This is a genomic window from Burkholderia sp. NLJ2, assembly GCF_049487195.1.
In the GTDB taxonomy this organism is placed as follows: Bacteria; Pseudomonadota; Gammaproteobacteria; order Burkholderiales; family Burkholderiaceae; genus Burkholderia; species Burkholderia pyrrocinia.
In genome coordinates this window covers 400,512-514,084 of sequence record NZ_CP137808.1, presented here as the reverse complement: position 1 = coordinate 514,084, position 113,573 = coordinate 400,512, and the positions used below count along the sequence as shown (strand labels likewise).

At 65.8% G+C, this 113,573-nt stretch carries 107 protein-coding genes, 1 tRNA gene and 1 riboswitch (2 of these 109 cut by a window edge); of the genes, 25 read left to right on the top strand and 83 right to left on the bottom strand.

All coding sequences use genetic code 11. The annotated features are described in order from the left end of the window. Positions 1–330, bottom strand: the beginning of a protein-coding gene (locus R9B84_RS02350; protein ID WP_423759949.1) for an MFS transporter. 954 nt of this gene lie to the left of the window's left edge; the window shows 330 of its 1,284 coding nt (coding positions 1–330); the start codon lies at positions 328–330; its stop codon lies beyond the left edge, outside the window. A 220-nt stretch (positions 331–550) separates the two neighbouring features. Between R9B84_RS02350 and R9B84_RS02345 the strand changes: the two genes are divergently transcribed. Together R9B84_RS02345 and R9B84_RS02340 are read left to right on the top strand one after the other, a co-directional pair. Beyond that, complete coding sequence (locus R9B84_RS02345; protein WP_423759068.1) at positions 551–1,171, top strand: TetR/AcrR family transcriptional regulator; 621 nt, start codon at positions 551–553, stop codon at positions 1,169–1,171. Positions 1,172–1,246: 75 nt separating this feature from the next. After that, the gene (locus R9B84_RS02340; RefSeq protein ID WP_423759067.1) at positions 1,247–1,819 is read left to right on the top strand and encodes a DUF1415 domain-containing protein; all 573 of its coding nucleotides are present in this window, start codon (positions 1,247–1,249) and stop codon (positions 1,817–1,819) included. A gap of 49 nt (positions 1,820–1,868) precedes the next feature. Here R9B84_RS02340 and R9B84_RS02335 read toward each other — a convergent pair whose 3' ends face one another. The 3 genes from R9B84_RS02335 to R9B84_RS02325 form a co-directional block, all read right to left on the bottom strand. Then, positions 1,869–2,756, bottom strand: a complete 888-nt coding sequence (locus R9B84_RS02335) for a class I SAM-dependent methyltransferase (protein ID WP_423759066.1) — start codon at positions 2,754–2,756, stop codon at positions 1,869–1,871. A gap of 89 nt (positions 2,757–2,845) precedes the next feature. After that, positions 2,846–3,979: a methyltransferase gene (locus R9B84_RS02330; protein ID WP_423759065.1), complete on the bottom strand. Its 1,134-nt coding sequence runs from the start codon at positions 3,977–3,979 to the stop codon at positions 2,846–2,848. Positions 3,980–4,108: 129 nt separating this feature from the next. Then, positions 4,109–4,603: an LEA type 2 family protein gene (locus R9B84_RS02325; RefSeq protein WP_423759064.1), complete on the bottom strand. Its 495-nt coding sequence runs from the start codon at positions 4,601–4,603 to the stop codon at positions 4,109–4,111. A 642-nt stretch (positions 4,604–5,245) separates the two neighbouring features. Between R9B84_RS02325 and R9B84_RS02320 the strand changes: the two genes are divergently transcribed. After that, positions 5,246–7,429 carry a M1 family metallopeptidase gene (locus R9B84_RS02320; protein WP_423759063.1) on the top strand — a complete coding sequence of 728 codons (2,184 nt, stop codon included), beginning with the start codon at positions 5,246–5,248 and terminating at the stop codon, positions 7,427–7,429. Between the two features lie 128 nt (positions 7,430–7,557). Here R9B84_RS02320 and R9B84_RS02315 read toward each other — a convergent pair whose 3' ends face one another. Then, a complete protein-coding gene (locus tag R9B84_RS02315; RefSeq protein ID WP_423759062.1) occupies positions 7,558–8,478 on the bottom strand; it encodes a LysR family transcriptional regulator in 921 nt (306 codons plus the stop codon). A 160-nt stretch (positions 8,479–8,638) separates the two neighbouring features. Here R9B84_RS02315 and R9B84_RS02310 point away from each other — a divergent pair, with 160 nt between their 5' ends. Both R9B84_RS02310 and R9B84_RS02305 read left to right on the top strand, forming a co-directional pair. After that, positions 8,639–9,616 (top strand): quinone oxidoreductase family protein, encoded by a 978-nt coding sequence (locus tag R9B84_RS02310; RefSeq protein WP_423759061.1) that lies wholly within the window; start codon positions 8,639–8,641, stop codon positions 9,614–9,616. A gap of 27 nt (positions 9,617–9,643) precedes the next feature. Next, a complete protein-coding gene (locus tag R9B84_RS02305) occupies positions 9,644–9,793 on the top strand; it encodes a DUF1427 family protein (RefSeq protein ID WP_423759060.1) in 150 nt (49 codons plus the stop codon). Between the two features lie 181 nt (positions 9,794–9,974). On the opposite strand, the gene R9B84_RS02300 is transcribed toward R9B84_RS02305, so the two are convergent. Together R9B84_RS02300 and R9B84_RS02295 are read right to left on the bottom strand one after the other, a co-directional pair. Beyond that, on the bottom strand, positions 9,975–11,003 hold the full coding sequence (locus tag R9B84_RS02300; RefSeq protein WP_423759059.1) for a transporter: 1,029 nt from the start codon (positions 11,001–11,003) through the stop codon (positions 9,975–9,977). Positions 11,004–11,211: 208 nt separating this feature from the next. Then, on the bottom strand, positions 11,212–12,189 hold the full coding sequence (locus R9B84_RS02295; RefSeq protein ID WP_423759058.1) for a phage tail protein: 978 nt from the start codon (positions 12,187–12,189) through the stop codon (positions 11,212–11,214). Between the two features lie 121 nt (positions 12,190–12,310). Between R9B84_RS02295 and R9B84_RS02290 the strand changes: the two genes are divergently transcribed. The 4 genes from R9B84_RS02290 (at position 12,311) to R9B84_RS02275 (ending at position 19,352) form a co-directional block, all read left to right on the top strand. Then, entirely contained in the window at positions 12,311–13,156 is an 846-nt protein-coding gene (locus tag R9B84_RS02290) for a M15 family metallopeptidase (protein ID WP_423759057.1), read from the top strand. Positions 13,157–13,457: 301 nt separating this feature from the next. Next, a complete protein-coding gene (tssM, locus tag R9B84_RS02285) occupies positions 13,458–17,402 on the top strand; it encodes a type VI secretion system membrane subunit TssM (RefSeq protein WP_423759056.1) in 3,945 nt (1,314 codons plus the stop codon). Beyond that, positions 17,399–18,388 (top strand): type VI secretion system-associated protein TagF, encoded by a 990-nt coding sequence (gene tagF, locus R9B84_RS02280; RefSeq protein ID WP_047899655.1) that lies wholly within the window; start codon positions 17,399–17,401, stop codon positions 18,386–18,388. The genes tssM and tagF overlap by 4 nt, the downstream gene beginning before the upstream one ends. A gap of 4 nt (positions 18,389–18,392) precedes the next feature. Then, positions 18,393–19,352, top strand: coding sequence for an OmpA family protein (locus R9B84_RS02275; protein ID WP_423759055.1), 960 nt, complete (start codon positions 18,393–18,395; stop codon positions 19,350–19,352). Between the two features lie 81 nt (positions 19,353–19,433). On the opposite strand, the gene tssA is transcribed toward R9B84_RS02275, so the two are convergent. The 9 genes from tssA to R9B84_RS02230 all read right to left on the bottom strand — a co-directional run bounded on the left by tssA (position 19,434) and on the right by R9B84_RS02230 (position 30,121). Continuing rightward, a complete protein-coding gene (tssA, locus tag R9B84_RS02270; RefSeq protein WP_423759054.1) occupies positions 19,434–20,555 on the bottom strand; it encodes a type VI secretion system protein TssA in 1,122 nt (373 codons plus the stop codon). 53 nt (positions 20,556–20,608) lie between these two features. Then, positions 20,609–23,278 carry a type VI secretion system ATPase TssH gene (gene tssH / locus R9B84_RS02265; protein ID WP_423759053.1) on the bottom strand — a complete coding sequence of 890 codons (2,670 nt, stop codon included), beginning with the start codon at positions 23,276–23,278 and terminating at the stop codon, positions 20,609–20,611. Between the two features lie 43 nt (positions 23,279–23,321). Next, the gene (gene tssG, locus R9B84_RS02260) at positions 23,322–24,422 is read right to left on the bottom strand and encodes a type VI secretion system baseplate subunit TssG (RefSeq protein ID WP_423759052.1); all 1,101 of its coding nucleotides are present in this window, start codon (positions 24,420–24,422) and stop codon (positions 23,322–23,324) included. Continuing rightward, on the bottom strand, positions 24,386–26,221 hold the full coding sequence (tssF, locus tag R9B84_RS02255) for a type VI secretion system baseplate subunit TssF (RefSeq protein WP_423759051.1): 1,836 nt from the start codon (positions 26,219–26,221) through the stop codon (positions 24,386–24,388). Before tssF ends, tssG begins: the two co-directional genes overlap by 37 nt. A gap of 76 nt (positions 26,222–26,297) precedes the next feature. Next, the gene (gene tssE / locus R9B84_RS02250; protein WP_006477092.1) at positions 26,298–26,783 is read right to left on the bottom strand and encodes a type VI secretion system baseplate subunit TssE; all 486 of its coding nucleotides are present in this window, start codon (positions 26,781–26,783) and stop codon (positions 26,298–26,300) included. A 62-nt stretch (positions 26,784–26,845) separates the two neighbouring features. Continuing rightward, a complete protein-coding gene (locus tag R9B84_RS02245) occupies positions 26,846–27,349 on the bottom strand; it encodes an Hcp family type VI secretion system effector (protein WP_006477093.1) in 504 nt (167 codons plus the stop codon). Positions 27,350–27,419: 70 nt separating this feature from the next. Continuing rightward, positions 27,420–28,910, bottom strand: coding sequence for a type VI secretion system contractile sheath large subunit (gene tssC, locus R9B84_RS02240; RefSeq protein WP_006477094.1), 1,491 nt, complete (start codon positions 28,908–28,910; stop codon positions 27,420–27,422). Between the two features lie 15 nt (positions 28,911–28,925). After that, positions 28,926–29,441, bottom strand: a complete 516-nt coding sequence (tssB, locus tag R9B84_RS02235; RefSeq protein ID WP_006484395.1) for a type VI secretion system contractile sheath small subunit — start codon at positions 29,439–29,441, stop codon at positions 28,926–28,928. 44 nt (positions 29,442–29,485) lie between these two features. Then, positions 29,486–30,121, bottom strand: a complete 636-nt coding sequence (locus R9B84_RS02230) for a tetratricopeptide repeat protein (protein WP_423759050.1) — start codon at positions 30,119–30,121, stop codon at positions 29,486–29,488. A gap of 374 nt (positions 30,122–30,495) precedes the next feature. Between R9B84_RS02230 and tssJ the strand changes: the two genes are divergently transcribed. The 3 genes from tssJ to icmH all read left to right on the top strand — a co-directional run bounded on the left by tssJ (position 30,496) and on the right by icmH (position 33,335). Continuing rightward, a complete protein-coding gene (gene tssJ / locus R9B84_RS02225) occupies positions 30,496–31,107 on the top strand; it encodes a type VI secretion system lipoprotein TssJ (RefSeq protein ID WP_423759049.1) in 612 nt (203 codons plus the stop codon). Positions 31,108–31,209: 102 nt separating this feature from the next. Next, complete coding sequence (tssK, locus tag R9B84_RS02220; protein WP_423759048.1) at positions 31,210–32,556, top strand: type VI secretion system baseplate subunit TssK; 1,347 nt, start codon at positions 31,210–31,212, stop codon at positions 32,554–32,556. Continuing rightward, positions 32,553–33,335 (top strand): type IVB secretion system protein IcmH/DotU, encoded by a 783-nt coding sequence (icmH, locus tag R9B84_RS02215; protein WP_423759047.1) that lies wholly within the window; start codon positions 32,553–32,555, stop codon positions 33,333–33,335. Before tssK ends, icmH begins: the two co-directional genes overlap by 4 nt. A 116-nt stretch (positions 33,336–33,451) precedes the next feature. Here the strand turns inward: icmH and R9B84_RS02210 are convergent, their stop codons facing one another. The 3 genes from R9B84_RS02210 to R9B84_RS02200 all read right to left on the bottom strand — a co-directional run bounded on the left by R9B84_RS02210 (position 33,452) and on the right by R9B84_RS02200 (position 34,701). Further along, positions 33,452–33,793 (bottom strand): immunity protein Imm33 domain-containing protein, encoded by a 342-nt coding sequence (locus tag R9B84_RS02210; RefSeq protein WP_423759046.1) that lies wholly within the window; start codon positions 33,791–33,793, stop codon positions 33,452–33,454. 35 nt (positions 33,794–33,828) lie between these two features. Beyond that, complete coding sequence (locus R9B84_RS02205; protein ID WP_423759045.1) at positions 33,829–34,146, bottom strand: DUF7716 domain-containing protein; 318 nt, start codon at positions 34,144–34,146, stop codon at positions 33,829–33,831. A gap of 105 nt (positions 34,147–34,251) precedes the next feature. Continuing rightward, positions 34,252–34,701: an Imm10 family immunity protein gene (locus R9B84_RS02200; RefSeq protein WP_423759044.1), complete on the bottom strand. Its 450-nt coding sequence runs from the start codon at positions 34,699–34,701 to the stop codon at positions 34,252–34,254. Between the two features lie 168 nt (positions 34,702–34,869). On the opposite strand from R9B84_RS02200, the gene R9B84_RS02195 reads away from it, so the two are divergent. Next, complete coding sequence (locus tag R9B84_RS02195) at positions 34,870–35,670, top strand: cystine ABC transporter substrate-binding protein (protein WP_262540554.1); 801 nt, start codon at positions 34,870–34,872, stop codon at positions 35,668–35,670. Positions 35,671–35,729: 59 nt separating this feature from the next. Here R9B84_RS02195 and R9B84_RS02190 read toward each other — a convergent pair whose 3' ends face one another. Further along, positions 35,730–35,933 carry a hypothetical protein gene (locus R9B84_RS02190; RefSeq protein WP_047899640.1) on the bottom strand — a complete coding sequence of 68 codons (204 nt, stop codon included), beginning with the start codon at positions 35,931–35,933 and terminating at the stop codon, positions 35,730–35,732. 363 nt (positions 35,934–36,296) lie between these two features. Beyond that, positions 36,297–36,839, bottom strand: a complete 543-nt coding sequence (locus R9B84_RS02185) for a hypothetical protein (protein ID WP_423759043.1) — start codon at positions 36,837–36,839, stop codon at positions 36,297–36,299. Positions 36,840–37,247: 408 nt separating this feature from the next. On the opposite strand from R9B84_RS02185, the gene R9B84_RS02180 reads away from it, so the two are divergent. Together R9B84_RS02180 and R9B84_RS02175 are read left to right on the top strand one after the other, a co-directional pair. Next, the gene (locus R9B84_RS02180) at positions 37,248–38,333 is read left to right on the top strand and encodes a sensor histidine kinase (RefSeq protein WP_423759948.1); all 1,086 of its coding nucleotides are present in this window, start codon (positions 37,248–37,250) and stop codon (positions 38,331–38,333) included. A gap of 1 nt (position 38,334) precedes the next feature. Then, positions 38,335–39,069, top strand: a complete 735-nt coding sequence (locus tag R9B84_RS02175) for a LytR/AlgR family response regulator transcription factor (protein ID WP_423759042.1) — start codon at positions 38,335–38,337, stop codon at positions 39,067–39,069. 166 nt (positions 39,070–39,235) lie between these two features. Here R9B84_RS02175 and R9B84_RS02170 read toward each other — a convergent pair whose 3' ends face one another. From R9B84_RS02170 to R9B84_RS02115, 12 genes are all read right to left on the bottom strand, one after another. Next, positions 39,236–39,493, bottom strand: a complete 258-nt coding sequence (locus R9B84_RS02170) for a PAAR domain-containing protein (protein ID WP_083214384.1) — start codon at positions 39,491–39,493, stop codon at positions 39,236–39,238. Positions 39,494–39,507: 14 nt separating this feature from the next. Next, positions 39,508–40,851: a virulence factor gene (locus R9B84_RS02165; RefSeq protein WP_423759041.1), complete on the bottom strand. Its 1,344-nt coding sequence runs from the start codon at positions 40,849–40,851 to the stop codon at positions 39,508–39,510. 134 nt (positions 40,852–40,985) lie between these two features. Next, positions 40,986–43,292, bottom strand: a complete 2,307-nt coding sequence (locus tag R9B84_RS02160; protein ID WP_423759040.1) for a T6SS effector phospholipase Tle3 domain-containing protein — start codon at positions 43,290–43,292, stop codon at positions 40,986–40,988. Between the two features lie 19 nt (positions 43,293–43,311). Further along, positions 43,312–46,062 (bottom strand): type VI secretion system Vgr family protein, encoded by a 2,751-nt coding sequence (locus R9B84_RS02155; protein ID WP_423759039.1) that lies wholly within the window; start codon positions 46,060–46,062, stop codon positions 43,312–43,314. A 312-nt stretch (positions 46,063–46,374) separates the two neighbouring features. After that, positions 46,375–47,844: a virulence factor gene (locus R9B84_RS02150; RefSeq protein WP_423759947.1), complete on the bottom strand. Its 1,470-nt coding sequence runs from the start codon at positions 47,842–47,844 to the stop codon at positions 46,375–46,377. Positions 47,845–48,387: 543 nt separating this feature from the next. Further along, positions 48,388–48,463: transfer RNA gene (locus R9B84_RS02145), tRNA-Thr, on the bottom strand. Between the two features lie 19 nt (positions 48,464–48,482). After that, positions 48,483–49,010, bottom strand: coding sequence for a ClpXP protease specificity-enhancing factor (locus R9B84_RS02140; RefSeq protein ID WP_423759038.1), 528 nt, complete (start codon positions 49,008–49,010; stop codon positions 48,483–48,485). Positions 49,011–49,081: 71 nt separating this feature from the next. Beyond that, positions 49,082–49,693, bottom strand: a complete 612-nt coding sequence (locus R9B84_RS02135) for a glutathione S-transferase N-terminal domain-containing protein (RefSeq protein ID WP_006400565.1) — start codon at positions 49,691–49,693, stop codon at positions 49,082–49,084. A 94-nt stretch (positions 49,694–49,787) separates the two neighbouring features. Further along, on the bottom strand, positions 49,788–50,546 hold the full coding sequence (locus tag R9B84_RS02130) for a cytochrome c1 (RefSeq protein WP_423759037.1): 759 nt from the start codon (positions 50,544–50,546) through the stop codon (positions 49,788–49,790). A 21-nt stretch (positions 50,547–50,567) separates the two neighbouring features. Next, on the bottom strand, positions 50,568–51,950 hold the full coding sequence (locus R9B84_RS02125; protein ID WP_423759036.1) for a cytochrome b: 1,383 nt from the start codon (positions 51,948–51,950) through the stop codon (positions 50,568–50,570). Then, positions 51,950–52,570: a ubiquinol-cytochrome c reductase iron-sulfur subunit gene (petA, locus tag R9B84_RS02120; protein ID WP_096472300.1), complete on the bottom strand. Its 621-nt coding sequence runs from the start codon at positions 52,568–52,570 to the stop codon at positions 51,950–51,952. The genes R9B84_RS02125 and petA overlap by 1 nt, the downstream gene beginning before the upstream one ends. Positions 52,571–52,788: 218 nt before the next feature. After that, the gene (locus R9B84_RS02115) at positions 52,789–53,535 is read right to left on the bottom strand and encodes a Nif3-like dinuclear metal center hexameric protein (protein ID WP_423759035.1); all 747 of its coding nucleotides are present in this window, start codon (positions 53,533–53,535) and stop codon (positions 52,789–52,791) included. 21 nt (positions 53,536–53,556) lie between these two features. Between R9B84_RS02115 and R9B84_RS02110 the strand changes: the two genes are divergently transcribed. After that, positions 53,557–54,762, top strand: a complete 1,206-nt coding sequence (locus R9B84_RS02110) for a Do family serine endopeptidase (RefSeq protein ID WP_047899631.1) — start codon at positions 53,557–53,559, stop codon at positions 54,760–54,762. Between the two features lie 205 nt (positions 54,763–54,967). Here the strand turns inward: R9B84_RS02110 and tatC are convergent, their stop codons facing one another. From tatC to R9B84_RS01965, 29 genes are all read right to left on the bottom strand, one after another. Beyond that, positions 54,968–55,756 (bottom strand): twin-arginine translocase subunit TatC, encoded by a 789-nt coding sequence (gene tatC, locus R9B84_RS02105; protein ID WP_338638889.1) that lies wholly within the window; start codon positions 55,754–55,756, stop codon positions 54,968–54,970. Positions 55,757–55,797: 41 nt separating this feature from the next. After that, a complete protein-coding gene (gene tatB / locus R9B84_RS02100; protein WP_342308493.1) occupies positions 55,798–56,328 on the bottom strand; it encodes a Sec-independent protein translocase protein TatB in 531 nt (176 codons plus the stop codon). A gap of 26 nt (positions 56,329–56,354) precedes the next feature. After that, positions 56,355–56,585 carry a Sec-independent protein translocase subunit TatA gene (gene tatA, locus R9B84_RS02095; RefSeq protein ID WP_034183658.1) on the bottom strand — a complete coding sequence of 77 codons (231 nt, stop codon included), beginning with the start codon at positions 56,583–56,585 and terminating at the stop codon, positions 56,355–56,357. 93 nt (positions 56,586–56,678) lie between these two features. Further along, positions 56,679–57,044 (bottom strand): histidine triad nucleotide-binding protein, encoded by a 366-nt coding sequence (locus R9B84_RS02090; RefSeq protein WP_262540508.1) that lies wholly within the window; start codon positions 57,042–57,044, stop codon positions 56,679–56,681. Between the two features lie 31 nt (positions 57,045–57,075). Continuing rightward, positions 57,076–57,468 carry a DUF4870 family protein gene (locus tag R9B84_RS02085; protein ID WP_047899627.1) on the bottom strand — a complete coding sequence of 131 codons (393 nt, stop codon included), beginning with the start codon at positions 57,466–57,468 and terminating at the stop codon, positions 57,076–57,078. 69 nt (positions 57,469–57,537) lie between these two features. Next, the gene (locus tag R9B84_RS02080; protein WP_006485344.1) at positions 57,538–57,903 is read right to left on the bottom strand and encodes a phosphoribosyl-ATP diphosphatase; all 366 of its coding nucleotides are present in this window, start codon (positions 57,901–57,903) and stop codon (positions 57,538–57,540) included. Further along, positions 57,900–58,316, bottom strand: coding sequence for a phosphoribosyl-AMP cyclohydrolase (hisI, locus tag R9B84_RS02075; protein ID WP_047899626.1), 417 nt, complete (start codon positions 58,314–58,316; stop codon positions 57,900–57,902). Before hisI ends, R9B84_RS02080 begins: the two co-directional genes overlap by 4 nt. Beyond that, positions 58,316–59,089 (bottom strand): imidazole glycerol phosphate synthase subunit HisF, encoded by a 774-nt coding sequence (gene hisF, locus R9B84_RS02070; RefSeq protein WP_047899625.1) that lies wholly within the window; start codon positions 59,087–59,089, stop codon positions 58,316–58,318. Before hisF ends, hisI begins: the two co-directional genes overlap by 1 nt. Positions 59,090–59,195: 106 nt before the next feature. Continuing rightward, entirely contained in the window at positions 59,196–59,951 is a 756-nt protein-coding gene (gene hisA, locus R9B84_RS02065) for a 1-(5-phosphoribosyl)-5-[(5-phosphoribosylamino)methylideneamino]imidazole-4-carboxamide isomerase (RefSeq protein ID WP_423759034.1), read from the bottom strand. Between the two features lie 163 nt (positions 59,952–60,114). Beyond that, complete coding sequence (hisH, locus tag R9B84_RS02060; RefSeq protein WP_423759033.1) at positions 60,115–60,756, bottom strand: imidazole glycerol phosphate synthase subunit HisH; 642 nt, start codon at positions 60,754–60,756, stop codon at positions 60,115–60,117. Then, a complete protein-coding gene (locus tag R9B84_RS02055; RefSeq protein ID WP_072443888.1) occupies positions 60,753–61,373 on the bottom strand; it encodes a MarC family protein in 621 nt (206 codons plus the stop codon). The genes hisH and R9B84_RS02055 overlap by 4 nt, the downstream gene beginning before the upstream one ends. 62 nt (positions 61,374–61,435) lie before the next feature. Continuing rightward, entirely contained in the window at positions 61,436–62,023 is a 588-nt protein-coding gene (hisB, locus tag R9B84_RS02050) for an imidazoleglycerol-phosphate dehydratase HisB (protein WP_011546606.1), read from the bottom strand. Between the two features lie 65 nt (positions 62,024–62,088). Beyond that, entirely contained in the window at positions 62,089–63,162 is a 1,074-nt protein-coding gene (hisC, locus tag R9B84_RS02045; protein ID WP_423759032.1) for a histidinol-phosphate transaminase, read from the bottom strand. Between the two features lie 133 nt (positions 63,163–63,295). Continuing rightward, positions 63,296–64,612, bottom strand: coding sequence for a histidinol dehydrogenase (gene hisD, locus R9B84_RS02040; protein WP_423759031.1), 1,317 nt, complete (start codon positions 64,610–64,612; stop codon positions 63,296–63,298). A 24-nt stretch (positions 64,613–64,636) separates the two neighbouring features. Next, positions 64,637–65,290, bottom strand: a complete 654-nt coding sequence (gene hisG, locus R9B84_RS02035; protein ID WP_034183648.1) for an ATP phosphoribosyltransferase — start codon at positions 65,288–65,290, stop codon at positions 64,637–64,639. Further along, the gene (gene murA / locus R9B84_RS02030) at positions 65,287–66,636 is read right to left on the bottom strand and encodes a UDP-N-acetylglucosamine 1-carboxyvinyltransferase (protein ID WP_047899620.1); all 1,350 of its coding nucleotides are present in this window, start codon (positions 66,634–66,636) and stop codon (positions 65,287–65,289) included. The genes hisG and murA overlap by 4 nt, the downstream gene beginning before the upstream one ends. A 14-nt stretch (positions 66,637–66,650) precedes the next feature. Beyond that, positions 66,651–66,890, bottom strand: coding sequence for a BolA family protein (locus R9B84_RS02025; RefSeq protein ID WP_006477131.1), 240 nt, complete (start codon positions 66,888–66,890; stop codon positions 66,651–66,653). A 55-nt stretch (positions 66,891–66,945) separates the two neighbouring features. Beyond that, complete coding sequence (locus R9B84_RS02020; protein WP_235212542.1) at positions 66,946–67,785, bottom strand: ABC transporter permease; 840 nt, start codon at positions 67,783–67,785, stop codon at positions 66,946–66,948. Continuing rightward, positions 67,782–68,708: an ABC transporter ATP-binding protein gene (locus tag R9B84_RS02015; protein WP_321807771.1), complete on the bottom strand. Its 927-nt coding sequence runs from the start codon at positions 68,706–68,708 to the stop codon at positions 67,782–67,784. Before R9B84_RS02015 ends, R9B84_RS02020 begins: the two co-directional genes overlap by 4 nt. Before the next feature lie 192 nt (positions 68,709–68,900). Next, complete coding sequence (locus R9B84_RS02010) at positions 68,901–69,176, bottom strand: STAS domain-containing protein (RefSeq protein WP_423759030.1); 276 nt, start codon at positions 69,174–69,176, stop codon at positions 68,901–68,903. Then, complete coding sequence (locus R9B84_RS02005; RefSeq protein WP_423759946.1) at positions 69,173–69,802, bottom strand: MlaC/ttg2D family ABC transporter substrate-binding protein; 630 nt, start codon at positions 69,800–69,802, stop codon at positions 69,173–69,175. The genes R9B84_RS02010 and R9B84_RS02005 overlap by 4 nt, the downstream gene beginning before the upstream one ends. A gap of 111 nt (positions 69,803–69,913) precedes the next feature. Next, on the bottom strand, positions 69,914–70,852 hold the full coding sequence (locus R9B84_RS02000) for an MlaA family lipoprotein (protein WP_423759945.1): 939 nt from the start codon (positions 70,850–70,852) through the stop codon (positions 69,914–69,916). Between the two features lie 31 nt (positions 70,853–70,883). After that, on the bottom strand, positions 70,884–71,444 hold the full coding sequence (mlaD, locus tag R9B84_RS01995; protein WP_423759029.1) for an outer membrane lipid asymmetry maintenance protein MlaD: 561 nt from the start codon (positions 71,442–71,444) through the stop codon (positions 70,884–70,886). 24 nt (positions 71,445–71,468) lie between these two features. Continuing rightward, positions 71,469–72,236, bottom strand: coding sequence for a lipid asymmetry maintenance ABC transporter permease subunit MlaE (gene mlaE / locus R9B84_RS01990; protein ID WP_096472289.1), 768 nt, complete (start codon positions 72,234–72,236; stop codon positions 71,469–71,471). Continuing rightward, positions 72,233–73,054, bottom strand: coding sequence for an ABC transporter ATP-binding protein (locus R9B84_RS01985; RefSeq protein WP_006477138.1), 822 nt, complete (start codon positions 73,052–73,054; stop codon positions 72,233–72,235). Before R9B84_RS01985 ends, mlaE begins: the two co-directional genes overlap by 4 nt. An 84-nt stretch (positions 73,055–73,138) precedes the next feature. Continuing rightward, positions 73,139–74,263, bottom strand: coding sequence for a thiamine phosphate synthase (gene thiE / locus R9B84_RS01980; RefSeq protein WP_423759028.1), 1,125 nt, complete (start codon positions 74,261–74,263; stop codon positions 73,139–73,141). Beyond that, a complete protein-coding gene (locus R9B84_RS01975) occupies positions 74,260–75,075 on the bottom strand; it encodes a thiazole synthase (RefSeq protein WP_423759027.1) in 816 nt (271 codons plus the stop codon). The genes thiE and R9B84_RS01975 overlap by 4 nt, the downstream gene beginning before the upstream one ends. Positions 75,076–75,113: 38 nt before the next feature. Next, complete coding sequence (gene thiS, locus R9B84_RS01970) at positions 75,114–75,311, bottom strand: sulfur carrier protein ThiS (protein WP_027783340.1); 198 nt, start codon at positions 75,309–75,311, stop codon at positions 75,114–75,116. 32 nt (positions 75,312–75,343) lie between these two features. Then, positions 75,344–76,480, bottom strand: coding sequence for an FAD-dependent oxidoreductase (locus tag R9B84_RS01965; RefSeq protein ID WP_423759026.1), 1,137 nt, complete (start codon positions 76,478–76,480; stop codon positions 75,344–75,346). A 234-nt stretch (positions 76,481–76,714) separates the two neighbouring features. Then, a riboswitch (TPP riboswitch) is annotated at positions 76,715–76,837 on the bottom strand. Positions 76,838–77,107: 270 nt separating this feature from the next. On the opposite strand from R9B84_RS01965, the gene R9B84_RS01960 reads away from it, so the two are divergent. The 4 genes from R9B84_RS01960 (at position 77,108) to R9B84_RS01945 (ending at position 82,357) form a co-directional block, all read left to right on the top strand. After that, positions 77,108–78,880, top strand: coding sequence for an ABC transporter ATP-binding protein/permease (locus R9B84_RS01960; protein WP_423759025.1), 1,773 nt, complete (start codon positions 77,108–77,110; stop codon positions 78,878–78,880). Then, positions 78,877–79,644: an SDR family NAD(P)-dependent oxidoreductase gene (locus tag R9B84_RS01955; protein WP_423759024.1), complete on the top strand. Its 768-nt coding sequence runs from the start codon at positions 78,877–78,879 to the stop codon at positions 79,642–79,644. Before R9B84_RS01960 ends, R9B84_RS01955 begins: the two co-directional genes overlap by 4 nt. Before the next feature lie 141 nt (positions 79,645–79,785). After that, entirely contained in the window at positions 79,786–81,048 is a 1,263-nt protein-coding gene (locus R9B84_RS01950) for an MFS transporter (protein WP_423759023.1), read from the top strand. Between the two features lie 25 nt (positions 81,049–81,073). Continuing rightward, entirely contained in the window at positions 81,074–82,357 is a 1,284-nt protein-coding gene (locus R9B84_RS01945; RefSeq protein ID WP_423759022.1) for a D-amino acid dehydrogenase, read from the top strand. 85 nt (positions 82,358–82,442) lie between these two features. Here the strand turns inward: R9B84_RS01945 and thpR are convergent, their stop codons facing one another. Both thpR and R9B84_RS01935 read right to left on the bottom strand, forming a co-directional pair. Beyond that, positions 82,443–83,009: an RNA 2',3'-cyclic phosphodiesterase gene (gene thpR, locus R9B84_RS01940; protein ID WP_423759021.1), complete on the bottom strand. Its 567-nt coding sequence runs from the start codon at positions 83,007–83,009 to the stop codon at positions 82,443–82,445. Beyond that, entirely contained in the window at positions 83,006–84,496 is a 1,491-nt protein-coding gene (locus R9B84_RS01935) for an alanine/glycine:cation symporter family protein (protein ID WP_423759020.1), read from the bottom strand. Before R9B84_RS01935 ends, thpR begins: the two co-directional genes overlap by 4 nt. Positions 84,497–85,462: 966 nt before the next feature. On the opposite strand from R9B84_RS01935, the gene R9B84_RS01930 reads away from it, so the two are divergent. Next, positions 85,463–86,464 (top strand): lipid II-degrading bacteriocin, encoded by a 1,002-nt coding sequence (locus R9B84_RS01930; protein ID WP_423759019.1) that lies wholly within the window; start codon positions 85,463–85,465, stop codon positions 86,462–86,464. A gap of 76 nt (positions 86,465–86,540) precedes the next feature. Continuing rightward, on the top strand, positions 86,541–86,939 hold the full coding sequence (locus R9B84_RS01925) for a hypothetical protein (protein ID WP_423759018.1): 399 nt from the start codon (positions 86,541–86,543) through the stop codon (positions 86,937–86,939). A gap of 60 nt (positions 86,940–86,999) precedes the next feature. Here R9B84_RS01925 and R9B84_RS01920 read toward each other — a convergent pair whose 3' ends face one another. The 3 genes from R9B84_RS01920 to R9B84_RS01910 form a co-directional block, all read right to left on the bottom strand. Continuing rightward, positions 87,000–88,466 carry a glutamate synthase subunit beta gene (locus R9B84_RS01920; protein WP_423759017.1) on the bottom strand — a complete coding sequence of 489 codons (1,467 nt, stop codon included), beginning with the start codon at positions 88,464–88,466 and terminating at the stop codon, positions 87,000–87,002. Between the two features lie 85 nt (positions 88,467–88,551). Continuing rightward, positions 88,552–93,255 carry a glutamate synthase-related protein gene (locus R9B84_RS01915; protein WP_423759016.1) on the bottom strand — a complete coding sequence of 1,568 codons (4,704 nt, stop codon included), beginning with the start codon at positions 93,253–93,255 and terminating at the stop codon, positions 88,552–88,554. A 288-nt stretch (positions 93,256–93,543) separates the two neighbouring features. Further along, positions 93,544–94,257, bottom strand: a complete 714-nt coding sequence (locus R9B84_RS01910; RefSeq protein WP_006477151.1) for a transposase — start codon at positions 94,255–94,257, stop codon at positions 93,544–93,546. Positions 94,258–94,450: 193 nt separating this feature from the next. Between R9B84_RS01910 and R9B84_RS01905 the strand changes: the two genes are divergently transcribed. Continuing rightward, positions 94,451–95,182 carry an OmpW/AlkL family protein gene (locus R9B84_RS01905; protein ID WP_423759015.1) on the top strand — a complete coding sequence of 244 codons (732 nt, stop codon included), beginning with the start codon at positions 94,451–94,453 and terminating at the stop codon, positions 95,180–95,182. 163 nt (positions 95,183–95,345) lie between these two features. On the opposite strand, the gene ugpQ is transcribed toward R9B84_RS01905, so the two are convergent. The 12 genes from ugpQ to R9B84_RS01845 all read right to left on the bottom strand — a co-directional run bounded on the left by ugpQ (position 95,346) and on the right by R9B84_RS01845 (position 107,490). Beyond that, positions 95,346–96,113, bottom strand: a complete 768-nt coding sequence (ugpQ, locus tag R9B84_RS01900; RefSeq protein WP_423759014.1) for a glycerophosphodiester phosphodiesterase — start codon at positions 96,111–96,113, stop codon at positions 95,346–95,348. A gap of 28 nt (positions 96,114–96,141) precedes the next feature. Then, positions 96,142–97,227 carry a sn-glycerol-3-phosphate import ATP-binding protein UgpC gene (locus tag R9B84_RS01895; RefSeq protein WP_342308465.1) on the bottom strand — a complete coding sequence of 362 codons (1,086 nt, stop codon included), beginning with the start codon at positions 97,225–97,227 and terminating at the stop codon, positions 96,142–96,144. 32 nt (positions 97,228–97,259) lie between these two features. Next, positions 97,260–98,105, bottom strand: coding sequence for a sn-glycerol-3-phosphate ABC transporter permease UgpE (ugpE, locus tag R9B84_RS01890; protein ID WP_262540440.1), 846 nt, complete (start codon positions 98,103–98,105; stop codon positions 97,260–97,262). Continuing rightward, complete coding sequence (gene ugpA / locus R9B84_RS01885) at positions 98,102–98,986, bottom strand: sn-glycerol-3-phosphate ABC transporter permease UgpA (RefSeq protein WP_152859225.1); 885 nt, start codon at positions 98,984–98,986, stop codon at positions 98,102–98,104. Before ugpA ends, ugpE begins: the two co-directional genes overlap by 4 nt. 96 nt (positions 98,987–99,082) lie before the next feature. Further along, positions 99,083–100,417, bottom strand: a complete 1,335-nt coding sequence (ugpB, locus tag R9B84_RS01880) for a sn-glycerol-3-phosphate ABC transporter substrate-binding protein UgpB (protein WP_423759013.1) — start codon at positions 100,415–100,417, stop codon at positions 99,083–99,085. 90 nt (positions 100,418–100,507) lie between these two features. Beyond that, positions 100,508–101,716 (bottom strand): deoxyguanosinetriphosphate triphosphohydrolase, encoded by a 1,209-nt coding sequence (locus R9B84_RS01875; RefSeq protein WP_423759012.1) that lies wholly within the window; start codon positions 101,714–101,716, stop codon positions 100,508–100,510. Between the two features lie 41 nt (positions 101,717–101,757). Beyond that, positions 101,758–102,837 carry a 3-dehydroquinate synthase gene (gene aroB, locus R9B84_RS01870; RefSeq protein WP_423759011.1) on the bottom strand — a complete coding sequence of 360 codons (1,080 nt, stop codon included), beginning with the start codon at positions 102,835–102,837 and terminating at the stop codon, positions 101,758–101,760. Continuing rightward, positions 102,834–103,388 carry a shikimate kinase gene (locus R9B84_RS01865; protein ID WP_423759944.1) on the bottom strand — a complete coding sequence of 185 codons (555 nt, stop codon included), beginning with the start codon at positions 103,386–103,388 and terminating at the stop codon, positions 102,834–102,836. The genes aroB and R9B84_RS01865 overlap by 4 nt, the downstream gene beginning before the upstream one ends. A gap of 40 nt (positions 103,389–103,428) precedes the next feature. Further along, entirely contained in the window at positions 103,429–105,063 is a 1,635-nt protein-coding gene (locus R9B84_RS01860) for a type IV pilus secretin PilQ (protein ID WP_423759010.1), read from the bottom strand. After that, positions 105,060–105,926 carry a pilus assembly protein gene (locus R9B84_RS01855; protein WP_423759009.1) on the bottom strand — a complete coding sequence of 289 codons (867 nt, stop codon included), beginning with the start codon at positions 105,924–105,926 and terminating at the stop codon, positions 105,060–105,062. Before R9B84_RS01855 ends, R9B84_RS01860 begins: the two co-directional genes overlap by 4 nt. Then, positions 105,923–106,570, bottom strand: a complete 648-nt coding sequence (locus R9B84_RS01850; RefSeq protein ID WP_423759008.1) for a fimbrial protein — start codon at positions 106,568–106,570, stop codon at positions 105,923–105,925. Before R9B84_RS01850 ends, R9B84_RS01855 begins: the two co-directional genes overlap by 4 nt. Further along, positions 106,567–107,490 carry a competence protein ComA gene (locus R9B84_RS01845; RefSeq protein ID WP_423759007.1) on the bottom strand — a complete coding sequence of 308 codons (924 nt, stop codon included), beginning with the start codon at positions 107,488–107,490 and terminating at the stop codon, positions 106,567–106,569. Before R9B84_RS01845 ends, R9B84_RS01850 begins: the two co-directional genes overlap by 4 nt. Positions 107,491–107,710: 220 nt before the next feature. Here R9B84_RS01845 and R9B84_RS01840 point away from each other — a divergent pair, with 220 nt between their 5' ends. Beyond that, positions 107,711–110,104 carry a penicillin-binding protein 1A gene (locus tag R9B84_RS01840; RefSeq protein WP_423759006.1) on the top strand — a complete coding sequence of 798 codons (2,394 nt, stop codon included), beginning with the start codon at positions 107,711–107,713 and terminating at the stop codon, positions 110,102–110,104. A gap of 82 nt (positions 110,105–110,186) precedes the next feature. Here the strand turns inward: R9B84_RS01840 and cyaY are convergent, their stop codons facing one another. Continuing rightward, on the bottom strand, positions 110,187–110,513 hold the full coding sequence (cyaY, locus tag R9B84_RS01835; protein ID WP_047899594.1) for an iron donor protein CyaY: 327 nt from the start codon (positions 110,511–110,513) through the stop codon (positions 110,187–110,189). Between the two features lie 36 nt (positions 110,514–110,549). Between cyaY and lptM the strand changes: the two genes are divergently transcribed. Continuing rightward, the gene (lptM, locus tag R9B84_RS01830; RefSeq protein WP_047899593.1) at positions 110,550–110,828 is read left to right on the top strand and encodes an LPS translocon maturation chaperone LptM; all 279 of its coding nucleotides are present in this window, start codon (positions 110,550–110,552) and stop codon (positions 110,826–110,828) included. 81 nt (positions 110,829–110,909) lie between these two features. On the opposite strand, the gene msrQ is transcribed toward lptM, so the two are convergent. From msrQ to ccsB, 3 genes are all read right to left on the bottom strand, one after another. Beyond that, a complete protein-coding gene (gene msrQ, locus R9B84_RS01825) occupies positions 110,910–111,596 on the bottom strand; it encodes a protein-methionine-sulfoxide reductase heme-binding subunit MsrQ (protein ID WP_423759005.1) in 687 nt (228 codons plus the stop codon). A 20-nt stretch (positions 111,597–111,616) separates the two neighbouring features. After that, positions 111,617–112,612, bottom strand: a complete 996-nt coding sequence (gene msrP / locus R9B84_RS01820) for a protein-methionine-sulfoxide reductase catalytic subunit MsrP (protein WP_423759004.1) — start codon at positions 112,610–112,612, stop codon at positions 111,617–111,619. Positions 112,613–112,771: 159 nt separating this feature from the next. Beyond that, positions 112,772–113,573, bottom strand: partial view of a c-type cytochrome biogenesis protein CcsB gene (gene ccsB / locus R9B84_RS01815; protein ID WP_423759003.1) — the 3' portion only. It continues 389 nt past the right edge of the window; the window shows 802 of its 1,191 coding nt (coding positions 390–1,191); the start codon falls outside the window, past its right edge; it ends in the stop codon at positions 112,772–112,774.

Here is a 113,573-nt window from a genome sequence, read left to right as displayed (position 1 = left end):
CACCACCATCTGCCAGCTCTGCGTCATCATCGACGACAGCGCGACGCCCGCGCTCATCGTCACGAGCGCGGTGAGAATCGTCGGGCGCAGCCCGAAGCGCTGCATCGCGGCGGCCGCGAACGGACCCGTCAACCCGTACAGCGCGATATTCACCGAAATCGCCAGCGAAATCGCCGCGCGGCTCCAGCCGAGTTCGCGTTCGAGCGACACCATCAGCACGCTCGGTGTCGCGCGTGTGCCGGCTGCCGCCAGCAGGATCAGGAATACCACCGCCGCCGCGAGCCATCCGTAGTGGAAGCGCCCGCCGATTCGTGTCACTGCCCAGTTCATCTTCACGTTCTCCAGTTGGCGGCTGCGGCGCCATCGCACCTGCACCGCCCCACCCAGCCAGGCCACCTCCGCCGCACGCTGCATCGGCTGACCCGGGCCGACGCTTGGCATTTGTCTGTCGATCCGGCCAGCATTGTTACCGACCGGTCACAAGTGTGTTGCGATCGTAGTTACCAGTCGGTAACATGTCAAGCAATTCATCACGCAGTCGAGGGTCATCATGTCCGGCATCGAAGCCGCCAAACCGCTGGCGCGTCGCACGCGCCGGCCGATCGACGGGGCCACCGCGCACGAGCACCTGCTGCGCGCCGCCGAGGAGCTGTTTTACAAGGAAGGCGTTCGCACGGTCGGCGTCGAGGCGGTCGTCGAGCGCGCGGGCGTCAACAAGATGAGCCTGTATCGCCAGTTCTCGTCGAAGGACGAGCTGATCCTCGCATATCTGGAGCGGATGGACGCGTGCTTCTTCGAGCGCCTCGAGACGAGCGTCGCCAAGCACCCGGGCCAGCCGAAGGCGCAATTGATCCAGTATTTCGTCGATCTTGCCGAGCGCGCAACGCAGAAGGACTATCGCGGCTGCCCGTTCGTCAATGTCGCCGCCGAATTCCCGGACGCGTCGCACCCGGCGCGCGAGCGCGTCGCGCAGAACAAGGAACAGTTGATGAAGCGGCTCGTCGCGCTGTGCGAAGGCGCCGGCGCGCGGCAGCCGCAGGCGCTCGCCGATGCGCTCGCGCTGGTGGTCGAAGGCATCTACGCGGCAAGCCAGACCTACCGGCACGGCGCAACACCGATCGGCACCGCGCCCGCGCTCGTCACGCAGTTGATCGAAGCCGCGTGCGCATGACGGGCGGCGCACGCCCGAACCCGTGTGCCCGCTACAATGCGGCCCTCTCCGCTCCACCGCCCGACTGGTTTCACGATGACCGACACCCGCCCCGAATCGCATGACGATATCCTCGCCGCCACGCGGCACTGGCTCGCGCGCGCGGTCATCGGGCTCAATCTGTGCCCGTTTGCGAAAAGCGTCTATGTGAAGGAACAGGTGCGCTACGCGATCAGCGAAGCGGCGACGCTGGAAGACGCGCTCGCCGAGCTCGAAACCGAGCTGCGCGCGCTCGACGCGGCGGATCCGCAGCAGGTCGACACGACGCTCGTGATCTTCCCGCATGCGTTCGCCGATTTCGTCGACTACAACGATGCGCTGTTCTTTGCCGACCGGCTCGTGCGGCAGCTGCGGCTCGATGGCGTGCTGCAGATCGCGAGCTTCCATCCGCAATACCGGTTCGAAGGCAGCGAACCCGACGACATCGAGAACTACACGAACCGCGCACCGTATCCGATCCTGCACCTGCTGCGCGAAGACAGCATCGCGCGCGCGGTCGACGCGTTCCCGGACGCGTCCGCGATCTACGAAAAGAACCAGGAAACGCTGCGCCGCCTCGGCCACGACGGCTGGCGCGAATGGATGCGCCGGCCGGGCGACGACGTCTGATGCACCACGCGGGCGCGCCGGCCGCTACGCGGTTCGGACCGCCCGCGCGTCAGCCTTCGGCCGGCTCGACGGCCTCGCCGCCCGCCGCGGCCTCCGGCACGAAGAAGCGCTCGTTCAGTTCGGCGAGCCCGAACATGCCGAGGATCTCGTTCAGCCGCTCGCCGGACCGCCGGCGCGGCAGGTTCTTGTACTGCGCGATGATCAGCTCGTTCTTCATCGAATGCTCCCAGCCGACCAGCTCAGTCACGCTGACCTGATAGCCGTGCGCTTCGAGCTGCAGGCAGCGCAACACGTTGGTGATCTGGCTGCCGAATTCGCGCGTATGCAGCGGATGCCGCCACACCTCGGTCAGCGCGTTCGCAAGCGACTTGCCCTTGTTCCTGCGCAGCACGCCCGCGACTTCCGCCTGGCAGCACGGCACCAGCACGATGTGCTGCGCGCGCTTCGCGAGCGCGAAGCGGATCGCGTCGTCGGTCGCCGTGTCGCACGCGTGCAGCGCGGTGACGACGTCGACCACTTCAGGCAGCTTCGGCGACGTGATCGAATCGGCGACCGACAGGTTCAGGAACGACATGCCGCCGAACCCGAGCCGCCCGGCGAGCTCGGCCGAGCGCGTGACGAGCTCCTCGCGCGTCTCGATCCCGTACACGTGCGACGCGAACGCCGGCGTGCCGTGCCCCGGCTGCTGCTTGAAGAAGAGGTCGTACAGGATGAAGCCGAGATACGACTTGCCGGCGCCGTGATCGACGAGCGTCACGCTGCCCTTGTCGGCCTGCACCCCGGCAAGTAACGGCTCGATGAACTGGAACAGGTGATAGACCTGCTTCAGCTTGCGGCGGCTGTCCTGGTTCAGCTTTCCGTCGCGGGTGAGGATGTGCAGTTCCTTCAGCAGCTCGACGGACTGCTCCGGGCGGATTTCGTGGGTCTTGTTGGACATCGTGATGCGGCGCCGGGCCACGGTCGGTCGACCACGGCCCGGCGACGGGAATTCGTGAGGAATGGCGACAGTTTACCGAAAATGCGCGGTCAGGCTCGTGCGCCGAGCCGCCACAGCGACGTGACCTCGGCGCGGCGCGCCGCGTGCAGCGGATCGTCGGCGTCGGTCGACTTCGGGTGCGCGGGGCGGATGTCGTCGCGGCCGAGCACGACGAGGCCCGCCTCGTCGATCCATTGCAGCAGCGTGTCGCGCGGCCGCAGGCCGAGGTGCTCGGCGAAATCGGACAGGATCAGCCAGCCCTCGCCGCCCGGCTCGAGATGCGCGGCAAGCCCGGCGAGGAAACCGCGCAGCATGCGGCTGTCGGGATCGTAGACCGCGTATTCGATCGGCGCGCTCGGCCGGGCCGGCACCCAAGGCGGGTTGCAGACCACGAGCGGCGCACGGCCGGCCGGAAACAGGTCGGCCTCGACGATGTCGACGCGATCCGCATGACCGAGCCGCGCGACGTTCTCGCGCGCACAGGCGAGCGCACGCGGATCCTGGTCGGTCGCGACGACGCGCTCGACGCCGCGCGATGCAAGCACGGCCGCGAGCACGCCGGTGCCCGTGCCGATATCGAATGCAAGCGACGTCGCGGGCAGCGGCGCACGTGCGACGAGTTCGACATATTCGCCGCGCACCGGCGAGAACACGCCGTAGTACGGATGGATCGGCGCGCCGCCGAGCGCCGGAATCGGCACGCCCTTCTTGCGCCATTCATGCGCGCCGACGAGGCCGAGCAGTTCGCGCAGCGATACGACCGACGGTGCGCCGCCCGGCCCGTACGCCTCCTCGCATGCGGCGCGCACGTCGGGTGCGCGGCGCAGCGGGATCGTGTAGTCGGCGTCGAGCGGGATCAGCAGCATCCCGAGCGTGCGGGCGCGCTGCGACTGCGCGAGACGATGCAGGTTGAACGCGTCGACGCCGGCCGCGGCCTTTGCCTTCTTCGGCTTGCGCTCGACGCGGCGCGCCATCGCCTGCACGAGCTGGCGCGCATTCTGGAAGTCGCCCTGCCAGACGAGCGCGGTGCCCTCGCACGCGAGGCGGTAGGCGGCGTCGGCAGTGAGGCGGTCGTCGGCGGGCACCGCGCGCTTCGGCGGCTGCACACCGGCTTCGGAGCGCCAGCGCACGGCATGATCGGCGCCGTCGGCGTCGGTCCAGTGGAAAACGGGGAAATCGGTCACGCGAACTCGGTTACGGTTGGCTTCAACGGGCGGCGGCATCGCGCCGCGCGGCTCACACCATACCGCGCTTTGCCCGCGCGGCAAAGCGCGGGGGCCGGCATCCGCCGGGCGGCACCGCGGGCGCGCCGTTCAGCCGCCCCATCCCGGCATCGCGGGCAGGCGCAGCGTCCCCGCGTCGTTGAAGTGCACGGTGCCGAGCACGCTACCAGCGAGCCGGCCGCGCAGCGCATACGGCAACTCGCCGTTCGCGGCCGCGCCGGGCAGGTTCCACGCCTGCCGCGCGGCGGCGAATGCGGACACGGACACCGGCACGTCGAGCACGACCTCGCCGAAACGCGGCACGGTGCCCGAGCGATCGCTGACGCCGCTCGCGAACGGCGTGCCGTTCAGGTCGAGCGCGACCGAGATGCCGTCGTACTCGATCGGCGCATCGTTCGGGTTCTGCACGCGCAGCTTCAGGCTGAAGCGCATCTCGAGCCCCTGCCCGACGAGCGGGTCGAGCCCGGCAACCGACACGCGCACGGGGTCGCGCGTCAGCCCCGCGCAACCGCCGAGCAGGAACACGGCGGCGAACAACAGCAGCACGGCGCGCAGCGGCGCGATACGGAACAGGGCTCGTGGCATGGGAAGGCCTCCTCGCGGCAATCGGTGAGCGGGTCGTCGATGCATTGTACCGAGCATGCCGCGGCTCACCGGGTTTCGTAGTTTTCGCAGCCGCACCAGATCGTTAATAGATTAAAACTACGAAGGCATCAGCCAAACGGAAAGCGCATTAATGACTTCCAGCATTCAATGAAGCGCGAAAAAATCAATAGGCGCACTTTCTAAATTTTTCGTTTCCTTTACCTAAAACCATCAAGTATATTTACGCATCCTTCGAGCTAGCCGACAAACCTTGAAGCCGCATGACGGCGCATTTACGGAATGGCGACACGCCTTCCTTCCGTCCTGCGGACTGGCCCGGCCAGCCCCGTAGGTCGTCGGTTCAAAGGGATTGCGCGCTCGTGCAGGGCGTGCGGCCCCGTGTCGTGCGTGCGAAATCAATTCAGTACAACACGCGCCCGTCCATTTTGAACCGGCAAGTTAACCGACATCCGGAAATCCAGAGGGGGCAGTAAACCATGATTACCTTCACGTAGTCGGCCGCCGTCTTTTCGAATAATCCGTCATTAGCATTTTCATCGCTGTTGATTAACGGCGAGGGGATTGCTTTTGCCGGCGTTTTCGCAGCACTGAACGATTCTTTCATCAATCGAGGTTTCAGTCATGTCGATCAACATTCGCAAGATGCGTTATCTGCCGCTCGTCGCCGCACTCGCGCTCGCCGGGTGCGGCGGCGACGACGGCGGCGTGGGCTCGGCTTCCGCGCTCAGCTCCGCCGGCGCGCCGCACTCGGGCTCGTCGCCCGCCGTCACCGCGCCGCCGAGCGCACCTCAGCCGGCCGCATCCAACGTCGACAAGAGCGTGTCGCCTGTCGAATTGCCAGACACCGTCGTACCCGTGAACTACCGGCTGTGGTTCCGCCCGAACGAAGCGCTGAACGCGTTCGACGGCCGCGCCGACGTCGAGATCAAGGTGCTGAAGCCGGTCAACAACATCGTGATCGCCGGCCACCGGATCAAGTTCACGAACGGCCGCATCACGCTGCAGCCGGGCAACATCCAGCTGATCGCGACGCCGCAGGACAAGGGCGACTTCTACCAGTTGCGCCCTGTGAGCGGCTCGATCTCGCCGGGCAACTATTCGCTGCACATGGAGTGGTCGGGCATCATCAACTTCAAGTCTTATGACGATCCCGTCAAGAAGACGGGCGGCAGTTGCGGCGACGATCCGTATCCGGGTTGCTCGGCCGCCGAAGGCATCTTCCGCGTCGACCTGAAGAGCACCGACGGCACGACGAGCGGCGCGATCCTCACCCAGGGCGAAACCAACCTGGCGCGCCAGTGGTTCCCCGGCTGGGACGAGCCGGCGTTCCGCCCGACCTATGAAGTGACGGCCGAAGTGCCGCAGAGCTGGCGCGTCGTGTCGAACGCGGCCGAGAAGCCGTCGACCGGCATCGGCGGCGGCTACAAGCTCGTGCAGTTCGAGAAGACCCCGCCGATGCCGTCGTACCTGCTGTTCTTCGGCGGCGGCCTGTTCGACACCTACGAGGACGACTTCACGAGCCCGCTGCCGGGCGGCAAGGGCGGCCTGCACCTGCGCGTGTTCACGCCGCCGGGCATGAAAGACTGGGCGAAGCCGGCGATGGACCGCACCAAGCAGGCGCTCGACTTCTACTACCGCTACACGGGCATCGCGCTGCCGCTCACGAAGTTCGACACGGTGGCCGCGAACGACGCGTTCAAGGAGCAGAAGGACCTGAACTTCGGCGGGATGGAGAACTGGGGGTCGATCCTCGAGTTCGCCGACGACATCCTGCCGCAGCCGGGCCAGCCGATGTCGCACTACGGCAACGAGGTGCTGACGCACGAAGTCGCGCACCAGTGGTTCGGCGATCTCGTCACGACCGACTGGTGGGACAACGTGTGGCTCAACGAATCGTTCGCGACGTTCTTCGAGACGAAGACGACGATCCAGTTCTTCCCCAACGAGTTCAGCTGGCTCGACCAGGTGAAGAACAAGTACCGCGTGATCAATCGCGATATCGGCCCGAACGCGTTCCCTGTCGCGCCGAACTTCAACGGCTGGGCGTCGAACGACTTCGTGCTGAGCGCCAGCGCGTTCACGTACGACAAGGGCGGCCACGTGCTGAAGACGCTCGAGAACTATCTCGGCGAACAGACGCTGCGCAAGGGTCTGCAGCAGTACCTGGTCGACTACTCGTTCGGCAACGGCACGCCGAAGCGCCTGTGGGATGCGCTGTCGAAGGAGAGCGGCCAGGCAATCGGCGCGATCGGCGACAGCTACGTGCGCCAGACCGGCGTGCCGCTGATCTCGCTCGACACGCAGTGCGACCTGACGAAGAACCAGACGATCGTCACGCTGAAGCAGCAGCCGTTCCCGAACAAGAACGCGTATCCGGGCCTGCAGTGGACGGTGCCGATCACGCTCGCGTACGGCCAGGGTCTCGCGCAACGCACGACGCTCGCGCTGAAGGATACGCAGACGCAAACGCGGATCGACGGTTGCACGGGCGTGGTCGCGGACCCGAGCGGGCTGGACTACTACGTCGTGAACTACAGCGACGCGGCCTGGAGCGGGTTGCTCACGCAGGTCAACGGCTCGTCCGATCCGGTGCTGCTGTCGAACCTGAAGAGCGAGGCCGCGCTGCTCGTCGCGAACAACCTCGCGCCGGCTTCGCGCTCGACGTCGATCGGTTCGGTCGCTTCGCCGGCCGCGATGAAGCTGCGCCAGACGCCGACCTTCGACGGCATCGCGCCGGCGACGAAGGAACGCCCGGCACTGCAATACCAGGGCATCTTCAAGCCGCGCAAGGTAGTGACGCAGTAACGGTGCGTGCCCGGCCGGTGCCGCGCAGCCTGCGGCGCCGGCCGGCGTACCGGTCCTCCCGACCTTTGACGGGCCTCGCTAGCGAGGCCTTTTTTATTTCCGCACGGCCCTGCGGCGCCCCTTCGCCGTCACGCCCACGCGGCATCCCACGCCGGCTGCGCGAACCATGTCGCGAGGAACGCAACGAGCCGTGACGCACGCGCGCTGCCGCGTGCCTGTTGGCGCAACACGTGGATCGTCGCCTGCTCGGGCGCCGCCGCGTACTGCGGCAGCACCGCACGCAACCGTCCGTCGCGCAACGCATCCCCCGCGAGCCAGGTCGGCAGGTGCGCGAGACCGAGCCCCTCGATCGCGGCTTCGAGCAACGCCTCCGAATGATTGCTGCGAAACCGCGGCTGCGCCGGCACGTGGCGGCGGTCGTCGAAGCGCCACGCGCCCGGCGGCGGCGCACCATGCCATGCGAGACAGTCGTGACTGGCGAGCGCGTCGGGCGATTCGGGCTCGCCGCGCCGCGCGAGGTAGGCCTCGCTCGCGCACAGCACGCGCCGCTGCGGCGCCAGTACGGTCGCGACGAAGCGCGTGTCCTCGAGCGGGCCGATGCGCACCGCGAGATCGACGTCGGAGCCGAGCCGCGCACCCTGCAGGTCGACCATGCTGTCGGTCAGCACCAGGTCGACGTGCAGCGCCGGATGACGCTGCATGAATGCGGCCAGCGCGGCCATCAGGTGCAGCCTGCCGAACGGCGCGGGGCAGTCGATGCGCAGCAGCCCGCTCGGCTCGTCGTGCTGGCTATGCAGGTCTTCCTGCAGGCCGCGCAGCTCGGCCAGCATCCGCGTCGCGCGCCCGTACAGCAACTGCCCGGCCTCGGTCGGCCGCAGCGCATGCGTGGTGCGATGCAGAAGGCGGATGCCGAGCTGCGCCTCGAGCCGGTCGATGCGCCGCGTGACCGACGACGCGGCAACGCCCAGCCGGCGCGCCGCCGCCGAGAAACTCTGCCGGTCAACCACGTCGACGAACAGCGCCAGGTGCGGGGAAAGGAAATCGTCCATTCAGGGGTCTCGGGGTTTGCTATGCGTAAATCGCAAAACAATCATCCGCCTTTGCACATTTCCGCGTCAATTCGGCCCGACTAGACTGCATTCATCCTTTCCACCCGTTGCACGCGCCGGCCTCCGGGCAGCGCGGCAACCATCCGCCCCGGAGATCATCATGCGCAGCATCCGCTTCGACGCCCCCGCCGCCGACATCGAGTCGCTCGACGCGCGCGTCAGGGAAATCGACCCACCCGTGCCGGCCGACGGCCAGATGCTGATCGAGGTACGCGCGGCCGGCGTCAACCCGAGCGACGTGAAGGCCGCGCTCGGCCGCATGCCGCACGCGGTGTGGCCGCGCACGCCCGGGCGCGACTGGGCCGGCATCGTGCGCAGCGGCCCTGCCGAGTGGATCGGCGCGCCCGTGTGGGGATCGGGCGGCGATCTCGGCGTGGGGCGCGACGGCTCGCACGCGGAATGGCTCGTGCTCGACGCGGCACTGGTGCGCCGCAAGCCGGCCGTGCTGACGCTCGACGAAGCGGCCGGCGTCGGTGTGCCGTTCGTCACCGCGTACGAGGGTTTGCGCCGGGCCGGCATGCCGACGGCCGACGACGTCGTGCTGGTGTTCGGTGCGAACGGCAAGGTCGGCCAGGCGGCGATCCAGCTCGCGACCGCGCGCGGCGCGACCGTGATCGGCGTCGAGCGCGGCCCCGGCGGCTATCGCGGTCATGCATCGGGCGACGTGCACATGATCGACGCGTCGCGCTTGCCCGTCGCCGACGCCGTGCATGCGGCGACCGGCGGCCATGGCGCGGACATCGTCTACAACACGGTCGGCAGCCCGTATTTCGAAGCCGCGAACGCATCGATGGCGATCGGTGCGCGGCAGATCTTCATCTCGACGATCGACCGCAGCGTGCCGTTCGACATCTTCGCGTTCTATCGCGGCCAGCATACGTACGTGGGTGTCGACTCGATCCAGCTCGGCGGCGCCGCGGTCGCGCAGATCCTCGACACGCTCGCGCCCGGCTTCGGCAACGGCACGCTGCGTCCGTTTCCGATCGGCGACGACTACGTGTACCCGCTCGAACGCGCGCACGACGCGTATCGCGCGGTGCTGGCCGGCGCGCGCGAGCGCGTCATCCTCAAGCCCTGACGCCGGACCGCACGGGAGAACGCGATGATGGAATACGTGACTTCGCTCGCGGCAGGCCTCGGCGTCGGCGTGCTGTACGCGCTGCTGCACGTGCGCTCGCCGGCCCCGCCGCTCGTCGCGCTCGTCGGCCTGCTCGGGATGGTGATCGGCGAACGCGCGATCGCGCTGATGCGGTGATGCGGTGATGCGGTGATGCGGTGATGCGGTGATGCGGTGATGCGGTGATGCGGTGATGCGCTGAAGCGGTGAAGCGGTGATGCGGTGATGCGGTGATGTGGTGATGTGGTGATGTGGTGATGTGGTGATGTGGTGATGTGGTGATGTGGTGATGTGGTGATGCGGTGATGCTGTGCCTGTGCTAACGATCGTCGCGACGGCGAAACGCCCACCATGCGGCGAGCGCCGTGAAGCCCGCGACGAGCAGCACCATCAGCCAGAAGCCATGCTTGTTTTCCGAGAACGGCACGCCGCCGACGTTCATCCCGAAGAAGCCGGCGACGATGTTGATCGGCAGCGCGATCACGGTCACGAGCGTCAGCGTGAACAGCGTCCGGTTGTTCTGCTCGTCGAGACGCGACCCGATCTCTTCCTGCAACAGCTTGATCCGCTCGTTGAGCCCCGACAGATCGGCGAGCACCAGCGAGAACTCTTCGGTCGATTCGCGCAGCTCCTGCACATCTTCCACGTGCAGCCACGCGGGCGGCTTCGCAAGCAGCCGGAAGATCGACCCAGGCTCGGGCGCGAGCATGCGTTGCAGGCGCGTCAGCGTGCGGCGCATCGCGCCAAGCTCGATGCGGCTCGACGTGAGCCGCTGCGACAGGAAGCGATCCTCGATGCGATCGACGTCGACGCTCGTGCGCCGCATGATCTGGATCAGCAGGTCGGCCTGGTCGCGCAGCAGGTGCACGAGCAGTTCCGCGGGCGACCGAAACTGCTCGCCGTCGCGCACGCACGCGCGCAGCGTGTCGACCGAGCGCAGCGGCTTGAGCCGCGCGGTGACCATGATGCGCTGCTCGACGTGGACGAACAGCGTCGCGATCTCCGATGGCGTCAGCTCGAGGTTGAACATCACGTCGTTGACGATCGCGCGCAGCGCGCCGTCTTCCTGCTCGATGCGCGTCGAGCGCGAACCTTCGTGGAGAAATTCGAAGAAGCTGTCGGGCAGCGCGAGATGCGTGCGCATCCAGCGCTCGCTCGCGCCGTGCGCGAGATTGAAGTGCAGCCAGACGAAATCGTCCGACGCGGCCGCATCGCGCGCGCGGCACGTGCGCAGCCACGCGGCGGCTGCGTCGGCGTCGAGCGTCGCGCCGGATCCGCCCGGAACGAAGCGGAAGCCGCACACCATGCCGGACGTATCGGCGCCGTAAGTCTGTACGATCAGGTCCATCGTGTCGAAAGTCGTGCGGCGCGCGGCGCGCCGCACATCGCGGGTCGCGGGCCCGCGCCGGGAAAGGAAAGGAGACGTATGCCCGACGGGCGTGACCCACTCGTGACAGCGTCACACGGCATGATACCGGCGGCTTCCGTGCCCCCACAAAGCAACGCGCCGCCCAACGGGCGGCGCAGATACGGCATGGCGGCATGCGCAGGACGCGTTACTGCCGCGTCTCCGCCTGTGCTGCGTTCGGGCAAGCCGGATCCTTGCCCCAGTGGCCGTCGCAGACGCGCCAGCGGCACAATTGATCCTCGAAGAAGCCGCGCTCCGAACATTCCTTCACGCGCGCCCCAAGCGAGCCGGTCGTCGCGGCCGTCTTGGTCGGCACGGCCTGCGCCTTCTGCGCGGCGAGTTTCTTGTCGGCCGGCTTCGTGCGCGCGACGAGCGCCGCGAGCAGATCGGCATCCGGATCGTCCTTCCCGGCCGCCTTCGCATTCGCGGTACGCGTCGACGCCGCGTCGCGGCGCTTCTTCGCCTGCGCGAGCTCGGCTTCCTGTTCCTTGCGATGCTTGCGGGCTTCGGCCTTCGTCTCGGCCTTCGTGTCGGCCTTGCCGTGTGCCGCGACCTTCGCATTCTTCGCGGCGTCGGCCTTCGCGGTTTTGGTCGTCGCTGCCGCGGCGGCCGTGGCGGCCGTGGCGGCTGCGGCTGCACCGGCCGTCGCCGCGCCCGATGCGTCGTCGGCGCCATTGGCGAGCGCGCGCGACAGGCGGCTGCTGTCCGCGCCGGACGCGGACGATGCGGATGCAACGGTCTGGGAGGCCGAATCGTCGTTGACGATCGTGGCCGGTTGTGCGGCGGACGCGCCACTCTGCGCGACCTGCACGGCGGCCTCGCTGGCCGGTGCGGCCTTGGCCGGCGCAGTCGCTGCGGGTGCGGCCGCTGCCGTGACGGTGGCGACCTGCTCGCCCGAATGCTGCTGCATGCGCCATGCGCCCCAGCTGCCGACGGCAACCACCAATGCCACGACGGCCGCGATCGGTGCCTTCAGCGAACGGCGCGCCGGTTCGGCGGGCGGCGTGACACGCCCTTCCAGATTCGCGAGAATGCGAGACTGCTGAGCTCCTCCGTTGCCTTCCGGTTTAGTATCGGACAGCAGGCTGGGTGGAGTTTTCGAATTTGAATTTTCCGGCGCACTCATTCAGCGTCTCATTGAATCCTGGTTTAATTCACCGCGATAATATAGCCCGGCCTCTCAAAGCAGCCTGATTCTAAGAGCAAGCATTGCAAAACACAATCAATTCCAATTTCCGGGGATTTCGTTGATTGCCGTCGCACTCGTCGCCTATTTCGCCCTTGCCGTCGCGGTTGCGGCACTGTTGCTTTTACCGGGTATCCGCGCGACCGTTTTCGAATCCGTCGCCCAGTTTCACGGCCGTCTTACGCGCCGTGCGAACGATCGCGCCGCGCGTACGCGAAGTCAGATTGTTAAATCGGCAAGCGCTACGCGCGGCGCATTAAACGATGTGCAAAATTTACTGGTTCGGCGGCGCTTGATGATTATGGTATCGGCAGGTATTCTTGCGACGCCGCCATTGGTCGCCATTGCGTTACGCGGCCGGCAATTGTTCCAGTACGACGACACGGCGCGCGTGCCCGACGAGAAGATCGCCGCGCTGCTGCAGGGCGAACAGCTCGTGCCGCCGCCGCCGCTGCCGCCGGAAGTCTTCGCCACCAGGGAAGTCGAACAGGTGCGCCCGGCGCTGAAGGATGCGAGCCGCGACTGGAACCTGCTGGACCCGGATTTCCGTACGCGTTTGCTGCTGGTCTACAAGATCATGCACGAACAATACGGTTATGAAATGGCGCTGCTGGAAGGTTACCGGAGCCCGGAACGGCAAAACCGGCTGGCACAGATGGGCGGCAATGTGACCAATGCGGCGGCCTTCCAGAGTTATCACCAATTCGGGCTGGCGACCGACAACGCATTCCTGCGCGACGGCAAGCTGGTCATTTCCGAGAAAGATCCGTGGGCGATGCGCGGCTACCAGTTGTACGGCCAGGTCGCCGAGCAGGTCGGCCTGACCTGGGGGGGCCGATGGAAAATGATGGATCTCGGGCACGTGGAATACCATAAACCCGGTTTTAAACTGGGACGCGGCAGCTAGCCATGGCTGCCGGACAGGAAATAATGAGGGCGGCATGGGGCTTTTTAATATCCCGGCAGGAAACGATACGGGCGACGCAAAAAATCGGGCATTCCGGTGCGCGATTTTTTCCGGTCGCCGCTTCCGTTTTAAATCTCACAGCGTCCTTTCATTAATGCGCGCGCCTTCTCCGATGCCGCGGGCGCATTGATGCCAGCCCCCTTCATCCCGTTTGACAGCATGGCGACACATCGCGGCGCCACCCTTGCCGCTCGGCGCGCCTGCGTCGCCTCACCGAATCGCACCGGAACCTGAACGTCCTATGCAACGCATCCTCAACGTGCTGACTCATCCGCGTACGCTCTCGATCGTCGGGATCGTCGCGCTAGCGGCCATCCTCTTCATCGTCGCCGACATGCTGCAGCTCCCGCTGCTGTGGGCGGCGATCGCCTTCGCGGCGATCCTCGCGCTGTGGCTCGTCGTCGCGCTGTGGCGCCGCTGGCGCGTGAAGCGCGCGAACCGGCAGCTCGGCCAGGTGCTCGAAGAGCAGGCGGAAACCGGCAAGATCGCGGCACCCGCCGCTGCCGCGCTCGCGCCCGACGCGAAGACGGCCGACCTCGACGTGCTGCGCACGCGCCTGTCGGACGCGGTGAAGACGATCAAGACGTCGAAGATCGGCCAGGTGTCGGGCGGCTCCGCGCTGTACGAACTGCCGTGGTACATCGTGATCGGCAACCCGGCCGCGGGCAAGAGCAGCGCCGTGCTCAATTCCGGGCTGCAGTTCCCGTTCGCGGACAAGAACAGCGCCGTCATCCACGGCATCGGCGGTACGCGCAACTGCGACTGGTTCTTCACGACCGAAGGGATCCTGCTCGACACGGCCGGCCGCTATTCGGTGCACGAGGAAGACCGCAGCGAGTGGCTCGGCTTCCTCGGCCTGCTCAAGCGCTATCGTCCGAAGGCGCCGATCAACGGCATCATCGTCACCGCGAGCATCGCCGAACTCACCGGCAACCGCCCCGAATTCGCGATCAACCTCGCGAAAAACCTCCGCCAGCGCGTTCAGGAGCTGACGGAAAAGCTCGAGGTGTTCGCACCGGTCTACGTGATGTTCACGAAGGCCGACCTGATTACCGGCTTCACCGAATTCTTCAGCAGCAGCGACAAGCACGAGTACGACCGCGTGTGGGGCGCCACCCTGCCCTACGAGCCCGACGACAAGCGCGACGTGGTCGCGCAGTTCGACACGCACTTCGAGGAACTCTACGAAGGGCTGAAGGAGATCAGCGTCGCGCAGTTGTCGCTGTCGCGCGGCAACCAGCTGTCGCCGGGCCAGTTGAGCTTCCCGCTCGAATTCTCGACGATCAAGCCGTCGCTGCGCGCATTCCTCGCGACGCTGTTCGAGAACAACCCGTTCCAGTACAAGCCGATCTTCCGCGGCTTCTACTTCACCAGCGCGCTGCAGGAAGGAGAAACCAACAGCGCGGCCGCGCAGCGCATCGCGCACCGCTTCGGCCTCGACGGGAGCGCGCTGCCGAAGCCGCACAGCGCGTTCTCGAAGAACGGCTTCTTCCTGCGCGACCTGTTCTCGAAGGTGATCTTCGCGGACCGCCAGACGGTGCGCCAGTTCGCCAGCCCGACCAAGACGCGGCTGCGCTACGCGACCTTCTTCGGCTTCGTCGCGGCGCTCGCGATCGCGCTCGGCGGCTGGACCTGGTCGACGATCGGCAACCAGCAGCTCGTCTCGAACGTGCAGGCCGACCTCGACAACGTCACGCGCCTGCAGCAGGGCCGCAACGACCTGCAGTCGCGCCTGCAGGCGATGGACATCCTGGAAGACCGGATCGAGCAGCTCGAGCAGTTCCGCCGCGACAAGCCGCTGTCGGTGTCGCTCGGCCTGTACCAGGGCGACCGTCTCGAGCAGCACCTGCTGACCGAGTACTACAACGGCGTGCGCCAGATCCTGCTGGCCCCCGTGTCGCAGAACCTCGCGTCGTTCATGAAGGACGTGAACGCGCACCCCGAACAGCTCGTGCCGATGACCCGCCCGCCCGAATCGGGTGCCGTGCAGGGCGGCGCGATGCCGGTCTCGACGAACGCGGCGGGCGCCGCGCCGCTGGCCGGCGCCGCACTGGCCGCGTCCGGCACCGCGCCGGCCGCCGCGCCGCAACAGCCGGCCGCACCGCAGGGCGGCCTCTACAGCGACGCGTCGCCGACCAACGTGCAGGACGCGTACAACGCGCTCAAGACGTACCTGATGCTGTCCGACAAGCGCCACGTCGAGCAGGCGCACCTGACCGACCAGCTTGCCCGCTTCTGGCGCGGCTGGCTCGAGACGAATCGCGGCAACATGCCGCGTGACGAGATGATCAAGAGCGCGGAGCGCATGATCTCGTTCTACCTCGCCCGCGTGAACGACAACGACTGGCCGATGATCGACGCGAACCTCGCGCTCGTCGACCAGACCCGCGAGAACCTGCGCCGCGTCGTGCGCGGAATGCCGGCCCGCCAGCGCGTCTACGAGGAAATCAAGGCGCGCGCATCGACCCGCTTCGCGCCGATGACCATCGCGCGCATCGTCGGCGACGGCAACCAGGGGCTGGTGGCCGGCAGCTACGCGATTCCGGGCACGTTCACGCGCGAAGCGTGGTTCGACTACGTGCAGCCGGCGATCCGCGACGCGGCGACCAAGGAACTGCAGGCGAAGGACTGGGTGCTGAATACGTCGACGCAGGACGACCTGACGCTCGAGGGCAGCCCCGAGCAGATCCAGAAGACGCTGGTCGGCATGTACAAGACCGAGTACGCGCAGCACTGGCAGAAGTTCATGCAGGGCATCGCGGTGCAGGGCTTCAGCAGCTTCGGCCAGGCCGTCGACGGGATGAACCGCCTTGGCGACCCGCAGGATTCGCCGATCCGCAAGATCCTCGAGACCGCGTACGACCAGACGTCGTGGGACAACCCGTCGCTCGCGAACGTCGCGATCAAGAAGGCGCAGACGGGCGTCGTGAACTGGGTCAAGCAACTGTTCTCGCGCTCGCAGGCCGGCCAGGTGGCGGCCGCCAACATCGACATCAACGGCAATCCGGCCGAGGTGCCGATGGGTCCGATCGGCCAGGAGTTCATCGGGCTCGCGCGGATCGTCGCGACGCACGACGGCACGTCGATGCTCAAGGGCTACATGGAATCGCTGTCGAAGGTCCGGACCCGCTTCAACGTGATCAAGAACCAGGGCGACCCGGGCCCCGGCGCGCGCCAGCTGATGCAGCAGACGCTCGACGGCAACGGTTCGGAACTCGCGGATTCGCTGAAGCTCGTCGACGAGCAGATGCTGACGGGCCTCACCGATTCGCAACGCAAGTCGCTGCGTCCGCTGCTCGTGCGGCCGCTGATGCAGGCGTTCGCGGTCGTGATCCAGCCGGCCAGCACCGAAGTCAACAAGGTGTGGAACGCGCAGGTCTACCAGCCGTTCCAGACCTCGCTCGCGACGAAGTACCCGTTCGCGGCCAACGCGAAGGTCGAGGCCGGCGCCGGCGAGATCGCGCAGGTGTTCGGTCCGGACGGCTCGATCGCGAAGTTCGTCGGCACGACGCTCGGGCCGCTCGCGGTGCGCCGCGGCGACACGCTCGCCGCCCGCACGTGGGGCGACATGGGCATCGGGCTCACGCCTGACTTCACGAACGGCTTCGCACGCTGGGTCGCGCCGCTCGCGGGCGGTGCGGCAGGCAGCGCGGCCGCGGCGTCCGAGCCGCAGACCGTGTTCCAGATCCTGCCGCAGCCGAGCACGGGCACGACGGAATACACGATCGCGATCGACGGCCAGCAACTGCGCTACCGCAACACGCCGCCGCAGTGGACCAACTTCGTGTGGCCGAACCCGCAGGGCTCGCCGGGCGCGACGCTGTCCGCGACGACCTTCGACGGCCGCACGGTGCAGCTCGTCAACGAGCCGGGCCGCTACGGTCTCGAGAAGCTGATCAACTCGGCGCAGCGCAAGCGCCGTCCGGACGGCACCTTCGACCTGACGTGGGCGCAGGGCAGCGTGAACGTGTCGGTGACGATGCGCATCATCAGCACGTCGCAACCGACGGGCGGTGGCGGCGACCAGCCGCAGCAGCAGAGCCTGCGCGGCCTGCAACTGCCGTCGTCGGTCGCCGACGCGAGCGCGGCTGCCGCGCAGAACGCGACCCAGTCCGGCACGGGCACGCCGGGCGCAGCGCCGGCCGTCGCGGCCGCCAACGCAACGAACGCACAGGGGGCGCAATGACGCAAACCGTACAGGCGCAAATCGCCTACTTCGGCAAGATTCCGTCGCGCGGCGACTTCGTGAAGAGCCAGCACAATCCGCAGTTGCTGCAGACGCTCGATCGCTGGATCGCGCAGGCGCTCGAACTGCTTGCGGAAGATCCGCGCTGGAAGCTCGTCTACGAGGATGCGAAGCCGATGCATTTCGCGTTCCTCGGCTCGCGCAGCAAGCTCGCGATCGCGGGCCACATGGTCGCGAGCCACGACGTGTCGATGCGCCGCTTCCCGTTCCTCGGCGCAACCGCGCTGGAGGTCGACCGGCCGCTCGCGTTCCTCGCGCGCAGCCCGCTCGCGTTCGCGCGGCTGTGGTCGCGCGTCGCCACGCAGATCCCGCCGCTGCTCGGCAAGGACGAGCCGCCCGGCGCGCTGCAGGCGCTCGGCGACACGCAGGTGCCGATCGATGTCGGCGGCCCGGGCACGTCGCATGACGGCACCTTCAACGATTTCGTCGAGCACCAGTCGCTGTACGGACTGCAGCAGATGCTGCTCGAAAGCGGCCACCCGGTGCGGCTGCGCGGCGCGATGCTCGCGCTCGGCTCGCTGCTGCGGCCGGTGATGCAGAGCGGCTCGTCGCACATCGAGCGCGGCCTGACGCTGCCGCTGCCGGTCGATCCGTTCTACCGCAGCCTCGTCGCCGCGTTCTGGCTCGAACTGATCGCGCCGTTCGTCGCGCAGGCCGACTTCGAGCTCGCGATCTTCATCGGCTCGATCGCCGAGCGAGAACGGCTGATCATCGGCTTCAACGGTGCATCGGCGAAGACGCTGCTGAGCGTTGTCGACCCGCAGACTTACGCCGCCCACAACATCGACATCGACGATCCCGAGTGGATCGACGCCCATGCGCAAAACGATCACCAGATCAGCAAGCTCGTCAGCTACCTCGACCAACCGCAACTCTCGCTGCGCGTCGCCATCGACGCGTTCCGCGAAGCGTTCATCGGAGGCTGACGGGATGCATCGCTCGATTCACGCCTGGCGCCCGCGCTGCTCGCCCGCCCGCTCCACCCTCTTTTCCCTCCTCGCCGCCGGCCTCGTTGCGAGCGGTGCAGCGTTCGCGCAGAACACGGGCGCGACCGTCACGCCGGTCGGCAACGGCACGGTCGCGACGACCGCGCTGCCGTCGTCGAACACGAACCCCGGCGCCGCGCCGGCGACCGCGTCCGGCACGGTGATGCACGGCACGGCCGGCACGATCACGCCGCCGCCCGCGAACGCGGCGCCCGGCCAGGTCGTCGCCGGCGGCAAGGTGCCCGACGAGGCGACCAAGGCCGCCGTGCTGCAGAAGCTGCGCGATACCTACGGCGCGGCGAACGTCGTCGACCAGATCGAGGTCGGCGACGTCGCGACGCCGCCGAACTGGAGCGCGAACGTGCAGAAGCTGCTCGGCGCGCAGCTCAAGCAGATCAGCAAGGGACAGTTGAAGATCAACGGCACGCAGATCGAGATGAAGGGCGAGGTGCACAACGAGGCGCAGCGCCAGCAGCTCGCGAGCGACATGGCGAACACGCTGAACCCGACCTACACGATCAAGAACGGGCTGCGCGTGTCGGCGTCCGAGCAGGGCGTGCTCGACCAGACGCTCGCGAACCGGACGATCGAGTTCGAGACCGGCAGCGCGACGCTGACGCCGCAGGGCAAGCTGATCCTCGACCAGATGGCGGCCGCGCTCGCGAAGATGCAGAACCGCACGGTCGACATCATCGGCCACACCGACAACTCGGGGAACCGGACGTCGAACATCGCGCTGAGCCAGGCGCGCGCGGATGCGGTGAAGGGTTACCTGATCTCGAAGAGCATCCCGCCGCAGCAGATGACGACGACGGGCGTCGGGCCGGATCAGCCGATCGCGCCGAACGATACGGCGGATGGGCGGGCGAGGAATCGAAGGATCGAGTTCCGCGTGGGACAGTAACGGAGGATCGGCCGGCCGCGCCTTTGCGGAGCGGCACGGCACTCGACGGGCGGCCGCAGCGATGCGCCGCCCGTTTTGCGCTTACGACTGCTCGTCCGGCCGCACGCCCAGCAGCTCGCGAATATGCGACAGCGAGCCGTCGTCCTTCACGACGCTCTCGAGCCACTTGTGCAGCGGCATGTCGGCCCATTCGGCCGCCTTGTCGGCGAGGTACGCGACCGGGCTGTGCGGCTCGGTCTGGCGGAAATAACGCGCGACCGCACGCAACTGGTCGACGGCCTGCGCACGGTTCTGGATGCCGGCGATCATCTGCGTCACCGGAGGACGCGGAGCGGTCTGCGACTGCACGTGGGTCTCCTCGGTCTGGATCGGGTTGCCGAACACCGGCTCGACGCGCTCGGGCTGCGCCTGCTGCGCCGCTTGCGTGTGCGGCGCGCTGCCCGTATAGCCCTGCTCGCGCGCAAAGCGCTCCGCGAGCCGGTACACGGTCTCGAACGCGTCGCGCGCCTGCCGGAAGCTCGGCGCCGAATCGCCCGCACGCTCGACGAGCCGCTCCTCGAACGCGTCGAGCGCGAATTCGAAGGCTTTCAGGTTCGCCAGCAGTGCCGTGTAGAACGCGATCGACGTCACGCGCCGCGACGCATCGATCTGGTCGATCGACGGCTTGCCGCGCGCGATGTCGTCCGCGTGTTCCGGGTCGCGCTTGATCGACTGCGCGACGTGCTGCGCCACTTCCCAGTCGAGCGTGCTGAACGCGTTCGACGCGCCGTCCGTCATCGGCACCGCGCGCAGCAGCTCGGCCGTGCGGCCGGACAGCCACGCGACGTTGCCGAGCCGGTGCTCGGTGTCGCCGTCTTCGGGCAGCGGGTGCACGGTGTCCCAGAACTCGCGGCACAGGCCCTCGAGCAGCGCATAACCTTCGGTGAGGCCGGTGATGCCGTCCTCGAGCGCGAGCGCCTCGGTCAGCCACACGGCGAGCCGCAAGTCCTTCGTGCGGGCGCGCAGCAGCTCGCCCGCATGGTCGACAACGAAGCCCCAGTCGGCCTCCTTGATCTCGGTCACCCATTCGCCCTGGTCGAGCGTCGGATCGTCGTAGCGTCGCGCGTCCTGGATCGCGTCGAATTCGTTCGAAAACAGCAGGTCGTCGCCGCTGGGCGACGCGTCGCTGATCGGCGTCAGCAGCTCGGGGAGATTGATCGGCATGGTTCAGTGAATCCGTTGATGCATCAGATGTCGTGCGCGGCTCGTTCGACCGCTCATTCGACCGTATAGGCGAATTCGCCGGCCTCGTCCGCGCGCACCGCGATGCGCGCGATGGCCGCGCCGTCGGCGATCCGGCCGAGCACGTGGCCCGCGATCTCCGGCAGCAGCGTGCCGTTCAGGATATGGTCGACGTTGCGGGCGCCCGAATCGACCTCGGTGCAGCGCGCCAGCACCGCCTCGACGAGCGACTCGTCCCACTCGAAGGCGGCCTTGTGATTCGCCTCGATCCGGCGGCGGATCCGCTCGAGCTTCAGCTCGATGATCTCGGCCAGCACGTCGTCGGAAATCGGATAGTACGGCACGACCTTCATCCGGCCGAGGAACGCGGGCTTGAACGTCTTGTACAACTGCGGGCGCAGCGTCTCGGCGAGCGCGTCCGGATCGGGCAGCTCCTCGGCCGGCTTGTTCAGGCACGCCGCCATCACCGCGGTCGAGCCGACGTTCGACGTCAGGATGATCAGCGTGTTGCGGAAGTCGATCTCGCGCCCTTCCGCGTCGTCCATCGTGCCCTTGTCGAACACCTGGAAGAACATCTCGAGCACGTCCGGGTGCGCCTTCTCGACCTCGTCGAGCAGCACGACGGAATACGGGTTGCGGCGCACGGCCTCGGTCAGCACGCCGCCTTCGCCATAACCGACATAGCCGGGCGGCGAGCCCTTCAGGCCCGACACGCTGTGCGCTTCCTGGTACTCGCTCATGTTGATCGTGACCATCTTGCGCTCGCCGCCGTACAGGATGTCGGCCAGCGCGAGCGCCGTCTCGGTCTTGCCGACGCCCGACGGCCCGACGAACATGAACACGCCGCGCGGCTTGTTCGGATCCTCGAGGTTCGCGGTCGCCGTGCGCACGCGCTGCGCGATTGCGTCGAGCGCGTGGTCCTGGCCGATCACGCGTGCGGTCAGCAGCGGCTGCAGGTTCAGCACGGTGTCGATCTCGTCCTTCACCATCCGGCCGAGCGGAATGCCGGTCCACGCGGCGACGATCTCGGCGACGACATGGCCGTCGACCTGCTGCGGCACCATCGGCTCGCCGCCCTGCAGCGCGTGCAGCGCCGCGACGCGTTCGCCGAGCTGGTCGCGCGTCGCCTGCACGTCGACCGGCTGGCCGTCTTCGGACGGGCCGCGCGCGTTGTCGAGCGTGTCGCGCAATTCGGTGATCTCGGCGACGATCGCGCGCTCGGCTTCATAGCGCGCTTCGTCCTTCGCGAGTTGCTCCAGCGCCGTGTCGCGCGCGCCGCGCAGCTCACCGAGCCGCTCGTCGTGCGACGCGCCGCCCGCGGCCTCGCGCTCCAGCGACGCGATTTCCGCGTCGATCCGCTCGATGCGCTTCTTCGTGTCGTCGATCGCGGCCGGCGTCGCGCTGTGTGCGAGCGCGACCTTCGCGCACGCGGTGTCGAGCACGCTGATCGCCTTGTCGGGAAGCTGGCGGCCGCTGATGTAACGGTGCGACAGGCGCACGGCCTCGGTGATCGCATCGTCGAGGATCCGCACGTTGAAGTGCTTCTCCATCAGGCCCGACATGCCGCGCAGCATCGCGGCCGCGAGCGGCTCGCTCGGCTCCTCGACCTTCACGACCTGGAAGCGCCGCGCGAGCGCCGCGTCCTTCTCGAAGTACTTCTTGTATTCGCTCCACGTCGTCGCGGCGATCGTGCGCAGCTCGCCGCGCGCAAGCGCCGGCTTCAGCAGGTTCGCGGCATCGTTCTGGCCGGCCTGGCCGCCCGCGCCGATGATCGTGTGCGCCTCGTCGATGAACAGGATGATCGGATGCGCGCTCTTCTTCACCTCGTCGATCACGCTTTTCAGCCTGTTCTCGAACTCGCCCTTCACGCTCGCGCCGGCCTGCAGCAGCCCCATGTCGAGCACGTGCAGCGCGACGCCGCGCAGCGGCGGCGGTACGTCGTCGGCCGCGATCCGCAGCGCGAGCCCTTCGACGACGGCGGTTTTGCCGACGCCGGCCTCCCCCGTCATGATCGGGTTGTTCTGGCGGCGGCGCATCAGGATGTCGATCGCCTGGCGGATCTCGGCTTCGCGGCCGATCACCGGATCGATCTTGCCGTCGCGCGCGCGCTGCGTGAGGTTGGTCGTGTACGTGTCGAGCGCGGGCGTCTTCGACGGGCCGGCCGCGGGCGCGGCACCGTCGGCGGCCGGCGCCACGCCGCCGTCGTCGGTATCGGCCTGGCGCGGCTCGGCTTCGCTCGACCCGGCGACGATCTCGTCGAACTTGTGCTTCAGGTCCGTCACGTTCACTTCCGCGAACTGCGACGACATCCGCTGCGCGAACTGCGCGAGATCCGGCGCGGTCAGCAGCGCGAGCAGCAAGTGCCCCGACCGGATGCGGCCGAGCTGCGAATCGAGCGATGCGATCAGCCACGCCTGCTCGAACAGCGCGATCAGGTGCACCGAAAACACCGGCGTACGCGTGTTGCCGGTTCTCAGGCGCGTCAACTCGCGCTCCAGATCGGCGCGCAGCGCATGCGGATCGACGCGGCTCGCGCGCAGCGCAAGCGGCAGGTCGCCCGCCGGCTCCTCGAGCAACGCGAGGAACAGGTGCTCCAGATCGACCTCGTAGTGGCCGCGCGCCAGGCACGCGCTCGCCGCGCGCTCGGTCGCGTGCCGGCACAGCGGGTTCAGTTTCGTGATCAGGGTCTTCAGAGGCGTGCTCATGGCGTCGATCTCAGGTTCGATTGCGTGTTGTTGTCGTTCGGAATCAGTGAATCACGTGCAGTTCATAGCGGGCGTCGGAACGGTCGTCGATCGTGTCGCGCGTGCAGAGGAACGCGTCCCAGCCGAGCCGCGAGCCCGCGCCGAGCACGCTCGCGCCGACCTCGGTGCGCTTCAGCACCAGCTTCACCTCGTATTCGAGCGTGACGCCAGCGAGCAGCGTCAGCATCCGTTCGAGCGCGACGGCATGCGCGCCGCCGGGCAGGAACGCCTCGTAGTCGCGCTTGGACAGCGGGCCGACGACGATCCGCGCGCGCATGTCGCGCTGCCAGACGCGTTCGCCGACGAGCGCCGTCGCGCCGAGCACCGCATTGACTTCGCCGAGCACGCTCAACTGGTCGGGCGGCACGTCGTACCACTTGCCGACGAACTGGTCGATCTTCACCGGCACGCGGAAGTAATCGGACAGCGTGCGCTGCAGGTACGCGGCCGACATCGGCCGGTGTCGCGCGGCCAGCGCATAGCCGGCAACGGCTTCGTCGAGCACGCCGCCCGCGCCGGCCGCGAGGCTGTCGCGCACCTCGTCGCTCGGCACGCCCGCGATCGCGAGCAGCAGCGGCAGGTAGCGCTCGTCGCGGTCGAGCTCGTAATGGAACGGCAGCCGGTATTTTTTCCACGCCGCATAGAACAGCGCGGTCGCACGGTTCGAGAACACGTCGAAGAACGCGCGCGCCGCGTGGTCGCGCTTCAGGTGCTCGCGCGCGACGATCTGCTCGGTGTAGTGCAGCGGCAGCGCGCCCTGCCCGCCCAGCAGCCCGAAGAACGCGGGCGTCAGCTCGACGTGGCCAAGTTCGCCGGCCGCGAGCGCGGCGCCGCGCTGCTCGCCCGAGTCGAGCAGCGCACCGTCGTCGTCGAACGAGCGCGCGCCCTCGATCTCGCTCGGCGGAAAACCGAGCGACAGCGTGTTGCGGAATTCGATGCGCTGCGCGACGACGTCGCCCTGCCGCCATGCGCCGGGCGCATCCGACGCCTGCCGCGCGAACAGCCCTTCGAGCACGCGCACCGCCTGGAAGAACTCGAAGCGGTGCGGCTCGTCGAGCAGCGCGTCGACTACGCCAGGATCGATTCGCCGGTCCGGGGCTTGCATCGGATGATCTCCTCGCCGGTGCGCTTCGACACGACGACTAGTTGAACGAAACTGTTGAGGTGGACGTAAAGCCCGAAGAAGCTGTCGAGCACACGCACGAACGACGCGAGGCTCGCGCCGACGAAGTGCTCCTCGTCGATCGTCAGGCGGATCTCGATGCCGCGCACGAAGGTCGCGAACGGCTTGCCGGGCAGCCACTGCACGGCGCCGCGCTGCTCGACGCCGGCCAGGCCGTCGATCTGGCGCATCGACACCGCGGTGCGCCGCAGGTCGTACAGCGTCAGCATTTCCTTCAGCGGTGCGAGGCCGTGCGCGACCAGCGACACGTGATTGAGCGCGAGGTGCGACACGAGCCGCCAGTGCGCGGCGCGGCCGCGCTCGAAGCGCACGCTTTGCGTCGGGCGGCGCAGCATCGAGATGCCGCTGGTCTGCGCGCCGCCTTCCTGGAACAGGTCGCCGCCCTCGAGGCCGAATGCGAGCAGCGCCGGCAGGTCGCGGTTCGTGCAGGAGAGGTCGAGGCTCAGCGTGTCGGTTTGCGGCGACGTCGGCTCGAAATCGATGTCGACGATCGAGATCTCGGTTTCGTAGCCGGGGCTCTTCTGCGCGACCCAGTCGTTGCGGCGCGCGAACCAGTAGTGACCGATCCGCGCCGATTCGCCGTGATGCAGCGAGTAGAACGGCCGGAACTCGATCACCGATTCCTCATGCGCCTGCTGCCTGACGAGCTTCACCGAATCGATCGAGTACACCTCGTACGCGAACGCGCGGCGCGCCTCGGCGATCACCGGGTACGACACCGCGCGGTGCGTGATGCGGATTGGTTCGCCGTGCTGGCGGAACAGGTTGACGATCGGCGTGCAGAACAGCCGGAAATGGCTCGCCGTCAGCAGTTCGAGCAGCCGCGCGACGTGCGAATCGTTGCGCACGTCCTGCAACACGAGATGCAGCGTCGCGCGCTGGCAGCGCCCCGACGCGCGCGCGATCGCCGCGAGGTCGAAATCGACGAAATCGAACTTGTCGGGGAACGCGAAGTATTCGGTGAGCAGGCGATACGCGGGATGCGATTTCGCCGGGTAATCGATCAGCGCGTCGCCTTCGTCGAAGCCGGCCTGCGCGATCGGCAGCTTGCGCAGCGCGGTCCAGCGGCCGTTGCGTTCGGGCTCGACATACGCGCCGAGCACGTTGACGAACAGGCAGTCGGTCAGCGCGGCGACGAACGACTGCTCGCCGTGCAGGTGCGCGCGCAGCGTCGGCACCTTCAGCGCACCGAGATCGAGCTGCGCGGCGAGCGATTCGAACGTGATCGAGATCACGCCCGTCGCGTTGGACGGCAGCACCGTCGCGCTCGGCGCGAGCGCGACCGGCGTGTAGCGCGCCTCCGAAATGCGGATCGGCGCGAGCGTCACGTCGTACGCGGTGCGGAACCGGCACTGCACGCCGCGGATCGGGCGGCTCTTCAGCTCGGTGCCGCGGTCGATCACGACCGGTTCGGTCTGCTGGCCGGGCGACGCCGGCGTGAACTGCGCGATCGAGCACGACGGGAACGGCCGCAGGTAGTGCGGATACAGCACTTCCAGCAGCGCTTCGGTGAATTCGGGGTAGTCGTCGTCGAGCTTCTTGTTGATGCGCGCGCCCAGCAGCGCGAACGACTCGATCATCCGCTCGACGTGCGGATCCTCGCAATGCTCGCCGGACAGCGCGAGCCGCGCCGCGATTTTCGGATAGCGTTCGGCGAAATCTCGCGAATAGCGCCGCAAAAACGATAATTCGCGCTCGTAATACGGCAGCAATTCTTCCATCGACGACCCCGAACCTCAATATTTCCTGCCGGACCTGATCAACCACCGGGCGGTCCGGCCCGCTCGGCGGCTTGATTTACTGCATTCTCGCGGCGCGTGCGCGCGTGACCGAATACTGCAGCGTCGACGGCTGCAGCATCGCGTCGAAACTCACCGGCTCCTCGGCCGGGTGCACGACGAGCAGCGCCTGGATCGCGAAGTAGAGCGCGTTGGTCGCCTGCTCGTTCAGCTCGAACGTCACCTGAACCTGCTGCAGGCGCGGCTCATGGCGCGCGATGGCCTGCTGGATCGACTTGCAGATGAACGCGCGGTCGTAGTGACTCGCGAGGCTCAGCCCCGCGAAATCGTTCAGCCCGTAGGTCAGCACCGATTTCTGGCATTCCGGCAGCGCGGCCAGCTCGTTCTCGGTGTGCGCGATACGGGTGTTGAGGATCGCCTCGACGTCGCGGGCGACCGTGTTCTTGAGCTCGTCCAGCGACAATTGCCGCATCGCTGCCGAGGCCGGCAGGTGCGGTTCGTCGTCGAACAGCTTGTCGAGAAAACTGGGTTCGAATCGTTTCATCGGCCGGCGAAAACTGCGAAAACGGCAACGGGACGCCGCGCGCCCCGTTGCCGCAACCGACCTTAGACCGCGTAGGTCTTGTCGTTCTTCGTCAGACTCCAGGCGCCCTGCGTGTTGCCGCCCTGGTTGCCGCCGATCTTCTGCTGGGTTTGCTTCCACTGCACGGCCGCGTACTTCAGCGAGAACGTCTCGAGCGGCAGACCTTCTTCGCGAACGCTCGGGGCGATGCTCGAGATGATCACGTACTTGAGCTTGACTTCCAGATACTGCACGCGCTTGCCTTCACCGTCTGCGCGCGAGAAATGAACCGTCACTTCGTCGAACGTGGTGCCGCCCGAAGCGTGCTGGTACAGCAGCGGGCTCGACGAATCGATTTCCTTCGTGAAAATCATGTCGCCGTGCTCGCAACGCGTCATCGTGTGACCGCCAGCGGTCGATGCGGTTGCCGAACGCGGCTGAACGATCGAGTGATCCCACGATTTCAGTTCGATCCAGCCCTGATGGTCTTTGTCCGCGGATTCGCCCTTCACCGCCGGACTACCAAACTGCAAGTGCATATGTAACATGGCCCTTCGACTCCCCAAAGAGGTGGTTTTAACGTCCTACCCAGGCGGCCCGCCCGGGCGATTTACTCGCTTATGAATTTGCCGGTTTGGGCAGATCAGCGACAAGCCGCAGAGAAATCGAGAGTTCGTCGAGCTGAAAGTGCGGGCGCAGGAATGCGACCGAACGATACGAGCCCGGCTTGCCCGGAATCTCCGACACTTGTATGGATGCCTCGCGCAGCGGGAATTGCGCTTTCTGTTCCTGCGAGGCGTTATCGTCGAGCAGGACGTACTGCGAAATCCACCGGTTGAGGAAAGTCTCCACGTTCTGCGCCGATGCGAAGCTGCCGATCTTGTCCCGCATCATCGCCTTCAGGTAGTGCGCGACGCGCGATACCGAGAAGATGTACTGAAGCTGGGCGGACAGGACGGCGTTCGCATTCGCGCTGTCGGTGCTGTATTTCTTCGGTTTCTGCACCGACTGCGCAGCGAAGAACGCGGCGTAATCTGAATTCTTGCAATGGACGAGCGGGATGAAGCCGAGGTCGCTCAGCTCCTTCTCGCGGCGATCGGTGATCGCGATCTCGGTCGGGCACTTCAGCGCGACTTCGCCGTCGTCGGTCTTGAACGTGTGGGTCGGCAGGTCCTCGACGAGGCCGCCGCCTTCGACGCCGCGGATCGCCGCGCACCAGCCGAAGTCGTCGAACGCGGCCGTCAGGCGTGCAGCGAATGCCCACGCGGCGTTGCACCACAGGTACTTGTCGTGATCGGTGCCGTCGACGTCCTCGACGAAGTTGAAGTTCTCCGCGGTCTGGCCGTCCTTCGGATTGAACGGCAGGCGGCCGAGGAAGCGCGGCAGCGTCAGGCCGACGTAGCGCGAATCTTCGGCGTCGCGGAACGACTTCCACTTCGCGTATTCGACGGTATCGAACACCTTGCCGAGATCGCGCGGCTTGCCGAGGTCCGAGAACGACTCGAGGCCGAGCAGCTCCGGCGACGCCGACGCGATGAACGGCGCGTGCGCGGCCGCCGCGACGTGCGACATCTGCTCGATGAAGTACATGTCTTCCGGCTGGCGCGAGATCTCGTAATCGCCGATCAGTGCACCGAACGGCGAGCCGCCGAACGTGCCGAATTCTTCTTCGTAGACCTTCTTGAACAGCGCGCTCTGGTCGAACTCGCTCGCGCCCTTGAAATCGCGCACGAGGTCGCGCTTCGGTGCGTGCAGCGCCTTGATCTTGATCGTCTGGCCCGTATTGCTTTCCTTGACCAGGTAATCCATCCCGCGCCACGTGCTTTCGAGGCGCTGGAATTCCGGCGCGTGCATCACCGCGGAAAGCTGCGTCGAGATCAGGCGGTCGAGTTCCGCGACGCGCGCGTCGATCGTCGCCGACAGGTTGTCCGACACGATCACCGTGCCGTCGAGCACCTGGTGCACGAGTTCGCCGATCAGGTCCTTCGCACGCGCATGCTCGGAATCGGATTTCGCGACCTTGCTCTTCTCGACGATGTCGTCGAGCAGCGAGGTCCCTGCGGCGTATTCCGCGCCGCTGGCTTGGGCCGCAGCCGTTTGCTGGTTCATCTCAACACTCCGTCGTCATTCGCCGTCTTTGTCGCCGCCGGTGCCCTTGGCGAGCTCCTGCAGTTGCTGCGTGTTCTTCAGCACCTCGGACAGCAGATCCTCGAGCTTGTCGTTGCCGGCGAGCTTGTTGCGCAGGTCGGCAAGCTTCGAGCGCGCCTCGAGCAGGCGGCGCAGCGGCTCGACCTGTTCGACGACTTCGTCCGGGCTGAAATCCGACAGCGAGCGGAACTTCAGGTCGACCGCGAACTTGCCGCCTTCCGGGCTCAGGCGGTTTTCCACCTGGAACGCGGCACGCGGCTCGATCGCCTTCATCACGTCGTCGAAGTTGTCGCGGTCGATATTGACGAACTTGCGGTCGCGCAGCTTCGGCTGCTCGATTTCGGACTGACCCGCCAGATCGCCGACAACCCCGACGACGAACGGCAGTTCCTTCACCTCGATCGCGTCGCCCTTCTCGACCTCATAGGTCAGCTGGACGCGCGGCGGCCGTATTTTCTGCAAGCTTTTCTGAATGCTTTCTTTCTTGGCCATCTCGACGGCTCCCAGGTTAGTTGTGGTTATCGCGTCAGTTGCGGTCAGTTGCGCAGCGCGCCGAACGGATCGCCGCCGCCCTTTTGCGTTGTGGCGGGCGGCGTCGGTGCGGTGGCCGCGGCGGTGGCGGCCTCGGCTGCCGGTGCAGCGCCGCCCTTCGGACGATGGACGATCCGGCGCGGCGGGCGCGGCTTCACGGCCTTCGTTTCAGGCGGGAACAGCGCCGATTCGCCCAGCGTGTCGCGCAACTGCTTCGCGAGCGCCTGCGCATCGGACTTCGCGTCGCCCGCGAGCGACGAATCCTGGCGCAGCTCGCCGAGCGACTGCGTCGCGATCCGCAGGCCGGCGACGGCCAGCACGCTCTTTGCCTGACGGTCGGTTGCGTCGCGCTGCAGTGCTTCCTGCGCGGCGACGATCGCCTGGCCGTAGTGGTTCTGTGCGAACTGGATTTGCGCGATGCGCGACCACGGTTCCTCGCGCGTCGGGTCCGACTTCGCGAGCTGCTGGTACAGGCCGAGCGCCTTGTCCTGGTCACCCGCCTTCGCAACCGCATCCGCATCGGCCAGCGACTTGTTGAACACCTCGGCAGTCGGCGGCGCGGGAGGCTGGCTCGCACAGCCGGCGATCACGCCGCAAGCCACCACTACCCCAGACAGTTTTGCGAAAAGACGGTCTTTCATCGTTATATCCACCGGCGCGTGAGTTTTAAAATCGTTGAGAATCTGGTTCTTTTGCTTTGCAAGAAGCGCGCGGGTATAGTACCGATCAATTTTTCATAATTCAATCGTCGCGTGAAGAGTAATTCCTTTTAAAACCGGGCGCTACCCCCTCGAATGGCCTCTCGCCATGGGCTCGCGGCGGTTTTTCTTTCGGCTGGAATGCGCAAGTTTTACTGGTTGCGCGACGCGCCGCCCGGGCGGCGGAAAAAATTTCCGGGCGCTTGCCGCGACGCAGGCGTGCTTAATAGTTGAACGGTGCAATGCCGGGGATACGCGGCGAACGCGGAAATACCCGGCAGTTTTGACAGGGATAAAGGCGGCACGCCGGAAACACGATGAGATCGTCCATGATTCGCTATGCGCTGCTGGTGGTTGCCTGCGCGCTCCTGGCCGGTTGCGCGGCCGCCCCGCTGCTCGGCTCGGCCGCAAGCGCCGTGATGTCGGCCGCCGGCATCGGCAAGCCCGAAGTGCCCGATGCGCAGAAGCCGCCGCGCAATATCGGGCTCACGCTCGCTGCCGCGCCGAACCTGAATGCCGCGACCGACCACAAGCCGCTCGCGCTCGTCGTGCGGCTCTACGCGCTGAAGGATCCGACGTCGTTCCAGCAGGCGCCGTTCGACGCGTTCACCGATCCGACCAAGGAAAAGGCCGCGCTCGGCGCCGACCTGCTGAATGTGCGCGAAATCACGCTGATTCCGGGCCAGCGCTATACGGCGACCGAGAAAGTCTCGCGCGAAGCGCAGGCATTCGGCATCGTCGCGCTGTTCCGCGATCCCGCACTGCAACGATGGAAACTGACATTCGATCCGGTGAAGTCGGAGAAATCCGGCATAATCATCGGCCTGCATAATTGCGCGATGACGGTCACCGATGGCACCGTGATCGCACCGCAACAGGGTGCGCCTTCGCAACCGCTGAATATGCTTTCTTCGGTCTCCTGCGGTTAAACATGACGCACGAATGTCAATTAACAAGAGTTAACAATTGGCGAGTTAATTCGGGTTCGAACAAATCGATTACATCGCAACGCCACATTAACCGGATTTGACATGAGTTATTCGGCCAAGGTGCTGTGGGGGGAAGGGCTGTTCCTCCGGCCTCAACACTTCCAGCGACAGGACGCGTACCACGAGGCGCGCCTGTTCGAATCCATCCAGGCGATCCAGCCGTACAACTGGGGCGTGCGCTCCGTGCGCATCGACCGCGACGCACTCGGCAGCAACGTGCTGCGGGTTGCCGAACTCGCGCTCGTGTTCCCGGACGGCGCGCTGTATGCCGCGCCGCAGGCCGACGACCTGCCGCCGCCGATCGCGCTGGACACGCTGCCTGACGGCATCAACGAATTCGTGTTCTATCTCGCGCTGCACCCGCAGCGCGAGAACGGCACCAACTACAGCGACGATCCGGCCGCCGGCTTCATGACGCGCTTCGTCAGCGAGCAGACGAGCGTCGCCGACAACTTCACCGACGCGGCCGAAGCCGACATCACGTTCCTGAAGACGCAGGTCAAGCTGATCGCGCACAGCGAACCGCGCGACCAGTTGCTGTCGGTGCCGCTCGTGCGCGTGCGCCGCACCGCGACGTCCGGTTTCGAGATCGACGACAACTTCGTGCCGCCGTGCCTCGCGATCGACGCGTCGCCGATCCTGCACCAGCGGCTGCGCCAGCTGGTCGACGCGCTGCAGGCGAAGGTGAATGCGCTGTACGGCTTCCACCGCGAGCCGTCGAAGAACATCATCGAATTCCGCTCGGGCGACATCGCGTCGTTCTGGCTGCTGCATACCGCGAACGCCGCGTTCGCGACGCTCGCGCACCTGCACCAGCACGCGGCGCTGCATCCGGAGCGGCTGTTCCAGGAACTGCTGCGCCTCGCAGGCCAGCTGATGACGTTCTCGAAGGGCTACACGCTCGCCGACCTGCCCGTGTACCGCCACGACGATCCGGGCCCGAGTTTTGCGCGTCTCGACCTGATGCTGCGCGAGCTGCTCGATACCGTGATCTCGACGCGCTACTTCGCGATCACGCTCGACGAGGTGCGTCCGTCGTTCCACCTCGGCCGCCTCGATTCGGGCAAGATCGACGACAAGACCGAGTTCTACCTGGCGGTGTCCGCGGACATGCCGAGCGTCGAGCTCGTCGATGCGGTGCCGGCCCGCTTCAAGGTCGGCGCGCCCGACGACGTCGACAAGCTCGTGCTGTCGGCGATGCCCGGCGTGCGGCTGTCGTACACGCCGCAGGTGCCGCCCGCGATTCCGGTACGGCCCGGCGCGTGCTACTTCTCGCTCGATTCGCGCGGCGCGCTGTACGAGCGCATGCTGCAGGCCCAGTCCGCGATGATCTACGCGCCGACTGGCATCAATGACCTGAAATTCGAACTGATCGCGGTCACATCATGAGCTACGCGCCTTCCCTGTTCGGCGACAACGCGCCGGCACCCATGCATACCCCCGCGTCGACGGACTCCGCGTTCCAGGCCCGTTCGCTGCTCGACCTGCTGTACGACGGCTTCTTCATGCTGTTCCTGCTCAAGAACGGCCGCGAGCCGGACAGCGCGAGCGAGTTCAGCACGCGGATCCAGGAATTCCTGTCGGATTTCGAGCGCGGCGCGAAGAAGCTGAATATCGCCGCCGAGGATGTGTACAGCGCGAAGTTCGCGTTCTGCGCGGCCATCGACGAGATGGTGCTGTCGTCGCAGTTCAAGATCCGCACGGACTGGGAGCGCCGGCCGCTGCAGCTCGTGCTGTTCGGCGAGCAGCTCGCGGGCGAGAAGTTCTTCCAGTATCTCGAGGAATGTCGTGTGCAAGGTGCCGCGCGGCTGCAGTCGCTCGAGGTGTTTCATATGTGCCTGCTGCTCGGTTTCCAGGGCAAGTATCTGCTCGAAGGGCCGGAGAAGCTGGCTTATCTGACGGCGCGGCTGGGCGACGAGATCGCGCATATGAAGGGCAAGCGGGCGCCGTTCGCGCCGCATTGGCCGTTGCCGGATCAGATTGCGCACCGGTTGAAGCGCGAGGTGCCGGTTTGGGCGATCGGGACCGTGTTCACGCTGGTGGCGCTGCTCGGGTTCCTCGGGCTCAACACCTACCTGAAGGACAAGACGCTGCAGGCGCTCGCACCTTATTCGCAGGTGATCAAGGTGGGCCCGGAGTCGGCCAATTTGACGATTTCGTTGCCGTAAGCAGCGCAGGTTGCTCGATGTGGAAAAGGACCGCCAGGCGGTCCTTTTTCGTTGTGGATCGTCACTTTCGGTCGTGGGGGTTCGCTGCGCGCGCACGGCGGTCCCTCATCGGCGGGCTAATCCATCCAGACGTCTTCGTAGCCCGCATCGTCGATGATGAATCGCGCGCCGGGCGGCAACCTCAGATACGGTTGCACCGACGGCAGGTAAGTCGGCAGATGCGCGGCATGCAGCGGCTGATAGAAATCTGCTGCGTCGGAATACTCGCCGCAATGGAAAAACCAGCCGATGTTGTCGCCTTCGGATCGTGCGATACGCGTGCCGTAGACCGGCATCCTGCCAAGCGTCGACATGGCGACGGCGACCATGTCTTCCGGTTCGACGGCGGGCAGGCCGTACTGCGCGCAAACGGCTTCCTGACGCGTACGTAGTGCCGCCTGATCGTCCGTCGTGTTCATTTCATTCGCATCCTGTGGGCGTGGCCTGCGTGTCGTCAGAACAGAATGAAGGCGTCGTTTTCGATGTAGAACACGAACGCGTCGAACAACTGGGCCATGCTCGGCTCGTCGATCTGGTCGTGCGCGTTGATCACGATGTCTTCGATCGTCGCGCTGTCCAGCGTGATCTGCCAGCCGGATTGCCGGGCGATGTCGGGCACCGCGATCTCGTCGTCGCCTCCGGTGTCGTCGGAGAATGCGCCCTCCGTATCGAGCGTCCAGGGCATCGGCGGCAGGTAGAGCCATCCGGAGAAATCGCCGGGGCGTTCGAGAATATGTTGCAGCGGCACTTCGGTTGTGGAGTCGGTCGACATGGGTATTGCTGTGGTGTCCGGGATGATTACGTTGCATCGGCCGCGAGATCCTCGCGGCAGGCCGTGATTATGCCAATTCCGCGTCCGCCCGCTTCCCGGTGCGCGTCAATCGATGCACAGCCTCGTCGGTGTTCCCGCGAAGATCGCCGTCAGCCCCTGCTTTACGTGTTCGAGGCTGTCGGTCGCGCGCACCACGATCGTGACCAACCCCAACCCTTGCGCCCACGCCGCATCCGGCGCCAGCTCGATATTCAGCATCTCGCCGCGCAGGGACACGGATTCGACGCCGCCATAGCCGGCGACACCGTTCTCGCAGACTTCCGTGTAATACGTGTCGAGGCCGAGTGCTTCATCCTGCTCGCCGTCTTCCGTTCCACGCTGAAGGATGACGTATTGCGTTGGCGGATCGCGATCCGCGAGGCCGACGACGTGAACGCCGTCCTCGAACGTGTAGGTCGCGACGTCGGCGAAGAACCGGAAATCCATGTCGATCTGCTCCTGGCCTGATGGCTTCGACGCCGCCGAACCGGCGGCTTTCGTCAGATTATTCCGCATACGCCATCACGTCACCGGGCTCCGATGAAATCGATCGCAATCAGGGCCAATTCGACTTTCGGCGCGGCTCGGTTGCGAGTAGTGTCTACGTGTCCGTATTGCGGCCCACCGGGCCCGGCCGGTGCGCGGCGCTCACGACAACACCATATTGAACACTGGAGATCTGCGATGAAACGTTCGAAGTTCCTGCTGTCGGGCCTGCTGCTCGCGTCGGCCCTCGGCTTCACGGCCGTCGCCGCGCACGCGGACGACCTGCTCGATTCGGTGAAGAAAGCCGGCGTGCTGCGCGTCGGCCTCGAAGGCACGTATCCGCCGTTCAACTCGCGCGGCACGTCGGGCCAGCTCGAGGGTTTCGACGTCGACGTCGCGAACGCGGTCGCCGGCAAGCTCGGCGTGAAGACGCAGTTCATCCCGACCGAATGGAGCGGCATCATCGCGGGCCTGCAGGCCGGCAAGTTCGACGTGATCGTCAACCAGGTCACGATCACGCCGCAGCGCAAGGAAGTGCTCGACTTCAGCCAGCCGTACACGTACTCGGCCGCGCAGCTGATCCAGCGCAAGGACGACACGCGCAACTTCAAGTCGCTCGACGACTTCAAGGGCAAGAAGCTCGGCGTGACGCTCGGCACCAACTACGACCAGATGGCGCGCACCGTGCCGGGCATCGAGGTGCAGACGTATCCGGGCGCGCCGGAGAAGCTGCGCGACCTCGCCGCGGGCCGGATCGAGGCGACGCTCGACGACCGCCTGATGCTGCCGTACATGATCAAGACGTCGAACCTGCCGCTGCGCGCGGGCGCGGTGCTGAACGGCGGCAAGCAGGAAATGGCGATCCCGTTCCGCAAGGGCAACCCGAAGTTCGAGAAGGCGATCAACGACGCACTGGAATCGCTGCAAAAGGACGGCACGCTGAAGAAGATCTCGATGCACTGGTTCGGCAGCGACGTGACCGTGCCGGTCGCGCAGTAAGCGGCCCGGCGTTTCAACGCGTCACGCCCTTCGTCTCGATGAAGGCGTGACGCTTCCTCTCAGGCCGCTTCGTCGAAGCGCGCCAGCAGCATCTGGCCGATCGGCGTCAGCGCCGGACGCGCCGCCACCGCGTTCATGCGCACCTGCGTATCGACGACCAGCCGCTTCTCGACCAGCACGGCGAAGGCCGGATTCGATTGATCGACGCTGTCCGGCGTACGCGCAATGCGCAGCAGCATCGAGAATTCATGCGGACTCAACATGGTCCCTGTCTCCTGATCGTCCGCGATCCGATGCGAACCGGCGTCGATCCTGTTTTTGAATGAAATGGTGGAATGCATGAACGGTGCGCGGCCGGGAGCGAGATCCCGGTTGCCCGCCCGCGACGCGGGCACGTCGTCGGAAGCAGGTTGCGCACGCCCCGGTTCCGGCGATGCCGCCGCGACGGGAACGTGCAACCTTATGGGCGCATCGTGACGCGACCGTGACAGCAAAAACGGGGGCACAACGGCACGCGTCACCGCACGTTCGGCCCGATGCCGCCCCGCTGGCCGATGACGAACTGCATCGCGCTCGTGGCCGCCAGTCGCGCGCTTTCCCGCTTTCTGCTTTCGGTTTCGCGCCCGTCAGCGCGGATCGACCGAATACGGGATGCCGCTACGCGCCGATTCGCCCGCATGGCGCATGCAGCGCACGACCACGTTGACCGCACGCCCGAGCGGCATCCCGACCAGCACGCCCCACACCGCGAACGACAGCATCACGAAGCCGCTCGCCGCCGCCCACGGCTCGCGGGCGGCGACCGCGTAATGCATGCAGGTTTCGGCGACGAAGGTCAGCATCAGCGTGACGAGCAGGCTCGCATCGCCGGGCAGGCGCACGCGCAAGCCCGACGGCGTCGCACGGTACACGAGCCGCCAGCGGCTCGCATGCAGCCAGCCCAACGCGGCGCCGGTCAGGACAGCAGCCAGCGCGATCGCATTCACGTCGATGCCGGCGTGCGGAAAGCGTCCGTTCAGGTTGACGATGCCGAGCATCCCGAACGCGACGGGCGAGATCAGCGGTCGTGCCGCCGGCACCTCGCGCGGAAAACAGCGTTTGATGCCGATGTAAAGCAGCACGCAGAACGTCATATATACGTAAGTCTTCAGGTGAAAGAGCGTGGACATGGTCGGATCGCCTGATCGGAGTGGACACGGTTACACCGTACTGCCCGGTCCGTGCCGGCGGCGCGGCTTGCGACGGGATGCAGGAATTCGCGGACGAACTGCGCATCGTGGCGACGGTCGTTCGGCGAGCCGGGAAGATTCAAGCTTCATCGAATCCGGCAACCCGCAACCTCCGAAAGGCCCCGCTTCGACGACCGATCGGCGTTTCGGGCGCGGCGCGAAACCGGCGCCGCCCGATGTCCTTCCGCAACGCGTTCCACTACACTCGTGAAGGAAACCGGCCAACCGTCGGCAGCCGATGCGCTTCGTCGAAGCCGTGCGCCGTTCGTCGCAACTCGCGCGCCGTCAGCGCATCCAGCGGTAAGGTCAGGCCATACGCGCATCGCGCGCCCACACTCACCCGACATCATGCGAGCCACGCCCGACACTTCGCCGATTCCGCCGCCGCCCGCTGGCCGCGCGCCGCGATGGCTGCGCGCCCCGATGGCGCTGCTCGGGTTTGCGTGCTTCAACTCGGTCGTCGGCCTGGGCTTCTGGGTCATCCATTTCAACGAACCCGTCGTCCCCTACCTCGTCGTCGCCAACACCATCGGCTTCTGCGCGGTGCTGTTGAGTGCTGCCGCCAACCGGCTGCTGCCACGCGTGTCGGGACTCGCGCTGAAGGCCGTCGTGATCGCGCCGGTCAGCGTCTTCGCCGGTTTCGAGATCGCGGCGGCGATCGTCGGCGGGAAGGTGCCCCATGTGTTCGGTTCGGCACGCATCGTCACATGGGACAGCTACGGGCCGTCGTTCCTCGTGTCGGCCGTCCTGTTCGTGTGCGTGTCGCTGTTCCTGCAGTCCATGCGCATGCGTGCGACGCTCGAAACCGAACGCCGCGAAGCCGCCGAAGCGCGCCAGGCCGAGACGGCCGCGCGCCTGGCGCTGCTGCAGGCGCAGATCGAGCCGCATTTCCTGTTCAATACGCTCGCGAACGTGCAGAGCCTGATCGAGCGCGATCCGGCGCGCGCGACGACGATGCTCGACAGCCTGAACCGCTACCTGCGTGCGAGCCTCCGGCGCACGCGAGATGCGACGTCGACGCTCGGCGAGGAACTCGAACTCGTCGAGGCATTGCTGAAGATCGCGTCGATCCGGCTCGGCGAGCGGCTGTCGTATGCGATCGACGTCCCGGCGGATCTGCACACGTTGCCGTTCTCGCCGCTACTGCTGCAACCGCTCGTCGAGAATGCGCTGCTGCACGGGATCGAGCCATCGATCGACGGCGGCGTGATCGTCATTCGCGGACGGATGCGACGCGACATGCTCGAATTGAACGTGATCGACACGGGCGTCGGCCTCGGCAAAGGTGACACGCCCATGCATGGCGGCGTCGGGCTCGCCAACGTCGCGGCGCGCATCAGGACGCTGCACGGCGAGCGCGGCCGCGTCACTGTCGGGACGAATGCCGGCGCCGGGCATGGCGTCACTGCCACGCTGCTGATTCCGATTGACTGACATGCCGACCGCCCTCATCGCCGACGACGAACCGAACCTGTCCGCATCGCTCGCACAGCGGCTGCGGCAGCTCTGGCCCGAACTGGAGATCGTCGCGATGCCGCGCAACGGCGTCGAAACGCTGGCCGCGTTGAACGCATCGCCTCGCCCGGACGTCGCGTTTCTCGACATCCGGATGCCCGGCATCGACGGGTTGAAGCTCGCTGCGCTGGCACCCGACGTGCATGTCGTGTTCGTCACGGCCTACGACGAATATGCGGTCGACGCGTTCGATCGCGCGGCGGTCGACTACCTGCTTAAACCGGTGACGGACGAGCGGCTGTTGCGCTGTATCGCGAAGCTTCAGCGCGGCGGGCCGGCCGTCGCGCACGCCGATGCGCTCGCGCAGGCGGCGCAATCGCGAGACACGGCGCCGATCCGCTGGCTGACCGTGGGCGTCAAGGATGCGACGCGACTCGTATCGGTCGACGACGTGCTGTATTTCCAGGCATCGGACAAGTACACGGAAGTCGTCACGGCCAATGAACGGCTCGTGATTCGCACGCCGCTGAAGGAACTGATGCAGCGGCTCGATCCGGAGCGGTTCGCGCAGGTGCACCGCGGCGTGATCGTCGCGTATGCGGCGATCGATCGCGTCGAGCGTGACCTGCTGGGACGGTTGCGGATTCGCGTGCACGGGCAGCGGGAGATGCTGCCGGTCAGTCGCGCGTATGCGGGGTTGTTCAGGCAGATGTGATCGATGTTTGGCTGGGGCTTGCGCTACGGGATGATATGCCGCCGGAACGAGCGAACGTTGAAACGATGAAGAACTATACCGGCATCGCGTAGCCCCTCGTTCGACCGCGTGGCGGGTACCCCCGGAACCCTCCGCCACCGCAACGCAATTGTCCGGACAGTGCGAATTACGAACGTCCCGACGTCGGCAACGAAGAAATCAGAACGGCGCCGCATGACGTCTTGTGGCCTTCAAATGCAGCATGCGCACCCTCGATGTCGAACTGCCCATCCCCCTCGACGACAACGCACGGACCATGTAACGGACATGTGCAGCGGTCACCGACCCGCGCAGGCGCGCGTCCCATCACATCGCTGTTTGCCGCACCTGTCTCGACATAGCCGCCGTGACTATGGACGTCGCCCACTCGAATGATCCCTCGCATGGTCTGCTATCCGATTAGTAGGAGTAACCCTGCACGCCGTAGTCCGTATCGTGACGACGGCCCCACCACGGCAGATAGGCATTGTTCTCGCCTCGCGCGCGGAACCAGTCCTTGTCCGGGTCGATCGGCGTGACTTTCGACGGCGGCACAACCACCACCGCCGTCGGGTGCTGCGCATCCGTCGTCCCCGCAACCAGCACCTTCTCGCCGAGGTGATTCGCGCGCCCGATCGCCAGCACCACATCCGTCAACGCCGTACCCGCTCCCATCGGGCCCAGCAACGCCGGCGTATTGAACGTCTGCTTGCTGAAGTTGTAGTCCGGCAGCACTTCGGTCAACGTCTGCGACAGCGCACCGATCCGTTCCGATGCCGCTTCGCCGCCGCGCCCGGCGTCATGCACCACATAATTCAGCGACGGCACCGTCACGCCCGCATTGCGGGCAGCGCCGTCAATCACGGCTTTCCACGCCTGCACGGCCCGTGTGGTGCCGGCCATCGCCTCGAAGTCCTTGACGTTGCCCGTCGCCGCGCGACCGATCCATGCAAGCGGCTCACGCTCCGTCTTGAAGTTCGGCCCGACCAGAAACAGCACAACCATGTTCTCGTTGATCTGCGCGTCCTTCGGCGGGAAGCTCGGCGCGTCCCAGTTCATCACCCATGCGCTTTTGTCCGGGTTGGCCTGCAGGTAATCCAGCGCGCGGTTCAGCGATGTGAAACCGGCGTTCGCTCCGCCTTGGTTGACGTGGACGTCGGGGGGGGTGTTTTTGCTCCAAAGATCGGTGAACTCATCGTTTCCAATATTGAATTCACTGATGATGCGTTTCTGCAGATATGCCTGCGCCTCGCCAGCGTCCAGCCGATCCGGAACGGAAAACTCCACACGGATACCAGCCAATTCCCGCCAATCGCTCTTACTCTTGGACTTGACCGTGTAGAAATATTTGGCGTTCATCACATAGCGATCACCAAACAGCCCAAGCAATTTACCGACGTATTTGTGATAGAAGCCTTTGAACGTCTCTGTTCCTTGATTGCCATAGGCTACCCCTGCGACTGATTGAAGTGTCGTAAACGACTTTGGATCTGTACGGACCATGTCGTCGTTTTTGTTTGGCTTGGCGAGCCCCATGGTCCATAGAATCTGCCATTCCGTTGGATAGTCGCGCCGCTGCAACGGATTCAGCCACTCCAGTCCGACAACCTGCGCCGTGAACGGTGTCGCACTTTCGTCCGCATTCAGAGCAGCCGCATCTTTCTGCTTCGGGGCAGCCGCCTGCGCGGGCGCCGCCGCCATGATGGTTGACACAACGAATGCCAGAACCGCCACCAAAGATGGCACTATCAATAGCCGTTTCATCCAATCTCCAGTATTCAAACCGCCCGCAGGCGTATGCCCGGCGGACGTACCCAATACGTACATGCTACCCATTGCGATCACCATCATTACAATGGCTACAGCCAGTCTACGGGGCCATGACGAGATCAACCCAATCATACAACCCCTCCAATTTTCAGAAAGAGCTCGTTTTCACGCTCATCTACGATTTTCTCCGGCCGGTGAGATTCAGCGTCATCGCGAATCCATCTGGACAGCGAGTGCTGCGCCAGCGTGCCAGATTGGAAGTACTCCGAATATTTATTATTCGAATGATTGTCTGGCATTTCTTCCCCAAATCGCCAATCCGCTTCGAGCCGCAATTCGGTCAAATCCTTGGGCGACAAGTAGCACAACCCGATCGCCACGTCGTACGCCAATGCTTTCTGCGCATGATCCGGATTCGTCATCGTGGTCGAATGGTTGGTCGGGTTGTTTAATTTGCCCCCATCGAGAATCTCGACTACCTGCTCGTTATGCCAGTCCTTGTAGCCTTCCGGTGCGTCGCTTTTGCCATCCTCACCGATCACGTTGCCATTGTCGTCCACCCACGCCTTGCGACCGTCACGACGCGCACGCATGCGCAGGATCGCGCGATCCTCGTAACGTTGCGAAGCTTCGCTCCCGACATCGCCTTTCGCTACATCGTCGGGCGACTGCGATTGGTAAGTATCGTAGGGATCATCGGATTTCTTGTCCGCCTTTTGGGCGTTCCGAGCCGCAGCGGGTGTATCGTAGCCGTCGTTGAAATCGCTCTCGGCGTTACCATCCTTTATCAGGATCGGGTTATGCGGATCATTACTTCGGAACGTCTGCGGCGCGAACGGCTCGTCGAGCGCTGGCGCGTTTGCAGTCACCGTCCAGTATTTCGGAGGATCCGCATTGACAGGAAACATCTTGAAACTCGATGTCACCAGCGTCACCAGGTAGAAAACCGGTGCGGAAGCCGTGGTGAAGAGCTTGGCGATCGGATTCTCGTTTCCGCTCCACGCGCGGACCAGACCAAATTTTGCCGGCGGGGAAGGCGGAAACCAGAAACCGGGTGTCGTGCCCTCCTTCCCATGACGCCAGTCATTTTCCCAATAGTGATAGTCGCGAATTTCACCCACCTTCCAGTGCGTCGCAAACACCCGCTGCGTGAGCACGCCTTCCGCACCGATATCTATCAGCTCCTTCGACGGCTCTTTCTTGTCGTCGTCGATATACCCGAGCCCGCGCCATCCTATTCCCTGAACCGTTACGGCGGAAATCACCTGGTCGTGAGGGCAGCAATACAGCGTCACGCGACCATGGGTGTAGCCGTTCAAGCCGTGTGACTTCCGATCGGCATCGGCAGAATACGGTTTGCCTTTCTCCGATGTCCTGCAATTGCCCATCTCTCTATCGAGCTTGTCCGAAGGCATTTCGAACGCAGAGCGGGCACGAATGATGTCGAGAAACGCGCGTAGTGTCTTTGTGCGAGCCTCATAAGTCTCGCGGCCACGCCGGTGTTTGGAATCCTTGATATCCCGCTGAGCCCAGGTATCCATTCCCGTGTCGGTATTGGCGACGCTATAGGGAGGATTCGCCAGCACATAGGCATCGGCGACGCAACGCCCCGTGTTGCCCCAGCGGTCGGTCACCGCCTCCAACCGGTCGCCGAAGAACGCCGCCGTCAATCCGACCATGTTCCCCTGACTGTGGCACACGATCGTGATCGGCACGTTCGCCTGCTTCTTGCGAATCGATTCCACCAGTTTGGCCAGACGCAGCGCGGCGAGGACCCCGTAAGTACGTGGCGGGGTTCGATACAGTGGGCGTGTCGTTGGATTCAGCGCCTGTACAGAAATCCACCCGAATATCCGGTCGTCGAGCCCCTCGTGCCACAGATCCGGCAAGCTCGAACAACCGTTCGCAAACGGGCCGCCGCCCCAGTAGTTCTTCTCGTTCAGAAATATCTTGTCCCCGTACTCCTTCAACTCCTCCTTGTTGGCCTTGTAGCCCCAACGGAAGTGGATTACCGGGGAAAACGAAGGATCGGGTTTAATATAATTTCCAGCCCACAACTTGGGATTCAGGAATCCGTCCGGTGTCAGACTATCCGTATATTGAACGGGACTCATCTGACCGCCAATCACGCCCTTGTGACTCAACTGATCATCGAGCCGGGCGAGCCGTCGGTTCAATCCCTTGCACAAACCCTCTTCCGCGCCCTTGTACCATTCACCCTCCGAATTCACGCCGTGCACGAAAATGATTACGCCAGGCAGCGGCTGCTGCTTCACGCAGATCAGTTCGTTTTGCATATCGAAGAGCGTCGGCCCCTGGCCTTCGCCGATCACGATGCTTGGCGGATCACTCGCGTTTGCAGCAGCATTGCCACCCGCAGCCGGCGGCGCGCTGGGCGACGAGGGGCCCAGCGGATTCAGAAATGAATCGGTCATGTGTTACTCCCCGGAATGCTCAGATATTTTTCTTGATGAACTGCACCGCCAGTTGCTCGAACTGGTTGCCGTTGATTGGCGGCAGCTTGCCTGCCTCATCGGTTTTCTGGCCCAGCAGGTCGCCGGACATCTTCTTGACCTCGGCATCGAATCCCGGTGCAGGCTGCCCGTCCGTCGCCCTCACCAGCTTCGGCACCCGCCCGAGCGGCGAGTGGCTGAACGCCGGCAATTCGCCGCTCATGCTGGCGGGACCTTGCCACGAGTGGCCGGCCGACTTCACCGTGAACGTTCCGGGGCAGCCCAATTCGATGTTCGCGCCGTCCAGCTTCAGGTAAGCGCCACCGGACGTCATCAGCACGACCTGGTCCTTGCCTAGCACCGACGCCTTGCCGCCCGCCGCCGTCACCTGGAAATTCTTCGCGGAATCGATCTGCGTATCGTCGTTCTGACTTTGCATCAGCAACTTGCCTTGATTGGCGATCGTCGTGATGCCCGCACTTTGGGCGAACAGCCACAGCCCGTTGCCGGCCTGCATGTTCAGTTTCTGGCCGCTCGTGAATTGCAGATGGTTGGCGGCAACCTGATCGATGTTCTCGCCCGCGTAGGTCACGTGCGTTTTCGGCGTGATGTTCAACGAACCGGCCTGCGCACCGAATGCCATCAGCGCCTGCGAAGCACCGTTGCCACCGGTTCCCGGCCCCCAGTTCTTGAACGCGGCGGAGAGCGTCGACTGCCCCGCCGTGTCGGTCGCTTGCCCGCCGTGCTGCCCCGCATAATCGCCAAGCGATTTGAACAGATCCGTGCACTGCTGGAGCAACTGGATCAGTTCGTCACGATCCAACTGGCCGCCGCTCGCCTGGGTACGCGCGTAGGTCGTCAACAGCATCCCCTGCGCGGCGCGCAATGCCGCAGCGGCATCGGTCCGAAGTTCTGCGCCCTGGCCGCGATCGGCGCCTTGCCCGTTATCGCGCGGCTGGGTCAGATACCCGAGATTCAACTGGGAATGAGCGTGCTCGGACGCCAACTGCGCACTGATTTGCTGCGGCGTATCGTCGAGTCGAAGCTGGTTATACCGTTGCCCGCTGATCTCTTTCGTCTTGATGCCGGTCAGGTAGCGGTTACCGGGCAAACTGCCGGTATGACTGAATGACGCCGGCATGTTGGCGCCGTTCGGCAAGACCCCGAGGATGATCAGGCGATCGGGATCGCCGCCCAGGCAGCCCAACAGCACTTCGGTATTGACGCGCGGCAGGATGGTCTGGCCGAAGGTCGGCCCCGCCAGGCTCGATGCGACACGGATCGGCGCGCTGTCACCCAGGTTCCCGTTCGTACCCGCACCTTGCGCATGTTTATGATCCGCCGAGTCCTGGCCCAGGATCATCACGTACACGCAGCCAGTCTCGTCACAAGTGACTTCGTCCGATCCGCTTCCGACCACGCGCCCCGTGATCAACGGCGTGAGCGGCAAATCGATCTTCGTGTCGTAGATCGGCGTCAGCGGCGTGCCTCGCGGCACACACGTGAACTGGTTCTCGTAGCGCGTATCCTGATCGGCCGGATCCTGGTTACCCGTCAGCAGCGGCTGCTCGAGCGAGTGACTGGTCGAGAACAACGTCTGCGCCCGTTCGCTCAGTTCCTTCGGCAGGTTGTTCCACACGTTGTGATGCAGCGACGTGATCACGAACTGTCGCTGCTCGGCGGGTCGTGCATTCCAGTCCGAATCACCCGTGATCGTTACCCAGGTGCCGATCTGGAGATCGCGGATGCCACTCTTGCCGTCGTAACGAACCGCGTGCGCTTCGCGCGCCAGAATCCGGTCTTCGGTGATCCGGTCGAGATCCGCCCACGAGTCCGCCACGTGCGGACTCTCGATCACGATATCGGTCAGCAACTGGGCCAGATCGTTGCCGGCTTCTCCCTGGTCGAGGCCTGCCGGTCGGCTCGATTGGTCCACGTTCGCCTTCCGGTAATCCCATGTCGGCCGGCTTGCTTCGCCCGAGATCAATTCCTGACGCATGGTCAGCACCGTGATCGTGTCGCGCTCCTCGGTGCCCGCATCGCGCGGGTGCAGCCGCACCGTACCCGATGGCCCTTCGGACAGCTTGTGCGGATCGTCGCAGAACACCATCGTGTGCACGGGCGGCTCACCGTCTTTCGACTGGCCGCTCGCCCGCCCGGGATGGACGAACATCGTGATGCCGTCGCGGCGCAAGAGTCGCGACACGAAGCGCGCATCCGACTCGTTGACCTGACGCATGTACGAACGCTTCGGATACCGGGACAGATTCAGTCCCGACAGATCAAACTCGAATGCACGGGCGAGCGTCTGGCTACGCTGCCGCCATTCGTTGAGCACGACGTTGAGCACGTCGATCACGTTGACGTTGCGGAAAATACGGGAATTGGTGCGCTTGTGGAGCAGATTCACCGCATCGGTCACGGTGAATTGGTAGATCGTGAGCTCACCATCGGATCGTCCGACCTGAACCGCGCTGATGATTGCGTTGATTGCGTGCTTGCCGCCGCGATCGGTGACCAGCCCGACCGATACGGGTGTACCGATAAAAAGCTTGGGCGAGAGGTTTCCGTTTTGCGAAACGCAAGTCAGGCGGCCATCGATGCCGGTCATCATGCTTTCGCGGATACTCACATGCTGCAAGGCAAGCTGCGCGCCCAGGTCTTTTTGTGAAGCACCCCAGTTCAGTGTCACGGGGCGCCGATTCGTATCAATCCCCGATACGAAATTGCGGAACGCTTCTCGGATATTCACGACGGTCTCTCAGTTTGATTCGTTATGGCACACGAGCTTCGGCTACGCTGTCGCTGTTTCGCGCGATTTTATCAAATTGTCATAAAAACAAGGTTGTCTCCCCCCGAAATTGACAATATTCCACAGAGCGCTGGCTCTAACGCACAAGACGGCCGGCGATACACTCGCAAATCGATTCCGGGATCAAACGATGCCCGTCAGTGGCAGCGAAAACACCGAATTTCGGTGTCGTCCATTTCCGAACCTGCGCCGAGGGTTGCGTCGAGAGACACGGGCCCACTCAAATGATCCCGCGCATGGTCTGCCGTCCGATCAGTAGGAGTAACCCTGCATGCCGTAGTCCGTATCGTGACGACGGCCCCACCACGGCAGATAGGCATTGTTCTCGCCCCGCGCGCGGAACCAGTCCTTGTCCGGGTCGATCGGCGTGACTTTCGACGGCGGCACAACCACCACCGCCGTCGGGTGCTGCGCATCCGTCGTCCCCGCAACCAGCACCTTCTCGCCGAGGTGATTCGCTCGCCCGATCGCCAGCACCACATCCGTCAACGCCGTACCCGCTCCCATCGGGCCCAGCAACGCCGGCGTATTGAACGTCTGCTTGCTGAAGTTGTAGTCCGGCAGCACTTCGGTCAACGTCTGCGACAGCGCACCGATCCGTTCCGATGCCGCTTCGCCGCCGCGCCCGGCGTCATGCACCACATAATTCAGCGACGGCACCGTCACGCCCGCATTGCGGGCAGCGCCGTCAATCACGGCTTTCCACGCCTGCACGGCCCGTGTGGTGCCGGCCATCGCCTCGAAGTCCTTGACGTTGCCCGTCGCCGCGCGACCGATCCATGCAAGCGGCTCACGCTCCGTCTTGAAGTTCGGCCCGACCAGAAACAGCACAACCATGTTCTCGTTGATCTGCGCGTCCTTTGGCGGAAAGCTCGGCGCGTCCCAGTTCATGACCCATGCGCTTTTGTCCGGGTTGGCCTGCAAGTAATCCAGCGCGCGGTTCAGCGATGTGAAACCGGCGTTCGCTCCGCCTTGGTTGACGTGGACGTCGGGGGGCGTATCACGGCTCCAGAGATCTTTGGCTGAGGGATTTCCGATCTCATAGTTGTCGACGAATTCACCTTGGAAGAATGTCTTTGCCTCCACCGGATCAAGTCGCTCCGGGATGGCGAACTCGACACGCATTTCAGCCAGTTCACGCCAGTCGCTCCTGCTCTTTGACTTGACCGTGTAGAAATATTTGGCGTTCATCACATAGCGATCACCGAACAGCCCAAGCAATTTGCGGACGTACTTGTGATAGAAGCCTTTGAACGTTTCCGATCCTTGGTTGCCGTACACAAGCGCACCAACTGACTGAAGTTCTGAAAATTTCAGTGGCATCGTCCGGACCATATCATCGCTCTTGTTCGGTTGAACAAGACCCAAAGTCCAGAGAATTTGCCATTCCGTCGGATAGTCGCGCCGCTGTAGCGGGTTTAGCCATTCCAGTCCGACAACCTGTGCCGTGAACGGCGCACTACTTTCGCCTGCATTCAAAGCAGCAGAATCCTTCTGATTCGGGGCAGCCGCGTGTGCAGGCGCAGCCGTCATGATGGTCGACGCCACAAATGTCAGGACCGTTAGCAAGGACGGCACTATCAACAATCGCTTCATCCAATCTCCCGCACTCAATTCGTCAAGTGGTGTACGCCCAGCAAAAGCGCTCAAGTTGTACATGATACCCATCGTGATAATCAACACCACGATAACGAAAATCAATCTACGAGACGAGGTCGAGATCAACCAGAGCGCGCCTGCCTGATCTTCAAAAAAGTCTCATTGACATGAAGTGAAGAATCAAAAAATGAGTGCCCGGAATGACATCCAGAAGCATATTCAATACGCCTTGTCAGACGGGTGGCCTTGGACTCCCAATCAAAGGGTACTTGAAAACGACAAAGGGCTACGCAAACATCGCGTAGCCCTTTGTTTCGAAATGTGGCGCGGGGACACAGTCGAATTCAGCAAAAACGGCAACACTTGGGCACGAGCGCACCGCCCCTGCCCGCCCTCAACCGCTCCGGATATCCTTCAACTGATACCTCAACCCCGAATCGTAGATCCGGAAGTGCGTCAATCGTGAGCGACGTGCTGTAGTAGCCAGCGCGTAGAAGCGACGCTTGTATGTTCTTGCGATGGAGATTCGTTCGACGTATCGGTCGAAGTCAAAATGCTAAGCTGCGTGTCGCGGCCCGGGACACACGACAATCCCCCCGACCGGAAAAGCGACCACCGAAAAGACGAAGGGCCGGGAGAATAAATCTCCCGGCCCTTCGTTCAATATGGTGCCGGCTGCAGGACTCGAACCCGCCACCTGATGATTACAAATCAACTGCTCTACCAGATGAGCTAAGCCGGCGTAAGCGCGAGATTCTACCTCATTTCACGATCTTGAGGCGAGGTCTGCTGCTACCTTTCGAGCCGTCACCATCGCCGTCGGTTTTCGGCGGTTCGTCGGCACCTTCGGAGGGCTCCTCGTTCGCGCCGCTGTCTGCCACCGGCGTCAGCGTAGCCGACGCCTCGTCGCGCTGCGCATCACCCGCCTGCGCGGCTTCATCGTCGAACGTGCCCGAATCCTCGCCTTCGCCCGCGACCGCATCGACCTGGAACGCCATCCCCTGCCCGTTCTCGCGCGCATAGATCGCGAGCACGTTGGCAACCGGAATCTCGATCTTGTGCGCCTTCCCGGAGAACCGGGCAGTGAACTCGATCCACTCGTTGCCCATCTGCAACTGGCTCGTCGCCTCGAAGCTGATGTTGAGCACGATCTCGCCGTCACGCACGAACTGACGCGGCACACGCGTCGAGTTGTCGACCCTCACCGCGATATGCGGCGTGTAACCGTTATCGGTGCACCACTCGTACAACGCGCGCAGCAGATAAGGCTTCGTTGAAATCTCTTGCATCACAATCCTCGAACCCGGAGCGGGCGCGCGGCACGCCGCGCCGCCCTCTCCGTCTTGCCTTCATTGCATCATCAACGACGCATGACCTTTTCGGACGGCGTCAGTGCTTCGATATAGGCCGGACGGCTGAAGATCCGCTCCGCGTACTTCATCAGCGGCGCAGCATTCTTCGACAGCTCGATGCCGTAATGATCCAGGCGCCACAGCAGCGGCGCGATCGCGACGTCGAGCATCGAGAACTCCTCGCCAAGCATGTACTTGTTCTTCACGAAGATCGGCGCGAGCTGCGTCAGGCGATCGCGGATCGCGAGGCGTGCCTTCTCGTGATTCTTCTCCGCTGCCTTGCCCTTCTCGTTCTCGAGCGTGCTGACGTGAACGAACAGTTCCTTCTCGAAGTTGAGCAGGAACAGGCGCGCGCGTGCGCGCTGCACGGGGTCGGCCGGCATCAGTTGCGGATGCGGGAAGCGCTCGTCGATGTACTCGTTGATGATGTTCGATTCGTACAGGATCAGGTCGCGCTCGACCAGGATCGGCACCTGACCGTACGGGTTCATCACCGAAATGTCTTCCGGCTTGTTGAACAGGTCGACGTCACGGATTTCGAAGTCCATGCCCTTCTCGAACAGCACCAGCCGGCAACGCTGGGAGAACGGGCAAGTTGTGCCGGAATACAGAACCATCATATTTGCGTTTCCTCAAAAAAGCCGAGGGCCGGCACGCGGCGAAACCCCTTTCACGGGTTCCGCGTTGCGCCGGCCCCACGCCGGTCAGGCGTGTTTACTTGATATCTTTCCAGTACGCGGCATTGAGCCGCCAGGCCAGGAAAGTCAGGACACCGAGAAAGACCAGCACCCACACGCCGAGGCGCTTGCGCGTGTGCTGTGCCGGCTCGGACATCCATGTCATATAGGCCACCAGGTCGGCAACCGCAGCGTCATAGTCGGGTGACGACAGCGTCCCCGGCGTGACCTGCTGGAAGCCGACGAGCGTGTGGACCTTCTCGCCCGTCTCCTCGTCCGTCTTGTCTTCGAATTTGGCAATGCGCTGCCCCTGCAGTTGCCACAATACATGGGGCATGCCGACGTTCTCGAACACCGCGTTGTTCCAGCCGGACGGCCGCGTATCGTCGCGGTAGAAACCCCGCAGATACGTATACAGCCAGTCGCGGCCGCGCGCGCGCTCCTCGACCGACAGGTCGGGCGGCAAGGTGCCGAGCCAGCTCTGCGCGTCTTCGGGCCGCATCGCGACGGACATCGTGCTCCCGACCTTGTCGGTCGTGAACAGGAGATTCGTTTCGATCTCCTTCGGGGATATGCCCAGATCCGTCAGACGGTTGTAGCGCATCAGGTTCGCGCTGTGGCAGTTCAGGCAATAGTTTACAAACAATTGCGCGCCGTGCTGAAGCGAAACGAGATTTTCCGTGTTATCGGGCGCCCGGTCGAGCGGAAAATTACCTTCCGCCCGCACGCCCGGTGCCACCAGCAGCGCACACGCGGTCGCCCCGATCAGTGCGAGTGTCGAAAGCAGTTTCTTCATGTCGTTCTCTCCTCGCTCACATTAATGGGGCTTGAAGCGCACCCGCTCCGGCGGCTGCTTGAACGTGCCAAGCTGCGTCCAGACGGGCATGCCGAGGAAGAACGCGAAGTAGATCAGCGCACAGCCCTGCGCGATCAGCGTCGCAATGGGCGATGGCGGCCGCGTGCCGAGGAACGCAAGGGTCAGGAACGCCGCGACGAAGATCCCGAGGAACACCTTGTGGAACAGCGGCCGGTAGCGGATCGATTTTACCGGGCTGCGGTCGAGCCACGGCAGGAAGAACAGCGTGATCACCGCCGAGCCCATCACGACGACGCCCCAGAACTTCGACTCCGTCAGGTACATGAACACGACGATCGCCGCGGCCAGCACCGGCAGCCCGGCCTTCCACTTGCCGCGCGCGCGGATCAGCGCGAGCACGCCGAGCACCGCGATCACGATCATCAGCACGATCTTGAACGGGTCGGTGGTCGCGCGCAGCATCGCGTAGAACGCGGTGAAGTACCAGACCGGCGCGATCTCGGGCGGCGTCTGCAGCGGGTTCGCCGGGACGAAGTTGTTCGCCTCGAGGAAGTAGCCGCCCATTTCCGGCGAGAAGAACACGATCATCGCGAAGACCATCAGGAACACGCACACACCGAGGAAATCGTGCACCGAGTAGTACGGATGGAACGGGATGCCGTCGAGCGGAATGCCGTTCTCGTCCTTCTTCGCCTTGATCTCGATGCCGTCCGGGTTATTTGACCCCACTTCATGCAGCGCGACGAGGTGAGCGATCACGAGGCCGACCAGCACGAGCGGAATCGCAATCACGTGGAACGCGAAGAAGCGGTTCAGCGTGACGTCGGACACGACGTAGTCGCCGCGAATCCACAGCGACAGGTCAGGGCCGACGAACGGGATCGCCGAGAACAGGTTCACGATCACCTGCGCGCCCCAGAACGACATCTGGCCCCACGGCAGCAGGTAGCCGAAGAACGCCTCGGCCATCAGGCACAGGAAGATCGCGCAGCCGAAGATCCACACGAGCTCGCGCGGCTTGCGGTACGACCCGTACAGCAGCCCGCGGAACATGTGCAGGTAGACGACCACGAAGAACATCGATGCACCGGTCGAGTGCAGGTAGCGGATCAGCCAGCCCCACGGCACCTCGCGCATGATGTACTCGACCGACGCGAACGCGAGCGTCGAGTCGGGCTTGTAGTTCATCGTCAGGAAGATACCCGTGACGATCTGGTTGACGAGCACAAGCAGCGCGAGGGAGCCGAAGAAGTACCAGAAGTTGAAGTTCTTCGGCGCGTAGTACTCGGAAACGTGCTTCTTCCAGGTGGCCGTGAGCGGGAAGCGCTGGTCGATCCAGCCGGTGAGACCTGTCGTGGAGACTTCTTTGTTGTCGGCAGCCATCACGCTTCTCCTTTCTCGTCCTTGCCGATCACGAGGGTCGTCGCCGACGTGAACATGTAGGGCGGGATGTCGAGATTCTGAGGCGCCGGTTTGTTCTTGAACACACGGCCGGCGAGATCGTAGGTCGAACCGTGGCACGGGCACAGGAAACCGCCCGGCCAGTCGTCCGGCAGGTTCGGCTGCGGACCCGGCGTGAAGCGTTGGCTAGGCGTGCAGCCGAGGTGCGTACACACGGCCATCACGACGAGAATGTTCTTGCGATCGGTCCGCGAGCGATATTCGTTGGCGCAATACGCGGGCAACGGCATCGAATACGGAGTCTTCGAGGTCGGATCGGCCACTTCCTTGTCGGCCTTGACCACGTCGGCCAGCATTGAATCCGTGCGATTCAGGATCCAGACGGGTTTGCCGCGCCACGGCACGGTAACCATCTCGCCGGGCTTCAGGCTGCTGATGTCGACTTCGACCGGTGCACCGGCCGCTTTCGCTTTCGCGGACGGCGCAAGCGACGCCGCGAAAGGTATGACGGTGGCTACGCCTCCCACGCCACCTGCTACGGATGTCGCAATCAGCCAGGTACGGCGGCCGCTGTCGACGCGTTTCTCTTCCTTGTCTCGCATCACACGCCCCACTTCTGAGTTGGATTTTCCGTCACGACTTTCCATTCCGCCGCTAGTTTGCTCGAATGGAGTCGCCATTTACAAGGCCCGGAGATGAAAATCCCTTCGAAGTGATTGATAGTTAAGGGTTATCCCCCACTACCGGGGCGATTAAATCATTTCTCTTTTAAGCACTCGCTACATTGAGGGATTTCGATGCGCTGCCGCAAATCCGGCGTTCAGACCGGATTATGGATATCGATAAAAAGGTGTTCGAGATCGAATTCCTCGGACAAGTGGGTGCCAAGTGCCTGGATTCCGTAACGTTCGGTCGCATGGTGCCCTGCCGCAACGAACGCGACACCGCTTTCGGCGGCCGTGTGCGTCACGTATTCGGACACCTCGCCCGTCAGGAACACGTCCGCGCCGGCGTCGATCGCCGCGTCGAAATAGCTCTGCGCGGCGCCCGTGCACCACGCGATGCGGCGCAGTTGCATGTCCGGATCGCCGAGCACGAGCGGCGTGCGGCCGAGCGTGCGCTCGACCTTCGCGACGAGGTGCTCGAGCGTGACGGGCATCGGCAACGTCGCCATCCAGCCGAGGTCGCCGTCGCCGAAACGCTGTTCGCCGATCAGCCCGAGCTTCTCGCCGAGTTGCGCGTTGTTGCCGAATTCGGGATGCGCGTCGAGCGGCAGGTGGAACGCGAACAGGTTCAGGTCGTTCGCGAGCAGCAGCTTCAGGCGCTGGTACTTGCGGCCGGTGATCTGCGGCGCCTCGTTGCGCCAGAAATAGCCGTGATGGACGAGCACGGCATCTGCCCCCCATTCGAGCGCGGCCTCGAGGAACGCGAGCGACGCCGTCACGCCGGTGGCGATCTTCTCGATCTTGCGGCGCCCCTCGACCTGCAGGCCGTTCGGGCAATAGTCCTTGAAGCGCGCGGTTTCAAGGGTATTGTTCAAGTACAATTCAAGTTCGATCCGATCCATATAAACCTCTAATCCATTCAGATGCTTAGACGCTTCTGGCTGTTCTTCGCGCAGGCGGTTACCGTGCTGCTCGCGCTGATGTTCATTGTCGTGACGCTCAAGCCGCAATGGCTGCAACGGCAAGGACAGCTCGGCAAGCAGCTCGCCACGCCGATCGTTGCGCTGCGGGAAGTCGCGCCTGGCATCGGCGGCGCGCCGGCGACCACGTCGTACGCCGAAGCCGCGCAGAAGGCGATGCCGGCCGTCGTCAACGTATTCTCCAGCAAGGACGGCTCGCTGCCGCCCGACCCGCGCGCGAAAGATCCGCTGTTCCGCTACTTCTTCGGCGACCGCAACGCCCGCAAGCAGCAGGACGAACCGGCAGCCAACCTTGGCTCGGGCGTTATCGTGAGCCCTGAAGGTTACATTCTAACGAACCAGCACGTCGTGGACGGCGCCGACCAGATCGAGGTCGCGCTCGCCGACGGGCGCACGGCCACCGCGAAGGTGATCGGCAGCGATCCCGAGACCGATCTTGCCGTGCTGAAGATCAACATGACGAACCTGCCGACGATCACGCTCGGCCGCTCCGACCAGTCGCGGGTCGGCGACGTCGTGCTTGCGATCGGCAACCCGTTCGGCGTCGGCCAGACGGTCACGATGGGGATCATCAGCGCGCTCGGCCGCAACCACCTCGGCATCAACACGTTCGAGAACTTCATCCAGACCGACGCGCCGATCAACCCCGGCAACTCGGGCGGCGCGCTGGTCGACGTGAACGGCAACCTGCTCGGCATCAACACGGCGATCTACTCGCGCTCGGGCGGCTCGCTGGGCATCGGTTTCGCGATTCCGGTATCGACCGCGCGCACCGTGCTCGAAAGCATCATCACAACGGGCTCGGTCACGCGCGGCTGGATCGGCGTCGAGCCGCAGGATGTCACGCCGGAGATCGCCGAGTCGTTCGGGCTCCAGCAGAAATCCGGCGCGATCGTCGCGGGCGTGCTGCAGGGCGGCCCGGCCGACAAGGCCGGCATCAAGCCGGGCGACATCCTGGTCACCGTCAACGGTGAGGACATCACCGATACGACGAAGCTGCTGAACGTCGTCGCGCAGATCAAGCCTGGCACGCCGACCAAGGTGCATGTCGTGCGCAAGGGCAAGGAGTTCGACGTGAACGTCGTGATCGGCAAGCGCCCGCCGCCGCCGAAGCAGACGCTCGACGAACAGGACAGCGATACCGAATGACGTTCGGCGGGCGGCGCGCCGATGCGTGCCGGCCACGGACGGAAATGACAAAGGGCAGCCGTTGGCTGCCCTTTTTGCTTTGCATCGAAGACCTTGTTCCGGGGACATGGCTTCAACGCCCGCTTTCCGGCCCAGAACGCCACCGGGCCGCATCAGGCATGGCCGGAAGAAGGCAATCCGCCGCGCGCCGCCCGGTGCACCCTCGTCAACTCGCGGCTTCGCCGTTCCCCGCCTCGCCCTCTTCGGCCGGCTTCTTCGGTACGACGAACCGCGCGGCCAGGATCCCGGCCTCATACAGCACGATCAGCGGCAGCGCGAGCATCAGTTGCGAGAACACGTCCGGCGGCGTGACGACCGCGGCGACGACGAACGCGCCGACAATCACGTACGGCCGGATCTCCTTCAGCTTCTTCACCGTCAGCACACCCATCCGGACGAGCAACACGACGACGATCGGCACCTCGAACGTGACCCCGAACGCGATGAACATCCCGAGCACGAAGCTCAGGTAGTTGTCGATGTCGGTCGTCATCTCGGCGCCGAGCGGCGCGTTGTAGTGCGCCATCACGCGGAAGATCGTCGGGAACACGAGGAAGTACGCGAACGCCATCCCGCACAGGAACAGGAAGTAGCTGCTGCCGACGAGCGGCACGACGAGCTTCTTCTCGTGCTGGTACAGCCCCGGCGCGACGAACGCCCAGATCTGATACAGCACGATCGGCAGCGCGATCACGAGCGCGACGAGCATCGTGACTTTCATCGGCACGAAGAACGAGCCCGTGACGTCCGTGACGATCATCTTGCCGTCCTTCGGCAGGTTCTCCATCAGCGGCCGCGCGAGCAGCTTGAAGATGTCGGGCGCCCAGTAGACGAGCCCGAGGAACACGACGATCACGGCCAGCCCCGCGCGAATGATGCGATCGCGGAGCTCGACGAGATGGGAAATGAAGGTTTCTTCCGGGGCGTCGCCCGGGTTCTGCTGGGGGTCGCTCACACCGGCCCTCGGTAGGATAAACGAGCGAGCATGCGCTCGACTCAGAAGAAGCGCGTCGGCCGGCGCAGGCTGGCCGGCTGGTGGCGCGCGACACGCGCGGCGCCCGACTGCACATGCGTGCGGCGGGTGGTCGCGCGCTTGTACCAGACAGGCGTCGCCGCCTGCTTGACACGCCAGTTGCGGCGCTTCGGCGCGAGTGCGGCCATACTGCCGCGCCACGACGGCGCCGCGGGCGTGTCGGAACCGTACGACCCGGCGTCGCCGGAAGCCCCGTCAACACCGCCGACCGCGGAATGCCACGTGTCGTTCAGTTCCTTCTCGTGCTCGCGCAGGTTGTCGTGAATCGTCGTCTCGACATTGCGCGCGGCCGACTCGAAATCGGTCTTCATCGTCCGCAGCGCATCGAGTTCGATTTCGCGCGAGACCTCGGCCTTCACGTCGTTGATGTACCGCTGCGCGCGGCCGAACAATGCGCCTGCCGTACGCGCGACGCGCGGCAGGCGCTCGGGGCCGAGCACCACGAGCGCGACGACGCCGATCAGCGCCATCTTCGTAAGACCGAGATCCAGCATCGAGAATGCCTGTCAGCGTGCCGGCGTTACGCCTTGTTCGAATCGGAACGCGTCGTTTCCTTCGCGTTGACGTCGACCGAGCCCGAGCGCGGCAGTTGCTGCGCGTCCGCCGGCGTTTCGCCTTCCTTCATGCCGTCCTTGAAACCCTTCACCGCGCTGCCGAGATCGTTGCCGATATTGCGCAACTTCTTCGTACCGAAAACCAGCGCGACGATCAGCAGCACGATCAGCCAGTGCCAAATGCTCAATCCACCCATGATGAAACCTCTCCTCAACCACGCCGTTGCGCGGCGCAAATCGCCGGCGACGCGCCGGCTTCGACTATCGATGCGGGGAAACGCCCCGCGCCGTCAACCCATCCGATGCCAGGGGCGCGGGCCGGCCAGGATATGCGCGTGCAGGTGGTAAACCTCCTGCCCGCCGCCGGGGCCCGTGTTGATCACCGTGCGAAAACCGGTTTCGCCGCCCGTATACGCGACGCCGAGCTGGTCGGCGAGGCGCGCGACGAGCAGCATCAGCCGGCCGAGCATCGGCGCATCGCCGTCGCCCGCCGCCGACAGCGTCGGCAGGTGCTGGCGCGGAATCACGAGCACATGCGTCTCGGCCGCCGGGCGGATGTCGCGGAACGCGACGAATTCGTCGTCCTCGTGCACCTTCGTGCTCGGGATCTCGCCTGCGGCGATCTTGCAGAACAGGCAATTCGGATCGTGACTCATGTTGCTCCTGCAGACGCCCGTGCGCGGCCGGTCAGAACCACGCTTGCGGATCGAGCGTCTTGTTGTCGTTCAGGTACAGCCAACCCTTGATGATACGGTACAGCGTCCAAATCCATGTGACAAACATCACTGCGAATCCGATCACCACGAACGCCAGCGCAAACCCGATCACATACGCGATCAGCGCGCGCCAGAACGTGCGGATCTGCCACTCGAAGTGATCGGCGTACGGCGTGCCGGCCACATCGCCGCGCTTCACGTAGTTGATGATGATCGCGATGATGCCCGTGACACCGCCCGTCAGCCAATGAAACGCGTAAAGGCCATAGAGCACGTGAGTCAGCGTGCGCAGCCCGTTCAGGCGTTCGGCGTCCGCTGCCCCCGGCACCGACGGCGGCGGAAACTGGCTTGGCGTATCGGTCATGATGCTACCCCCGTTAGATGACAATTCTTACAGCTTACCGCAGTCGCCACCGCGGCGGGCCGATGCGTGTCACCCGCCGTTTTCCTCGCGCTCGCGGCGCTTGCGCAGCGCCTTCTCTTCGATGCCCGACAGTCCTTCGCGACGCTCGAGCTCGGCGATCACGTCGGCCGGGCTCAGGTCGAAGTGCGACAGCATCACGAGGCAGTGGAACCACAGGTCGGCCACCTCGCCGACGAGTGCGGTCGGCGCGCCGCCCTGGCGCACGTCCTTTGCGGCCAGCACGACTTCCGTCGCCTCTTCGCCGATCTTCTTCAGCACCGCGTCGTCGCCCTTGTGGAACAGGCGCGATACGTACGATTGATCGGGATCGCCGCCCTTGCGGCTATCGATCACGGCCGCGAGGCGCAGCAGCGTGTCTTCGGTCGATTGCGTCATTTGTAGATGTGTTCGGGATCTTTCAGCACCGGTTCGACCGCGACCCAGTCGCCGTCGTCGACGGTGCCCTCGAATTTCTGGAAGAAACACGAATGCCGGCCGGTGTGGCACGCGATGCCCGACACCTGCTCGACCTTCAGCAGCACGACGTCCTCGTCGCAGTCGAGCCGCACCTCGTGCACGTGCTGCACGTGGCCCGACTCCTCGCCCTTGAACCACAGGCGCTTGCGCGAGCGCGAATAGTAGACCGCGCGCTGCGTCTCGATCGTCTTCGCCAGCGCCTCGCGGTTCATCCACGCGAACATCAGCACGTCGTTCGTCGATGCTTCCTGCGCGATCACCGGCACGAGGCCGTTGTCGTCCCAGCGGACCTTGTCGAGCCACGCGGGCAGGGATTTCGTTTCCGTATTCATCACAGCCTCACCGGAATGCCCTGGTCGGCCATGAAGCGCTTCGCCTCACCGACCGTGTGCTCGCCGTAGTGGAAGATGCTCGCGGCCAGCACGGCATCGGCGCGTCCGTCCTTGATGCCGTCCGCGAGATGCTGCAGCGAGCCGACGCCGCCCGACGCGATCACCGGCACCGGCACCGCGTCCGACACGCCACGCGTGAGCGCGAGGTCGAAACCCGACTTCGTGCCGTCGCGGTCCATGCTCGTAAGCAGGATCTCGCCCGCGCCGAGCTCGGCCATCTTGCGCGCCCATTCGATCGCGTCGAGGCCCGTGCCCTTGCGGCCGCCGTGCGTGAAGACTTCCCAGCGCGGCGTCTCGCCGTCGGCCGACACGCGCTTCGCGTCGATCGCGACGACGATGCACTGCGAGCCGTATTTGTCGGCCGCGTCGCGCACGAGCTGCGGGTTCGCGACCGCCGACGAATTCATGCTGACCTTGTCCGCGCCCGCGTTCAGCAGGCGCCGCACGTCCTCGACGGCGCGCACGCCGCCGCCGACGGTCAGCGGAATGAAGACCTGCGACGCGACCGCTTCGATGATCGGCAGGATCAGGTCGCGCTGGTCGGACGTCGCGGTGATGTCGAGGAACGTCAGTTCGTCGGCGCCCTGGTCGTCGTAACGGCGGGCGATTTCGACGGGGTCGCCCGCGTCGCGCAACTCGACGAAGTTGACGCCCTTGACGACACGCCCGGCGGTCACGTCCAGGCAGGGGATGATGCGTTTAGCTAGAGCCATGATGTTGCGCCAAATGCCGCGCTGGGACGGCCGGTTGCGGAAGCCTCGCGCGAGGCTTCCGGTCGGGACCGCCTGCGGGCGGCCCCGGCGAACGGGACAACCGCGCTTACGCGTTGTCGAGTTCGCCGTTCAGTTCGTCCGCGCGCTTTTGCGCGGCCGCGAAATCGAGATCGCCGGAGTAGATCGCACGGCCGCAGATCACGCCTTCGACGCCGTGCTCTTCCACTTCGCACAGATTCTCGATGTCCGTGAGGTTCGACAGGCCGCCGCTCGCGATCACCGGGATGCCGACCGCCTGCGCAAGCTTCACGGTCGCCTCGATGTTGATGCCCTGCAGCATCCCGTCGCGGCCGATGTCCGTGTAGACGATCGATTCAACGCCGTAGTCCTCGAACTTCTGCGCGAGGTCGATCACCTCGTGGCCCGTCAGCTTGCTCCAGCCGTCGGTCGCGACCTTGCCGTCCTTCGCGTCCAGCCCGACGATGATGCTGCCGGCGAACGCGGTGCACGCGTCCTGCAGGAAGCCCGGGTCCTTCACGGCCGCCGTGCCGATGATCACGTAGGACAGGCCCGCGTCGAGGTACTTCTCGATCGTCTCGAGGCTGCGGATGCCGCCGCCGAGCTGTACGGGGATTTCATCGCCGACTTCGTCGAGGATCGCTTCGATCGCCTCGAGATTCTTCGGCTTGCCGGCGAACGCGCCGTTCAGGTCGACCAGATGGAGCCGCCGGGCGCCGAGATTGACCCACTTGCGGGCCATCGCCGCCGGGTCCTCGGAGAAAATCGTGGCCTGGTCCATATCGCCCTGTTTGAGGCGCACACACTGACCGTCTTTGAGATCGATGGCCGGAATCAGCAACATAGCAATCGGGTGTCGTCGTGGAAGAAGAAAAGAATCCGGCGCGTACCGGCCAATCCGGTACTGCGCCGTCTCGCTAGTTTAGTACAACTCTTTCGGCGCTTAGGCACGCGAGCCCCGCGCGACAGGCCTTTCCGGCCCGCCGATTGTGGCACGTATGCGACGTTCACGGTTTCCAGTGTACGAAGTTGCGATACAGACGCAACCCGACCTCCGCGCTTTTCTCGGGGTGGAATTGGGTCGCGAAGAGGTTATCCCGCGCGACCGCGGACGTAAACGGCGCGCCGTATGCCGTTTCGCCCACCGTATGCGCCGGGTTGTCCGGCGTCACGTAATAGCTGTGCACGAAGTAGAAATACGCTTCGTCGGGCACGCCGTCCCACAGCGGGTGCGGCTGCGACTGACGCACGCGGTTCCAGCCCATCTGCGGCACCTTGAAGCGCGAGCCGTCGTCCTGCAGCCGGCCGTCGAGCTCGAAACGCACGACCTTGCCGGGCAGCAGGCCGAGGCCCTTCGTGTCGCCTTCCGCGCTCCAGTCGAACAGCATCTGCTCGCCGACGCACACGCCGAGCAGCGGCTTCGTGCGCGACGCCTCGATCACGGCCTCCTGCAGGCCCGATTCGCCGAGGCACCGCATGCAGTCGGGCATCGCGCCCTGGCCGGGCAGCACGACGCGGTCGGCCGCGCGAATCGCGGCCGGCGTGTCGACGATCGCCACGTCGGCGGCCGGTTCGGCCTTCTTGAGCGCCTGCGCGACCGAGCGCAGGTTGCCCATCCCATAATCCACAATCGCAATCGAAGTTTTCATCTCAGTGCAGGCAGTAGCGCCCTCAGTCCATTGACGATGAATTCCACCGCCAGCGCCGACAGCATCAGACCCATCAGCCGCGTGGCGATGTTGATGCCCGTGCGGCCGATCCAGTTCGCGATCGGCTCGGCGAGCCGCATCGCGACGAAACACAGCAAGGCCAGGACCGCGCCGATCGCGACCAGCCCGGCCCGCTCATACCAGTGACGCGAGTTGGCCGCATAGATGATCACCGTGCTGATCGAGCCGGGGCCCGTGAGCAGCGGAATCGCCAGCGGCACGACCGCGATGTTGTCCTTCAGTTCCGCCTCGTGGCGCTCCTCCGGCGTCGATCGCGTGTTGCCGATCTGCGCGTTCAGCATGTTGATCGCCATCAGCAGCATGATGATCCCGCCGCCCACTTCGAGCGAGCCGACCGAAATGCCGAAGAAGTCGATGATCTGCTGCCCGAGCAGCGTCGTCACCGTCATCACGCAGAACACCGACACCGACGCGATCCGGATCGTGCGGCGCCGCTCGATGTCCGTCTGCTGCGCCGTCAGGCTCAGGAAGAACGGCACCGCGCCGATCGGGTTGATCAGCGCAAGCAGCGAAATGAACGATTTGAGCAGATCCATCGCAAGCCGGCGCCGCGCACCGAAGGCGTGAGGTTGTCCTTAGCGTCCGTCCGTTCGGAAGTTCAGAGGCTGCCTTTCGTCGACGGGATCTGCCCCGCCGCACGCTCGTCCAGCTCCACCGCCGCGCGCAGCGCACGGCCGAAGGCCTTGAACACCGTCTCGAGCTGATGGTGCGCGTTGATCCCGCGCAGGTTGTCGATGTGCAGCGTGACGCCCGCGTGGTTCACGAAACCGCGGAAGAACTCGATCGACAGGTCGACGTCGAACGTGCCGATCCGCGCACGCGTGAACGGCACGTGGAATTCGAGGCCCGGCCGGCCCGAGAAGTCGATCACGACGCGCGACAGCGCCTCGTCGAGCGGCACGTACGAATGGCCGTAGCGGCGGATGCCCTTGCGGTCGCCGATCGCCTTCGCGACGGCCTGCCCGAGCGTGATGCCGACATCCTCGACCGTATGGTGGTCGTCGATATGCGTGTCGCCATGCGCTTCGACCTCGAGATCGACCAGACCGTGTCGCGCGATCTGGTCGAGCATATGGTCGAGAAACGGCACCCCGGTGGCCAGCTTCTGCCGGCCTGTGCCGTCGAGATCGAGCTTCACACGGATCTGCGTTTCGCTGGTATTGCGAACGACTTCCGCCACACGCATGGCAATTCCTTGATTGAGTCTGATGTAAATGGGGATTGATCGTCGCGCGCCGCCGCGCCCTGGGCTCAACCGGGCAGCGCGAGTTTCAAAGCGGCCAGCAGGCGGGCGTTTTCGTCGGGAGAACCGACGGTCAGCCGCACGCATTCGGCCAGTAACGGATGCATTTTACTCACGTTTTTGACCAGCACCCGCTCGGTGAGCAGCGCGTCGAACACGGCAGCCGCATCCGGCACGCGCACCAGCAGGAAATTGCCGGCGCTCGGGAACACCGTCGCGCCCGGCAGCGCGGCCACGGCCTGCGCGAGGCGTGTGCGTTCCGCGCGCAGTTCGGCCGCCTGCGCGTCGAGCACGTCGAGGTGGTCGAGCAGGAAATCGGCGGTCGCCTGGGTCAGCACGTTGATGTTGTACGGCGGGCGCACCTTGTCGAATTCGGTCAGCCACGCGTGCCGCCCGACGAGATAACCGAGGCGGATGCCCGCGAGGCCGAGCTTCGACACCGTGCGCATCACGACGACGTTGTCGAACTCGGCGGCGCGCGGCAACCACGAGCGCTCCGCGAACGGCTGGTACGCCTCGTCGATCACGATCAGGCTGTGCCGCGCGGCCGCGACGATCCGCTCGACGTCGGCATCGTCGTACAGCGTGCCGGTCGGGTTGTTCGGGTACGCGAGATAGACGATCGCCGGCCGGTGCTCGGCAATCGCGGCGAGCATCGCGTCGACGTCGAGCGTCAGGTCGGCCTTCAGCGGCACACCGACGAATTCGAGCTGCGCGAGCTTCGCGGACAATTCGTACATCACGAAGCCCGGCACCGGCGCGAGCACCTTCGCGCCCGGCTGCGCGCACGCGACCGAGATCATGCTGATGATTTCGTCCGACCCGTTGCCGAGCAGCACGTCGCATGCGGCCGGCACGCCCATCGCGTGGCGCAGCTTGTCGAGCAGCGCGGACGGGCGCGGCGCCGGGTAGCGGTTCAGCGCAACCTGTGCGAGACGCTCGCCGAGCGCCGCGGCGAGCGGTTCGGGCAGCGGATACGGATTCTCCATCGCGTCGAGCTTCACGAACCCGCTCGCGTCCGGCACCGGGTAGCTCGTCATCGCGAGCACGTCGCGGCGGATGATGTCTTGTGGCGTCGTCATGGTCTCAAGCCGGCGTGCATCGCGCCGGCATCAAATTGGTCGGCAAGGCGGCGGCTGCCGCCCTGCGCTGCGTCTCCCCAGCCGGCGCCGGCGCCGCAGCGCCCGCACCCGGCCCCCGCGCAGAACGCGCGGGTTACCCCTTCATCCGGAACTCGGCGCTCTTCGCGTGCGCCTGCAGCCCCTCGCCGTACGCAAGCTCGGACGCGATCTCGCCGAGCGTCTGCGCGCCTTCGGCGCTGACTTCGATCAGGCTCGAGCGCTTGATGAAGTCGTACACGCCGAGCGGCGACGAAAAACGCGCGGTGCGCGACGTCGGCAGCACGTGGTTCGGGCCCGCGCAGTAGTCGCCGAGGCTCTCGCTCGTGTAGCGGCCGAGGAAGATCGCGCCCGCGTGGCGGATCTGCTGGCCCCATTGCTGAGGTTCCAGCGCCGAAATTTCCAGATGCTCGGGCGCGATATCGTTCGCGATCCGGCATGCCTCGGCCATGTCGCGCACCTTGATCAGCGCGCCGCGGCCTTCGAGCGACGCGCGGATCACGTCCTGGCGCGACATCGACGGCAGCAGCTCATTGATCGCCTTCTCGACGCGCTCGAGGAACGCGGCGTCCGGGCACAGCAGGATCGACTGCGCGAGTTCGTCGTGCTCGGCCTGCGAGAACAGGTCCATCGCGACCCAGTTCGGATCGGTCGTGCCGTCGCACAGTACGAGGATTTCCGACGGCCCGGCGATCATGTCGATGCCGACCGTGCCGAACACGCGGCGCTTCGCCGACGCGACGTACGCATTGCCGGGCCCGCAGATCTTGTCGACGGGCGGCACCGTTGCCGTGCCGTACGCGAGCGCAGCGACCGCCTGCGCGCCGCCGATCGTGAACACGCGATCGACACCGCCGAGCAGCGCCGCGGCGAGCACGAGGTCGTTCTTCACGCCGTCCGGCGTCGGCACGACCATCACGATCTCGCCGACACCCGCGACGCGCGCGGGAATCGCGTTCATCAGCACCGACGACGGATACGCGGCCTTGCCGCCCGGCACGTACAGGCCGACGCGGTCGAGCGGCGTGACCTTCTGGCCGAGCACCGTGCCGTCGCTTTCCGTGTACTGCCAGCTATGCGTGCCGCACTCGATCTTCTGCTTCTCGTGGTACGCGCGCACGCGCGCCGCGGCCGCTTCCAGTGCCGCGCGCGCCTTCGGCGCGAGGCCGTCGAGCGCCGTCTGCAGCGCTTCTTGCGGCAGTTCCAGCGCGGCGACGCTGTCCGCGTTCAGCCGGTCGAAACGGTTCGTGTACTCGAGCACCGCGGCGTCGCCGCGCGACTTCACGTCGGCGAGGATCTGCGCGACCGATTGCTCGATCGCCGCGTCTTCGCTCGCTTCGAATGCGAGCACCGCACGCAGCGTGGCGTCGAAGCCTTCGCTCGTCGAATCGAGTTTGCGGATGGTGATGGCCATGGGAGTTCCGTTACGGTGATGCGCTCAACCGCCATTCTGCGACGCGCGTTCGAACGCGTCGAGGATCGGCTTGAGCGCCGCGCGCTTCAACTTCAGCGCAGCCTGGTTCACGACGAGGCGCGACGAGATCGCCATGATCTCCTCGACCTCGACCAGATTGTTCGCCTTCAGCGTGCCGCCCGAGCTGACGAGGTCGACGATCGCGTCGGCCAGGCCGACCAGCGGCGCGAGTTCCATCGAGCCGTACAGCTTGATCAGGTCGACGTGCACGCCCTTCGCCGCGAAGTGCTCGCGCGCCGTTTCGACGTACTTCGTCGCGACCCGCAGGCGCGCGCCCTGGCGCACCGCGTTCGCGTAGTCGAAGCCGGCCGGCACGGCCACCGACATCCGGCAGCGCGCAATGTTCAGATCGATCGGCTGGTACAGGCCCGAGCCGCCGTGCTCGACCAGCACGTCCTTGCCGGCCACGCCGAAGTCGGCCGCGCCGTATTCGACATAGGTCGGCACGTCGCTCGCGCGCACGATGATCACGCGCAGGTTCGGGTCCGTCGTCGGCAGGATCAGCTTGCGCGACGTTTCCGGATCCTCGGCCACCTGCACGCCGGCCGCGGCGAGCAGCGGCAGGGTTTCCTCGAAAATCCGGCCCTTCGACAGGGCGAGGGTCAGCGGCACGCTCATGCTTGGCTCCCGGAGAGGCGGCGCACGTTCGCGCCGACGGCGGTCAGTTTGGCTTCCATGCGGTCGTAACCGCGGTCCAGGTGATAGATGCGGTCGACGAGCGTTTCGCCGTCGGCACGCAGCCCGGCGATCACGAGGCTCGCCGACGCACGCAGGTCGGTCGCCATCACGTTCGCGCCCGACAGTTTCTCGACACCCGTCACGAGCGCCGTGTTGCCGTCGATCGTGATGTTCGCGCCGAGCCGGTTCAGCTCCTGCACGTGCATGAAGCGGTTTTCGAAAATCGTTTCGACGACCTGCGCGGTGCCCGTCGCGACCGTATTGAGGGCCATGAACTGCGCCTGCATGTCGGTCGGGAACGCCGGGTATTCCGACGTGCGGATCGTCACCGCCGACGGCCGGCGGTCCATCTTCACGCGCAGCCAGCTGTCGCCTTCCTCGATCGACACGCCGGCTTCGCGCAGCTTGTCGATCACCGCGTCGAGGATGTGCGGGCGCACGCCCGTCAGCATCACGTCGCCACCCGCCGCCGCGACCGCGCACAGGAACGTGCCGGCCTCGATGCGGTCGGGGATCACCGAATGGCGCGCGCCGTGCAGCCGCTCGACGCCCTGGATCACGAGGCGATCGGTGCCGATGCCGTCGATTTTCGCGCCCATCTCGACCAGCAAGTGCGCGAGATCGCTCACTTCGGGTTCGCGGGCTGCGTTCTCGATCACCGTCTCGCCGTCCGCGAGCGTCGCGGCCATCAGCAGGTTTTCCGTCCCCGTCACCGTGATCATGTCGGTCACGATGCGCGCGCCCTTCAAGCGCTTCGCGCGCGCTTCGATGAAGCCGTGCTCGATGCTGATCTCGGCGCCCATCGCCTGCAGGCCCTTGATGTGCTGGTCGACCGGGCGCGCGCCGATCGCGCAGCCGCCCGGCAGCGACACCTTCGCTTCGCCGAAGCGCGCGAGCAGCGGCCCGAGCACGAGGATCGACGCGCGCATCGTCTTCACGAGCTCGTACGGCGCCACGAGGTTGTCGACGCGCGACGCGTCGAGCTGCACGCGGCAGCCGTCGGTCTCGCTCTTCACGCCCATCTGGTTCAGCACCTTCAGCGTGGTGCGCACGTCCTTGAGGTTCGGCACGTTGTCGAGCTCGACCGGATCGGCGGTGAGCAAGCCCGCGCACAGGATCGGCAGCGCGGCGTTCTTCGCGCCCGACACGACGATCTCGCCGGACAGGCGGCGGCCGCCTTCGATCGCGAGCTTGTCCATCCCATGTCCCTGCAATTCCCCGTTGGCGGCCGGGTGTGCCGTGGCGACGCTCTGGACGGCGTCGCGCTCGTTGACGGTGACTTGCACTCAGTGATTTCCGGTTATGCGTTCTGCCATTCGGCGGGCGTCAGCGTCTTCATGCTGAGCGCGTGAATTTCCTGTTTCATGCGATCGCCGAGCGCCGCATAGACGAGCTGGTGCCGCTGGATCGGCCGCTTGCCCTCGAAGGCCGCCGACACGATCGTCGCGAAGAAATGCTGGCCGTCGCCTTCGACTTCCAGATGCGTGCAGGCGAGACCGCCGGCGATGTATTGCTTGACCTGTTCGGGAGTCGGCAACATGGTGTAAGGCTCCTGTCGGCGTGCGCCGCCCCGGGGCGGCCGCTGCCTGTCGATATCAATGACGCAGTTTGTAGCCGGTCGCGAGCAGCCGCATCGCGACCATCGCGAGCAGCACGAAGAAACCGGCGACGATCGCGAGGCTCGCGAACGGGTTGATGTCGGACGCGCCGAAGAACCCGAAACGGAAGCCGTCGATCATGTAGAAAAACGGATTGAGACGCGAGATCTCGCGCCACACGGGCGGCAGCGAGTGCGTCGAATAGAACACGCCGGACAGGAACGTCAGCGGCATGATCAGGAAGTTCTGGAACGCGGCGAGCTGGTCGAACTTCTCGGCCCAGATCCCGGCGATCAAGCCGAGCGTGCCGAGGATCGCCGAGCCGAGCAGCGCGAACGCAATGATGAACAGCGGCGCCGCGAAATGCATCGGGATAAACCAGATCGTCACGACGAACACGCCCGCACCGACCGCGAGCCCGCGCACGACGGACGCGAGCACGTACGCGCCGAAGATGTCGCGGTACGACAGCGGCGGCAACAGCATGAACACCAGGTTGCCGGTGATCTTCGACTGGATCAGCGACGACGAGCTGTTCGCGAACGCGTTCTGCAGCACGCTCATCATCACGAGGCCCGGCACGAGAAAGCTCACGTACTCGACGCCCGGATACACCTCGACGCGGCCCGACAGCGCGTGGCCGAAAATCGTCAGATACAGCAGCGCCGTCACGATCGGCGCACACACCGTCTGGAACGACACCTTCCAGAAGCGCAGGAGTTCCTTGTAGAACAGCGTTCGAAAACCGCTTCCCGGCACTCGCCGGGCCGCCCCAAGAGTGCCGGGCGCCCCCTCGGGGGGCAGCGAACGCAGAGAGCGTGGGGGTTCTTGTTTCATGCCAATCCCTCGACGACCTCGGCCCCGTTCATCACCTGGACGAACACATCCTCGAGGTCGGCCTTGCGGACCTCGATCTCGTCGAACGTGCAGCCCGCTGCGCGGCACTGCGCGAGGATGCGTTCGACATCGTCATAGCTCGTGAGGCGCAGCAGGTGCTCGCCCGGCGCGCGCGCGGCCGGGTCGGTCTCCAGCCCGCGCAGTTCGGCCGGCAGCGCGCCGGTCGCCAGGCGCAGGTAGAGCTGCAGCCCCGCGAAGCGGCGCAGCAGCGCGTCGGTGCGGTCGAGCGCGACCACTTCGCCACGGCGCAGCATCGCGATGCGGTCGCACAGCGACTCGGCTTCCTCGAGGTAATGGGTGGTCAGCACGATCGTGTGGCCCTCGCGGTTCAGGCGCGAGATGAATTTCCACAGCGTCTGGCGCAATTCGACGTCGACGCCGGCGGTCGGTTCGTCGAGCACGATCACCGGCGGCCGGTGCACGAGCGCCTGCGCGACGAGCACGCGGCGCTTCATCCCGCCCGACAGCGCGCGCATGTTCGCGTCTGCCTTCTCGGTGAGATCGAGATTGGCCATCACTTCATCGATCCAGTCGTCGTTGCGGCGCAGCCCGAAATAGCCGGACTGGATCCGCAGCGTCTCGCGGACGGTGAAGAACGGGTCGAACACGAGCTCCTGCGGCACGACGCCGAGTGCGCGGCGCGCACCACGGAAGTCCTTGACGACGTCGTGGCCGCGCACCGAGATACTGCCTTCGTCGGCCCGGGCCAGCCCGGCGAGGATACTGATGAGCGTGGTCTTGCCTGCGCCGTTGGGGCCGAGCAGACCGAAAAACTCGCCTTCCTCGACCGACAGGCTGACGCCCTTGAGCGCCTGAAGCGACTTGTAGCGCTTCTTGACGTGACGGATTTCTATGGCTGACATGACTGTGCGCGACGCAATGGCCGCGACGCCTATTCTGTGCTTGCTGCGAAAGAAAATGGGGGCCGGACGCCGATTGGCTGCCCCGCAAAACGCTTGATTATAGGGCAAACCGGCTGGTGGAGCCGGCGCAGAAGGCGCGCGGCCTGAAGCTTGCGCGCGCCGGCTGGCGCGGCAGGCTCCGGTCGGACAGGGTCAATGTCGCCCGGCGCCGTCGATGAGCGCGTCGACGCCATAGGCGCGCGCGAGGCTGGCGAGCTTCGGGGGAAGATTGAGGATGTCGAGGATCGCGCCGCGCGATTTGGCGGCACGCTGCCATGCGAGCAGCACGGCGAGCGCGGACGAGTCGAACTGCGTCAGCGCCGCGCAATCGACGGCGGTCGCACCCGCGTCGACGCGCGCAAGACCGTCCGCGAGCGCGGACTTCGCGCTCGCGACGGTCAGCGAGGAGCCGGCTTCGAAGCCGCTCACGACGCTTGCTTGCCGGCGGCAAGTTGCTGGTTGCGCTGCGTCAGGAACTGGATCAGGCCGTCCACGCCGCTTTGCTGGATCTTCTCGTTGAACTGCTGCTGGTACGTCTGGATCAGCCACGCGCCGAGCACGTTCAGGTCATACACCTTCCAGCCGCTCGCCGACTTGTACAGACGGTAATCGATCTGCACCGGCTGGCCGTTGTTCATCGCGACCGTCTTGACCACGACATCGGTATCGGCCGGATCTGCGCGGAACGGCGGGTACTGAATCTGCTGGTCCGGCTTCAGCTGCGCGAGCGCACCCGAATACGTGCGGATCAGCAGCAGCTTGAACTGCTCCTGAACCTGCTGCTGCTGCTCGGCCGTCGCCGTGCGCCAGTTGCGGCCCATCGCGAGCTGCGTGGTGCGGCGGAAATCGGTGTACGGCAGGATGTCCTTGTTGACGATCGTAATGATGCGGTTGGTGTCGCCCTGCTTGATCGTCTGCGCCTTGACTTCGTCGAGCACCTGCTGCGTCGCCGTCTTGATCAGCGCCTGCGGGTTCGACTGGTCGACTTGCGCGTGAGCTGCGGTGCCGAACGAGAACAGCGCCGCGAAAACAGGAATCAGGAACAGTTTTTTCATCATGGTGACCTGCATGAATGAGTCGATGCAAAGGTTGGAGACGGTAGCTTACGCGCAAGTTCGCACGCGCTACCGACTGAATCGTTTCCGGCTGTAACGAATGTAAATCCGTCAGTGCAGCCGGATGCTCGGGAAGCGGAACCCGCCCGGCGACGGCGGCGCCACCTGCATCGGCGGCACATTCGTTTCGCTTGCCGGGTTCGGCGCAACAGCCGTGCCCGACGCCGGCGCAGCCACTGCCGCGCCCGATGCGCCCGCCGGTGCTGCCGCACCCGCCGCGCCCGCTGCCGCCGGTGCCGCACCGTCGTCCGGCAGGTCGTACTTCGGCAGCGCGTCGTTGCTCGCCGTCGAGCCGGCCTCGCCACGCGCGTTGTCGATCAGCATCTGGCGGCGCTGCAGGTACGCGTTGCGCACGAACGAATACTTGTCGAGCGCCGCGGCATCCAGCACGTCGCCCGCGCCGAGCAGGTTCGAGCGCGTGTTGACGAGATTCACGCCGAACAGGCCCCAGCTCAGGCTGTCCGGCTTCACATAGGTCAGAGGGTTGCCGACGTAGTCGACACCGAGGCCGGCCGTGTCGCGCACCGTGCTCGGGCCGAGCAGCGGCAGCACGAGATACGGGCCCGCCGGCATGCCATAGCGGCCCATCGTGACCCCGAAGTCGGCCGTGTGTTTCGGCAGCTTCGCGATCGTCGCGACGTCGAACAGGCCGCCGACGCCGAACACCGTGTTGATCACGACGCGCATGATGTCGCCGACGCCGTCCGCGATCCGCAACTGCACGAGGTTGTTCGCGGCGACGTAAACGTCGCCGATGTTCGAGAAGAAGTTCGTCACGCTGTCGCGCACCGGCTGCGGCACGACCTTCTGGTAACCCTGCGCGACCGGCTTCAGCGCATACGTGTCGACCGTATCGTTGAACTTGTACATCGTCCGGTTGAAGCCTTCGAGCGGATCGCCCTTGGTCGGCGTCTGCACGGTCGCGCAGCCGCTCAACGCGGCGACTGCCGCCACCGCGAGCGCGGCGTGCCTGATGCGGATCGTCTGCATGGTCATTCCCCTCTTGTATTCTCTCGTGTGGTTATTGCGCTGCCGAACCGGGCGCGGCGGATACTGCGGACGCCGGCACCGCTACCGGTGCGGGCGCGGCCGGCGCGCCGGCTGCCGGTTTCGCGCCGCCCGCATCGGCGGCCTTGCTGTACAGGAACTGGCCGATCAGGTTCTCGAGCACGATCGCCGACTGCGTCATCGTGATCGTATCGCCCGCCTTCAGCATTTCCGTGTCGCCGCCCGGATCGAGGCCGATATATTGCTCGCCGAGCAGGCCCGACGTCAGGATCTTCGCCGACGAATCCTTCGGGAACGGATACTGGCCGTCGACATCGATCGTCACGAGCGCCTGGTAGGTGTTCGTATCGAAGCCGATCGACTTCACGCGGCCGACCACGACGCCGGCACTCTTCACGGCCGCGCGCGGCTTCAGCCCGCCGATATTGTCGAATTTCATCTTCACCGCATAGGTCGGCTGAAACGACAGCGAGCTCATGTTGCCGACCTTCAGCGCCAGGAACAGCACCGCAAGGAAGCCCACCACCACGAACAGGCCGACCCAGAAGTCGAGAGCAGTCTTTTTCATCGTCATCCCAAAATATGGCTTGGCTGAGGCTTAGCTGAACATCAGCGCGGTCAGCAGGAAATCGAGGCCGAGTACGGCGAGCGACGCGAACACGACCGTCTTGGTGGTCGCGCGCGACACGCCTTCGGGCGTGGGCTTCGCTTCATACCCCTGGTACAGCGCAATGAAGGTCACGGCGAACCCGAACACGATGCTCTTCAGCACGCCGTTGCCGACGTCGGCCCAGACCTGGACCCCGCCCTGCATCTGCGACCAGAACGCGCCCGGATCGACGCCGATCAGTATGACGCCGACGATATAGCCGCCGAGCACACCGACCGCACTGAAAATCGCGGCCAGCAGCGGCATCGCGATGATCCCGGCCCACATGCGCGGCGCGATCACCGTCTTGATCGGGTCGACCGCCATCATCTCGAGCGCGGTGAGCTGCTCGCCGGCCTTCATCAGGCCGATCTCGGCCGTGAGCGACGTGCCAGCGCGTCCCGCGAACAGCAGCGCGGTGACGACGGGCCCAAGCTCGCGCACGAGCGACAGCGCGACCAGCAGGCCGAGCGCCTGCTCGGACCCGTAGCGGTTCAGCGTGTAATACCCCTGCAGGCCGAGCACGAAACCGACGAACAGCCCCGACACGGCAATGATCACGAACGAATAGTTGCCGAGGAAGTGGATCTGCTTCGTGACGAGCCGCGGCCGGCGCAGCAGCGGGAAGAATTCCAGCACGAGGCGCACGAACAGGCGCGTGCCGTAGCCCGTGCGCTCGAGGCCGCCGATGACGTAACGTCCGATCGCGCTGATCATGCGCGCCCTCCGCCAAGCCCGAAATCCGCTGCGAGCGGCGGGCTCGTGTAATGAAATTTGAACGGGCCGTCCGGCGCGCCGTCGATGAACTGCCGCACGCTCGGGTCGGTCGACGCGCGCAGCTCGTCGGGCGTGCCCTGCGCGAGCACGCCGCCGTTGGCCAGAAAATACACGTAGTCGGCAATCGCGAACGATTCCGGCACGTCGTGCGTGACGAGAATCGACGTCGCGCCGAGCGCCTGGTTCAGCGTGCGGATCAGGTTCGCGGTGATGCCGAGCGAAATCGGATCGAGGCCCGCGAACGGCTCGTCGTACATGATGAGCTGCGGATCGAGCGCGATCGCGCGCGCCAGCGCGATGCGGCGCGCCATCCCCCCCGACACCTCGGACGGCATCAGGTCGCGCGCGCCGCGCAGACCGACCGCGTTGAGCTTCATCAGCACGAGGTCGCGAATCAGGTCTTCGGGCAGGTCGGTGTGCTCGCGCAGCGCGAACGCGACGTTCTCGAACACCGACATGTCGGTAAACAACGCGCCGAACTGGAACAGCATGCCCATCTTGCGGCGCAGCGCATACAGGCCGTCGCGTGTTTGCGCGCCGACATCGGCGCCGTCGAACAGCACCTGGCCACGGCGCGCGCGCACGAGGCCGCCGATCAGGCGCAGCACGGTCGTCTTGCCACAACCCGAGCCGCCCATGACCGCAACGACCTGCCCGCGCCCGAAGCGCAGGTTCAGGTTGGACAGGACGAGGCGGTCGCCGTAGCCAAAGTCGACGTCGCGAAGTTCCAGCAGGGTCTCGGTAGGAGTGGGGCTCACGGAGCTGGCAGTCCTTTTACGCAGAACGCCGAATTATAGGGCCTGCATTGGAATGATGTCGTGACGCCGTTCCGGGCCCTGCGGTCAATGATTGTCAAATTGTCCGGGAAAACATTGCTGCAGCGCAATAAGCGCAGTCCGATAGTCGGCTGCGCCCGTGACAGCGCTGACCACCGCGACGCTGCCGACGCCCGTCGCCAGCACGTCCGGCAGCGCGTCGAGCCCCACCCCGCCGATCGCGACGAGCGGCACCCGCGCGCCCGCAAAGCGCGCGTAGCGGGCAATCCGTGCAAGGCCCTGCGGCGGTGCGGCGACGGCCTTGGTCGCGGTCGCGTACACGGGGCCGAGCGCGAGATAGCTCGGGCGCTCGTGCAGCGCCCGCAACATTTCGTAATAACCATGGCTCGATAGTCCGAGCCGCAGGCCCGCGCGCGCGATCGCGGCCAGATCGGCCGTTTCGAGATCTTCCTGGCCCAGATGAACACCGTACGCGCCTTCATCTGCAGCGATCTGCCAGTGATCGTTGATGAACACACGGGCATCGGGATAACGGCGCCCGGCCGCGACCGCACGGGCGATTTCCCGGCGCAACGCGTCCGGCGTCGCGCCTTTCACGCGCAATTGCACGGTCCGCACGCCGCAATCGAGCACGCGTTCGACCCATTCGGCATCCGGCACGACCGGATAAAGGCCGAGCTGCGCGGGGCATGGCGCGAACGCGGGCTCGGGCGCGGCCGGCAGCCCGGCGACGCGCGGGAACCGTGCGGCGTCGACCGGCCATGCGTCGGTCGCGCGCGTTTCGTCGCCGTCGCGCCACGCCAGCGCGAGCACCAGCGCGTCGACCGGCGCGAAACCGCAATCGAGAAATGCGGCAAGCGCCGCGATCCAGTCGTCCGCGAGCGGATGCGCGGCGTCGAGCGCGTAGCGCGCGCCCGCCGCGTGCAGCACCGCGCCCTGCTCGTCGAATTCGATCGCGACCGCGTCCGGCGACGCGGGCCGCGATGCGGCCGACGCGCGCGCCTGCGCGGTGCGGTCACCGGTCGACACGATCAGCACGTCACCGACGGCCGGCGCGTCGGGTGCCGCCATGCAGAGCCGGCACGGCGCCGCGCCGCCCGGCCAGTCGCCGAGCCGTGCGCGGATCCGTTCGGCCGCTTCGGCCAGTTCGTCGGCCGGCGGCCAGAATGTATCGGCGAAGCGCGCGCTCATGCGCCGCCCCCGTCCTGGTGCCAGAACGGCATCCCGACGACCGGCGTGCTCGCGTGCGCGGTCTCGCGCGCGTCCATCGGCCCGGCGAGATACGCGGCGCGACCGGCCTCGACGCCCTGCGCAAAGGCGCGCGCCATGATCTCGGGGTGCGTGGCCTGCGACACGGCCGTGTTCAGCAGCACGCCGTCGAAGCCCCATTCCATCACCTGGCACGCGTGCGACGGCACGCCGAGCCCCGCGTCGACGATCAGCGGCACGTCGGGCAGCCGCTCGCGCAGCACGCGCAGGCCGTACGGGTTCACGACGCCCTTGCCCGTGCCGATCGGCGCGCCCCACGGCATCAGCGCCTCGCAGCCGACGTCGAGCAGGCGCCGGCCGATCACGAGATCCTCGGTGCAGTACGGCAGCACCTTGAAACCGTCCCTCACCAGTTGCGCGGCGGCCTCGATCAACCCGACCGGGTCGGGCTGCAGCGTGTAGTCGTCGCCGATCAGCTCGAGCTTGATCCAGTCGGTGCCGAACACCTCGCGCGCCATGTGCGCGGTCGTCACGGCCTCGGCGACGGTCTGGCAGCCGGCCGTGTTCGGCAGCAGCGGCACCGCGTGGCGCTTGAGCAGGTCGAAGAAGCCGGCTTCGGCCGTGCCGCCCGTCATCTGGCGGCGCAGCGCGACCGTCACCATCCCCGGCCGCGACGCGGCGATCGAATCGGACAGCGACTGCAGCGACGGATAGCGCGACGTGCCGAGCAGCACGCGGCTTGCGAAGGTTTCGCCGTACAGCGTCAGCGCGTCGGCGGATGTGAGGGACGTCATGTCGTTTTCCTGGAAGTGCGGGGACGAACCGGCGGCGCTCAGCCGCCCGCGACGGGGTGCACGACGTCGAGCTTGTCGCCCGCCGCGAGCGCGCGCGCCGCATGCTGCGTGCGCGCGACGAAGTTGCCGTTCAACGCGACCGCGTACGGCGGACGCGCGCCGTACGCGGCGAGCGCGTCGGCCACCGTCGCGCCGTCGGGCAGCGTCAGGGTCTGTTGGTTGATCTGAATATCCATGAGGCTTCGTCGGATTCGGTCGGCGGCGCGCGTCAGGCCGGCTGGCGCGCGTCGTTGCGGTGATGAAGGAGCGTCGGCCAGCGCGCGGCGTCGCGCCACGCGGCAAACGCGTCGGCATCGCCAAACGCGCCGCCGAGCGCGGCTTCGGCGAATGCGACCGCCGCGTGCGCGACTTCCGGCGCGATCATGAAGCCGTGCCGGTACAGGCCATTGACGGCGAGCGTCGACGCGCCGTCCCAGATCACCGCCGGGCGATGATCGGGCAGCGTCGGCCGGCACTGCGCATTGAGTTCGAGGATGCGCGCCTCGCCGAACGCCGGATGCACGGAGAACGCCGCGCTCAGCAGCTCGAGCGCGGAGCGCACGCTGACGGGCGACATGTCCTCGCCCTCCACCTCGGTCGCGCCGATCACGTAGAGATCGTCCTGCTTCGGCGCGATGTACAGCGGATAGCGCGGATGCAGCAGCCGCACGGGCCGCGTGAGCCCGATGCCGGGCGCATGCACGCGCGCGACTTCGCCGCGGATGCCGCGCAGCGCGGGCAGCGCGGATTTCGCGCCGAGTCCGCGGCAATCGATCGTGAAATGTGCGTCGGGCAGGTTCGCATCGTCGAGCGTGACGTGCCAGTGCAGGTCGACGCCGCGTTCGCCGAGGCCCGCCGCGAGCGCGCGCAGCGCCTGGCGGTTGTCGAGCTGGCCTTCGCGCGGCAGCAGCAGCCCGCGCGCGAAGCGACCCGCGAGCGCGGGCTCGGCCGCATCGACCTGCGCGCCGGCGAGCGTGACGAAACCGCCGTCGAACAGCTCGGCCGGCGCGTTCGCGCGCACCCGCCGCTCGAACAGCGGCGCCTCGGCGCGGTCCGCGTGATGCCAGACGACGAGCGTGCCGTGATGCTGGAAGAACACGGGTTCGGGCAGTTCGGCGAGCCATTGCGGCCAGCGTGCGAGCGACGCGGCGCCGAGCTCGGTGATCAGCAGCTCCGCGCTCGCCGCTTCCGCGAGCGGCGCGAGCATCGCGGCTGCCACCCACGCGGCCGACTGCTCGCCGTCCGGGCCGCCGCGCTCGTAGAGTGCGACGCGATGCCCGTCGCCCGCGAGCCGCCATGCGATCAGGCGGCCGACGAGGCCGCCGCCGAGCACCGCGAAATCCGGCCGTGAATCCTGGATGTTCATCGCGCACGCTCCTCGCGAACCGCGCGGGCGCGCACGACGAAGGTCGACGCGCACCCGCCGTCCCGTGCGAACGCACGCGACCTCGGGCCGGGAGCCATGCAAAAGACTGAAGATTGTGCGGTCATCATTCCTTCCGTAACGCGCAATGCGCGTACCCAAAAGGACGAAACCGGCAGCAAAGGCCGGCCGGGCGGGACTCGGGCGCTGACCATGTGGGATGGCAGCCAGCGCGGCCCGGCGGGATCAGAAACTTCCCTCGCCGGTATTACCCGGATCGGGTGCGAAGGGTCTTTCTCAGCCTCGCCGCGCCGCCTGGAACATCTGCCGGCCGCGCACGAAGCACCCCTGTTTCGTCGTCGGCCATTAGACCATAAAAGCGGAAAGCGCCGCAAACTGTCCCCCTTGCGGCAAATTCGCCGTCGCGCTGCGCCGCTCTGGCACAATGCCCGCAGGCCGGCCGCACGAGCGGCCGGTTGCCGCGTCACCGCCGGCCCTTAAGCGCCGTTTAAGACGCGCGGGCGACCATCCGGACGCCCGCCGTCAGTCGGCGTCGCGCCCCGGCATGCCGTATCGCGGCGCGCGCCCGGCTTCGCCCGGCCCGCGCGCCGGCTACTCATCAGGAAGCACATGACCCAATCGATCGATCCCGTCCGCTCCGCCGCCTCCGACGCGCCGCAGGACGAGCGCCCGGTATCCGCATGGAGCCTCATCAAGCCCTACTGGGTATCGTCCGAATGGAAATTCGCGTGGGGCCTGCTGGTCACGATCATCGCGATGAACCTCTGCGTGGTCTGGATCAACGTCCGGCTGAATAAGTGGAACGCCGAGTTCTACAACGCGCTGCAGTCGAAGGACGTCCACGACTTCCCGAACCTGCTGATGCAGTTCTCCGCGCTCGCGTTCGGCTTCATCATCCTCGCCGTGTACGGCCGCTACCTGCGGCAGATGCTCGGCTTCCGCTGGCGCCAGTGGCTCACCGACCGTTTTCTCGGCCAGTGGCTCGGCGATCGCGCGTTCTACCGGATCGAGCGTGACCGCCTCGCGGACAACCCCGACCAGCGGATCACCGACGACCTCCAGTCGTTCGCGACCACGACACTCGCACTGTCGCTCGACCTGCTGTCGACGGTCGTCACGCTCGTGTCGTTCATCACGATCCTGTGGTCGCTCGCCGGCGCGCTGACGATCACGCTCGGCGCCACGCCGATCGCGATTCCCGGCTACATGGTGTGGGCGGCCGCACTGTACGCGGTGGTCGGCTCGCTGATCATCCAGAAGGTCGGCCATCCGCTCGTGTCGATCAACTACCAGCAGCAGCGCGTCGAGGCCGACTTCCGCTTCGGGCTGATCCGCGTGCGCGAGAACGCCGAGCAGATCGCGTTCTACGACGGCGAGAAAACCGAGACCGGCAACGCGCAAACCCTCTTCATGCGCATCCGCGACAACTGGTGGCGCGTGATGAAGTACACGAAGCGGCTCACGTTCGTGCTGAGCTTCTACGGGCAGATCGCGATCATCTTCCCGCTCGTCGTCGCCGCGCCGCGCTATTTCGCGGGCGCATTCTCGTTCGGCGTGCTGATGCAGATCTCGTCCGCGTTCGGCACCGTCAGCGATTCGTTCTCGTGGTTCATCAACAGCTACTCGACCCTCGTCGAATGGCGCGCCACCGTCAACCGTCTGCGCGAGTTCAAGCGCGTGATGGGCACGTCGCACCTGAAGGAAAGCCTGTCGCCCGCGACCGAGCACGGCGGCATCAACCTGCACTACGTCGATGCGGCGAAACTGTCGACGTCGTCGCTCAAGCTCGCGCTGCCGAACGGCAATGCGCTCGCGAACATCGGCAACGTGACGATCGAGCCGGGTTCGCGCTGGCTCGTGATCGGCAAGTCGGGTTCCGGCAAGAGCACGTTCATGCGCGCGCTCGCGGGGCTGTGGCCGTTCGGCGACGGCGCGATCGACGCGCCGGTCGGCGCGCGGATGATGTTCGTGCCGCAGACGAGCTATTTGCCGATCGGCACGCTGAAGGCCGCGCTCACCTATCCGGCGACGCCCGATACATTCAGCGACGACGCGTGCCGCGACGCACTGCGCGCATGCCGCCTCGAAGATTACGTCGAGCGCCTCGGCGAAACCGCGCACTGGACGCGCGTGCTGTCGCCGGGCGAGCAGCAGCGTCTGGCCGGCGCACGCGTGCTGCTGCACAAGCCCGACTTCCTGTTCCTCGACGAAGCGACCAGCGCGCTCGACGCCGACAACGAGGCACGCCTCTACCACCTGTTCGCCGAACGGCTGCCGAAAGCCGCGATCGTCAGCATCGCGCACCGCGAGTCGCTGGCCGCGTTCCACATCGGCACGATCAACGTCGAGCGCGTGAACGTCAGCGACAAGGTCGCCGCGTGAACGCACGCGCCGCGCGCATCGCGCTGATCACCGGCGCAGGCTCGGGGATCGGCGCGGCGCTCGCGCGGCGGCTCGCGGCGCCCGGCATCGCGCTGGCGCTGCACGCGCGCGGCGCGACCGACACGGCGCGGGCCCGGCTCGCCGACGTCGAGCACGCCTGCACGGCGGCCGGCGCGGAGTGCATCACGCTCACCGGCGATCTCGCCGAGCCGGGCGTCGCCGCCACGCTCGTCGATGCAACCGCCGCGCGCTTCGGCGGGCTCGACCAGCTCGTCGCGAATGCGGGCTTCGCCGCGCGGCAGGCCTTTTCCGATCTTTCCGCGGATGGGCTCGCGTCCGCCTTCGCGGCGATGCCCGGCGCGTTCTCCGCGCTCGCGGGCCGCGCGCGACCGCTGCTCGAAGCGTCGGCCGCGCCGCGGATCGTCGCGGTCAGTTCGTTCGTTGCGCATCGCTACCGCGCCGACGCGCCGTTCGCGGCCACCGCCGCCGCGAAGGCCGCGCTTGAATCGCTGGTACGCACCGCGGCCGCCGAATTCGCCGCGCGCGGCATCACCGTCAACGCGGTCGCGCCGGGCTTCACGCGCAAGGACCACGGGCCGAGCGCCGGCAACGCCGCCGCGTGGGCACAGGCCGAACAGGCGACACCGCTCGGCCGGATCGCCGAACCCGACGACGTCGCCGCATTGATCGCCTTCCTGCTGTCGGACGCGGCGCGGCAGATCACCGGCCAGGTCATCCATGTCGACGGCGGCCTGACGCTCTGACGCGGCATCGCCCCCGCCTTCCCGCCTTCTCGCCTTCTCGCCTTCTCGCACGAACCTGCGGCCTTTTTTGGCCGACCGCATCGCGATCGTAAAATAACCGCCACGCGGCAGCGCGATACGACACGAGAGGGGGCGGCAAGCATGCAGGCATTCCAGTGGTTCAACGAATTGTCGTCGCGCGAGCGCAAGACGCTCTACGCCGGATTCGGCGGCTACGCGGTCGATGCGTTCGACTTCATGATCTACTCGTTCCTGATCCCGACGCTGATCGCCACGTGGGGGATGACGAAGAGCGAGGCCGGGATGATCGCGACGAGTTCGCTGATCTCGTCGGCAGTCGGCGGCTGGGTCGCCGGCATCCTCGCCGACCGCTACGGCCGCGTGCGCGTGCTGCAGTGGACGATCGCGACGTTCGCGCTGTTCACGTGCCTGTCCGGCTTCACGCATTCGTTCTGGCAGTTGCTCGCGACGCGCACGCTGCAGGGCTTCGGTTTCGGCGGCGAATGGTCGGTCGTGACGATCATGATGGCCGAGACGATCCGCTCGCCCGAGCATCGCGCGAAGGCCGTCGGCACCGTGCAAAGCAGCTGGTCGTTCGGCTGGGCCGCGGCCGCGATCCTGTACTGGGCGTTCTTCGCGCTGCTGCCCGAGCAGGTCGCGTGGCGCGCGTGCTTCTGGATCGGCATCGTGCCCGCGTTGTGGATCCTGTACATCCGCCGCAACGTCAGCGATCCCGACATCTACACGGCCACGCGCCGCGCGCGCGACGAAGGCCGCATATCGGGCCACTTCCTCGAAATCTTCTCGCCGCCGCACCTGCGCGCGACGCTGTTCGGCAGCGCGCTGTGCACCGGGATGCTCGGCGGCTACTACGCGATCACGACGTGGCTGCCCACCTACCTGAAAACCGTCCGCCACCTGTCCGTGTTCAACACGAGCGGTTATCTCGTCGTGCTGATCGTCGGCTCGTTCGTCGGCTACGTGGTGGGTGCGATCCTGTCCGACCGGCTCGGCCGCCGCGCGTCGTTCATCCTTTTCGCGATCGGCTCGTTCTCGCTCGGCATGGCATACACGATGCTGCCGATCACCGATACCGCGATGCTGCTGCTCGGCTTCCCGCTCGGCATCGTCGTGCAGGGGATCTTCGCGGGCGTCGGCGCGTATCTGTCGGAGCTGTATCCGGGCGCGATCCGCGGCTCGGGCCAGGGCTTCTGCTACAACCTCGGCCGCGGGCTCGGCTCGTTCTTCCCGATTCTCGTCGGCTCGCTGTCGCAGTCGATGTCGCTCGTGAAGGCGATCGGCCTCGTCGCGGGCGGCGGCTACCTGCTCGTGATCGTCGCCGCGCTCGTGCTGCCGGAAACGCGCGGCAAGTCGCTCGTCGACGATCCGGCCGTCGCGTCGTGAGCGCCCTCTTCGTTCCGGAAACCGCATGCACGTGATCGTTCTCGGCGCCGGCGTGATCGGCGTCACCACCGCGTGGCACCTGCGCGAAGCAGGCTGCGACGTCACCGTGATCGAACGCGAGGCCGATGTCGCGCAGGCGACGAGCCTCGGCAATGCGGGCGTGATCGCGCCCGGCTACGTGACGCCGTGGGCCGCGCCGGGGATGCCCGGCAAGATCCTCAAGTACCTGTTCAAACCCGCTTCGCCGCTGATCTTCCGGCCGACGCTCGACGCCGCGCAGTGGCGCTGGATCGCGCGCTGGCTGCGCGAATGCGAGTTCGAGCGGTTCCGCGTGAACAAACAGCGGATGCAGCGCATCGCGTATTACAGCCGCGCGTGCCTGCATGCATTTCGCGACCGTTATCCGTTCGACTACGGCGCGAGCCGCGGCTACCTGCAACTGTTGCGCGGCGCGTTCGACGTCGAGATGGTGCAGCCCGCGCTGAAGGTGCTGCGCGATGCCGGCATCGCGTTTCGCGAACTCGATGCGGCCGGCTGCACGGCAATCGAGCCGGGCCTGCGCTGGGCACGGCAGGCGCCCGTCGGCGGCATCTACCTGCCCGACGACGAAGCCGGCGACTGCGCGCGCTTCACGCGCGAACTGCGTGCACTGTGCGAGACGAACGGCGTGACGTTCCGTTTTCGCACCCGGATCCGCGCGCTCGACGTCGCGGGTGGCAAGGTGCGCGGCGTGCGGGTCGAATCGGTCGAAGAAGGCGCCGCCGCACGAAGTGACGCACCGCTCGCCGCCGACGCGATCGTCGTCGCGCTCGGCGTCGACAGCGCCGGCCTGCTGCGGCCGCACGGCATCGACGTGCCGCTGTATCCGGTGAAAGGCTACTCGGCGACGCTCGCGGTCGTCGACGATGAAAAGGCGCCGCGCGCCGCGCTGATGGACGAATCGCTGAAGACGGCGATCACACGCTTCGGCCCGACGCTGCGCGTCGCAGGTACGGCGGAGCTCGGCAACCGGCACGCGGCGCTGCGGCAGCAGGCGCTCGATACGCTGATGAAGGTGCTCGACGACTGGTTCCCGCACGCGACCGATCGCGCGTCGGCACGCTTCTGGGTCGGCCGCCGGCCGATGACGCCCGATGGGCCGCCGCTGCTCGGCGCGAGCGGGATCGACGGGCTCTGGCTCAACGTCGGCCACGGCTCGACGGGCTGGGCAATGTCGATGGGTTCGGGAAAGGTGGTCGCCGATCTCGTTACCGGACGCGAGCCGGAGATCGACCTGTCGGGCCTGACGCTCGCGCGCTACGGCCGGTAGGCTCGGCGCCGGGTGACATCGTCGACGCGCTGCGCTGGCGCGATACGCGCAGCGCGCGGCGCTCGCCACGCATCGCGAGCGCCGCTCACCGCGCCGCCCGGCCTTCCGTCCACGTGATCGGCGCCGATACGATCGGCCGATGTGACACACCCTCGTGCGACAGCCGGCTTTCGAACAGCGTCAACGCTTCGATGCGCAGCACGACCGGCCGCCCGGGCGCACCGCCGTGCGCGGGCTGTCCGACTGCGTCGCGCGGCAGACGCGCAAGCGTCACGTGCGGCCGGAACGGCCGCCGGTCGACCGGCACGCCGAGCTTACCCATCAGCGCCGCCAGCCCGGCATTCAGCGCGACGCAGGCGGGATCGGCCTCGAGTTCCGCGACGATCAGCCTCGCGCGCGGCAGGCTCGGCCACCACGCGATCCGCTCGACCGGCAGCAGCGGCAGCGCATGCGCGGCGGCGAGCGCGGGCAGTTGCGCGGCCAGCGCGTCGCAACGTTCGCGTTCGATCGCACCGATGAACGCGAGCGTCATGTGCAGGTGCGCGGGCAGCGTGCGCCGCGCACCGCGGGTGACCGGCAACGCGTGCAGCGCGTCGCGCGAAGCCGCATCGGGCACCAGCGCGACGAAGACACGGAGCCGGTCGCCGTTCATGATTCGCTCACCGCGGCACGCGGCGCGCTCGCGGCGTCGGCCGAAGCGGGACGCTGCGGCAGCGGGCCGTGCTCGCCCCACACGTCGGCCGGCAGCACGCGCGCGAGCTCCGGGATCGTGTTGCGCGTGAACACCGGATCGGCGATGCCTGCCGCGCGCTGGCGGCGATAGTCGGCCCACGCGGCGTGCGCATACTTGCCGAGCGCGAGGATCGCGATCAGGTTGATGATCGCCATCAGCCCCATGCTCGTATCGGCCATCGCCCACACGAGCGGCAGTTGCCCGACGCTGCCGAACATCACCATCCCGAGCACCGCGACGCGGAACAGCGGCAGCACGCCGCGCCGCTTCGTGATGAATTCGACGTTGCCTTCCGCATACGCATAGTTGCCGATCACCGACGAGAACGCGAGGAAGAAGATCGCGACGGCCATGTAGATGCCGCCCCAGCCGCCGACGTGGCTCGAGATCGCGCGCTGCGTGAGCGCCGCGCCTTCCATGCCGGTGCCGAGCTCGTACTGGCCCGACAGCAGGATCACGAACGCGGTCGCGCTGCAGATCACGATCGTGTCGACGAACACGCCGAGCATCTGGATCAGCCCCTGCGTGGCGGGGTGCCGCGTGCTCGCGGTCGCGGCCGCGTTCGGCGCGCTGCCCATCCCCGCCTCGTTCGAGAACAGCCCGCGCTTCACGCCGATCGCGATCGCCTGGCTGACCGCATAGCCCGTCAGGCCGCCCGCCGCCTGCTCGACGCCGAACGCGCTCTTCACGATCAGCACGATCACGCCCGGCACCAATGCGATGTGCGTCGCGACCGCGTAGACCGCGAGCGCGAGATAGCCGATCGCCATCAGCGGCACGATCACCTGCGCGACCGTCGCGATGCGGCGGATGCCGCCGAAGATGATCGGCGCACTCAGCAGTACGAGACCGAGGCCGACCGTCTCGCGGCTCCAGCCGAACGACGTATGGAACGCGTCGGCGATCGCGTTGGCCTGCACCGCGTTGAACACGAAGCCGAACGCGAGAATCAGCGACAGCGAGAACAGCACGCCGAAGCCGCGCGAACGCAGGCCGGTCTGGATGTAGTACGCGGGGCCGCCGCGAAAGCTGCCGTCCGGGTGCGACACCTTGAAGATCTGCGCGAGCGTCGCCTCGACGAACGCGGACGACATCCCGACCAGCGCCGTCATCCACATCCAGAAGATCGCGCCCGGCCCGCCGACCGTCAGCGCGACCGCGACGCCGGCGATGTTGCCGGTGCCGACACGGCTCGCAAGCCCGGTCGCGAACGCCTGGAACGACGAGATGCCGCCCGGCTCGCCCTTGCTGCCGACCAGCTTCATGCTGAGGAACAGCGCCTTCAGCTGGATCATCCGGAACCGCAACGTGAACCACGCACCGGCGCCGAGCAGCAGCGCAATCAGCACGTAGTTCCACAACACGCCGTTGACGGTGTCGATCAGCCCATGCACGAATGCTTCCATCCAGAGTCCTTGTAAATAGGGTCAGTCACATGCAGCCACCGCAAACGCGGCCCGAGGGGCGACATGATATGACAGTTTCCAAGAAACATTACAAAATGAAAGAAATTGGGATGACGAGAAATCGCAGCTGGATGCCATCAGATTAGGCGACGCTTCAGGAAAATGCGGGCGCGTACCAGAGGCAACATGCCGGCACGCCCGGCCGGTCAGGATTCGATCTGAAATCGACCCGCTGCGTCGCGACGATCACGTCATCTGATTCGAAAGATACTCGGATGCTTCCGTTTGGCTGACCCAGCACAATGATTTCGGGCGGCCACAAGCATCGCCGAGTTGGTGGTGCCATAAAAAGCGGGCGGCCTCGCAGGTGACCGGTTGATACGACTGCAATCCTCAAACCGCGCTTACTGCAGCAGGTTTGAAGCCTCATCAGATATACATCTCCTCAACAAATACACTCCTTCGCCTGAGACCACCTCGTAACTGTTGGACACATTGCCACACCAACAGGACATGTAGAGAAAAGTGTTCCCGCATTTCGATTTTTCTCGACTTTTGTCGAGGGGCTACGCAATAGGAACGAGGCAACCAGCTGCCCCTGCATCTTCAGCCTTCCCTTGCCCAGAGCCGGCATACGGGGAATTTCGAGACAAGGCGCAGCGGTCGCATGCCTCCATGAATCTCATTTCATACCAGTTCGCAGGATCAATCCAGACGACTTCGTCACGAAGACGTGCAGGAGAAATTCCTTGCCGATCGTATAAAAAAATATAACCGTCTTACGTTCAGGCCTGCGAATCAATCATCGAAATCACCACTGCACGGGGGTATGAAATGACAACACGTAATCCTTGGAAACAGATAAACCAATCCTCCAAAGAAGAACACCAGCCTTTGACACGACGACGTTTGCTGGTTGCGTCAACAGTGCTCCCATTTAGCACGCTGCTGAAGCACGCGACGGCCATGGCTCAGAACAATGTTCTTCCGCCCATCACGATCACAACACCAAGGCCACCGGATTTCAATTTCGGGGATTTCAGCGTCAAAGTAAACGACATTCCCGGCGCCAATCCTGGTGCCGGAATTCCGGCGCCGACGGTTTGCTTCAATCAGTATTGCACATCGAATTACATGTTGCACTTTGCAAACATGGGAAACATGATCCGCGCCACCGAGATGTTCCTCAAACACCTTGAGGTATTTGGCAAAAACGATACAGCTTTCTGGCGTAATCAACTAACACTGGTGGGCGGCTTCACCCCGTGGCTTGCCCTTGGTGGCTACAAGCATTTACCCGGCGCCAGCCAATATGGATTTAGCTTCAACCCTGGGCAATATGCCAACATCACTGCATTATTCGGCATATACGTTGGTCAGTCACACGACATCCCTCCGACGCGCAGATTTGCATCGTATGGAAATCCATTGATGTTCGTTGAAGCAATTGATCACTGGATAAACGGAGACGGGACCCAACGAACCGTCAACATTGAATCTCTAAACTTAAAAATGAATGTCGCCGATTTCAAAGAAATAACGAAGGCTATTGAGAATCCCGGATATGGTCCCGGCACCTACTCGTTCGACACGGCTTTCAGCACCAACATTTTCAATCACGGAACAAAGGACCTCTGGAGTGCCTCAACCTTTGGGCGAGTATCCGGCAGGATACGTGGCACACTTGTGATGCTTGAGGACGATACATATCGGTTTGACGGCTACTACTCACTCAATCCCGATAGATTCGATGCAGATCCCTCAAACCGCCCATTCCTGCAGGAAACTGCAACGACATTTCTGGCCAAGCTCGGCGCCATCCTGGGCCACAAGGACTATCAAATCAATTTTTTCGGTGAAAAAAGTCTTTCGTTCTCGGGCCAACGGCCGGTCAAGAATGCAGGCACACGCCCCCCTCAGGCAGTCCATAGACCGTCGCTCGGTGGACTGATGCGCCCACTTCGCTAGCATGCCGCCGGGCGGCTCCGGAAATGTGGCTGCCCGAATCCATCACACATGTTCTTTACGTCCCATCGGACACGTCATGATTTCCAGAACCATGCGCGGAGTTCTCAGGCTAGTTCTTTGGCTAGCTGGCGCAGTAATCTGCGCCTATACGCTGCTGTTCATCGTCGTCGTGGCTTCCCGGTATGAGAGAACGGAAGGCAGTTGCCCCGACATGCCCCTCGATGCGCTACGGAAAAAAGTCCAGGCCCGTCTTCTCGAAGCGCATGGGATACCGCCGGACAGCATCCGGTTCGACGGCGCGCCGCAGTATCACGCATGGAAGCTGGGTGTGTGGGAACTCCCGCTGCGCGTTGACGAAACCCGATACACCGCGATGATCGACTGCAACGAGCAACTTGCAAGCTACGGGCGAACCATCGATCCGTTGGCCGCCCCAACCGGACCAGCCCGCGATCGCGCGCAGCGTCGGCCATAAAAAAACCGGGCGCCCTTTCGGACGCCCGGCTCTCATCGAAACCCGCTCGCTGCATTCAGCTCAGCGCGGCAGTTCCGAATGCCCCATCAGGTACGCATCGACCGAGCGCGCGCACTGGCGGCCTTCGCGGATTGCCCACACCACCAGCGACTGGCCGCGACGCATGTCGCCTGCCGCGAACACCTTGTCGACCGACGTGTAGTACGAACGATCGCCTTCGGTCGCCGCACGCGCATTGCCGCGCGCATCCTTCGCGACGCCGAACGCGTCGAGCACGGGCGCTGCCGGCTGCGTGAAGCCCATCGCGAGCAGCACGAGATCGGCCTTCATCTCGAACTCGGAGCCCGGCACTTCCTGCATCTTGCCGTCCTTCCACTCGACGCGCACCGCGATCAGCTTCTCGACCTTGCCGTTCTTGCCTTCGAGACGCTTCGTCGCGACCGCCCAGTCGCGCTCGCAGCCTTCCTCGTGCGACGACGACGTGCGCAGCTTGATCGGCCAGTACGGCCACACGAGCGGCTTGTGTTCCTCTTCCGGCGGCTGCGGCAGCAGCTCGAACTGCGTGACGTGCTTCGCGCCGTGACGGTTCGACGTGCCGACGCAGTCCGAACCCGTATCGCCGCCGCCGATCACGATCACGTGCTTGCCCTTCGCAAGCAACTGGTCGACGAGCTTGTCGCCCGCGTTCACGCGGTTCTGCTGCGGCAGGAAGTCCATCGCGAAATGGACGCCCGCGAGCTCGCGGCCCGGCACCGGCAAATCGCGCGGCGTTTCCGAACCGCCCGCGATCACGACCGCGTCGAATTCTTCCTTCAGCGTATCCGGCGAAATGGTTTCCTTCGCGAGACTGCCGATCGACTCGGGCAGCGGATCCTTGCCGATGAACACGCTGGTGCGGAACGTCACGCCTTCCGCTTCCATCTGGCGCATGCGGCGGTCGATCAGCCACTTCTCGAGCTTGAAGTCGGGAATCCCGTAACGCAGCAGGCCGCCGACCCGGTCGTTCTTCTCGAACACCGTCACGTCGTGGCCCGCGCGCGCGAGCTGCTGCGCGGCGGCGAGGCCCGCGGGGCCCGAACCGACGACCGCGACCTTCTTGCCCGTCTTGTGCTCGGCCGGCAGCGGCTTCACCCAGCCTTCCGCCCAGGCCTTGTCGATGATCGCGTGCTCGATCGACTTGATGCCGACCGGGTCGTCGTTGATCCCGAGCGTGCACGCGGACTCGCACGGCGCCGGGCAGATGCGGCCCGTGAATTCCGGGAAGTTGTTGGTCGAGTGCAGGACTTCGATCGCCTGCTGCCAGTCCTGGCGGTAAACGAGATCGTTGAAGTCCGGGATGATGTTGTTGACCGGGCAGCCGTTGTTGCAGAACGGGATGCCGCAATCCATGCAGCGCGCGCCCTGGACCTTCGCGTCCGCGTCGGTCAGCGCCGCGACGAATTCCTTGTAGTGCTTCACGCGCGTGAGCGGTGCTTCGTACGCCTCGTGGCGGCGTTCGAACTCCAGAAAACCGGTTGCCTTGCCCATAAGGTGCTCTTCTGTTCGGTGTATCGGGTGGGGGAGCCGCGCGCGGCAATCATGCGCGCGCGGCATTCGCTATGTCGTTCGTCGCTCAGGCGGCCAGCACTTCCTTCGCCGCCTTCTTCGCACCGATCTCGCCCAGCGCGCGCTTGTATTCGTGCGGGAACACCTTCACGAACTGGCGGCGCGCCGCGTCCCAGTTTTCCAGCAGCGACTTCGCACGCGGCGAACCCGTGAACTGGAAATGACGCTCGACGAGCCCCTTGAGCAGCGCTTCGTCCGTCGTGCCCGCGTGCCAGAGTGCGCGGTCGACCGTGCGCTCCTGCTCGGCCTGCTGCAGCACCGGCTCGAGCGCGACCATCGACTTGTTGCACTTCGCCGCGAACGTGCCTTCCGGATCGTAGATGTACGCGAGGCCGCCCGACATGCCGGCCGCGAAGTTGCGCCCCGTCTCGCCGAGCACGACGACCGTGCCGCCCGTCATGTATTCGCAGCCGTGGTCGCCCGTGCCTTCGACGACCGCCGTCGCGCCCGAGTTGCGCACGCAGAAGCGCTCGCCCGCGACGCCGCGGAAGAACGATTCGCCTTCGATCGCGCCGTACATCACCGTGTTGCCGCAGATGATGTTTTCCTCGGACTTGCCGCGGAAGTCGTTGGTCGGTCGGATGATGATCCGGCCGCCCGACAGGCCCTTGCCGACGTAGTCGTTGCCGTCGCCCACGAGGTCGAGTGTCACGCCCTTCGCGAGGAACGCGCCGAAGCTCTGGCCGGCCGTGCCCTTCAGCTGGATGTGCACCGCGTCGTCCGCCAGGCCGTCATGGCCGTGCTTCTTCGCGATCACGCCCGACAGCATCGCGCCGACCGTGCGGTTCACGTTGCGCACCGGCTGGATGAACGACACATGCTCGCCGTTCTCGATCGCGGCCTTCGCCTTCTCGATCAGCACGTGGTCGAGCGCGCGCTCGAGGCCGTGATCCTGCACGTCGACGTGACGCGGCGCGACGTCCTCGCACTCTTCCGGCTGGTAGAACACGCGTGAGAAGTCGAGACCCTTCGCCTTCCAGTGCTCGATGCCCTTGCGCGTATCGAGCAGGTCGGCGCGGCCGATCAGGTCGTCGAACTTCGCGACGCCGAGCTGCGCCATGATCTCGCGCACTTCCTCGGCGACGAAGAAGAAGTAGTTCACGACGTGCTCGGGCTGGCCCTGGAACTTCGCACGCAGCACCGGATCCTGCGTCGCGACGCCGACCGGGCACGTATTCAGGTGGCACTTGCGCATCATGATGCAGCCTTCGACGACGAGCGGCGCCGTCGCGAAGCCGAATTCGTCCGCGCCGAGCAACGCGCCGATCACGACGTCGCGGCCCGTCTTCATCTGGCCGTCGGCCTGCACGCGGATACGGCCGCGCAGGCGGTTCAGCACCAGCGTCTGCTGCGTTTCGGCGAGGCCGAGTTCCCACGGCGTGCCTGCGTGCTTGACCGACGACAGCGGCGATGCGCCCGTGCCGCCGTCATGGCCGGCGATCACGACGTGATCGGCCTTCGCCTTCGCGACACCGGCCGCGACCGTGCCGACGCCCACTTCCGACACGAGCTTCACCGAGATGCTCGAGCTCGGGTTCACGTTCTTCAGGTCGTGGATCAGTTGCGCCAGATCCTCGATCGAGTAGATGTCGTGGTGCGGCGGCGGCGAGATCAGGCCGACGCCCGGCACCGAGTAACGCAGCTTGCCGATGTACTCGGACACCTTGTGGCCCGGCAACTGGCCGCCTTCGCCCGGCTTCGCGCCCTGCGCCATCTTGATCTGGATCTGGTCAGCCGAAGCAAGGTACTCGGCGGTGACGCCGAAACGGCCCGACGCGACCTGCTTGATCTTCGAGCGCAGCGAATCGCCGTCCTTCAGCGGAATGTCGCTGACGATCTCGTCGCCGATCACCGACTTCAGCGTCTCGCCGGCCTTGATCGGAATGCCGCGCAGTTCGTTGCGATAGCGCTTTTCGTCCTCGCCGCCTTCGCCGGTGTTCGACTTGCCGCCGATCCGGTTCATCGCGATCGCGAGCGTCGCGTGCGCTTCGGTGCTGATCGAACCGAGCGACATCGCGCCCGTCGCAAAGCGCTTGACGATGTCCTTCGCCGATTCGACGTCGTCGATCGGGATCGCCTTGGTCGGCTCGACCTTGAACTCGAACAGGCCGCGGAACGTCATGTGACGCTTGGTCTGGTCGTTGATCAGGTGCGCGTATTCCTTGTACGTCTGGTACGAGTTGCTGCGCGTCGCGTGCTGCAGCTTCGCGATCGAATCCGGCGTCCACATGTGGTCTTCGCCGCGCACGCGGTATGCGTACTCGCCGCCCGCGTCGAGCATGTCGCGCAGGACCGGGCTGTCGCCGAACGCGTCGCGGTGCAGGCGGATCGCCTCTTCCGCGACTTCGAACAGGCCGATGCCGCCGACCTTCGACGCCGTGCCCTTGAAGTACTTCTCGACGAGGTCGCTCGACAAGCCGAGCGCTTCGAAGATCTGCGCGCCCGTGTACGACATGTACGTCGAGATGCCCATCTTCGACATCACCTTCTGCAGGCCCTTGCCGACCGCCTTCGTGAAGTTGTAGACGGCCTTCTCCGGCGACAGGTCGCCCGGCAGGCCTTCGGCCATCTTCGCGAGCGTTTCCATCGCGAGGTACGGGTGCACGGCTTCCGCGCCGTAGCCCGCGAGCAGCGCGAAGTGGTGCGTTTCACGCGCGGAGCCCGTCTCGACGACGAGGCCCGTGCTCGTGCGCAGCCCTTGCTGGACGAGGTGCGTGTGGATCGCCGACGTGGCGAGCAGCGCCGGAATCGCGACGTGCCCGGCGTCCGTCTTGCGGTCCGACACGATCAGCATGTTGTAGCCCGACTTCACCGCGTCGACGGCTTCCGCGCACAGCGACGCGAGGCGCGCCTCGATGCCTTCCTTGCCCCACGCGACCGGGTAGCAGATGTTCAGTTCGTACGCGCTGAACTTGCCGCCCGTGTACTGGTCGATCGCGCGGATCTTCGCGATGTCCTTGAAGTCGAGCACCGGCTGCGACACTTCGAGACGCATCGGCGGGTTGATGTTGTTCGTGTCGAGCAGGTTCGGCTTCGGGCCGATGAACGACACGAGCGACATGACCATGTTCTCGCGGATCGGGTCGATCGGCGGGTTCGTGACCTGCGCGAACAGTTGCTTGAAGTAGTGATAGAGCGTCTTGTTCTTGTTCGACATCACCGCCAGCGGCGAGTCGTTGCCCATCGAACCGACGGCCTCTTCGCCCTGCTGCGCCATCGGCGCCATCAGGAACTTCAGGTCTTCCTGCGTATAGCCGAACGCCTGCTGGCGGTCGAGCAGCGCGGCGCCCTGCGTGCGGCCGGCGGCGACTTCCTCGGCCTTCGGCTCGATCTCGTCGAGCTTGATGCGCACCGCGTCGATCCAGCTCTTGTACGGCTTCGCGTTCGCGAGGTTGTCCTTCAGTTCCTTGTCGTCGATGATGCGGCCGTGTTCCATGTCGATCAGGAACATCTTGCCCGGCTGCAGGCGCCACTTCTTGACGATCTTCGATTCGGGGATCGGCAGCGTGCCGGCTTCCGACGCCATGATGACGAGGTCGTCGTCCGTGACGATGTAGCGCGCCGGGCGCAGGCCATTACGGTCGAGGGTCGCGCCGATCTGGCGGCCGTCGGTGAACGCGATCGCGGCCGGGCCGTCCCACGGCTCCATCATCGCGGCGTGGTATTCGTAGAACGCGCGGCGGTTCTCGTCCATCAGCGTGTGCTGTTCCCACGCTTCCGGGATCATCATCATCACCGCGTGCACGAGCGGGTAGCCGGCCATCACCAGCAGCTCGAGACAGTTGTCGAACGATGCGGTGTCCGACTGGCCCGGGTAGATCAGCGGCCACAGCTTCGGCAGGTCGTCGGCGAGCACGTGCGACGCGATCGCGCCGGTACGCGCGTTCAGCCAGTTCACGTTGCCCTTCACGGTGTTGATCTCGCCGTTGTGCGCGATCATCCGGTACGGGTGAGCCAGTTCCCACGCCGGGAACGTGTTGGTCGAGAAGCGCTGGTGCACGAGCGCGAGCGCCGACACGACGCGCGCGTCCTGCAGGTCGCGGTAGTACACGCCGACCTGGCCGGCCAGCAGCAGCCCCTTGTAGACGACCGTGCGCGCCGACATCGACGGCACGAAGTACTCCTTGCCGTGCTTGAGTTTCAGCGCCTGGATGCGGTGGCTCGCCGTCTTGCGGATCACGTACAGCTTCCGCTCGAGCGCGTCCGTCACCATGATGTCCTTGCCGCGGCCGATGAAGATCTGGCGGATCAGCGGCTCGCTCGCCTTCACGGTCGGCGAAATCGGCATCGCATGGTCGACCGGCACGTCGCGCCAGCCGAGCACGACCTGGCCTTCGGCCTTCACCGTGCGCTCGAGCTCCTGCTCGCACGCGAGACGCGATGCGTTTTCCTTCGGCAGGAAGATCATCCCGACCCCGTATTCGCCGGCCGGCGGCAGCATCACGCTCTGCTTCGACATTTCCTCGCGATAGAACGCGTCCGGAATCTGGATCAGGATGCCCGCGCCGTCGCCCATCAGCGGATCGGCGCCGACCGCGCCGCGGTGATCGAGGTTCTCGAGGATCTTCAGACCCTGCTGAATGATCTCGTGGCTCTTCTTGCCCTTGATGTGAGCGACGAAGCCGACGCCGCAGGCGTCGTGTTCGTTTTGCGGGTCGTACAGACCTTGTGCGGCGGGCACCGCGGTGAGCGGCTGCTGGTGGTCGTTCATGGGGACACCGTCGTAAAGGGGGCCTGGAGGGCCGTTGAACCGTTTTTTGTTGCCGTCGATCCCGCTCCCAACGGGAGACGGCGCGGCCGACAGTGGGCGGGCATGCTTCGCCCGGGCCACCGGAATTCGGAATATACGCGACGAATCAAAGGAATAGCAACAAAAACCGCTTGATAGAACCCTAATTAAATGGATGCTTCGATCTGGTGCCATTTTATTGGGGTCGTATCATTTTGGTGCAAAAAGAAGCGGCGCCCGCAGCGCCGCCTCTCGGCTGCCGTTCCCGCGTTATTGCTGGATCGGCGGCGTGTTCTCGCGCACCTTTCTGGGGCGCCCGCGCGGCAGCGGCGAGACGCGCCGGTTCGCGGTACGCGCCGCCCACTCGCGGTAGTTCTCGCCGCCGAGCACCCAGCCCTTGAGCGTCGCCTGCTGCAACTGGTCGGCCTGCCGCTCGTCGAGCGGCTGCTCGCACAGCTCCTTGTACGCGCGCTGGCGGTCGAACGGCGTGTTGCCGAGCGCCCAGTAGAGCGGATGGTCGGTGATCAGGCTGTCGACGGTGAGCCCGACGTGATGCCGGTAGCTCGACCAGCGATAGGCTTCGGGCGTCGCGACGAGCTGCGCGCGCACCGGGCTCATCTCGACCACGCGGCTCGCGAGCAGGAAATAGCGCTCGCCTTCGATCACCGTCGCGCGATAGCGGCCTTCCCACAGGGTGCCGCGCCGCGAATAGCGCCGGTTGAAATGTGCAACGTAGCGGCGGCCGACGGCCTGCATCGCTTTCGGCAGGCTCGCCTCGTCGCTCGGCGTCACGAGGAGTTGCACCTGGCGCGGCAGCAGCACATAGGCATGCACCGACAGGTGGTGATCGCGCGCGGCGGCCTTCAGGCAGTCGATGAAGAGTTCGTAGTCCTGGTCGTCGACGAACGCGGGTTGCTGATCCAGGCCGCGCAGTATCACGTGCTGCGGCTGGTCGGGAACGTAGAGTCGTGCTAACCGTGCCATGCTGAATGTCCGTTTGAACGCGTTAGGAAATACCCGGAGGTCCGAAAGTGCGCATCTGCGTAGAATGCCCGTCCTGTCGGTGCGCGGATACGTACGGTCGTACTAATCCTAGGGTGAAAACTCTAACTTACGAGCTTGTTTGGTTTTAAACGCAGTCGTCATAATGAGCACGCCTTTGATCGGAGGAGACACAATGAAACGAAAACTGGCCATTACGGGGGCCGCAGCGCTCGCATTCACGTTCGCGGGCGGTACGGCACATGCACAATCCGCAGGTGATTTCTACGTCAGCACCGGCTGGCTGCACCTTTCGCCGCAGGACAGCAGCGATCCGCTGTTCGTGTACGGCGTCGGCGGCACGCCCATCAACCAATCGATTCCCAACACGGGCGCCGGCATCAACGACGCCGATACGCTCGGGCTCGCCGCTGGCTACTTCGTCACCGACCACATCTCCACCGAGCTCGTGATGGGGATACCGCCGAAGTTCGACATTACCGGCAAGGGTCAGTTCGAAAAGTTCGGCGTACTCGGCCGTGCGTACCAGTGGAGCCCCGCCGTATTGCTTCGCTACCACTTCAACGACGCCAACGCGAAGTTCCGTCCGTATGTCGGCGTCGGCGCGACGTATGTCTGGTTCACCGGCGCAAAGATCACGAACGGTACGTTCGAGAACGGCGTGCTCGGCGGTCCGACCAGCGCTACGACCAGCAACCAGTGGGCGCCCGTGTTCAACGCCGGTTTCACGTACAACTTCACGAAACACTGGTTCGCGGGCCTGTCGCTCTCGTACATCCCGGTCAGCGTGACCGCGACCTTCACGACCGCCCGCCGGACACCGGTCGGCACCCTGACCGAAACGTCGAAAGCGAAGATCTCGCTCAATCCGATCGTCACGTACCTGAACGTCGGTTACCGCTTCTAAGCGTAGTCGAATATTTGGGGAATGGTTAATCCTGCTGCAATTTGTAGCGGAATTTTCGTGACGTAACGTCTCCACGATGCAAAACGCCCCGGCGAAATCCCGCCGGGGCGTCGTTTTTTTGTCTCAGGGTCTTCCCTCGCCCGCCATCGCGCGGGACCGGGCGCTACGCGATATCGTCCAGCGCATCGGGGCCGATCAGGTCGATGCGGTCCGTGCAGACCGCGTCGACGCCCCAGCGCGCGAGTTCGCGCGCCCGTTCGAGGTCGTTCACCGTGTACACCAGGATGCGCAGCCCGGCCGCCTTGATCGCCCGCACGAGCGGTTCGTCGAGCCGTTTGTGGTCTGCATGCAACGATACGCAGCCAAGCGCGCCGACGACCTGCGCATGCCAGTCGTCCGGCACGGCCTCGTAGAGCATCCCGCGCGGCAGCGCCGGCACGGTCTCGCGCGCCTGTTGCAGCGCATCGAACGAGAACGACGACAGCAGCGGCGGGACCGCGGCATCGCGCCAGTACGCGGCCGCGTCGGCCGCCACGCGCTGCCCCGTCTCACGCTCGCGCCCCGGGCACGGCTTGATCTCGACATTCGCGGCCAGGCCGTGGGCGATGCAGCGCGCCGCCGCCGCCTCGAGCGTCGGCATCCGCTCGCCCGCGAAGCGCGCATCGAACCAGGCCCCCGCGTCGAGCGCGGCCAGCGTCGCATAGCGCATGCCCGCCGCCGCCCCCTGACCGTTCGACGTCCGGTCGACCGTGTCGTCGTGCAGCAGGAACGTCACGTCGTCGGCCGACAGCTTCGCGTCGAACTCGACCATCCGGTGACCGCGTCGCGCGCCCTCGTCGAGCGCGGCGAGCGTGTTCTCCGGTGCGAGCGTGCCGCCGCCACGATGGGCGACGACGCGCGGATAGGGCCACCAGTCGGTACGGGAAGTCATCGTCGGTCTCACTGCAAGGTCAGCCGGTTCAGCCGGCACGCTTGCCGGTCTCGGGGTCGAAGAAATGCAGCCGGTGCGCGGGCAGCGCGGCCGCCAGCGCCGTGCCGCGCGCGGGACGGTCCGCGTGCGGCAGGCGCACCGCGACGTCGTGATTGCCCCAGCGGCCGTGCGCGAGATTGTCCGCGCCGAGCAGTTCGCACGAGTCGACGGGCAGCGTCGCCTGTGCGACGCCCGGCTGCGGCGTCATGTGCTCGGGACGCACACCGAGCACCCAGTCGCGCCCGGTGGCGATCTCTGCGCCGATGCCGGGCGCGCCGGCGACCGGCAGCGCGGGGCCGCCGCCCGCGACCGTGAAGGTCGCGCCGTCGTCCGACAGCCGGCCGTGCATCAGGTTCATCGCGGGCGAGCCGATGAAGCCCGCGACGAACACCGTCGCCGGCTTCTCGTACACGTCGACCGGCGCGCCGATCTGCTCCGCGTAGCCGCGATTCATCACGATCACGCGCTGCGCGAGCGTCATCGCCTCGATCTGGTCGTGCGTCACGTAGACGCTCGTCGTCGCGAGCCGCGCATGCAGCCGCTGGATCTCGAGCCGCATCTGCACGCGCAGCTTCGCGTCGAGGTTCGACAACGGTTCGTCGAACAGGAACACCGACGGCTCACGCACGATCGCGCGCCCCATCGCGACGCGCTGCCGCTGGCCGCCCGACAGTTCGCGCGGCCGCCGCGCGAGCAGCGGCTCGAGTTCGAGGATCTTCGCGGCCGCAGCCACCCGCGAGTCGATCGTCGCACGCTCGATCCCGCGGATCTTCAGCCCGTAGCCCATGTTCTGCGCGACCGTCATGTGCGGGTACAGCGCATAGTTCTGGAACACCATCGCGATGTCGCGATCCTTCGGCTCCAGCGCGTTGACAACGCGCTCGCCGATCGCGATCTCGCCGTCCGTCACGCTCTCGAGCCCCGCGATCATCCGCAGCAACGTCGACTTGCCGCAGCCCGACGGGCCGACCAGCACGATGAATTCGCCGTCCGCGATCTCCACGTCGATGCCATGCAGCACGTGCTGCTTGCCGTCGTAGGATTTCCTGACGCCCTTCAAGCTCAGCGCAGCCATACTTGGTCTTTCTCCCGGTTGCCGTCCGTCATTTATTTCTCGGAATCGACGAGGCCGCGCACGAACCAGCGCTGCATCGCCAGCACGACGACGAGCGGCGGAATCATCGCCATCAACGTCGCCGCCATCACGTATTGCCATTCGGTCGCGGCGTCGCCGCTCGCGATCATCGTCTTGATGCCCACCACCGCCGTCGACAACGACGCCTCCGTCGTGATCAGGATCGGCCACAGATACTGGTTCCAGCCATAGATGAACGTGATCACGAACAACGCCGCGATGCTCGTCTTCGACAGCGGCAGCACGACGTCCCAGAAGAAGCGCAGCGGCCCCGCACCATCGATGCGCGCGGCGTCCATCAGCTCGTCGGGCAGCGTCATGAAGAACTGGCGGAACAGGAACGTCGCAGTCGCCGACGCGATCAGCGGCAGCGTGAGCCCCGCATACGTGTTCGTCAGGTGCAGCGTCGACACGACCTGCACGGTCGGGAAGATCCGCACCTCGACCGGCAGCATCAGCGTGACGAAGATCAGCCAGAACGCCGTGTTGCGGAACGGGAAGCGGAAGTAGACGATCGCGTACGCGGACAGGATCGACATCGCGATCTTGCCGACCGCGATGCCGAGCGCCATCGCGAAGCTGTTCACGAGCAGCCGGCCGAACGGCGCCGTCGTGCCGCCGCTGCCGTGCCCCCAGATGTACGCGATGTTCTCGAACAGATGCGTGCTCGGCACGAGCGACAGCGGCACCGTGAACACCTCCTGCGCGTTCATCGTCGCCGCGCAGAACGCGACGTAGACGGGGAACACGATCAGCACGACGCCCGCGATCAGCACCGCGTGGCAGAACAGGTCGAAGCCCTTGCGATTTTCGATCATGCGTATTGCACCCTGCGTTCGACGAAGCGGAACTGGATCACCGTGAGCCCGACGACGATGATCATCAGCACGACCGACTGCGCGCCCGAGCTGCCGATGTCGAGCCCCTGGAAGCCTTCCGCGAAAATCTTGTAGATCAGCGTCTTCGTGCTCTGCGCCGGGCCGCCGCCGGTGGCCGCGTCGATCACCGGGAACGTGTCGAAGAACGCGTAGACGAGGTTCACGACCAGCAGGAAGAAACTCGTCGGCGACAGCAGCGGCAGCACGATGTTGAAGAAGCGCCGTACCGGCCCTGCGCCGTCGATCGCCGCCGCCTCGATCAGCGAGCGCGGGATCGCCTGCAGGCCCGCGTAGAAGAACAGGAAGTTGTAGCTCACCTGCTTCCACACCGACGCGAGCACGACGAGAAACATCGCCTGCCCGCCGTTCAGCGCGTGGTTCCACACGATGCCGCCCTTCGCGAGCGCATACGTGATCAGGCCGATGCTCGGGTTGAACAGGAATGCCCACAGCACGGCTGCGATCGTCGGTGCGACCGCGTACGGCCAGATCAGCAGCGTGCGATATACGCGCGCGCCGCGGATCACACGGTCGGCGCACGCGGCGAGCAGCAGCGACACGACGAGCCCGCTCACCGTGACGAGCGAGCTGAACACGAGCGTGGTGCGGAACGAATCGAGATACAGCGGATCGGCGAACAGGCGCGTGAAGTTCGCGAAGCCGACGAATTCGCTCGACGTGCCGAACGCGTCCTGCATCTGCGTCGACTGCCACAGCGCGACGCCGGCCGGCCACAGGAAGAACACGGCGGTGATCGCGAGCTGTGGCGCGATCAGCAGGTACGGCACCAGGCTCGTACCGAAGCGGGAACGGGATTGCATCGCGGATATCCGGTCAGGCGAAACGGAAAGGAAACCGCGCCGCCGGACCGCGCGCGCACATGCGCGGCGCGGCCGGCGGCACGAAGCGATGCGTGCTCAGCCGCCCGACTTCTCGAAGCGGCGCAGCAGCTCGTCGCCGCGCGAGGCCGCCGAATCGAGCGCGTCCTTCGGCGACTTCTTCTGCGCCCAGACCTGCTCGAACTCTTCGTCGACGATCGTGCGGATCTGCGGCATGTTGCCCAGACGCAGCCCCTTCGTGTAAGGCAGCGGCGGCTTGTTCAGCATCTGCTTGATCGCGGTTTCGGCGCTCGGGTTCTTCGCGTAGAAGCCCTGCTCGCGCGTGAGGTCGTACGCGGCGGTCGTCACCGGCAGGTAGCCCGTGTCCTGGTGCCACTTCGCGGCGACGGGCGGCGATGCCAGGTACGCGAGGAATTTCGCGACGCCCTTGTAGGTCGCCGGATCCTTGCCGGCCAGCACCCACAGGCTCGCGCCGCCGATGATCGCGTTCTGCGGCGCACCCTTCACGTTCGCGTCGTACGGCATCATGCCCGTGCCGTAGCTGAACTTCGCGAATTTCTGCACGTTCGCGAGCGCGCCCGACGACGTCGTCATGATCCCGCAGTCGCCGCTGTAGAACTTCGCCGACGCTTCATCCTTGCGGCCCGCGTACGTGAACGTGCCGTCCTTCGCCATCTGCTCCAGGAACGCGACGTGCGCGATCTGCTGCGGCTTGTTGAAATCGAGCACGGCGTCGGCGCCGTCGAAGCCGTTGTTGCGGCTCGCGAACGGCAGCCCGTGCCATGCGCTGTAGTTTTCGAGCTGGATCCAGCCCTGCCAGCCGGTCGTGAAGCCGCACGCCATCCCCGACTTGCGCAGCTTCTCGGCATCGGCCTTCACGTCGGCCCACGTCTTCGGCGGCTGGTTCGGGTCGAGCCCGGCCTTCTTGAACGCGTCCTTGTTGTAGTACAGCACCGGCGTCGAGCTGTTGAATGGCATCGACACGAGATGGCCTGTCTTCGCGTCGCTGTAGTAGCTCGAGATGGTCGGCACGAACGCCTTTTCGTCGAGCGGCACGCCGGCCTGCTTGAACACGTCGTAGACCGGCACGACGGCCTTCTTCGCCTGCATCATCGTGGCCGTGCCGACTTCATAGACCTGGAGGATCGCCGGCGCGTTGCCGCTGCGATAGGCGGCGATGCCGGCTGCGAGCGCCTGGTCGTAGGTACCCTTGAAAACCGGCACGATCTTGTAGTCGCTCTGCGACGCGTTGAACTGCTCGGCAATCGCGTTGACCCGCTCGCCGAGCGCGGCCTCCATCGCATGCCAGAACTGGATCTCAGTCGCAGCCAACGCCACGTGCTGCACACCGAACATCAGCGCGCCGCCCAGCGCGATCGAACGAACCATGGTCCCCGCAGGCTTCTTCTTCATCGACCTCTCTCCTATGAAAACGTTACCAATAGCGTGTGCAACATTCCCATCGCCATTGAACCGGCGAAGTCTAGTGATCGTTTGTGACAGTCAGTTGTCGTTGATGACGAACAGGCGCTGATATTCCTTCAGCGCGAAGCGGTCGGTCATTCCGGCGATGTAGTGCGCGACGAGACGCGGCTGCTGCGCTGCGTCGTCCGACTGGTACGGCGGCGGCAGCAGGCGCGGATCGTCGATGAACGCGTCGAACAGCCCCGTGACGACGCGCTGCGCCTTGCTCGCCATGCGCATCACCTTGTAGTGGCGATACAGGTTCTTGAAGAGGAAACGCTTGAGGGCGGCCGCCTGCGCGGCGACCGTCGCGCTGTGCGCCACGAGCGGCGGCGCGGCGCGCACGTCGTCGAGCGACGCGGGCGCGACGCGCGCGAGATTGCGCGTCGTCTCGTCGATCAGGTCGACGATCAGCGTGTTGATGATGCGGCGCACCGTCTCGTGCACGAGGCGGCGGCCTTCGAGGTGCGGGAATTCGGCAAGCGCCGCCTCGTAGTGGCGCTGCCACAGCTCGACTTCCGCGAGTTGCTCGATCGTGATCAGGCCGGAACGCAGGCCGTCGTCGACGTCGTGGTTGTTGTAGGCAATTTCGTCCGCGATGTTCGCAAGCTGCGCTTCGAGCGACGGCTGGCGGCCCTGCAGGAAGCGCTCGCCGAGCGCGCCGAGCTTGCGCGCATTCTCGCGCGAGCAATGCTTCAGAATGCCTTCGCGCGTCTCGAAGCACAGGTTCAGCCCGTTGAACGCGCCGTAGTGCTCCTCGAGCTCGTCGACGACCGCGAGGCTCTGCAGGTTGTGCTCGAAGCCGCCGTGGTCACGCATGCACGCATTCAGCGCGTCCTGGCCGGCATGGCCGAACGGCGTATGGCCGAGATCGTGCGCGAGCGAAATCGCTTCGACGAGATCCTCGTTCAGGCGCAGGTTGCGCGCGACCGAGCGCGCGATCTGCGCGACTTCGAGGCTGTGCGTGAGGCGCGTGCGGAACAGGTCGCCTTCGTGATTGACGAAGACCTGCGTCTTGTATTCGAGCCGGCGAAACGCGGTCGAATGGACGATGCGGTCGCGGTCGCGCTGGAATTCGGTGCGCGCCGCCGGCGGCGTTTCCGGATGGCGGCGGCCGCGCGACTGCAACGCGTGCGCGGCATACGGAGCGAGATGGGCTTCCAGCGCCGCCAGCGTCGGCGGCTCGGCCACCGGCGCAACGGATGCGCGGCCGGCTTCGGGCAGTGTGCTGCTGGATGTCTCGCTCACGTCTCCTCCATGTCAGGGGCGCCGGGGCATCCGGGCCGCCGTTACCGGGTCGTCTGCGCCAGTGTAGCGAACACAGCTTCGTCCGGCGCCTGCGTGATCAGCGTATCGCCGAATCGCTTCAGCAGGATGAACTTGATCGCGCCGGCTTCAGCCTTCTTGTCGACGCGCATCAAATCCATGTAGCGCGCGTCGCCGAGCGCGGGCCCGCGGGTCGGCAGATGCGCGGCCGCGATCACCGCGTCGAGGCGCTGCCGCGACGCTTCGTCGAGCAGGCCGAGCCGCACCGACAGGTCGCCCGCCATCACCATCCCGCAGCCGACCGCCTCGCCGTGCAGCCACTCGCCGTAGCCAAGCCCGGCCTCGATCGCATGGCCGAACGTGTGGCCGAAGTTCAGGATCGCACGCAGGCCACCTTCGCGTTCGTCGGCCGCGACCACGCTCGCCTTGATCTCGCACGAACGCTTCACGGCGTGCGCGAGCGCGGCCGGCTCGCGACGGTTCAGCGCGTCGACGTTCGCCTCGATCCAGTCGAAGAATTCCGCATCGGCGATCGCGCCGGTCTTGATGATCTCGGCGACGCCGGCCGCCAGTTCGCGCTCGGGCAGCGTCGTCAGCGCGCCGATGTCCGCGATCACGGCCTGCGGCTGGTAGAACGCGCCGATCATGTTCTTGCCGAGCGGGTGGTTGATGCCCGTCTTGCCGCCGACCGACGAATCGACCTGCGACAGCAGCGTCGTCGGCACCTGGATGAACGGCACGCCGCGCATGTAGCACGCGGCGGCAAAGCCCGTCATATCGCCGATCACGCCGCCGCCGAGCGCGACGAGCGTCGTCTTGCGATCCGCGCGCTCGGTCAGCAGGCCGTCGAAGATCAGGTTCAGCGTTTCCCAGTTCTTGTACGCCTCGCCGTCCGGCAGCACGACTGTCGACACGCGTTTGCCGAGCGGCGCGAGCGCCGCGCGCAGCGCGTCGCCGTAAAGCGGATCGACCGTCGTGTTCGTGACGATCGTGACGGACGAACCCTTGATGTGAGGCGCGAACAGCTCGGCGCGGCCGATCAGGCCGGCGCCAATGTGAATCGGATAGGCGCGGTCGCCCAGATCGACGTTGACAGTAATCATGCTTGTAGCGGCTTGGCGATGACGCCCGCCAGTTCGAGTTGCATCAACACCATGTTGACGAGACCGTTGACCGACGGGCGGCCGGTCTCGATGACGAAATCCGCGCATTCGCGGTACAGCGGGTCGCGCACTTCGTAGAGCGCTTCGAGACGCCCCTTCGGATCTTCGGTTTGCAGCAGCGGGCGGTTCTTGTCCTTGCGCGTGCGCAGCCACAGATCGTGCGGATTGGCACGCAGATAGATGACGATGCCATTGCTTTTCAGGCAATCGCGATTTTCCGGGCGCAACACCGCGCCGCCGCCCGTCGCGAGCACGATGTTCTCGCGCTGCGTCAGATCGGCGATCACCTGCGTTTCGCGATCGCGAAACCCGGCCTCGCCCTCCAGCTCGAAGATCACCGGAATGCGCGCGCCCGTGCGGGCCTCGATTTCGTGGTCGGAGTCGAAGAACGTCCTGTCGAGACGACGCGCGACTGCACGGCCCACGGTGGTCTTACCCGCTCCCATAAGGCCGACGAAAAATACGTTTGCATGTGGGTCCCGCGCTTGCAACGGCTTCCTCTGCTTCAATCTTGCTGGTGTGTGGCGCAGCTTACTGGCAAAGCGGCTGCCTTGTCGAGCCTGCGCCGGCGGCTTCCGGCCCCGTTTTATCGGGATCCGCGTCGCCCGCGCCTCGCGCATCGCAGCGCGCATCGACGACGGTCGGCGTGATGAAGACGACCAGTTCGTTACGCTGGTCGCGCTGCGCGCGATGCCGGAAAAGCGCGCCCAGAAACGGTATTTTGCCCAAGAGCGGCACGCGCGTCACATCGTTCCGGAGCAGTTGCTCGTAGATCCCGCCGATCGCGACCGTCCCGCCATCCTCGACCTCGACGCGCGTCTGCACGTGCTTCGTATGGATCGCCGGGCCGGCCGCCGTCGGCTCGCCGACGCTGTCCTTCGTCACGTCCAGGTCGAGCACCACGCGCCCGTCGGGCGTGATCTGCGGCTCGACCTCGAGCTTGAGCGTCGCGCGGCGGAACTGCACGCCGCTCACGCCGTTGCCGACCTTCGCCTGGTACGGCAGCTCCGAACCCTGTTCGACGATGGCCTTGACGCGATCGGCGGTCACCACCCGCGGACGCGAAACGATCTGCCCCCTCCCCTGCGCCTCGAGCGCGCTCAGTTCGACGTCGAGTACGCGGCTGAGCGGAGCGGCGAACAGTGTAAAGCCGGCTGTTGCTGCCTCGAAGCCACCGAGCGGCCGCGCGGCAAGGTCGAGCGCGTTGCGCGCGTCCGTCGTGAACGTGGTGCCGTCGCCCGACGGCGGGCGCCCCTGCGCACGCAGCGCGACGCGTGCGCCGAGATTGCGCGAGAAGCCCTGTTCGCCCTCGACGATGCGCGCTTCGATCCGGACCTGCCGCGACGGACGGTCGATCGCGTCGATCAGGCCCGCGATCTGCACGATACGCGGTTCGAGATCGGTGACGAACAGCAGGTTCGTGCGCGGATCGGCCGCTGCGGCGCCGCGCTTCGACAGCAGGCGCTGGCCGGTCGCGCCGGCCAGCAGCCGTTGCACGTCCTGCGCGCGCGGATAGTGCAGCGCGAACGTACGGCTCGCGAGCGGTTCCAGATCCGCGGCCCGCGCGTGCATCTCGAAGCGCTCGCGTTCGCGCGCGGCCTGCTCTGCCGCCGGCGTGACCCATATCACGTTGCCGCGCCGCGACATTGCGAGCCCCTGCGTATCGAGCAGCGTGTCGAATGCATCGCGCCAGCGGACATTGTTCAGACGTAACGTGACGGTGCCGCGCACCTGCTCGCCGACGACGATATTGAGACTCGTGAACCGCGCGAACGCGTCGAACGCGGCCGCGAGACCGACGCCCTGCAGATTCAGCGAGATCCGCCGTGCGTCGTCGGCATCGCCCGGTTGCCGTAACGCGCCGTCGCTCATCCGGGCCGGCGGCGCCAACGGGATCGGCGACCCCTCCAGCCGGGGAGCCGGAGCGGCAGTTTCCGCCCGAAGCGCCGCGTGAGCCGCCGGACCGAACGGCTGCGGGCCGACCTCCCCCGACACGGCGTCATCCACATCATCGGCCCGACCTCCTGGCAACGGCAGCCCCGGCACCTGCGCATCCATCGATGCTGCCGGCCACACGGTCGGTAGCGGCGGCAACGACGCACTCGCGCTGGCCGCCGTCAATCCAGCCCAGACGATGACGAGTGCCCAACGCCCATACTTGGTCATGGCCGACCTCCGTCGCCAAGGACGATCCGGTGCGCCCCGTCCGCCGTCGCGAGCGTCACGGCCGCGGGCTCGACACGCACCACGCGTGCGGCGCCGAGCGCCTCGCCGGGCGCCACGGCGGTGAACGTGCCATCGCCGCCGTCGAACAGCGCGAGACCGGTACGCGCGTCGCGAATCGTGCCGACCAGGTGCGCCGCCGAACCATCCGCTGCGGACGAGCCAGCCGCGTCGAACGGATCGTCGGCGAGCTCCGCTGCCGGAACCGGCACCGTGCCGCCAGTGCCCGTTGCAGCCCGCAGCGCCGGAAACACATCGACGGACATTTCCACGCGCACTGCCTGCAATCCCCGCTCGACACGCAGCGCCGACGGCACCGCCAGTACCGGGAAGCCCGCCAGTCCGCCGACCATGTGCAACAACGCGCGAAAGCCGCCATCAGCGACGATACGCACCGTGCGCCTGCCGTCCGGCACCGCACCGTCGGCTTGCTGCGGTTCGATCGATACACGACTCAGCCCGCTCGACGCCGCGAGATCGGCCAGTTCCAGCATCAGCGCAGCCCATTCCGGCTCAGGCGACAAGCCGTCATCGCGCGCTGGTGCCAGACGTGCGTCGCGCCGTTGCCCGGCGGCCGCGAGCACGCGCCGTGCGTCGGCCTCGCGCACCTGCGCCGCTGCCAGCAGCGTGCGACTATGCGCAAGCCCGCTCCAGTCGGCGGCATTCGCCAGATGAATGCCGCCCGCCAGCACGGCCGCGAACGCCAGCACGCAACCGGCGGCATGTGCAGCCTCGGGCGACACGCGCCGCATGCCGCCCAGCCATGCTTCGCCGCGCGGCGCAGGCCGATGCACGATCGCCGTCATGCGCCACCTCCCGACGCTTTCCGCGACGGCATCGCGTCGTGCCAGCGCAGTTGGACCGAGAACCGGAACGGCATCCCCGCCGAGGCGACCGGTGCGTCCGAAGCAGGCTTCAACACGTCGATGTCGATTCGCCAGTCGCGCTGCTCGCGTGCCATCCCGGCGAGCCATCGCGCGGTCGCCCGGTAGCTCGCGGCGCGCGCATCGAGTACGGCGCCGGCCGGCGTCGTGCGCAGCGTGTCGAGCCGGACCGTATCGCCGCGCACCAGCGCCAGTGTCGCCAGCAGCGCTGCGACGCGCCGGTAAGGCGCGGCAAGCTCCGCTGCCCGCGCGCCGCGCTGAGCGGCGGCGGCGGCTGCACCGGCAGCGCGCGTCGCGGCGTTCATCTGCGGCTGCAACTGCCGCAGCCGCGCCTCCACACTTGCGCGCTCGGCGTCCGCACGCCATCGCAACCACGTGGCAGCGCCCGTCCACAGGCTGACGCCAAGTACGCCGAGCAGGATTGCCGTCCCGCACTGCGCGGCGCGGCGGCGTCGCAACGCCTGCGCCAGCCGCTCACGGTACGGCAGCAAGTTGAAACCGCCGAGCCCTGCACGATCGACCTGAGCCGGCCCGGACACGCTTGCCGGTATGCGGCCGGCCGTCATTCCCACACCCCGCGCAACGCCAGCCCGAACGCGACGGCGAATGCCGGGCCGCCCTGCATGCCGGCGGGCGGGCACGGCTGCCCGTCCCAGCCCGTGCAGTCGAACGGCACCGCGACCGCGCCGAGCACGTCGCCGATATCGGCGACGGATGTTCCGAAGCGGGCCATGCACCGCTCGTCCCCGGCCACGAGTACGCAACGCACGGCCCCGAGCGCGCGCTGGCGCAATGCATCGGAAAACGCCTCCGGCACCGCGCCTGACAGCGCGAGCACCTGCGCGGCCAACGCACCGTCGACACGCCACGCTCGCACGCCCGACTCGCTGAACCAGAGCGCGGCATAGGGACCGTGCGCGTCGAGCTCGAACTGCGCCGCATAACGCAACGCGCGCAGCGCGGCCGCCGACTCGCCGTCGACGGCCGTCAGGTCGACGCCGGCCTGGGCGGCCACGTCGACCCGCCGTTCGAGCAGCGCCAGCGGGGCTACCGCGACCTCGATCTCGCCGGACTGCGCGCCGCCATCCTGCCGCCAGTCGAACGCGAGGCTGTCCGGCGCCAGCCCGGAAATGCGCTCGGCCGCCTGCCGCGCGGCATCCTCGACGTCGTCACGCCCGGCGAGGTCGAGCGTCGCGGTGCGTATCTCGTCATCGCTCAGCGCCATCACGCCACACGCCGCGCACCGCACGCCCGCCGCCGACAGCCGCGACACGGCCGCCGCCAGCGAGCGCGCAACCGCCGCCCAGCGTGCGTCTTCCGGCCCGCCCGCCAACCCGACCGGCTCCCGCTCGAGCCCCTCGACGCGCACATCGGCAGCACGGCCGCGCCGGCTCAGCACGACCACCCTCAACTCGTCCGCCCCGACGTCGATTCCCGTCGCCCCGTGCCTGCCCTGCGCAAACCGCGCCATCCATCGTCCCGTCATCCCGGCCTCCCGCGATCGTCGCGGCCCACGCCGCGTTTCCGAGACCTGATTCTGCAAAGCGGCGCGTTCGGCCGACAGTCGACCGAACGGCCAGCATCGGCTCGGAACGGCCGCGCGCGGGCTATGCTGAAGGCATGGCAACCCGCGGCTTTCCGGCGGGCAGCCCCCGCGTCAGGACCGGTCTTACCGGGCAGCTATAATCGCGAGACTGTTTTCCGGTATGCCTATGCAATCCACGACTCCTACGTCCCCGCCTCCCGCCCCGGAGCCGAAAAAGCGGCCCTGGTGGCAAAAAGTCCTGCTCGGCTTTGCCGCGATGTGCGTGGCCCTCGTCGTGGCCGGCGGCCTCGTGCTCGGCTACGCGCTCGTCGTCGCCTGGCCGAACATGCCGTCGCTCGACGCGCTGACCGACTATCGCCCGAAGGTGCCGCTGCGCATCTATACGTCCGATCACGTGCTGATCGGCGAATTCGGCGAGGAGCGCCGCGACGTCGTCCATTTCAAGGACGTGCCCGACTCGCTGAAGAAGGCGATCCTCGCGATCGAGGACTCCCGCTTCTACGATCACGGCGGCGTCGACCTCACCGGCATCGTCCGCGCCGGCTTCGTCGCGCTCACGAACGGCCATGCCTCTCAGGGCGCGAGCACGATCACGATGCAGGTCGCGCGCAACTTTTTCCTGTCGAGCGAGAAGACCTACACGCGCAAGATCTACGAGATGCTGCTCGCGTACCGGATCGAGCGCGCGCTGACGAAGGATCAGATTCTCGAGGTCTACATGAATCAGATCTATCTCGGCCAGCGCGCGTATGGCTTTGCGAGCGCCGCGCGGGTCTATTTCGGCAAGGATCTGAAGGACATCACCCTCGCGGAAGCGGCGATGCTCGCGGGGCTGCCGAAGGCGCCGTCCGCGTATAACCCGGTCGTCAATCCGAAGCGCGCGAAAGTGCGCCAGGAATACATCCTGCAACGGATGCTCGAGCTGAACTTCATCACGCGCGAGCAGCACGACGAGGCCGTCGCGCAGCCGCTCGTCGTCAAGGGCCCGGGCCGCGATTTCAGCGTGCACGCCGAGTACGTCGCGGAAATGGTCAGACAGATGATGTACGCGCAGTACCGCGAGGAAACCTACACGCGCGGCTTCAACGTCGTCACGACGATCGATTCCGCTGACCAGCAGGTCGCGTACACCTCGCTGCGCAAGGGCATCATGGATTACGAGCGCCGGCACGGGTATCGCGGGCCGGAAGGTTTCATCGAGCTGCCGGCCGGTGCGGACGACCGCGAACAGGCGATCGACGACGCGCTGCTCGAGCACCCCGACAACGGCGAGCTGATTGCCGCGGTCGTCACGGCCGCGAGCCCGCGCCAGATCACGATTGCGTTCATCGACGGCAGCACTGCGACGATCGAAGGCGACAACCTGCGGTTCGCGTCGGGCGCGCTGTCGACCAATGCACAGCCGAACCGCCGCATCCGCCCCGGTGCGATCGTCCGCGTCGTGAAGAACGACACCGGCAAATGGTCGATCACGCAGTTGCCGCAGGTCGAAGGCGCGTTTCTGTCGATCATCCCGCAGGACGGCGCGATCCGCTCGCTCGTCGGCGGCTTCGACTACAACAAGAACAAGTTCAACCACGTCACGCAGGCGTGGCGACAGCCGGGTTCGTCGTTCAAGCCTTTCATCTACTCGGCGTCGCTCGACAAGGGCCTCGGGCCGGCAACCGTGATCAACGACGGCCCGCTGTATTTCAGCGCCGCCGAAACGGGCGGCCAGCCGTGGGAGCCGAAGAACTACGGCGGCGGCTTCGAAGGCCCGATGTCGATGCGCACCGCGCTGCAGCGCTCGCGCAACCTCGTGTCGATCCGGATCCTGAACAACATCGGCACGAAGTACGCGCAGCAGTACATCACGCGCTTCGGTTTCGACGCCGAGCGCCATCCGGCCTACCTGCCGATGGCGCTCGGCGCGGGCCAGGTCACACCGCTGCAGATGGCCGGCGCGTATTCGGTCTTTGCGAACGGCGGCTACCGCGTCAATCCGTACCTGATCGCCGAAGTCACCGATCCGAACGGCGCGATCGTCGCGCGCGCGCAGCCGCTCGTCGCCGAGCAGAACGCGCCGCGTGCGATCGACGCGCGCAACGCATACGTGATGAACAGCCTGCTGCAAAGCGTCGCGCAGCGCGGCACGGGCGCCCGGACCAACATCCTGAAGCGCACCGACCTCGCGGGCAAGACCGGCACGACGAACGATTCGCACGACGCGTGGTTCGCCGGCTACCAGCACACGCTCGCCGCGATCGCGTGGATCGGCTACGACAATCCGCGCAGCCTCGGCGATCGCGAAACCGGTGGCGGCCTGTCGCTGCCGGTCTGGATCGACTACATGGGCGCCGCGCTGAAGGGCGTGCCGGAGTTCAAGCCGACGGTACCGGACGGCGTCGAGTCGCTCGGCAGCGAACTGTACTTCACCGAGTTCACGCCCGGTCACGGTTTCGTGTCGACGGTCGGCGTGCCGCAGGCACCGGCCGCGCAGAACGTCGACGAGGCGGTGCCGCATGTCGACGAGGCGGAAAAGCAGGACATCATGAACCTGTTCCGCGGCCACTGACACGCGGCCCAGGACATGAAAAAAGCGCCCCGCGGGGCGCTTTTTCTTTTGGTCCGGTGTTCGGGGCCCGGTGCCCCGGCCGTCACGCGCTGAACGTGATCGGCAGGCCGGCCTGCTGCGTCGCGTATTCGGTGAGTGCCGCGTAGAACTCGGTGCCCGTGCGCGTATCGCGCCATTCGCCGTCGACGAAACGGTAGTGGAATCCGCCCGCCTTCGCGGCGATCCACACCTCCTTCATCGGCGGCTGCAGGTTGACGATGATCTTCGAGCCGTTCTCGAACGTCAGCGTCAGGACGCTGCCGTTGCGCTCCAGATCGATGTCGTGGTCACCGTCGTTCGCGGTGTCGACGGTACGCTCGACAGCCGTCAGCACGGCCTCGGCACGGGTCAGGTATTCGGTATCGGACATGCTAAACTCTATCGGTTCAATTGTTCAGGGACGATCATGCGAGTCGTTTTCCGGATGAGCGCGATTGTAGCGGCTTTGGCGATTCTTGCCGGCTGCGGTCAAAGCGGCGCGCTCTATCTGCCCACCGTGCCTCCGCTGCCCAAGCCGATCCAGCAACAAGACACGCCGCCGTCGGACGTGAAGCCGACCGATGAAAACGCGTCATCCGACAGTGTGCCCGATTCGTCCGGCACGCCGCTCACGTTGTCGCCCGAGCTGTCGAGCGACGCATCGAAAATGCCCGCACCGGCATCGGGCCCGGCCGTCGCGCAGTAACGACGCGACGCTACCCGCGCGGCTCGCGAAACAAGGCGATGACTTCCCGGTCATCGCCTTTTGTTTTTTAAGGCCGGGCCGTTACGCGCGCACGCGCCGCCATCCCCATGCGACCAGCCGCCAGCCGAGCAGCGCGGCGACGATCGCCGCGTAAAGCTTCGGCTGCGCGAGATTGTGCTTGCCGGCCCTCATCCACCAGAAGTGCAGCACGCCGCACAGCGCGATCGCGTAGATCGTGCTGTGCAGCGTTGCCCAGTGGCGGCCAAGCCGGCGCACCATCGCGCGCGGCGACGTCGCGGCGAGCGGGATCAGCAGCATGAACGCGGCAAAGCCGACCGTGATGAACGGGCGCTTGCCGACGTCCTTCAGGATCGCGACGACGTCGAACCACTTGTCGAACCACAGGTAGGTCGTGAAGTGCAGTGTCGCGTAAAAGAACGCGAACAACCCGATCATCCGGCGAAAACGCAGCAGCGGCGCGAAGCCCGTCACGCGCCGGAGCGGCGTGACGGCGAGCGTGATGCACAGCATCACGAGCGTCCACAGGCCGGTCGAACGCGTGATGAATTCGATCGGGTTCGCGCCGAGCCGGTCGGTCAGCCCGAACAGCACGAGACGCGCAAGCGGATAGAGGCCGGCCGCAAAAACCAGCACCTTGGCCGGCACGAGCCAGCGCGGCGCGCCGGTACGGACAGCACCGGCGCGGGTCGCGCGTGCGGTCGATCCGGCGCCGGCTGCGCGCGCGGGCGTCAGCGTCGAAGGAGGCATATCGTTTCTCACCGTCGCGCTCAGAAGTTCTTTTTCAGGTCCATGCCCTGATACATCGACGCGACCAGATCGCCGTAGCCGTTGAACATGAGCGTCTTGCGCTTCGGCGTGAAGAAGCCGTCCTCGCCGATACGCCGCTCGGTCGCCTGGCTCCAGCGCGGATGATCGACGTTCGGGTTCACGTTCGAATAAAAGCCGTACTCGTTCGACGCGTACGTGTTCCAGCTCGTCTTCGGCTGCTTGTCGACGAAGCGGATCTTGACGAGCGACTTCGCGCTCTTGAAGCCGTACTTCCACGGCACGACGATTCGCACCGGCGCGCCGTTCTGGTTCGGCAGCACTTGCCCGTATACACCCATCGCCAGCAGCGTCAGCGGATTCATCGCCTCGTCCATCCTCAACCCTTCCGAGTATGGCCAGTCGAGCACGGGCGTCGAGAGGCCCGGCATCTGCGACGGATCGGCCAGTGTGATGAACTGCACGTATTTCGCGTTGCCGGTCGGCTGCACGCGCTTGATCAGCTCGGACAGCGGCACGCCGATCCACGGGATCACCATCGACCACCCTTCGACGCAGCGCAGCCGGTACACGCGCTCCTCGAGCGGTGCGAGCTTCAGCAGTTCGTCGAGATCGAACACCTTCGGGTGCTGCACCTCACCCTCGACGCTCACGCGCCACGGGCGCGGCCGCAGCGTGCCGGCGTTCTGCGCCGGGTCGCTCTTGTCGGTGCCGAATTCGTAGAAGTTGTTGTAGGACGTGATGTCCTTGAACGGCGTCACCTTGTCGGCCGCGACGAACTTCGGGTTCGTTCTCGCGGCGAGCTTCGCCGCCCGCGCATCGGGCGACGCATATGCGGCAAATGCCGCGCCGCTGTCGCCGAGCAGCCCGCCCGCCGCCGCGAGGCCGGCCGCCTGCAAGACCCGCCGCCGGTTCTCGAACACCGCGCGCGGGGTGATCTCGCTGTGCGCGATATCACCGCCAGTCAGTACGTTCCGCAAAGGGCGTTTGATCCACATCGTGCTGCTCCTCCTGCATGCGCCGCGCGCACGCTTCATGAGCGTTCGACCCGACCCACCATGCGCCGTTCGACGCCCGGATCGCCCGCCCGTTACAAAAGAAAACCGCCGGGCACGCAGTGCGCCGGCGGTCTTATAGTCGGACGAGCAGCCGGAATCTTACAGCTTGCCGTAGCTGTGCAGCCCGGACAGGAACATGTTGACGCCGAGGAACGCGAACGTCGTCACGAGCAGGCCCGTGAGTGCCCACCAGGCGGCAACCGCGCCGCGCAGGCCCTTCATCAGCCGCATGTGCAGCCACGCCGCGTAGTTCAGCCACACGATCAGCGCCCAGGTTTCCTTCGGGTCCCAGCTCCAGTAGCCGCCCCATGCCTCGGCCGCCCACAGCGCGCCGAGGATCGTCGCGATCGTGAAGAACGCGAAACCGACCGCGATCGACTTGTACATCACGTCGTCGAGCACCTCGAGCGTCGGCAGGCGATCGGCGAGCACGCCGCGCTCCTTCATCAGGTACGCGACCGACACCATCGCCGACAGCGCGAAGCTGCCGTAGCCGATGAAGTTCGCCGGCACGTGGATCTTCATCCACCAGCTCTGCAGCGCAGGCACGAGCGGCTGGATCTGCTGCGCATCGCGCGCGACCGAGTACCACATCAGGAAGCCGACCGCCGCGCTGATGACCAGCAGCACGAACGCGCCGAGCGAGCGCGTGCCGTAGTGGCCTTCGTAAAACAGATAGAGCAGCGCGGTGATCAGGCTGAACAGGACGAACACCTCGTAGAGGTTCGACACGGGGATATGCCCGACGTCGGCGCCGATCAGGTAGGACTCGTACCAGCGCACCATCAGCCCCGTGAAGCCCATCAGCACGGCGACCCACGTGAGCTTCTGGCCGATCGCGGCGCCGGTTTCCGAGCGCGCGAGCAAGCCGATCCAGTAGAAGATCGTCGCGAGCACGAAC

Excerpts from the sequence above, each read along its gene's own strand:
- R9B84_RS01855 (WP_423759009.1), bottom strand. The coding sequence starts at position 105,926 with ATGACGGCGATCGTGCATCGGCCTGCGCCGCGCGGCGAAGCATGGCTG.
- R9B84_RS02320 (WP_423759063.1), top strand. The coding sequence starts at position 5,246 with ATGTCGATCAACATTCGCAAGATGCGTTATCTGCCGCTCGTCGCCGCA.
- ugpB (WP_423759013.1), bottom strand. The coding sequence starts at position 100,417 with ATGAAGAAGAAGCCTGCGGGGACCATGGTTCGTTCGATCGCGCTGGGC.
- R9B84_RS01960 (WP_423759025.1), top strand. The coding sequence starts at position 77,108 with ATGACCCAATCGATCGATCCCGTCCGCTCCGCCGCCTCCGACGCGCCG.
- hisB (WP_011546606.1), bottom strand. The coding sequence starts at position 62,023 with ATGCGTGTGGCGGAAGTCGTTCGCAATACCAGCGAAACGCAGATCCGT.
- R9B84_RS02230 (WP_423759050.1), bottom strand. The coding sequence starts at position 30,121 with ATGAAAGACCGTCTTTTCGCAAAACTGTCTGGGGTAGTGGTGGCTTGC.
- mlaE (WP_096472289.1), bottom strand. The coding sequence starts at position 72,236 with ATGATCAGCGCGATCGGACGTTACGTCATCGGCGGCCTCGAGCGCACG.
- R9B84_RS01975 (WP_423759027.1), bottom strand. The coding sequence starts at position 75,075 with ATGACGTCCCTCACATCCGCCGACGCGCTGACGCTGTACGGCGAAACC.
- tssM (WP_423759056.1), top strand. The coding sequence starts at position 13,458 with ATGCAACGCATCCTCAACGTGCTGACTCATCCGCGTACGCTCTCGATC.
- R9B84_RS01915 (WP_423759016.1), bottom strand. The coding sequence starts at position 93,255 with ATGAACGACCACCAGCAGCCGCTCACCGCGGTGCCCGCCGCACAAGGT.
- lptM (WP_047899593.1), top strand. The coding sequence starts at position 110,550 with ATGCGAGTCGTTTTCCGGATGAGCGCGATTGTAGCGGCTTTGGCGATT.
- thiS (WP_027783340.1), bottom strand. The coding sequence starts at position 75,311 with ATGGATATTCAGATCAACCAACAGACCCTGACGCTGCCCGACGGCGCG.
- R9B84_RS02205 (WP_423759045.1), bottom strand. The coding sequence starts at position 34,146 with ATGTCGACCGACTCCACAACCGAAGTGCCGCTGCAACATATTCTCGAA.
- R9B84_RS02210 (WP_423759046.1), bottom strand. The coding sequence starts at position 33,793 with ATGAACACGACGGACGATCAGGCGGCACTACGTACGCGTCAGGAAGCC.
- R9B84_RS02195 (WP_262540554.1), top strand. The coding sequence starts at position 34,870 with ATGAAACGTTCGAAGTTCCTGCTGTCGGGCCTGCTGCTCGCGTCGGCC.
- R9B84_RS02015 (WP_321807771.1), bottom strand. The coding sequence starts at position 68,708 with ATGTCAGCCATAGAAATCCGTCACGTCAAGAAGCGCTACAAGTCGCTT.
- R9B84_RS02135 (WP_006400565.1), bottom strand. The coding sequence starts at position 49,693 with ATGATGGTTCTGTATTCCGGCACAACTTGCCCGTTCTCCCAGCGTTGC.
- R9B84_RS02245 (WP_006477093.1), bottom strand. The coding sequence starts at position 27,349 with ATGTTACATATGCACTTGCAGTTTGGTAGTCCGGCGGTGAAGGGCGAA.
- R9B84_RS02325 (WP_423759064.1), bottom strand. The coding sequence starts at position 4,603 with ATGCCACGAGCCCTGTTCCGTATCGCGCCGCTGCGCGCCGTGCTGCTG.
- hisG (WP_034183648.1), bottom strand. The coding sequence starts at position 65,290 with ATGAGCGTGCCGCTGACCCTCGCCCTGTCGAAGGGCCGGATTTTCGAG.
- R9B84_RS02190 (WP_047899640.1), bottom strand. The coding sequence starts at position 35,933 with ATGTTGAGTCCGCATGAATTCTCGATGCTGCTGCGCATTGCGCGTACG.
- R9B84_RS02345 (WP_423759068.1), top strand. The coding sequence starts at position 551 with ATGTCCGGCATCGAAGCCGCCAAACCGCTGGCGCGTCGCACGCGCCGG.
- tssC (WP_006477094.1), bottom strand. The coding sequence starts at position 28,910 with ATGAACCAGCAAACGGCTGCGGCCCAAGCCAGCGGCGCGGAATACGCC.
- R9B84_RS02110 (WP_047899631.1), top strand. The coding sequence starts at position 53,557 with ATGCTTAGACGCTTCTGGCTGTTCTTCGCGCAGGCGGTTACCGTGCTG.
- R9B84_RS02085 (WP_047899627.1), bottom strand. The coding sequence starts at position 57,468 with ATGACCGATACGCCAAGCCAGTTTCCGCCGCCGTCGGTGCCGGGGGCA.
- R9B84_RS02165 (WP_423759041.1), bottom strand. The coding sequence starts at position 40,851 with ATGAAACGGCTATTGATAGTGCCATCTTTGGTGGCGGTTCTGGCATTC.
- R9B84_RS02175 (WP_423759042.1), top strand. The coding sequence starts at position 38,335 with ATGCCGACCGCCCTCATCGCCGACGACGAACCGAACCTGTCCGCATCG.
- R9B84_RS01905 (WP_423759015.1), top strand. The coding sequence starts at position 94,451 with ATGAAACGAAAACTGGCCATTACGGGGGCCGCAGCGCTCGCATTCACG.
- tssJ (WP_423759049.1), top strand. The coding sequence starts at position 30,496 with ATGAGATCGTCCATGATTCGCTATGCGCTGCTGGTGGTTGCCTGCGCG.
- R9B84_RS02005 (WP_423759946.1), bottom strand. The coding sequence starts at position 69,802 with ATGAAAAAACTGTTCCTGATTCCTGTTTTCGCGGCGCTGTTCTCGTTC.
- tssH (WP_423759053.1), bottom strand. The coding sequence starts at position 23,278 with ATGAGCACGCCTCTGAAGACCCTGATCACGAAACTGAACCCGCTGTGC.
- petA (WP_096472300.1), bottom strand. The coding sequence starts at position 52,570 with ATGCGAGACAAGGAAGAGAAACGCGTCGACAGCGGCCGCCGTACCTGG.
- hisH (WP_423759033.1), bottom strand. The coding sequence starts at position 60,756 with ATGAAAACTTCGATTGCGATTGTGGATTATGGGATGGGCAACCTGCGC.
- thiE (WP_423759028.1), bottom strand. The coding sequence starts at position 74,263 with ATGAGCGCGCGCTTCGCCGATACATTCTGGCCGCCGGCCGACGAACTG.
- R9B84_RS01925 (WP_423759018.1), top strand. The coding sequence starts at position 86,541 with ATGATTTCCAGAACCATGCGCGGAGTTCTCAGGCTAGTTCTTTGGCTA.
- R9B84_RS02025 (WP_006477131.1), bottom strand. The coding sequence starts at position 66,890 with ATGTTGCCGACTCCCGAACAGGTCAAGCAATACATCGCCGGCGGTCTC.
- R9B84_RS01840 (WP_423759006.1), top strand. The coding sequence starts at position 107,711 with ATGCCTATGCAATCCACGACTCCTACGTCCCCGCCTCCCGCCCCGGAG.
- R9B84_RS02180 (WP_423759948.1), top strand. The coding sequence starts at position 37,248 with ATGCGAGCCACGCCCGACACTTCGCCGATTCCGCCGCCGCCCGCTGGC.
- ugpE (WP_262540440.1), bottom strand. The coding sequence starts at position 98,105 with ATGATCGAAAATCGCAAGGGCTTCGACCTGTTCTGCCACGCGGTGCTG.
- R9B84_RS01945 (WP_423759022.1), top strand. The coding sequence starts at position 81,074 with ATGCACGTGATCGTTCTCGGCGCCGGCGTGATCGGCGTCACCACCGCG.
- tssF (WP_423759051.1), bottom strand. The coding sequence starts at position 26,221 with ATGGAAGAATTGCTGCCGTATTACGAGCGCGAATTATCGTTTTTGCGG.
- hisF (WP_047899625.1), bottom strand. The coding sequence starts at position 59,089 with ATGGCTCTAGCTAAACGCATCATCCCCTGCCTGGACGTGACCGCCGGG.
- R9B84_RS01910 (WP_006477151.1), bottom strand. The coding sequence starts at position 94,257 with ATGGCACGGTTAGCACGACTCTACGTTCCCGACCAGCCGCAGCACGTG.
- ugpQ (WP_423759014.1), bottom strand. The coding sequence starts at position 96,113 with ATGACTTCCCGTACCGACTGGTGGCCCTATCCGCGCGTCGTCGCCCAT.
- hisD (WP_423759031.1), bottom strand. The coding sequence starts at position 64,612 with ATGGCCATCACCATCCGCAAACTCGATTCGACGAGCGAAGGCTTCGAC.
- R9B84_RS02200 (WP_423759044.1), bottom strand. The coding sequence starts at position 34,701 with ATGCGGAATAATCTGACGAAAGCCGCCGGTTCGGCGGCGTCGAAGCCA.
- R9B84_RS02020 (WP_235212542.1), bottom strand. The coding sequence starts at position 67,785 with ATGAAACAAGAACCCCCACGCTCTCTGCGTTCGCTGCCCCCCGAGGGG.
- tagF (WP_047899655.1), top strand. The coding sequence starts at position 17,399 with ATGACGCAAACCGTACAGGCGCAAATCGCCTACTTCGGCAAGATTCCG.
- tatA (WP_034183658.1), bottom strand. The coding sequence starts at position 56,585 with ATGGGTGGATTGAGCATTTGGCACTGGCTGATCGTGCTGCTGATCGTC.
- R9B84_RS02310 (WP_423759061.1), top strand. The coding sequence starts at position 8,639 with ATGCGCAGCATCCGCTTCGACGCCCCCGCCGCCGACATCGAGTCGCTC.
- tssE (WP_006477092.1), bottom strand. The coding sequence starts at position 26,783 with ATGAAACGATTCGAACCCAGTTTTCTCGACAAGCTGTTCGACGACGAA.
- tssB (WP_006484395.1), bottom strand. The coding sequence starts at position 29,441 with ATGGCCAAGAAAGAAAGCATTCAGAAAAGCTTGCAGAAAATACGGCCG.
- msrP (WP_423759004.1), bottom strand. The coding sequence starts at position 112,612 with ATGTGGATCAAACGCCCTTTGCGGAACGTACTGACTGGCGGTGATATC.
- hisI (WP_047899626.1), bottom strand. The coding sequence starts at position 58,316 with ATGAATACGGAAACGAAATCCCTGCCCGCGTGGCTCGACAAGGTCCGC.
- msrQ (WP_423759005.1), bottom strand. The coding sequence starts at position 111,596 with ATGCCTCCTTCGACGCTGACGCCCGCGCGCGCAGCCGGCGCCGGATCG.
- R9B84_RS02090 (WP_262540508.1), bottom strand. The coding sequence starts at position 57,044 with ATGAGTCACGATCCGAATTGCCTGTTCTGCAAGATCGCCGCAGGCGAG.
- R9B84_RS02170 (WP_083214384.1), bottom strand. The coding sequence starts at position 39,493 with ATGCGAGGGATCATTCGAGTGGGCGACGTCCATAGTCACGGCGGCTAT.
- R9B84_RS02125 (WP_423759036.1), bottom strand. The coding sequence starts at position 51,950 with ATGGCTGCCGACAACAAAGAAGTCTCCACGACAGGTCTCACCGGCTGG.
- R9B84_RS01935 (WP_423759020.1), bottom strand. The coding sequence starts at position 84,496 with ATGGAAGCATTCGTGCATGGGCTGATCGACACCGTCAACGGCGTGTTG.
- hisA (WP_423759034.1), bottom strand. The coding sequence starts at position 59,951 with ATGTTGCTGATTCCGGCCATCGATCTCAAAGACGGTCAGTGTGTGCGC.
- R9B84_RS01895 (WP_342308465.1), bottom strand. The coding sequence starts at position 97,227 with ATGGCTGCGCTGAGCTTGAAGGGCGTCAGGAAATCCTACGACGGCAAG.
- thpR (WP_423759021.1), bottom strand. The coding sequence starts at position 83,009 with ATGAACGGCGACCGGCTCCGTGTCTTCGTCGCGCTGGTGCCCGATGCG.
- R9B84_RS02115 (WP_423759035.1), bottom strand. The coding sequence starts at position 53,535 with ATGGATCGGATCGAACTTGAATTGTACTTGAACAATACCCTTGAAACC.
- R9B84_RS01965 (WP_423759026.1), bottom strand. The coding sequence starts at position 76,480 with ATGAACATCCAGGATTCACGGCCGGATTTCGCGGTGCTCGGCGGCGGC.
- ugpA (WP_152859225.1), bottom strand. The coding sequence starts at position 98,986 with ATGCAATCCCGTTCCCGCTTCGGTACGAGCCTGGTGCCGTACCTGCTG.
- aroB (WP_423759011.1), bottom strand. The coding sequence starts at position 102,837 with ATGATTACTGTCAACGTCGATCTGGGCGACCGCGCCTATCCGATTCAC.
- R9B84_RS02055 (WP_072443888.1), bottom strand. The coding sequence starts at position 61,373 with ATGGATCTGCTCAAATCGTTCATTTCGCTGCTTGCGCTGATCAACCCG.
- R9B84_RS01850 (WP_423759008.1), bottom strand. The coding sequence starts at position 106,570 with ATGACGGCCGGCCGCATACCGGCAAGCGTGTCCGGGCCGGCTCAGGTC.
- R9B84_RS02300 (WP_423759059.1), bottom strand. The coding sequence starts at position 11,003 with ATGGACCTGATCGTACAGACTTACGGCGCCGATACGTCCGGCATGGTG.
- mlaD (WP_423759029.1), bottom strand. The coding sequence starts at position 71,444 with ATGACGATGAAAAAGACTGCTCTCGACTTCTGGGTCGGCCTGTTCGTG.
- cyaY (WP_047899594.1), bottom strand. The coding sequence starts at position 110,513 with ATGTCCGATACCGAATACCTGACCCGTGCCGAGGCCGTGCTGACGGCT.
- R9B84_RS01845 (WP_423759007.1), bottom strand. The coding sequence starts at position 107,490 with ATGACGGGACGATGGATGGCGCGGTTTGCGCAGGGCAGGCACGGGGCG.
- R9B84_RS02185 (WP_423759043.1), bottom strand. The coding sequence starts at position 36,839 with ATGTCCACGCTCTTTCACCTGAAGACTTACGTATATATGACGTTCTGC.
- R9B84_RS02160 (WP_423759040.1), bottom strand. The coding sequence starts at position 43,292 with ATGACCGATTCATTTCTGAATCCGCTGGGCCCCTCGTCGCCCAGCGCG.
- R9B84_RS01930 (WP_423759019.1), top strand. The coding sequence starts at position 85,463 with ATGGCTCAGAACAATGTTCTTCCGCCCATCACGATCACAACACCAAGG.
- R9B84_RS02080 (WP_006485344.1), bottom strand. The coding sequence starts at position 57,903 with ATGACGCAATCGACCGAAGACACGCTGCTGCGCCTCGCGGCCGTGATC.
- R9B84_RS02130 (WP_423759037.1), bottom strand. The coding sequence starts at position 50,546 with ATGAAGAAACTGCTTTCGACACTCGCACTGATCGGGGCGACCGCGTGT.
- R9B84_RS02295 (WP_423759058.1), bottom strand. The coding sequence starts at position 12,189 with ATGAGTGCGCCGGAAAATTCAAATTCGAAAACTCCACCCAGCCTGCTG.
- R9B84_RS02305 (WP_423759060.1), top strand. The coding sequence starts at position 9,644 with ATGGAATACGTGACTTCGCTCGCGGCAGGCCTCGGCGTCGGCGTGCTG.
- R9B84_RS02335 (WP_423759066.1), bottom strand. The coding sequence starts at position 2,756 with ATGTCCAACAAGACCCACGAAATCCGCCCGGAGCAGTCCGTCGAGCTG.
- tssG (WP_423759052.1), bottom strand. The coding sequence starts at position 24,422 with ATGCAAGCCCCGGACCGGCGAATCGATCCTGGCGTAGTCGACGCGCTG.
- R9B84_RS01920 (WP_423759017.1), bottom strand. The coding sequence starts at position 88,466 with ATGGGCAAGGCAACCGGTTTTCTGGAGTTCGAACGCCGCCACGAGGCG.
- R9B84_RS02000 (WP_423759945.1), bottom strand. The coding sequence starts at position 70,852 with ATGCAGACGATCCGCATCAGGCACGCCGCGCTCGCGGTGGCGGCAGTC.
- R9B84_RS01860 (WP_423759010.1), bottom strand. The coding sequence starts at position 105,063 with ATGACCAAGTATGGGCGTTGGGCACTCGTCATCGTCTGGGCTGGATTG.
- R9B84_RS01950 (WP_423759023.1), top strand. The coding sequence starts at position 79,786 with ATGCAGGCATTCCAGTGGTTCAACGAATTGTCGTCGCGCGAGCGCAAG.
- R9B84_RS02275 (WP_423759055.1), top strand. The coding sequence starts at position 18,393 with ATGCATCGCTCGATTCACGCCTGGCGCCCGCGCTGCTCGCCCGCCCGC.
- R9B84_RS02315 (WP_423759062.1), bottom strand. The coding sequence starts at position 8,478 with ATGGACGATTTCCTTTCCCCGCACCTGGCGCTGTTCGTCGACGTGGTT.
- tssK (WP_423759048.1), top strand. The coding sequence starts at position 31,210 with ATGAGTTATTCGGCCAAGGTGCTGTGGGGGGAAGGGCTGTTCCTCCGG.
- R9B84_RS02140 (WP_423759038.1), bottom strand. The coding sequence starts at position 49,010 with ATGCAAGAGATTTCAACGAAGCCTTATCTGCTGCGCGCGTTGTACGAG.
- hisC (WP_423759032.1), bottom strand. The coding sequence starts at position 63,162 with ATGACGACGCCACAAGACATCATCCGCCGCGACGTGCTCGCGATGACG.
- tatB (WP_342308493.1), bottom strand. The coding sequence starts at position 56,328 with ATGCTGGATCTCGGTCTTACGAAGATGGCGCTGATCGGCGTCGTCGCG.
- tssA (WP_423759054.1), bottom strand. The coding sequence starts at position 20,555 with ATGCCGATCAATCTCCCCGAGCTGCTGACGCCGATCAGCGACGCGTCG.
- icmH (WP_423759047.1), top strand. The coding sequence starts at position 32,553 with ATGAGCTACGCGCCTTCCCTGTTCGGCGACAACGCGCCGGCACCCATG.
- R9B84_RS02340 (WP_423759067.1), top strand. The coding sequence starts at position 1,247 with ATGACCGACACCCGCCCCGAATCGCATGACGATATCCTCGCCGCCACG.